Annotated in this window: 105 protein-coding genes, 3 tRNA genes and 3 pseudogenes (2 of these 111 cut by a window edge); 45 read left to right on the forward strand and 66 right to left on the reverse strand. The window is 71.0% G+C overall.

Translation table 11 applies throughout. The features are described from left to right. Positions 1–1111 carry the 3' portion of a cardiolipin synthase gene (gene cls, locus ACZZY9_RS02070; RefSeq protein WP_463462797.1) on the forward strand. The gene continues 359 nt to the left of window position 1, outside the view, so the window shows 1111 of its 1470 coding nt (coding positions 360–1470); its start codon lies off the left edge, out of view; the stop codon is at positions 1109–1111. Between the two features lie 8 nt (positions 1112–1119). Here cls and ACZZY9_RS02075 read toward each other — a convergent pair whose 3' ends face one another. Beyond that, positions 1120–2076, reverse strand: a complete 957-nt coding sequence (locus ACZZY9_RS02075; protein ID WP_463462798.1) for an alpha/beta hydrolase fold domain-containing protein — start codon at positions 2074–2076, stop codon at positions 1120–1122. Between the two features lie 108 nt (positions 2077–2184). On the opposite strand from ACZZY9_RS02075, the gene ACZZY9_RS02080 reads away from it, so the two are divergent. From ACZZY9_RS02080 to ACZZY9_RS02100, 5 genes are all read left to right on the forward strand, one after another. Continuing rightward, positions 2185–3330 carry a glycerol dehydrogenase gene (locus ACZZY9_RS02080; protein ID WP_463462799.1) on the forward strand — a complete coding sequence of 382 codons (1146 nt, stop codon included), beginning with the start codon at positions 2185–2187 and terminating at the stop codon, positions 3328–3330. 60 nt (positions 3331–3390) lie between these two features. After that, positions 3391–4626 (forward strand): chromate efflux transporter, encoded by a 1236-nt coding sequence (gene chrA / locus ACZZY9_RS02085; protein ID WP_463462800.1) that lies wholly within the window; start codon positions 3391–3393, stop codon positions 4624–4626. A 139-nt stretch (positions 4627–4765) separates the two neighbouring features. After that, a complete protein-coding gene (locus ACZZY9_RS02090) occupies positions 4766–5965 on the forward strand; it encodes an ATP-binding protein (protein ID WP_463462801.1) in 1200 nt (399 codons plus the stop codon). A 39-nt stretch (positions 5966–6004) separates the two neighbouring features. Beyond that, the gene (cmtR, locus tag ACZZY9_RS02095) at positions 6005–6358 is read left to right on the forward strand and encodes a Cd(II)/Pb(II)-sensing metalloregulatory transcriptional regulator CmtR (RefSeq protein ID WP_463462802.1); all 354 of its coding nucleotides are present in this window, start codon (positions 6005–6007) and stop codon (positions 6356–6358) included. After that, positions 6355–7035 (forward strand): cation efflux transmembrane domain-containing protein, encoded by a 681-nt coding sequence (locus ACZZY9_RS02100; protein ID WP_463462803.1) that lies wholly within the window; start codon positions 6355–6357, stop codon positions 7033–7035. Before cmtR ends, ACZZY9_RS02100 begins: the two co-directional genes overlap by 4 nt. A 119-nt stretch (positions 7036–7154) precedes the next feature. Here the strand turns inward: ACZZY9_RS02100 and ACZZY9_RS02105 are convergent, their stop codons facing one another. The 6 genes from ACZZY9_RS02105 to ACZZY9_RS02130 all read right to left on the reverse strand — a co-directional run bounded on the left by ACZZY9_RS02105 (position 7155) and on the right by ACZZY9_RS02130 (position 11204). After that, entirely contained in the window at positions 7155–7568 is a 414-nt protein-coding gene (locus ACZZY9_RS02105) for an SRPBCC family protein (RefSeq protein WP_463462804.1), read from the reverse strand. Between the two features lie 178 nt (positions 7569–7746). Then, positions 7747–7947, reverse strand: coding sequence for a hypothetical protein (locus ACZZY9_RS02110; protein ID WP_463462805.1), 201 nt, complete (start codon positions 7945–7947; stop codon positions 7747–7749). A 90-nt stretch (positions 7948–8037) separates the two neighbouring features. After that, on the reverse strand, positions 8038–9093 hold the full coding sequence (locus ACZZY9_RS02115) for a sensor histidine kinase (protein WP_463462806.1): 1056 nt from the start codon (positions 9091–9093) through the stop codon (positions 8038–8040). After that, positions 9090–9761 carry a response regulator transcription factor gene (locus tag ACZZY9_RS02120; protein ID WP_463462807.1) on the reverse strand — a complete coding sequence of 224 codons (672 nt, stop codon included), beginning with the start codon at positions 9759–9761 and terminating at the stop codon, positions 9090–9092. The genes ACZZY9_RS02115 and ACZZY9_RS02120 overlap by 4 nt, the downstream gene beginning before the upstream one ends. Continuing rightward, positions 9748–10407 (reverse strand): DedA family protein, encoded by a 660-nt coding sequence (locus ACZZY9_RS02125; protein WP_463462808.1) that lies wholly within the window; start codon positions 10405–10407, stop codon positions 9748–9750. The genes ACZZY9_RS02120 and ACZZY9_RS02125 overlap by 14 nt, the downstream gene beginning before the upstream one ends. Further along, on the reverse strand, positions 10404–11204 hold the full coding sequence (locus tag ACZZY9_RS02130) for a phosphatase PAP2 family protein (protein WP_463462809.1): 801 nt from the start codon (positions 11202–11204) through the stop codon (positions 10404–10406). The genes ACZZY9_RS02125 and ACZZY9_RS02130 overlap by 4 nt, the downstream gene beginning before the upstream one ends. A gap of 118 nt (positions 11205–11322) precedes the next feature. On the opposite strand from ACZZY9_RS02130, the gene ACZZY9_RS02135 reads away from it, so the two are divergent. From ACZZY9_RS02135 to ACZZY9_RS02165, 7 genes and pseudogenes are all read left to right on the forward strand, one after another. Next, a complete protein-coding gene (locus ACZZY9_RS02135; RefSeq protein ID WP_463462810.1) occupies positions 11323–12120 on the forward strand; it encodes a COG4705 family protein in 798 nt (265 codons plus the stop codon). A 236-nt stretch (positions 12121–12356) separates the two neighbouring features. Then, positions 12357–12854: a DUF2231 domain-containing protein gene (locus ACZZY9_RS02140; protein ID WP_463462811.1), complete on the forward strand. Its 498-nt coding sequence runs from the start codon at positions 12357–12359 to the stop codon at positions 12852–12854. 67 nt (positions 12855–12921) lie between these two features. Continuing rightward, positions 12922–13038: pseudogene (locus ACZZY9_RS02145) on the forward strand (VIT1/CCC1 transporter family protein); the annotation flags it as partial. Between the two features lie 163 nt (positions 13039–13201). After that, positions 13202–13951 (forward strand): 2,3-bisphosphoglycerate-dependent phosphoglycerate mutase, encoded by a 750-nt coding sequence (locus tag ACZZY9_RS02150; RefSeq protein ID WP_463462812.1) that lies wholly within the window; start codon positions 13202–13204, stop codon positions 13949–13951. 1 nt (position 13952) lies between these two features. Then, on the forward strand, positions 13953–15305 hold the full coding sequence (gene eno, locus ACZZY9_RS02155; protein ID WP_463462813.1) for a phosphopyruvate hydratase: 1353 nt from the start codon (positions 13953–13955) through the stop codon (positions 15303–15305). Next, entirely contained in the window at positions 15302–15838 is a 537-nt protein-coding gene (locus ACZZY9_RS02160; protein ID WP_463462814.1) for a fluoride efflux transporter FluC, read from the forward strand. Before eno ends, ACZZY9_RS02160 begins: the two co-directional genes overlap by 4 nt. Next, entirely contained in the window at positions 15838–16212 is a 375-nt protein-coding gene (locus ACZZY9_RS02165) for a fluoride efflux transporter FluC (protein WP_463464623.1), read from the forward strand. The genes ACZZY9_RS02160 and ACZZY9_RS02165 overlap by 1 nt, the downstream gene beginning before the upstream one ends. Positions 16213–16263: 51 nt before the next feature. Here the strand turns inward: ACZZY9_RS02165 and ACZZY9_RS02170 are convergent. Together ACZZY9_RS02170 and ACZZY9_RS02175 are read right to left on the reverse strand one after the other, a co-directional pair. Then, positions 16264–16339: transfer RNA gene (locus tag ACZZY9_RS02170), tRNA-Val, on the reverse strand. Between the two features lie 79 nt (positions 16340–16418). Then, positions 16419–16892, reverse strand: a complete 474-nt coding sequence (locus tag ACZZY9_RS02175) for a peroxiredoxin (protein ID WP_192057889.1) — start codon at positions 16890–16892, stop codon at positions 16419–16421. Between the two features lie 271 nt (positions 16893–17163). Between ACZZY9_RS02175 and aceE the strand changes: the two are divergent. The 6 genes and pseudogenes from aceE (at position 17164) to ACZZY9_RS02205 (ending at position 24872) form a co-directional block, all read left to right on the forward strand. Further along, a pseudogene (gene aceE, locus ACZZY9_RS02180) lies at positions 17164–19908 on the forward strand (pyruvate dehydrogenase (acetyl-transferring), homodimeric type). A 38-nt stretch (positions 19909–19946) separates the two neighbouring features. Further along, the gene (locus ACZZY9_RS02185; protein ID WP_192057901.1) at positions 19947–21152 is read left to right on the forward strand and encodes a PucR family transcriptional regulator; all 1206 of its coding nucleotides are present in this window, start codon (positions 19947–19949) and stop codon (positions 21150–21152) included. Positions 21153–21264: 112 nt separating this feature from the next. Next, positions 21265–22185, forward strand: a complete 921-nt coding sequence (locus tag ACZZY9_RS02190) for an ACP S-malonyltransferase (protein WP_463462815.1) — start codon at positions 21265–21267, stop codon at positions 22183–22185. Further along, on the forward strand, positions 22182–23192 hold the full coding sequence (locus ACZZY9_RS02195; protein WP_463462816.1) for a beta-ketoacyl-ACP synthase III: 1011 nt from the start codon (positions 22182–22184) through the stop codon (positions 23190–23192). The genes ACZZY9_RS02190 and ACZZY9_RS02195 overlap by 4 nt, the downstream gene beginning before the upstream one ends. 78 nt (positions 23193–23270) lie before the next feature. Then, positions 23271–23519: an acyl carrier protein gene (locus ACZZY9_RS02200; protein WP_055797067.1), complete on the forward strand. Its 249-nt coding sequence runs from the start codon at positions 23271–23273 to the stop codon at positions 23517–23519. A gap of 114 nt (positions 23520–23633) precedes the next feature. Further along, complete coding sequence (locus ACZZY9_RS02205; protein WP_192057907.1) at positions 23634–24872, forward strand: beta-ketoacyl-[acyl-carrier-protein] synthase family protein; 1239 nt, start codon at positions 23634–23636, stop codon at positions 24870–24872. 85 nt (positions 24873–24957) lie between these two features. Here ACZZY9_RS02205 and ACZZY9_RS02210 read toward each other — a convergent pair whose 3' ends face one another. The 9 genes from ACZZY9_RS02210 to ACZZY9_RS02250 all read right to left on the reverse strand — a co-directional run bounded on the left by ACZZY9_RS02210 (position 24958) and on the right by ACZZY9_RS02250 (position 32991). After that, on the reverse strand, positions 24958–25449 hold the full coding sequence (locus tag ACZZY9_RS02210; protein ID WP_192059171.1) for a DUF3145 domain-containing protein: 492 nt from the start codon (positions 25447–25449) through the stop codon (positions 24958–24960). A gap of 184 nt (positions 25450–25633) precedes the next feature. After that, entirely contained in the window at positions 25634–26398 is a 765-nt protein-coding gene (locus tag ACZZY9_RS02215; RefSeq protein ID WP_463462817.1) for a DNA polymerase, read from the reverse strand. Positions 26399–27358: 960 nt separating this feature from the next. After that, positions 27359–28210 (reverse strand): DUF1684 domain-containing protein, encoded by an 852-nt coding sequence (locus ACZZY9_RS02220; RefSeq protein ID WP_243214086.1) that lies wholly within the window; start codon positions 28208–28210, stop codon positions 27359–27361. 54 nt (positions 28211–28264) lie between these two features. Continuing rightward, entirely contained in the window at positions 28265–28897 is a 633-nt protein-coding gene (locus ACZZY9_RS02225) for an FMN reductase (RefSeq protein ID WP_463462818.1), read from the reverse strand. 16 nt (positions 28898–28913) lie between these two features. Further along, positions 28914–30032 carry an LLM class flavin-dependent oxidoreductase gene (locus ACZZY9_RS02230; RefSeq protein ID WP_463462819.1) on the reverse strand — a complete coding sequence of 373 codons (1119 nt, stop codon included), beginning with the start codon at positions 30030–30032 and terminating at the stop codon, positions 28914–28916. Positions 30033–30262: 230 nt separating this feature from the next. Further along, positions 30263–30589, reverse strand: coding sequence for a hypothetical protein (locus ACZZY9_RS02235; RefSeq protein WP_463462820.1), 327 nt, complete (start codon positions 30587–30589; stop codon positions 30263–30265). Between the two features lie 55 nt (positions 30590–30644). Continuing rightward, positions 30645–30718 (reverse strand) — tRNA-Ile (locus tag ACZZY9_RS02240). A 33-nt stretch (positions 30719–30751) separates the two neighbouring features. Continuing rightward, the gene (locus tag ACZZY9_RS02245) at positions 30752–32002 is read right to left on the reverse strand and encodes a glycosyltransferase (RefSeq protein WP_463462821.1); all 1251 of its coding nucleotides are present in this window, start codon (positions 32000–32002) and stop codon (positions 30752–30754) included. A gap of 74 nt (positions 32003–32076) precedes the next feature. Beyond that, a complete protein-coding gene (locus ACZZY9_RS02250; protein ID WP_243215302.1) occupies positions 32077–32991 on the reverse strand; it encodes a DMT family transporter in 915 nt (304 codons plus the stop codon). A 41-nt stretch (positions 32992–33032) separates the two neighbouring features. On the opposite strand from ACZZY9_RS02250, the gene def reads away from it, so the two are divergent. After that, positions 33033–33599 carry a peptide deformylase gene (gene def / locus ACZZY9_RS02255; RefSeq protein WP_243215301.1) on the forward strand — a complete coding sequence of 189 codons (567 nt, stop codon included), beginning with the start codon at positions 33033–33035 and terminating at the stop codon, positions 33597–33599. Positions 33600–33747: 148 nt separating this feature from the next. Here def and ACZZY9_RS02260 read toward each other — a convergent pair. From ACZZY9_RS02260 to dusB, 10 genes are all read right to left on the reverse strand, one after another. After that, positions 33748–33820 (reverse strand) — tRNA-Asn (locus ACZZY9_RS02260). A gap of 90 nt (positions 33821–33910) precedes the next feature. Then, complete coding sequence (locus tag ACZZY9_RS02265) at positions 33911–34909, reverse strand: NAD(P)-dependent oxidoreductase (protein ID WP_463462822.1); 999 nt, start codon at positions 34907–34909, stop codon at positions 33911–33913. Next, the gene (locus ACZZY9_RS02270; RefSeq protein ID WP_279293145.1) at positions 34906–35757 is read right to left on the reverse strand and encodes an ATP-binding cassette domain-containing protein; all 852 of its coding nucleotides are present in this window, start codon (positions 35755–35757) and stop codon (positions 34906–34908) included. The genes ACZZY9_RS02265 and ACZZY9_RS02270 overlap by 4 nt, the downstream gene beginning before the upstream one ends. Continuing rightward, on the reverse strand, positions 35757–37451 hold the full coding sequence (locus ACZZY9_RS02275; RefSeq protein ID WP_463464624.1) for a dipeptide ABC transporter ATP-binding protein: 1695 nt from the start codon (positions 37449–37451) through the stop codon (positions 35757–35759). Before ACZZY9_RS02275 ends, ACZZY9_RS02270 begins: the two co-directional genes overlap by 1 nt. A gap of 80 nt (positions 37452–37531) precedes the next feature. Continuing rightward, positions 37532–38572: an ABC transporter permease gene (locus ACZZY9_RS02280; RefSeq protein WP_243215299.1), complete on the reverse strand. Its 1041-nt coding sequence runs from the start codon at positions 38570–38572 to the stop codon at positions 37532–37534. A gap of 2 nt (positions 38573–38574) precedes the next feature. Next, positions 38575–39672: an ABC transporter permease gene (locus ACZZY9_RS02285; RefSeq protein WP_192057923.1), complete on the reverse strand. Its 1098-nt coding sequence runs from the start codon at positions 39670–39672 to the stop codon at positions 38575–38577. 120 nt (positions 39673–39792) lie between these two features. Continuing rightward, positions 39793–41415 carry an ABC transporter substrate-binding protein gene (locus ACZZY9_RS02290; protein ID WP_243215297.1) on the reverse strand — a complete coding sequence of 541 codons (1623 nt, stop codon included), beginning with the start codon at positions 41413–41415 and terminating at the stop codon, positions 39793–39795. A gap of 298 nt (positions 41416–41713) precedes the next feature. Then, complete coding sequence (gene dnaG / locus ACZZY9_RS02295) at positions 41714–43621, reverse strand: DNA primase (RefSeq protein WP_463462823.1); 1908 nt, start codon at positions 43619–43621, stop codon at positions 41714–41716. Positions 43622–43696: 75 nt separating this feature from the next. Next, positions 43697–44983 (reverse strand): deoxyguanosinetriphosphate triphosphohydrolase, encoded by a 1287-nt coding sequence (locus tag ACZZY9_RS02300; RefSeq protein WP_308196233.1) that lies wholly within the window; start codon positions 44981–44983, stop codon positions 43697–43699. Positions 44984–45044: 61 nt separating this feature from the next. Next, positions 45045–46202, reverse strand: coding sequence for a tRNA dihydrouridine synthase DusB (dusB, locus tag ACZZY9_RS02305; protein WP_463462824.1), 1158 nt, complete (start codon positions 46200–46202; stop codon positions 45045–45047). A gap of 15 nt (positions 46203–46217) precedes the next feature. Here dusB and ACZZY9_RS02310 point away from each other — a divergent pair, with 15 nt between their 5' ends. Further along, positions 46218–46694, forward strand: a complete 477-nt coding sequence (locus ACZZY9_RS02310) for an aminoacyl-tRNA deacylase (RefSeq protein WP_243215294.1) — start codon at positions 46218–46220, stop codon at positions 46692–46694. A 200-nt stretch (positions 46695–46894) separates the two neighbouring features. On the opposite strand, the gene ACZZY9_RS02315 is transcribed toward ACZZY9_RS02310, so the two are convergent. Beyond that, positions 46895–47554: a DsbA family oxidoreductase gene (locus tag ACZZY9_RS02315; RefSeq protein ID WP_463464625.1), complete on the reverse strand. Its 660-nt coding sequence runs from the start codon at positions 47552–47554 to the stop codon at positions 46895–46897. 1068 nt (positions 47555–48622) lie between these two features. Here ACZZY9_RS02315 and ACZZY9_RS02320 point away from each other — a divergent pair. Beyond that, entirely contained in the window at positions 48623–48847 is a 225-nt protein-coding gene (locus tag ACZZY9_RS02320; protein WP_463462825.1) for a hypothetical protein, read from the forward strand. 426 nt (positions 48848–49273) lie between these two features. Here ACZZY9_RS02320 and ACZZY9_RS02325 read toward each other — a convergent pair whose 3' ends face one another. Together ACZZY9_RS02325 and ACZZY9_RS02330 are read right to left on the reverse strand one after the other, a co-directional pair. After that, entirely contained in the window at positions 49274–50659 is a 1386-nt protein-coding gene (locus tag ACZZY9_RS02325; RefSeq protein ID WP_243216380.1) for a glycine--tRNA ligase, read from the reverse strand. Between the two features lie 79 nt (positions 50660–50738). Beyond that, the gene (locus tag ACZZY9_RS02330) at positions 50739–51809 is read right to left on the reverse strand and encodes an aminotransferase class V-fold PLP-dependent enzyme (protein ID WP_463462826.1); all 1071 of its coding nucleotides are present in this window, start codon (positions 51807–51809) and stop codon (positions 50739–50741) included. Between the two features lie 80 nt (positions 51810–51889). On the opposite strand from ACZZY9_RS02330, the gene ACZZY9_RS02335 reads away from it, so the two are divergent. Further along, a complete protein-coding gene (locus tag ACZZY9_RS02335) occupies positions 51890–52840 on the forward strand; it encodes a LysR family transcriptional regulator (protein WP_463462827.1) in 951 nt (316 codons plus the stop codon). A gap of 33 nt (positions 52841–52873) precedes the next feature. Further along, positions 52874–53527, forward strand: coding sequence for a hypothetical protein (locus ACZZY9_RS02340; RefSeq protein WP_463462828.1), 654 nt, complete (start codon positions 52874–52876; stop codon positions 53525–53527). Between the two features lie 25 nt (positions 53528–53552). Here ACZZY9_RS02340 and ACZZY9_RS02345 read toward each other — a convergent pair whose 3' ends face one another. Beyond that, on the reverse strand, positions 53553–54347 hold the full coding sequence (locus ACZZY9_RS02345; protein ID WP_463462829.1) for an isoprenyl transferase: 795 nt from the start codon (positions 54345–54347) through the stop codon (positions 53553–53555). Next, complete coding sequence (gene recO, locus ACZZY9_RS02350) at positions 54344–55135, reverse strand: DNA repair protein RecO (RefSeq protein ID WP_463462830.1); 792 nt, start codon at positions 55133–55135, stop codon at positions 54344–54346. Before recO ends, ACZZY9_RS02345 begins: the two co-directional genes overlap by 4 nt. A gap of 34 nt (positions 55136–55169) precedes the next feature. Between recO and ACZZY9_RS02355 the strand changes: the two genes are divergently transcribed. Continuing rightward, positions 55170–55832: a trimeric intracellular cation channel family protein gene (locus tag ACZZY9_RS02355; RefSeq protein ID WP_192057937.1), complete on the forward strand. Its 663-nt coding sequence runs from the start codon at positions 55170–55172 to the stop codon at positions 55830–55832. Between the two features lie 469 nt (positions 55833–56301). Here the strand turns inward: ACZZY9_RS02355 and leuA are convergent, their stop codons facing one another. The 11 genes from leuA to hrcA all read right to left on the reverse strand — a co-directional run bounded on the left by leuA (position 56302) and on the right by hrcA (position 67565). Beyond that, positions 56302–58059, reverse strand: a complete 1758-nt coding sequence (gene leuA / locus ACZZY9_RS02360) for a 2-isopropylmalate synthase (RefSeq protein ID WP_463462831.1) — start codon at positions 58057–58059, stop codon at positions 56302–56304. 211 nt (positions 58060–58270) lie between these two features. Next, positions 58271–58939: a response regulator gene (locus ACZZY9_RS02365; protein WP_463462832.1), complete on the reverse strand. Its 669-nt coding sequence runs from the start codon at positions 58937–58939 to the stop codon at positions 58271–58273. Beyond that, positions 58936–60204 (reverse strand): sensor histidine kinase, encoded by a 1269-nt coding sequence (locus tag ACZZY9_RS02370; RefSeq protein WP_463462833.1) that lies wholly within the window; start codon positions 60202–60204, stop codon positions 58936–58938. The genes ACZZY9_RS02365 and ACZZY9_RS02370 overlap by 4 nt, the downstream gene beginning before the upstream one ends. A 96-nt stretch (positions 60205–60300) precedes the next feature. After that, entirely contained in the window at positions 60301–61245 is a 945-nt protein-coding gene (gene era, locus ACZZY9_RS02375) for a GTPase Era (RefSeq protein WP_192057943.1), read from the reverse strand. Then, positions 61242–62594, reverse strand: a complete 1353-nt coding sequence (locus tag ACZZY9_RS02380) for a hemolysin family protein (protein ID WP_463462834.1) — start codon at positions 62592–62594, stop codon at positions 61242–61244. Before ACZZY9_RS02380 ends, era begins: the two co-directional genes overlap by 4 nt. Before the next feature lie 7 nt (positions 62595–62601). Next, on the reverse strand, positions 62602–63063 hold the full coding sequence (ybeY, locus tag ACZZY9_RS02385) for an rRNA maturation RNase YbeY (RefSeq protein ID WP_192057945.1): 462 nt from the start codon (positions 63061–63063) through the stop codon (positions 62602–62604). After that, entirely contained in the window at positions 63060–64115 is a 1056-nt protein-coding gene (locus ACZZY9_RS02390; protein WP_463462835.1) for a PhoH family protein, read from the reverse strand. The genes ybeY and ACZZY9_RS02390 overlap by 4 nt, the downstream gene beginning before the upstream one ends. Then, positions 64105–64506 carry a histidine triad nucleotide-binding protein gene (locus ACZZY9_RS02395; protein WP_463462836.1) on the reverse strand — a complete coding sequence of 134 codons (402 nt, stop codon included), beginning with the start codon at positions 64504–64506 and terminating at the stop codon, positions 64105–64107. The genes ACZZY9_RS02390 and ACZZY9_RS02395 overlap by 11 nt, the downstream gene beginning before the upstream one ends. 110 nt (positions 64507–64616) lie before the next feature. Next, the gene (locus ACZZY9_RS02400; protein WP_463462837.1) at positions 64617–65348 is read right to left on the reverse strand and encodes a 16S rRNA (uracil(1498)-N(3))-methyltransferase; all 732 of its coding nucleotides are present in this window, start codon (positions 65346–65348) and stop codon (positions 64617–64619) included. Positions 65349–65350: 2 nt separating this feature from the next. Continuing rightward, the gene (gene dnaJ / locus ACZZY9_RS02405) at positions 65351–66466 is read right to left on the reverse strand and encodes a molecular chaperone DnaJ (protein ID WP_192057953.1); all 1116 of its coding nucleotides are present in this window, start codon (positions 66464–66466) and stop codon (positions 65351–65353) included. A 76-nt stretch (positions 66467–66542) separates the two neighbouring features. Next, the gene (hrcA, locus tag ACZZY9_RS02410; protein WP_463462838.1) at positions 66543–67565 is read right to left on the reverse strand and encodes a heat-inducible transcriptional repressor HrcA; all 1023 of its coding nucleotides are present in this window, start codon (positions 67563–67565) and stop codon (positions 66543–66545) included. 143 nt (positions 67566–67708) lie between these two features. Here hrcA and ACZZY9_RS02415 point away from each other — a divergent pair, with 143 nt between their 5' ends. Further along, on the forward strand, positions 67709–68182 hold the full coding sequence (locus ACZZY9_RS02415; RefSeq protein WP_463462839.1) for a DUF4870 domain-containing protein: 474 nt from the start codon (positions 67709–67711) through the stop codon (positions 68180–68182). 86 nt (positions 68183–68268) lie between these two features. On the opposite strand, the gene hemW is transcribed toward ACZZY9_RS02415, so the two are convergent. From hemW to ACZZY9_RS02435, 4 genes are all read right to left on the reverse strand, one after another. Further along, positions 68269–69495: a radical SAM family heme chaperone HemW gene (hemW, locus tag ACZZY9_RS02420; protein ID WP_463462840.1), complete on the reverse strand. Its 1227-nt coding sequence runs from the start codon at positions 69493–69495 to the stop codon at positions 68269–68271. A gap of 2 nt (positions 69496–69497) precedes the next feature. Continuing rightward, a complete protein-coding gene (locus tag ACZZY9_RS02425; RefSeq protein ID WP_463462841.1) occupies positions 69498–70253 on the reverse strand; it encodes a DUF1990 family protein in 756 nt (251 codons plus the stop codon). 4 nt (positions 70254–70257) lie between these two features. Beyond that, positions 70258–72108, reverse strand: coding sequence for a translation elongation factor 4 (lepA, locus tag ACZZY9_RS02430; protein WP_192057963.1), 1851 nt, complete (start codon positions 72106–72108; stop codon positions 70258–70260). Positions 72109–72174: 66 nt separating this feature from the next. Beyond that, positions 72175–73320: a pyridoxal phosphate-dependent aminotransferase gene (locus ACZZY9_RS02435; RefSeq protein ID WP_463462842.1), complete on the reverse strand. Its 1146-nt coding sequence runs from the start codon at positions 73318–73320 to the stop codon at positions 72175–72177. A 244-nt stretch (positions 73321–73564) separates the two neighbouring features. Here ACZZY9_RS02435 and rpsT point away from each other — a divergent pair, with 244 nt between their 5' ends. Further along, the gene (gene rpsT, locus ACZZY9_RS02440) at positions 73565–73825 is read left to right on the forward strand and encodes a 30S ribosomal protein S20 (RefSeq protein ID WP_192057967.1); all 261 of its coding nucleotides are present in this window, start codon (positions 73565–73567) and stop codon (positions 73823–73825) included. 103 nt (positions 73826–73928) lie between these two features. Here rpsT and holA read toward each other — a convergent pair whose 3' ends face one another. From holA to ACZZY9_RS02465, 5 genes are all read right to left on the reverse strand, one after another. Continuing rightward, complete coding sequence (gene holA / locus ACZZY9_RS02445) at positions 73929–74963, reverse strand: DNA polymerase III subunit delta (RefSeq protein WP_320477973.1); 1035 nt, start codon at positions 74961–74963, stop codon at positions 73929–73931. Further along, positions 74873–77365 carry a ComEC/Rec2 family competence protein gene (locus ACZZY9_RS02450; RefSeq protein WP_463462843.1) on the reverse strand — a complete coding sequence of 831 codons (2493 nt, stop codon included), beginning with the start codon at positions 77363–77365 and terminating at the stop codon, positions 74873–74875. The genes holA and ACZZY9_RS02450 overlap by 91 nt, the downstream gene beginning before the upstream one ends. After that, positions 77362–78060, reverse strand: coding sequence for a ComEA family DNA-binding protein (locus tag ACZZY9_RS02455; RefSeq protein WP_463462844.1), 699 nt, complete (start codon positions 78058–78060; stop codon positions 77362–77364). Before ACZZY9_RS02455 ends, ACZZY9_RS02450 begins: the two co-directional genes overlap by 4 nt. Positions 78061–78167: 107 nt before the next feature. After that, complete coding sequence (leuS, locus tag ACZZY9_RS02460) at positions 78168–80798, reverse strand: leucine--tRNA ligase (protein WP_463462845.1); 2631 nt, start codon at positions 80796–80798, stop codon at positions 78168–78170. A gap of 123 nt (positions 80799–80921) precedes the next feature. After that, positions 80922–82337 (reverse strand): anthranilate synthase component I family protein, encoded by a 1416-nt coding sequence (locus ACZZY9_RS02465; protein WP_463464626.1) that lies wholly within the window; start codon positions 82335–82337, stop codon positions 80922–80924. A gap of 12 nt (positions 82338–82349) precedes the next feature. Here ACZZY9_RS02465 and ACZZY9_RS02470 point away from each other — a divergent pair. Together ACZZY9_RS02470 and ACZZY9_RS02475 are read left to right on the forward strand one after the other, a co-directional pair. After that, positions 82350–82889, forward strand: a pseudogene (locus tag ACZZY9_RS02470) (hypothetical protein); the annotation flags it as partial. 43 nt (positions 82890–82932) lie between these two features. Further along, positions 82933–83256: an aminotransferase class IV gene (locus ACZZY9_RS02475; RefSeq protein WP_463462846.1), complete on the forward strand. Its 324-nt coding sequence runs from the start codon at positions 82933–82935 to the stop codon at positions 83254–83256. Between the two features lie 56 nt (positions 83257–83312). Here the strand turns inward: ACZZY9_RS02475 and cydC are convergent, their stop codons facing one another. The 4 genes from cydC to ACZZY9_RS02495 are packed head-to-tail and all read right to left on the reverse strand — an operon-like array spanning position 83313 to position 89227. Then, complete coding sequence (gene cydC / locus ACZZY9_RS02480; RefSeq protein WP_463462847.1) at positions 83313–85145, reverse strand: thiol reductant ABC exporter subunit CydC; 1833 nt, start codon at positions 85143–85145, stop codon at positions 83313–83315. After that, positions 85142–86803 (reverse strand): thiol reductant ABC exporter subunit CydD, encoded by a 1662-nt coding sequence (cydD, locus tag ACZZY9_RS02485; protein WP_463462848.1) that lies wholly within the window; start codon positions 86801–86803, stop codon positions 85142–85144. Before cydD ends, cydC begins: the two co-directional genes overlap by 4 nt. Before the next feature lie 10 nt (positions 86804–86813). Continuing rightward, positions 86814–87815 carry a cytochrome d ubiquinol oxidase subunit II gene (gene cydB, locus ACZZY9_RS02490; RefSeq protein WP_320480014.1) on the reverse strand — a complete coding sequence of 334 codons (1002 nt, stop codon included), beginning with the start codon at positions 87813–87815 and terminating at the stop codon, positions 86814–86816. Continuing rightward, positions 87815–89227 carry a cytochrome ubiquinol oxidase subunit I gene (locus tag ACZZY9_RS02495; protein ID WP_463462849.1) on the reverse strand — a complete coding sequence of 471 codons (1413 nt, stop codon included), beginning with the start codon at positions 89225–89227 and terminating at the stop codon, positions 87815–87817. The genes cydB and ACZZY9_RS02495 overlap by 1 nt, the downstream gene beginning before the upstream one ends. Positions 89228–89313: 86 nt before the next feature. On the opposite strand from ACZZY9_RS02495, the gene ACZZY9_RS02500 reads away from it, so the two are divergent. After that, positions 89314–89973: a DedA family protein gene (locus ACZZY9_RS02500; RefSeq protein WP_463462850.1), complete on the forward strand. Its 660-nt coding sequence runs from the start codon at positions 89314–89316 to the stop codon at positions 89971–89973. A gap of 61 nt (positions 89974–90034) precedes the next feature. Here ACZZY9_RS02500 and ACZZY9_RS02505 read toward each other — a convergent pair whose 3' ends face one another. Further along, complete coding sequence (locus ACZZY9_RS02505; RefSeq protein ID WP_463462851.1) at positions 90035–90682, reverse strand: TetR family transcriptional regulator; 648 nt, start codon at positions 90680–90682, stop codon at positions 90035–90037. A 148-nt stretch (positions 90683–90830) separates the two neighbouring features. Here ACZZY9_RS02505 and ACZZY9_RS02510 point away from each other — a divergent pair, with 148 nt between their 5' ends. The 5 genes from ACZZY9_RS02510 to ACZZY9_RS02530 all read left to right on the forward strand — a co-directional run bounded on the left by ACZZY9_RS02510 (position 90831) and on the right by ACZZY9_RS02530 (position 95670). After that, positions 90831–91553 (forward strand): SOS response-associated peptidase, encoded by a 723-nt coding sequence (locus ACZZY9_RS02510; protein ID WP_320477981.1) that lies wholly within the window; start codon positions 90831–90833, stop codon positions 91551–91553. Positions 91554–91570: 17 nt separating this feature from the next. Further along, entirely contained in the window at positions 91571–92614 is a 1044-nt protein-coding gene (locus ACZZY9_RS02515; RefSeq protein WP_463462852.1) for an App1 family protein, read from the forward strand. A 107-nt stretch (positions 92615–92721) separates the two neighbouring features. After that, entirely contained in the window at positions 92722–93048 is a 327-nt protein-coding gene (locus ACZZY9_RS02520; protein ID WP_463462853.1) for a DUF6504 family protein, read from the forward strand. Between the two features lie 123 nt (positions 93049–93171). Further along, positions 93172–93861: a nicotinamide riboside transporter PnuC gene (gene pnuC, locus ACZZY9_RS02525; RefSeq protein WP_463464627.1), complete on the forward strand. Its 690-nt coding sequence runs from the start codon at positions 93172–93174 to the stop codon at positions 93859–93861. Positions 93862–93882: 21 nt separating this feature from the next. Next, the gene (locus tag ACZZY9_RS02530; protein ID WP_463462854.1) at positions 93883–95670 is read left to right on the forward strand and encodes a glycoside hydrolase family 15 protein; all 1788 of its coding nucleotides are present in this window, start codon (positions 93883–93885) and stop codon (positions 95668–95670) included. A 93-nt stretch (positions 95671–95763) separates the two neighbouring features. Here the strand turns inward: ACZZY9_RS02530 and ACZZY9_RS02535 are convergent, their stop codons facing one another. Both ACZZY9_RS02535 and ACZZY9_RS02540 read right to left on the reverse strand, forming a co-directional pair. Beyond that, positions 95764–97128, reverse strand: a complete 1365-nt coding sequence (locus ACZZY9_RS02535) for a glucose-6-phosphate dehydrogenase (protein WP_463462855.1) — start codon at positions 97126–97128, stop codon at positions 95764–95766. Positions 97129–97331: 203 nt separating this feature from the next. Further along, the gene (locus tag ACZZY9_RS02540; protein ID WP_463462856.1) at positions 97332–98720 is read right to left on the reverse strand and encodes an FUSC family protein; all 1389 of its coding nucleotides are present in this window, start codon (positions 98718–98720) and stop codon (positions 97332–97334) included. A 112-nt stretch (positions 98721–98832) separates the two neighbouring features. On the opposite strand from ACZZY9_RS02540, the gene ACZZY9_RS02545 reads away from it, so the two are divergent. The 5 genes from ACZZY9_RS02545 to ACZZY9_RS02565 all read left to right on the forward strand — a co-directional run bounded on the left by ACZZY9_RS02545 (position 98833) and on the right by ACZZY9_RS02565 (position 105655). Then, positions 98833–102285, forward strand: a complete 3453-nt coding sequence (locus ACZZY9_RS02545; RefSeq protein ID WP_463462857.1) for a DNA polymerase III subunit alpha — start codon at positions 98833–98835, stop codon at positions 102283–102285. A gap of 115 nt (positions 102286–102400) precedes the next feature. Further along, positions 102401–103423, forward strand: a complete 1023-nt coding sequence (locus tag ACZZY9_RS02550) for a glutathione S-transferase family protein (protein WP_463462858.1) — start codon at positions 102401–102403, stop codon at positions 103421–103423. After that, positions 103420–103755: a TraR/DksA family transcriptional regulator gene (locus tag ACZZY9_RS02555; protein ID WP_463462859.1), complete on the forward strand. Its 336-nt coding sequence runs from the start codon at positions 103420–103422 to the stop codon at positions 103753–103755. Before ACZZY9_RS02550 ends, ACZZY9_RS02555 begins: the two co-directional genes overlap by 4 nt. A 125-nt stretch (positions 103756–103880) precedes the next feature. Then, positions 103881–105119 carry a D-mannonate dehydratase ManD gene (manD, locus tag ACZZY9_RS02560; protein ID WP_463462860.1) on the forward strand — a complete coding sequence of 413 codons (1239 nt, stop codon included), beginning with the start codon at positions 103881–103883 and terminating at the stop codon, positions 105117–105119. Between the two features lie 197 nt (positions 105120–105316). Then, positions 105317–105655, forward strand: coding sequence for a histone-like nucleoid-structuring protein Lsr2 (locus tag ACZZY9_RS02565; RefSeq protein ID WP_463462861.1), 339 nt, complete (start codon positions 105317–105319; stop codon positions 105653–105655). 54 nt (positions 105656–105709) lie between these two features. On the opposite strand, the gene ACZZY9_RS02570 is transcribed toward ACZZY9_RS02565, so the two are convergent. Next, entirely contained in the window at positions 105710–106357 is a 648-nt protein-coding gene (locus tag ACZZY9_RS02570; protein ID WP_463462862.1) for a hypothetical protein, read from the reverse strand. Between the two features lie 87 nt (positions 106358–106444). Here ACZZY9_RS02570 and rplU point away from each other — a divergent pair, with 87 nt between their 5' ends. From rplU to ACZZY9_RS02590, 4 genes are all read left to right on the forward strand, one after another. Further along, the gene (gene rplU / locus ACZZY9_RS02575; protein ID WP_192058016.1) at positions 106445–106756 is read left to right on the forward strand and encodes a 50S ribosomal protein L21; all 312 of its coding nucleotides are present in this window, start codon (positions 106445–106447) and stop codon (positions 106754–106756) included. Positions 106757–106785: 29 nt separating this feature from the next. After that, positions 106786–107046 (forward strand): 50S ribosomal protein L27, encoded by a 261-nt coding sequence (gene rpmA, locus ACZZY9_RS02580; protein WP_192058019.1) that lies wholly within the window; start codon positions 106786–106788, stop codon positions 107044–107046. Between the two features lie 131 nt (positions 107047–107177). After that, the gene (locus tag ACZZY9_RS02585) at positions 107178–108353 is read left to right on the forward strand and encodes an alcohol dehydrogenase catalytic domain-containing protein (RefSeq protein WP_463462863.1); all 1176 of its coding nucleotides are present in this window, start codon (positions 107178–107180) and stop codon (positions 108351–108353) included. A 227-nt stretch (positions 108354–108580) separates the two neighbouring features. Next, positions 108581–109564 carry a phosphodiesterase gene (locus ACZZY9_RS02590; RefSeq protein ID WP_463462864.1) on the forward strand — a complete coding sequence of 328 codons (984 nt, stop codon included), beginning with the start codon at positions 108581–108583 and terminating at the stop codon, positions 109562–109564. A 417-nt stretch (positions 109565–109981) separates the two neighbouring features. Here the strand turns inward: ACZZY9_RS02590 and ACZZY9_RS02595 are convergent, their stop codons facing one another. Beyond that, on the reverse strand, positions 109982–110806 hold the full coding sequence (locus tag ACZZY9_RS02595; protein ID WP_463462865.1) for an oxygenase MpaB family protein: 825 nt from the start codon (positions 110804–110806) through the stop codon (positions 109982–109984). A gap of 38 nt (positions 110807–110844) precedes the next feature. Between ACZZY9_RS02595 and ACZZY9_RS02600 the strand changes: the two genes are divergently transcribed. Then, the gene (locus ACZZY9_RS02600; RefSeq protein WP_463462866.1) at positions 110845–111321 is read left to right on the forward strand and encodes an NUDIX hydrolase; all 477 of its coding nucleotides are present in this window, start codon (positions 110845–110847) and stop codon (positions 111319–111321) included. A 105-nt stretch (positions 111322–111426) separates the two neighbouring features. On the opposite strand, the gene ACZZY9_RS02605 is transcribed toward ACZZY9_RS02600, so the two are convergent. From ACZZY9_RS02605 to ACZZY9_RS02620, 4 genes are all read right to left on the reverse strand, one after another. Continuing rightward, positions 111427–113058 (reverse strand): stealth conserved region 3 domain-containing protein, encoded by a 1632-nt coding sequence (locus tag ACZZY9_RS02605; RefSeq protein WP_463462867.1) that lies wholly within the window; start codon positions 113056–113058, stop codon positions 111427–111429. A 115-nt stretch (positions 113059–113173) separates the two neighbouring features. After that, positions 113174–113539, reverse strand: coding sequence for a DUF6804 family protein (locus ACZZY9_RS02610; protein ID WP_463462868.1), 366 nt, complete (start codon positions 113537–113539; stop codon positions 113174–113176). A 75-nt stretch (positions 113540–113614) separates the two neighbouring features. Continuing rightward, positions 113615–114199, reverse strand: a complete 585-nt coding sequence (locus tag ACZZY9_RS02615) for a GDSL-type esterase/lipase family protein (RefSeq protein WP_463462869.1) — start codon at positions 114197–114199, stop codon at positions 113615–113617. 78 nt (positions 114200–114277) lie between these two features. Beyond that, positions 114278–114945, reverse strand: partial view of an SDR family oxidoreductase gene (locus tag ACZZY9_RS02620; protein ID WP_463462870.1) — the end only. Its footprint extends 1000 nt past the window's final position; the window shows 668 of its 1668 coding nt (coding positions 1001–1668); its start codon lies off the right edge, out of view — the gene reads right to left on this strand; the stop codon is at positions 114278–114280.

Genomic DNA, 114945 nt, shown 5'->3' on the forward strand with positions numbered 1-114945 from the left:
GACGCTGCTGCCCGACTACGCCGGCTCGGTGGCCGCGATGACCGCGGCTGTCGACGACGCCGAGCGCTACGTGCACGTCGAGTTCTACATCCTCACCCGCGACGAGACGACCTACCTTTTCTTCGACGCGCTGAAGCGCGCCCACGACCGCGGGGTCAAGGTGCGGGTGCTCTACGACCACTGGGCGACCATCCGCAACCCCCAGGGCCGCGTCACCCGCCGCTGGCTGCACGACGCCGGCATCCGCTTCGAGGAGATGCTGCCGTTCCACCCGACGAAGGGCATGTGGCGGCGGCCCGACCTCCGCAACCACCGCAAGATCGTCGTGGTCGACGGCCACGTGGCATTCACCGGCTCGCAGAACATGATCGACCCGAGCTACAACAAGCGCGGCAACATGCGCCGGGGCCTGCAGTGGAAGGACCTCATGGTGCGACTCGACGGGCCCGCCGCCATCGGCCTCAACGCCCTGTTCATCACCGACTGGTACAGCGAGACCGACGAGCTGCCGACCGACGCGGAGGCCGAGCCGATCGTCGAGCAGCGCACGGGCCCGGACACCATCGAGTGCCAGGTCGTGCCGAGCGGCCCCGGGTTCGACGGCGAGAACAACCTGCGCCTCTTCAACGCGCTCGTCTACGGCGCCCAGGAGCGCCTGATCATCGCCAGCCCGTACTTCGTCCCCGACGAGTCGATGCTCTACGCGATCACCACGGCGGCCGAGCGGGGCGTCGACGTGCAGCTGTTCGCCTGCGAGGTGGCCGACCAGTTCATGGTCTACCACGCGCAGCGCTCGTACTACGAGACGCTGCTGCGAGCGGGCGTCCGCATCTTCCTCTACGAGAAGCCGACCGTACTGCACTCGAAGCACTTCACGGTCGACGACGACGTGGCCGTCATCGGGTCGAGCAACATGGACATGCGCTCGTTCAGCCTGAACTTCGAGGTCTCGCTGATGGTGCGCGGGTCGGGCTTCGTCGACGAGCTGCGCGTCATCGAGGACGACTACCGGTCGCGGTCGCACGAGCTCACCCTCGCCGCCTGGCTGTCACGACCCGCCGGGCTGCAGGTGCTGGACAACGTCGCCCGGCTCACGGCCGCGGTCCAGTAGCCCGCGGCTCACCCGGCGAGGGTCTCCCGGAGCGTCCGCACGATCTCGACCCGCGCCTCCCTGCCGGCCCGCGTCGGCAGCAGCGGGTACGCGTGGATCAGCCCTCGACCCTCGTGCCAGTCCAGGTCGACCCCTGCGGTGCGAGCACGGTCGCGCAGGAGGTGCGCGTCGGGATTCAGGACGTCGCGCGTCCCCGAGAACACGGTCAGCGCACCCAGCCCGGCGAGATCGCCGAACAGCGGGCTGACCGTGGGGTCGCGCAGGTCGAGACCGCCCCGCCAGTGCTCGGACAGCACCCGACCGCCCGGGGTGCCGAGCCACGGGTCGCTCGGCTGGACGACGGGGATCCGAGGGTTGCTCCAGGTGAGGTCGAGCGCGGGGGCGATCAGCACCGTCCGAGGCACGACGACGCCCTCGTCACGCAGCGACAACGCCGCCGAGAGGACGATCTGACCGCCGGCCGAATCCCCCGCGAGAGCCACGGGACCGTCCGCCGCGGTGACGAGGTCGACGATGCCGACCCGCGCCTCCTCGGCGGTCCCGAACGGCACGAGGGGGTAGATCGGGACGACCACCGTGGTGCCCGCGTCGGCCGCGATCTGCGCGGCCAGATGCCAGTGCTGCGACACGATCTCGCCGACCCAGCCGCCGCCGTGGGCGTAGACCACGGTGCCGCGGGACACGCCGTCGCGCCGGGAGACGCGGTACACCGGCCGGCCGGAGCGCTGCTCGACGTCGACGCGGACGTCCGACCGCAGGGCGCTCGGCGGACCGAACGGCGCAGGACGCAGCGACCGCGCACGGATGCGACGACGGGCGCCGGCCGCGCTGACGAAGGTCCGGTTCGCCGCCGTGAGACGCAGGAACCCCACGACCACCGACTGCGGCACGACGAGACGCGCCGCCGCCGGCACGGTCGCACGGAGGTCGGACGAAGGGGCTGGGCGACGGCCGCGGGTGCTCATGCGCCGACCGTACCCCGAGCGCCTCCGTGGCGGTGCGGGGCACGGAGGGGCCACGGAGGAGGCGCGCGTACCGTCGGGACGACACGCACCACCAGAGAGGACCGCACGATGACCACTCCCATCCGCACCGTCATGAGCCCCGCCCGCTACGTCCAGGGCAAGGACGCGATCACCCGGCTCGGCGAGTTCGTCGCCCCGATCGGCTCGAAGCCGCTGATCGTGTCGGACGACGTGGTCTGGGGTCTCGTCGAGCAGTCGGTCACCACCAGCTTCGAGTCGGCCGACCTGCGCATCGAGCGCGTCGGATTCGGTCGCTTCGCGACACCCGCCTCGATCGACGAGCTCGTCGACACCATCCGAGGGGCGTCCGCCGACGTCGTCGTCGCGATCGGCGGCGGCAGCGCCATCGACGCCGCCAAAGCCGCCGGGCACCTCGCCGGCATCCGCTGGGTCAGCGTGCCCACGGTCGCCTCCACCGACGCGCCGACCTCGGCGCTCGCCGTCGTCTACACCGACGAGGGCGAGTTCATCGAGTACCGGTTCTTCCCGCGCAACCCCGACCTCGTGCTGATCGACACGCAGCTCGTCGCGAACGCGCCCGTGAAGTTCCTCGTCGCGGGCATCGGCGACGCACTCGCCACCTGGCTCGAGGCGCGCGCCTCGGCCCGCTCGCACGCCACCACGATGGCCGGCGGCCTCCCGACGCAGGCCGGCACGGCGCTCGCCGAGCTGTCGTGGCGCATCATCCACGAGAACGCCTTCTCGGCCCTCGCCGCGGCGGAGGACGGCGTCGTCACCCCCGCCCTCGAGGCCCTCGTCGAGGCCAACACGCTGCTGTCGGGTCTGGGCTTCGAGTCGGGCGGACTCGCCGCCGCGCACGCCATCCACAACGGCCTCACCGCGGCGCCGCAGACCCACGGGCTGACGCACGGGCAGAAGGTCAACATCGGCTCGATGACGCAGCTCGTGCTCGAGGGGGCGCCCCGCGACGAGATCGAGGACTTCGTCGAGTTCACCACCCGCGTCGGTCTGCCGAACACGCTGACCGAGATCGGTCTGACGGTCGACGACCTCGACGAGCTCACCGCCGTGGCCGAGGCCGCGACCGTCGAGACGGAGACCATCCACAACATGCCGTTCACGGTGACGTCCGCCGACGTGGTGGCCGCGCTCGTGTCGATCGAGCGCCTGTCGCGGTCGATCCGCTCGGCGAAGGGGCTGCCCGAGCCCGAGCTGTACGTCGCCGGGCACTGAGTCGACGGCACCGGGCCGACGCGTCACCGGCGAGTCACCGGGGTTTGACATCATGACCCCGTGACGAGACGAGACAGCGCAGACCCGGGCGACCGAGGGAACCCCCTCGAGGTCGCCCGGGTCTTCTCTCTGCTCGGGCTGACGTCGTTCGGCGGGCCGGTCGCGCACCTCGGGTACTTCCGCTCCGAGCTGGTCGAACGCCGTCGCTGGCTCGCCGACGGGCGGTACGGCGAGCTGGTCGCGCTGGCGCAGTTCCTGCCCGGGCCGGCGTCGAGCCAGGTCGGCTTCGGGCTGGGTCTGCTGCGGGCCGGTCCGCTCGGCGCGCTGGCGGCGTTCGTCGCGTTCACCCTGCCGTCGGCCCTGCTGATGTACGCGGTGGCACTCGGCCTCGGGGCGATCGACGGGCCCGTGGGCTCGGCCGTCGTGAGGGGTCTGACGATCGGCGCGGTGGCGGTCGTGGCCCACGCCGTGACGGGGATGGCGCGGTCGCTGGCGCCCGACCCGACCCGCGCCTCCCTCGCCGTCGTCGCCGCGGTCGCCGCCCTCGCGCTGACCGGCCCGGCCGGGCAGCTGGTCGCGATCGCGGTCGGGCTCGCAGGAGGGCTGCTCTTCTGCCGGTCCGACGAGGAGGCGCGGGTCGGGTCCGCGAAGTTCCCGATCGGTCGGCGGGCGGGTGCGGTCTGCCTGGGTCTCTTCGTCGCCCTCCTCGCCGGACTGCCCGTGCTGGCCGCCGCGACGCGGTCCGAGACGATCGCCCTGGTCGACGTCTTCTACCGGGCGGGGGCGCTCGTCTTCGGTGGCGGTCACGTCGTGCTGCCGCTGCTGCACGCGGGGCTGGTCGAGCCCGGCTGGGTCGACGACGGCGTCTTCCTGACCGGCTACGGCGTGGCGCAGGCGGTGCCCGGTCCGCTCTTCACCTTCGCGACGTTCCTCGGGGCCGTCGCCGATCTCGGGCCGGGAGGCGCGCTCGGCGCCGTGCTGGCCACCCTCGCGATCTTCGCACCGGGGCTGCTGCTGCTGGCGGGCGTGCTGCCGTTCTGGGACGCGCTGCGGGGTCGTCGGCTCGTCGGCGCGCTCCTCCGCGGGGTGAACGCGGCCGTCGTCGGGCTGCTGGCCGCGGCGCTCTACGACCCGGTGTTCGTCACGGCGGTGACCGACGTCGGCGCCTTCTGCCTGGCCCTGGCCTGCTTCGTGCTGCTGGTCGTCTGGCGGGTGCCGGCGTGGGCCGTCGTGATGATCGCCGCCGTGGGCGGTGTTCTGCTGACGGGGCTCGCATCGACACCCGGCGCCGGCTGACCTCGATGCGCCGTGCGCCCGGGAGGAGATCGTGTGGTGCTCGGTGCGGACCTGTCGGCCTGCGAGCCGCTCGCGAACGACTTACCCGAGAGTAGTGTGATGATTTGCTATATTATAGCAAATCTGCTCAGGAGGCCTATTGACTCTCAACCCCTACACGCCCGGCGCCGGCACCCGACCGCCCACACTGATAGGTCGGGAGTCTCAGCTGGCGGTGGTCGGCTCTCTCGCCGAGCTCATCGAGGCGGGCCGCTCGTCGAACCCCGTCGTGTTCACCGGCCTCCGAGGGGTGGGCAAGACGTCGCTCCTCCAGGAGGTCGGCGCCGTGCTCCGCTCGAGAGGCTGGCTCGCCGGCTACTACGAGGTGCGGCGCGACGTCGAACCGGGTGTCGCCGTGAGGTCCATCATCCGAGACAGCGCCGACCTCACGCAGGGCCGGCTCCGGAAGGCGCTGTCCTCGGGGGCGCACTCGATCGGGGGCATGAAGCTGTCGCTGGGGCCGACCGGCTTCACCTTCGCCGTCGACGCTGCGGCACCTCGACGCGAGGACTCCGACCCGTTCCCCGAACTGGTCCGGTTCCTCCGACTGCTCGGCCGGGACGCCAGTCAGAACGGGGTCGGCGTGGCCCTGCTGATCGACGAGCTGCAGGTCTTCCGTAAACGGGACATCGCCGTCCTCGTCCAGGCCCTGTCGGCGCTCAAGGACGAACCGATCGTGCTCATCGGGGCCGGGCTGCCGTATCTCGCCGCCGAGCTGTCGAAGGCGAACACCTACGCCGAGCGGTTCCGCTTCGAGGTGATCGACCGGTTGGGCGAGTCCGACGCACGCGCGGCCGTCACCGAACCCGCCTTCGACCTCGGCACCATCTGGGACGACGATGCGCTCGAGCGGGTCCTCGAGCTCGCCGATCGGTACCCCTACTTCCTCCAGCTCTACGCGAGCGAGTCGTGGACGTCCGCCGCCGGCGCCGCTCGGATCGAGTCGACTCACGTCGACGCGGCCATCCCGGCCGTGCAGCGGCAGCTCGACGCGGGGCTGTACTCCGCGCGCTACGACCGGCTCTCCGAGCGCGAACGCGAGTACGTCGACACCATGGTCGCCGTGGCCGACGCGTCGCCCGACGGTGGGCACGACGCCCGTCCCCGGCCGAGCGTCTCGCCTCGGGTCCAGTCCGGCGCGGTGGCGGCCGAGCTGGGCAAGTCGCTGACGCAGGTGGCGACCACCCGCGACCGAATCATCCGCAAGGGCATCATCCACGCGCCCGTCTACGGCGAGCTCGAGTTCTCCGTACCCGGCTTCGCGGACTACGTCCGTCGACGCACGGGCCGCGCCCGATGACCGACCGCGTCCAGTCAGCGTCGACTGTATAGTCAGCACATGCTGACCCTTTCGTCGCGTGTCGACGTCATGAACCGCCTCGGGCGCGCCATGGCCGATCCGACCCGAGCGCGCATCCTGCTCCACCTCCTCGACGAGCCCGGCTATCCCGGTGCGCTGGCCGACCGACTCGGCCTCACGCGCTCGAACGTCTCCAACCATCTCTCCTGCCTCCGCGGCTGCGGAATCGTGGTCGCCGTCCCCGAGGGGCGATCAACCCGCTACGAGATCGCCGACGCTCACCTCACGAGGTCGCTGACCGCTCTGGTCGACGTCGTGCTCGCCGTCGACGACGGCGAGCCCTGCACGGACGACGCCTGCGACGTCCCTCTCTGCTGCGGGACGGGCGCATGAGCATGACGGCCGACCCGCGCCTCCTCGTTCCGGCCCGCCGCCTCCTGCTGCAGCGCCGGATCAGACTCATCGTGGCCGTCACGATCACGTACAACGTGATCGAGGCCATCGTCGCGATCACCGCCGGCACCGTCGCCTCCTCGACCGCCCTGATCGGGTTCGGCCTCGATTCGATCGTGGAGGTGCTGTCGGCCGCCGCGATCGCGTGGCAGTTCGCCGCCCCCGAACCGGAGAAGCGGGAACGGCTCGCGCTGCGCGTCATCGCCGTGTCGTTCTTCGGCCTGGCCGCCTACGTGTCCGTCGACGCCATGCTGGCCCTCACCGGCATCCGAGAGCCCGACCACTCCCCGGTGGGCATCGTGCTGGCTGCGGTGAGCCTGGCGGTCATGCCGTTCCTGAGCCTGATCGAGCGCCGCACCGGCACCGAGCTCGGCTCCGCATCGGCCGTGGCCGACTCGAAGCAGACCCTCATCTGCTCGTACCTGTCCGCCGCCGTCCTCGTCGGCCTCGTGCTCAATCTCGCGTTCGGGTGGACCTGGGCAGACCCCGTGGCGGGGCTCGTGATCGTCGTGTTCGCCGTGCGGGAAGGACTCGAGGCCTGGCGCGGCGACGCCTGCAAGACGCCCGTCTCGGCACTGACGGGCGAGCGCCAGGTCGAGGCCTGCGACTGCTGCTGACCTGACGACGCGTCTCGTCACGGCGAGCGAGGTCGGCACGGTCCCGACGCACACTCGACGGGCCGAATCGGCCGCCTGGACACACCCGGATGAGAGCGCGCCACTCGGCCGGCGATCGTCTACCGGGCGGGCGGGAAACGCTCGGCGAGCAGCACCGCGAGCTGGTCGAGGTCTCGGCGGACCGCGTCGGCATCGGACTTGAACTCCGCCTCCGACATGCCGTCATGGCGGAAGAGGGTGAAGACGGCCTCGCTGCCGTCGTCGTTGGCGACGATGCGGAAGGGGTTCCGCACCACCGATCCGTCGGGCAGGGTCACGTCATGGTCGAGGATCCCCAGCTCCACCGGCCCGGTGAAGGTCACCTCGACGACGCCCAGGGGCGAGTCCGTGATCCACCGCCCCTCCTCCTGACGGATCCCGGTGCTGAGACCGGCCGCCCACGCAGGGAGGTTCGCAGGGTCCCCGGCGACGCGGGACACGGTCGCGACGTCGTGGTCGAGCGAGCGCGAGATGTGGACGGCGGGCCAGGTCATGCCCGGAAGCTAGCAGCGAATCGCATCGGCCGGACACCCGTCACCGTCGGGACCTCGGGTGACGAGCGCCCCTCCCCTGCATCTAACGGACGCTCCCTCCGCGCAGCGACAGGGTCGTGCCTCCTGCGGCGACGAGCACCAGCGCGACACCCATCCGCCTCGAGACGGCGGACTCCGTCTACCGTGCGGTCGGATCGCCCTTGAGGACACGCGCGTTGAGATGGATCGTGATGAGTGCGCCGACCAATGTGAAGTACATGCTCGTGCGAGAGGAATCGATCACGAGCAGTGTCACTGCAGCGATGGCCACGAGCGACGCGACGATCAGCAGGAACAGGGCCACGGACCGCTTCGTGCTCTGGCCGCCGTCGGTATCCATGGTTCTACGGTCTCTCGCCGGAGGTCCGACGTCAAGAGACCTCCGGCGTCGACGCCGAGCGACCTCTCGGGACACGCTCGACGATTCGCGTCAGGTCGTGTCGGTGGAGACTGGCAGGAGCAGCTCGAGCGTCGTACCCGCGGGAGAAGTCGAAGCGACCCGAACGCTGCCTCCGTGGCGGACGGCGATCTCCCTCACGAGGGCGAGACCGATTCCGAAGCTCGGTCGGGTGCCGCCGCTGGCACGCCGCGAGTCTCCGTCTGCCGGCTCAGACCGGGCGAACCGGTCGAAGACACGCGCGGGCTCGATGCCTGTGATCCCCGGTCCCTCGTCGCTGATCGCGAACACGGCCGAGCCGCGCTCCTGCCGGGTCGACAGAGTGACGATCGAGCCGGGAGGCGCGTGGCCGATCGCGTTGTCGAGCAGGGACAGCACCGCCCGTCGGAGGCTCGCGCGCGGCACTCGGACCCACGAGGCGGTCCTGCTGTCGTGCCGCAAGGCCACGTCGCGCTCGTCGGCGAGCACGGACATCGACCGCAGGACGTCCGCGACCACGTCGTCGAGGAGCACCGCGTCGGGCACGACAGCCGGGCCGGCAGGGTCGCCACCCGCTGCCTCGAGCAGGTCGCCGACGATGTCGACCAGGGCTCGCGAGTCGTCGCGGAGCCTGGCCAGGTCGGAGGTGACGTGCTCGTCGGCGGTTGCCGCTCCTCCGGCGATCTTGCGCTGCAGGGCCTGCAGTCGGGCGTCGAGCACGGCGAGGGGCGTGCGCAGCTCGTGGCTCGCGTCGGCGACGAACCGGCGCTGCAGCCGGAGGGCCTCGCCGAGCGGCCGGACGGCACGGCGGGCGATCACGACCGTGACGAGCCCGGCGAAGACGACGCCTGCGACGCCGAGGACGACGAGGCCGGCCACGACGTCCGTGGCCGAGACGAAGACCTCGCCCTGGCCCGCCGCGGCGACCTGCTCGAGTCGCTCCTGCGGGACGGTCTGGTGAAGCACCCACGCGATGGTCAGAGCGAGGGCGCCGACCACGACGAGGCCCGACACGAGCACGATCTGTCGGCCGATCGACCGGGCGGCGGCCTGCAGGGCCGCGGCCTCGGGATCCGCCCGACCATGGGCCGGCCCTCGACGTCCGGTCACAGGGCACCCACCCGGTACCCGTGCCCGCGCACGGTGAGCACGACGTCGCGGTCGATCTTGCGGCGCAGGTAGCTGACGTAGGTGTCGACGGTGCCGAGCTGCTCCCCGTGCGGGAACACCCGCGCGAGCAGGTCGGCCCTGTCGAAGGTGTGGTCCGGGCGTCGCGCGAGCTCGGCGAGCAAGGCGCTCTCCCGCTCGCTCAGCACCACGCGGCTGGACCAGGGAGTGACGACGATGCGGCTCTCGGGATACAGGCGTGCCTCCCCCACGTCGAGCCAGCGCTCCTCGACGGCGAACGACCGCGTCAGGGCGCGCAGCCGGGCGAACAGCTCGTCGAACTCGAACGGCTTGACGAGGTAGTCGTCGGCGCCGCCGTCGAGCCCCGCGACCCGGTCGGCGGTCGTGCCGAGCGCCGTCAGCATCAGCACGGGGGTCGTCACGTGCTCCCGACGGAGGGTCGCGACGAGCTCGGTGCCCTGGAGCCCGGGGAGGCGGCGGTCGACGACGAGGACCGCGTGCCCTCCTGCCCGAGCGGCCTCGAGCCCGCGTCGGCCGTCGGTCACGAGGTCGACCTGCCAGGCCTCGCCGAGCACGTCGGCCACGATGGGCCCGAGCGCCGGGTCGTCCTCGACCAGCAGGAGGCGCGGGCGCGTGTCAGGACCGGTCACCCACCGCCTCCTCGTCTCTCGTCGTGGTCGCCGCGACCCTCTGCTCGGCCCGGGCGGCGTGCGATCGCCGCAGGGCGGTGACCACGATCGGCAGCACCGACACGACGACGAGCCCGACGGCGAGCAGGTCGATGTGGTCTGCCACGAACGGTAGGCCACCGAGCAGCGATCCGAGCACCGTCATGCCGACGGCCCACAGGAACGCGCCCGTGAGGTTCCACACGATGAACTTCCGGTACGGGTAGCCGCTCGTGCCGGCGGCGAGGGGCACGAAGGTGCGGACGACCGGCACGAACCGGCCGAGGACGAGCGCCTTGCCGCCGTGCCGCTCGAAGAACGCCTCGGCCTGCTCCAGGTGCGCCGTCTTGAGCACGCGGGCGTCGGGGCGGAACCAGCGGCGTCCGAACCTGTGCCCGAGGAAGAAGCCGACCTGGTCCCCGGCCGCCGCGGCGAGGAACGCGCAGAGCGCGATCACCGCGACGCTCAGGCCGAGGCTCTGGTGCAGCAGCCCTGCCGTGACGAGCAGCGAGTCGCCCGGAAGGAACGGGAACAGCAGGCCCGACTCGACGAAGATCATCAGCGACAGGCCGGCGAGGGCCCACGGGCCCATGCCGGCGAGGAGGGTCTGGGGGTCGAGGATGCTCATGAGCGGGTCCGTCCTGGGTCGGTGGTCGCGGAGGGGTTCGGCGCCGACGGCCCGACGGGGTGGGCAGACCCCGAGCGCTGTTCGATCCGGTCGAGGAGGCGCAGCCACGGCGGCAGTGCCAGCGCTACCACCGAGCAGCCGAGCACGACCGAGGCGAGCGTGTCGCTCGGATAGTGCACGCCCACCCAGACGCGCGACAGCCCGACGACCGCCACCGCCGCCCCGCACAGGGCGATGACGACTCGTGCGCGGCGACGCCCCCAGGCGATCAGGACCAGTGCGAGTGCGAGCCCTGTCGCGAGGGCCGTGTGGCCACTCGGGAACGAGAATGAGTGCGGCTCGATGATCAGCGGGTCGACGAGGAGCCCTGGGTCGGGTCGGTCGCGCTGCACGACGAGCTTGACCAGCTCGGCCGCGGCCCATGGCCCGACAGCGACGCCGAGCACCGTGAGGGCGGCAGCCGCGCGACGGCTCACGACCCACACCGCCACGACCAGCAGCAGCACGAGGGCTGCGCCCAGCTGCGGCGCGAGCAGGCGATCCACGAGCAAGGAGGCCTCGTCGAGCACCGGCACGTGCGCCCGGCTCGCGCGCTGCACGAGGTCGAGGTCGACCTCGCTCACGCCGCTCGCGCCCGAGGTGATCAGCAGCCCCGCGACGACGACGCCGGCGATGCCGGTCGCGCCCCACGCCGCCCACGCCCCGTCGCGGACGACGGCGCGGACGGCCGGGAACAGAGGAGGCGCGGTGCGGTCGCGAGGGAGCGCCGACGAGGTCGGACTGTGCAGGACGGTCATGCGCCGAGCCTCCGCCCGGCCGTCCCAGAAACCGCCCAGATGCCCTGGCGGGCCGATCCGCGCCTCCTCGTCTCGGGCTCTGGGCGATTTCTGGGAGGCGACACGCGACCGTCTTCGCATGACGACACGCGCTGTTCCGACCGGGGCCACGGCCCCCGACCGCCGGGCCCGGCTCAACAAGGTCCCCGAGATCACCGTCGCCTTCTGGGTGATCAAGGTGCTCTGCACCACCGTCGGCGAGACCTTCGCCGACTTCCTCGCCGACGGCCTCGGACTCGGGCTGACCGTGACGAGTGTGGTGATGGCTGCCCTGCTCGTCGTTGCGCTGGTCGTGCAGTTCAGGACTCGGGCCTACGTGCCCGTCGTGTACTGGCTCGCGGTCGTGCTGGTCAGCGTCGTCGGCACCCTCCTCACCGACACGCTGACCGACGCGCTCGGCGTCAGCCTGTGGGTGTCGACGGCCGTCTTCGCGGTGGCGCTGGCCGTCGTGTTCGTCGCCTGGCACCGCGTCGAGGGCACCCTGTCGATCCACGAGGTCACGACCCCGCGTCGCGAGGCCTTCTACTGGGCCGCCGTGTTGATGACCTTCGCCCTCGGCACCGCGGTCGGCGACCTGCTCGGCGAGCAGCTCGCGCTCGGCTACCTGCCCTCGGCGCTGCTGTTCGCGGCGGCCATCGCCGTCGTCGCCCTGGCCCACCGGTTCGCCGGCGTCGGGTCGGTGCTCGCCTTCTGGGCCGCGTACGTCCTCACCCGGCCGTTCGGCGCCTCCGTCGGAGATTTCCTGTCGCAGCCGGTCGCGGACGACGGGCTCGGCCTCGGGTCGACCGTCACGAGCGTGGTGTTCCTGGCCGCGATCGCGGCCCTCGTCGTCGTACTCACGGTGCGACGACCGGCGAGCACGGCGCTGCGTGCATAAGCGTGGAGGGATGCGCCGCTGAGCCCAGAAACATCCTGGGCCGCCTCGTCTCCGCCCCGCTCGTGGGACGTTCCGGGCGCTTTCTCGCCAGCACCCGGGCCATCGCTGCCCAGCGTGGTTCTGGGGGGATTCTGGGAGCCGAGGCGCGAGAGTCACTCCGGGGTTCCTCCTCAACCCCACCCCGGGCATCGATCGCGACTCGGTCGCTGTGAACTGCGAGAAAGAGAAGCACATCCATGGACTGGCAGCTCGACGGCCTCCCCTTGCACCCGCTCATCGTCCACCTGGTGACCGTCGCGTTCCCGACGGCGTCCCTGCTCGTCCTGGTCGGGGCGTTCTGGCCCGCACTGCGTCGACGACTCGGCATCATCACTCCACTGATCGCCCTGGTCTCGCTGATCGCCGTTCCACTCGCGACATCGTCCGGCGAGTCGCTGGAGGAGCGGGTCGGCGGGAGCGCCCTTCTCGAGACCCACACGGAACTGGGCGACACCCTTCTTCCCTGGGCGATCGCGGTGTTCGTGGTCGCTGTGGCGCAGTGGGCCTGGCAACACTGGGTGCTCACCCCTGAAGAGCAGCGGCCTCGTCCTGCGGTCCGTGGCAGCGCACGACTGATCGTGGGCGCCCTGTTGATCGTCCTGGCCCTGGGGACGAGCATCGGCGGGATCGTCACGACGGTCCGGATCGGCCACTCCGGCGCGGAGGCCGTCTGGTCGGACTCGAGCGAGGGATGACACCCGGACTGGCGAGGGCAGGCTCCTCTGCGTGGCAGCCTGACGCCTCGGGTGCTGTCATGGCGTCATGACCGACGCGTCACCTCTCCCGACCGATCCCGACGAGCCCCGCGCCGGGAGCCTTGCCGGTCGCCTCAATTGGCTCCGTGCCGGCGTCCTCGGCGCGAACGGCGGAATCGTCTCCTCGGGAATGTCGCTCGACAGGTGCACCCTGATCAGATAAGTGCTTCACTGAGGATGGCGGAAACGCCACGGCGGTGGGGCTCGCCGTCACCAACCTCGACTCAGGTCGACAACAGTCCCTATCTCAACCACTGGCGTGCCCAGACACCGAGATAGGAGACCCCATGACCGCCGATACGACCCGGATCGCCCTCGTGCGGCACGGCCAGAGCCAGGCCAACACCGACGGGCTCTTCACCGGCATCACCGACTCACCCCTCACGAGCAGGGGCCGGGAAGAAGCCCGCCGTGCTGCACGCCTGCTCGACGAGGCGGGTTTCCACCCGGCGTCGATCCTGTGCTCGCCGCTGGCCCGAGCGACCGAGACCGCCCGCATCATGGTCGCCGAGAACCGGTGGTCCGAGCCCCTCACCGTCGACGTGCGACTCCGGGAACGCGACTACGGCGACCTGACCGGACGGACCAAGGCGGATGTCCGCCGCTCAGCCGGCGAGGAGGACTTCACCCTGTGGCGGCGCTCACTGGACACCCCGCCCCCGCCGTCCTCTGACGCGCTGTTCGCGAAGCTGTGGGCTCAGGACGCCCTTCGCCATGTGGAACCCTCGAACCGCACCCGGGCCGAGAGCCTGCTCGACGTCATCGCCCGGGTCCGGCCCATCGCCGAGGCGGTCGGGGCCGGTGCCGCCGGCGGCACCGTGCTCGTGGTGGGCCACGGTAACAGCCTCCGCGCACTCTGCCTGTTGCTCGACGCGCTCACCCCACTCGAGGTCGCCGCGCTCAACATCCCGACCGGCCACCCCCTGATCTACGACCTCGCCTCCGATGGGCGTCCGCTGACGCGGGGCGGCACGTATCTCGACCCGGCCGCAGCAGCCCTCGCCGCTGCGGTCATCACCCACGAAGGAGGAACCTGACATGAACGACTACATCAGCAACCGCACCATCCACACCCACGACGTCGGCACCTACGTCACCCACGGTGGAGCCCACCCCATCTCGATCGTGTCGGTTCTCGGACGGTCGATCTTGGACTCCCGAGGATTTCCTACCGTCCAGGTCGACCTCGAACTCGCCGACGGCACCCTCGTCTCGGGCGCCGCCCCCGCAGGAGCCTCGACCGGTGCCCACGAGGCCGTGGAGCTCCGAGACGGAGGTGCAGCGTTCGGTGGCAAGGGCGTCCGGAGAGCGGCAGAGATGGTCACCACCGAGATCAGCGACCACCTCACCTCACGTCCCTGGGCCGGGATCAGCGAGATCGACCGTGCCCTCGCCGGCCTCGACGGCACGTCGAACTGGTCGAGGCTCGGTGCCAACGCCGTCGTCGCCACGTCGATCGCAGCGTCGCGGGCGCTGGCCCGGGAAGCCGGCCTGCCCCTGCACCGGTGGATCGCCCTGCTGTCGGGGGCGAACGAGTCGCTCCCCGTCCCGCACTTCAACGTCCTGAACGGAGGCGCCCATGCAGCCAACGACCTCGATTTCCAGGAGTTCATGATCGCTCCCGTCGGGGCGACCAGTGAGGAGGAGGCGGTGCAGACCGGCGCAGAGGTCTACCACTCCCTGAAGGCGCTCGTCCAGACCCGCTACGGCACCGCGGGCCTCGGCGACGAGGGCGGCTTCGCCCCTGCGATCGACAGCCCCGAGGACGCCCTCGACCTCATCGCCCAGGCGATCACCGACGCCGGCCACCGGGCGGCGCTCGACGACGTGGCGATCGCCCTCGACCCTGCCGCGAACGGGTTCGGCGACGGAGACGGCAGGTACCGGGTCGCCGGGCAGGACCTCGACCGTGCGGCCCTCGCGGACCGGTACGGTGCACTGGTCGACGCCTACCCGATCAGGAGCATTGAGGACGCCTTCCACGAGGACGACCACGACGGGTGGGCGCTGATGGCGTCGCGGTTCGGCGGCCGCGTGCAGCTCGTCGGCGACGACCTCTACGTGACCGACCCCGAAAGGATCGCCGAAGGTGCCGAGAAGGGCTGGTCGGACGCCGTCCTCATCAAGCCGAACCAGATCGGCTCTGTCAGCCAGACCCTCGACGCGATCGCCACCGCCCGGTCGTACGGCATGGCCTGCATGGTGTCGCACCGCTCCGGGGAGACCACCGACACGTTCATCGCCGACCTCGTCGTCGGCACCGGGGTCGGCCAGATCAAATCCGGTGCCCCCGCACGCGGGGAGCGGGTCTGCAAGTACAACCGCCTCACCGACATCGAAGCCGATCAGCCCGGACTCCCCTACGGCCTCAGCATGAAGGACGATGCATGACCACCCCCTCACCCGACTCACCGTTTCCGCCGCTGCCTTCGAGGCGAGGCGACGAGTTCGAAGGGCTGGGCCAGAACCCGGACCTCGATGTCGACGACTCCACGGGCACCGAACGACCCGTGCACCTGCGGTGGCGGTTCATCGGACTCGTCACCCTCGGTGGCACGATCGGCACGGGCCTGCGCGAAGCCCTGTCGTTGAGCTTCCCCGCACCACCGGGCAGCATCCCCGTGACGATCCTGCTGATCAACGTCGTCGGTGCGTTCGCGCTCGGTCTCCTGCTCGAGTCGCTGATGCGACGAGGGCCGGACGCGGGTCGCCGACGCGACCTGCGTCTGTTCATCGGGACAGGCGTTCTCGGCGGGTTCACCACCTACAGCGCCCTCGCGGTCGACACCGCGACCCTGATCGGTGACGCCCTGCCGATCGCCATCGCCTACGGTGCGGGATCGGTCGTGCTCGGCGCCGTGGCTTCCTGGGCCGGCATCACCGTCGGTGCCGCCCTCCACCGCCGTTCTGAGGCGGCGTCGTGATCGCCCCGTGGCTCTTCGTCGCGATCGCGGTCGCCGGTGGTGCGGGTGCGGCCCTGCGCCTGGTCGTCGACGGCGTCGTCCGCAGCACGTGGTCGGCCCCCATTCCGCTGGCGACCCTGGTCATCAATGTCAGCGGGTCGTTCGTGCTCGGCGTGCTCACCGGTCTCGCCGACCACGCGGGGCTGCCTCGAGAATGGCTGCTCGTCGCGGGCGGCGGGCTCATGGGCGGCTACACCACGTTCAGCACCGCCAGCGTCGAGACCGCGCGCCTCGTAGCCGAGAAGAGATGGGGCGCTGGAATCGCCAGCGGCGCGGGCATGCTGCTGCTCGCCGTCGCCGCCGGGCTCCTCGGCCTCACCATCGGAACGTCATGATCGGCCGTCGAGCGCCAGGCTGTGCCGAACGTCTCGTGAACGGGACTTCTCTGGTGGGCCCTACCGGGCTCGAACCGATGACATCCACGGTGTAAACGTGGCGCTCTACCAACTGAGCTAAAGGCCCCTGCGCCGGTCTGGCCGGGCGGGTCGTATCAGGTTAGCGGCTGAGGAGGCGCGAGTCGCGCCTCCTGGGCGGTGTCGCGTCAGACGGTGGCCGGCACCAGGGTGTCGAGGGAGGCGCGGTAGTCGTCGATCGAGCGCTCCTGGCCGGGCTCGGTGACGAAGTGCTCGCGGATGATGCCGTCGACGTCGATCAGGAACGTGGCCCGCGTCGCGAAGCCCTTGTGCTCGAGGAACACGCCGTACTCCTTCGAGACCTCGCCGTGCGGCCAGAAGTCCGCGAGCAGCGTGAAGTCGTAGCCCTTCTCGTCGGCGAAGGCCCGGAGGGTCGCCTTCGAGTCGACGGAGACGACGAGCAGCTCGACGCGGTGGTCCTGGAACATCGCCAGATTGTCGCGGAGCGTGCACAGCTCCTTCGTGCAGGTGCTCGAGAACGCGAGGGGGAAGAACACGAGCGCGACGGGCTTCACACCCCGGTAGTCCGACAGCCTGACGTGCTCGCCGAACTGGTTCGGCAAATCGAAGTCGGGAGCCTGGATGTCGTTCTCCAGTGCCATGGTGCGATCCTTCCGCGTCGGCCCGGGCGGCCGGCGACAAACACGAGCAGTGATCCTACGCCGCACGGGGGCGAACGCAAGGACCGCTCTCAGCGCGTGCGGAGACTCCGTGGGGCAGGGTCGGTGTCAGTCGGGGTCACTAGACTCTGGCGAGTCAGGTGGCAACGTGTTCGGAACCCGGGCGCGGACGACCTGACACTCGTCTGTCCACCGCATACGGTGCGACCCACACACGGTGCTATCAACACCACGAGATTGATTGAGGTCAAGGGTGACGGTAAACGACCAGGACCCGTACACGGTCGACACGACCGATCGCGATCCCGAAGAGACCGCCGAATGGCGGGAGTCGCTCGACTCCCTCGTGGCGGCCCAGGGGCACGAACGGGCTCGCGAGATCATGAAGAGCCTGCTGAGCCGGTCGAGCGAACTCCACCTCGGCGTGCCGATGGTCCCCAAGACGGACTACGTCAACACCATCGCCACCGAAGACGAGCCCGAGTTCCCCGGCGACGAAGAGCTCGAGCGCCGTTACCGCCGGTGGATCCGCTGGAACGCCGCGATCACCGTGCACCGCGCCCAGCGCCCCGGTGTCTCGGTCGGCGGTCACATCTCGACCTACGCCTCGTCCGCCGCCCTGTACGAGGTCGGCTACAACCACTTCTTCCGCGGCCAGGACCACGCCGGCGGCGGAGACCAGATCTTCTTCCAGGGCCACGCCTCCCCCGGCATGTACGCCCGCGCGTACCTCGAGGGCCGCCTCGGCACCGACCAGCTCGACGGGTTCCGTCAAGAGAAGTCGCACGCGTCGGGCGGGCTCAGCTCGTACCCGCACCCGCGGCTCATGCCGTCGTTCTGGCAGTTCCCCACCGTGTCGATGGGTCTCGGCCCGATCAACGCGATCTACCAGGCGCAGGTCGCGAAGTACCTCACGAACCGCGGCATCAAGGACGCCTCCGACCAGCAGGTCTGGGCGTTCCTCGGCGACGGCGAGATGGACGAGGTCGAGAGCCGCGGTCAGCTGCAGGTCGCCGCCAACGAGGGTCTCGACAACCTGAACTTCGTCATCAACTGCAACCTGCAGCGACTCGACGGCCCGGTGCGCGGCAACGGCAAGATCATCCAGGAAGCTCGAGAGCTTCTTCCGCGGTGCCGGCTGGAACGTCATCAAGGTCGTCTGGGGTCGCGAATGGGACGACCTGCTCGCCCGCGACACCGAGGGCGCGCTGCTCAACCTCATGAACACGACGCCCGACGGCGACTTCCAGACCTACAAGGCCGAGAGCGGCGCGTACGTCCGCGAGAACTTCTTCGGTCGCGACCCCCGCGCCCTCGAGCTCATCAAGGACTTCACCGACGACCAGGTCTGGAACCTCAAGCGCGGCGGGCACGACTACCGCAAGGTCTACGCCGCGTTCAAGGCCGCCGCCGAGCACAAGGGCCAGCCGACCGTCATCCTGGCGAAGACCGTCAAGGGCTACGGCCTCGGGCCGTCGTTCGAGGGCCGCAACGCGACCCACCAGATGAAGAAGCTGACGCTCGACAACCTCAAGCAGTTCCGTGACGAGATGCGCATCCCGATCTCCGACTCGCAGCTCGACGAGAACCCGTACCTGCCGCCGTACTACCACCCCGGCAACGACGACGAGGCGATCCAGTACCTCCACGAGCGTCGACGCGCCCTCGGCGGCTACGTGCCCGAGCGTCGCTCGAAGTACACGCAGATGTCCGTCCCCGAGTCGACGTCGTACGACGTCGTCAAGAAGGGCTCCGGCAAGCAGGAGGTCGCCACCACGATGGCCTTCGCGCGCCTGCTGAAAGATCTGCTCCGCTCGAAGGACTTCGGCCACCGCATCGTGCCGATCATCCCCGACGAGGCGCGCACGTTCGGCATGGACGCCTACTTCCCGACGTCCAAGATCTACAACCCCAACGGGCAGCACTACACCTCGGTCGACCGCGAGCTGCTGCTGGCGTACAAGGAGAGCCCCCAGGGTCAGCTCTGCACGTCGGCATCAACGAGGCCGGCGCGTTCGCGGCGTTCACCGCGGTCGGCACGTCGTACTCGACGCAGGGCGAGCCGCTCATCCCGGTCTACGTCTTCTATTCGATGTTCGGCTTCCAGCGGACCGGTGACGCCATGTGGGCGGCCGGCGACCAGATGGCCCGCGGGTTCATCATCGGCGCCACGGCCGGTCGCACGACGCTGACGGGTGAGGGCCTGCAGCACGCCGACGGCCACTCGCTGCTGCTCGCCTCGACGAACCCGGCGGTCGTCTCGTACGACCCCGCGTTCGGCTACGAGCTCGGTCACATCGTCAAGTCGGGCATGGACCGCATGTACGGCACCGACGAGAACGGCGCTCCGACGCACGCCGACCCGAACGTCATGTACTACGTGACCGTCTACAACGAGCCGATGCAGCAGCCGGTCGAGCCCGACGACGTCGACGTGGACGGCATCGTCCGAGGCATCTACAAGCTCAAGAGCGCCGAGAACCTGGGCCCGCGTGCCCAGCTGCTCGCCTCGGGCGTCGGTGTGCCGTGGGTGCTCGAAGCCCAGCGTCTGCTCGCGGACGACTGGAACGTCGCCGCCGACGTGTGGAGCGTCACCTCCTGGAACGAACTGCGACGCGACGGCCTCGCCGCCGAAGAGCACAACTTCCTCAACCCGGAGGCCGAGCAGCGCACGCCGTACGTCACCGACAAGCTGCAGGGGGCCGAGGGCCCGTTCATCGCGACCAGCGACTTCATGGCCGCCGTACCCGACCAGATCCGCGAGTACGTCCCCGGCGACTACCTCACGTTGGGCGCCGACGGCTTCGGATTCTCCGACACCCGTGCCGCCGCCCGTCGGTTCTTCAAGATCGACGGACCCTCTGTCGTCGTCCGCACGCTGCAGGCCCTGGCCCGCCGCGGCGACGTCGAGCCCGGCGTCGTCCAGCAGGCCATCGACAAGTACCGGCTGAACGACGTGACCGCCGGCACCAGCGGCAACGCCGGCGGGGAGAGCTGACCGGGCCCGTGAGCGCCGAGCGGGTTCCGAGCTCGCCCATGGAACCGTCCGCAGCCACGAAAGAGCGCACGCTCGCGTGGCTGCGGACGGTCTCGGGCGAACTCTCGACCAAGACCATCAAGCGACTGGAAGAGACGCTGCCCTGGTACGGCGACATGCCCCCCGGGCGACGCTCGGCCGTGGGTCTCGTCGCCCAGGCCGGCATCACGTCGTTCATCAGCTGGTTCGACGACCCCCGATCCACCCCGTGGATCGCCGCCGACGTCTTCGGGGCAGCGCCCCGCGAGCTTCTCCGCTCGATCAGCCTCCAGCAGACGCTGCAGCTGATCCGCGTCACCGTCGAGGTCGTCGAAGAACGGGTCAAAGACGGCGACGACTCGCTGCGCGAGGCCATCCTGCTCTACTCGCGCGAGATCGCCTTCGCCTCGGCCGACGTCTACGCGCGTGCCGCCGAGGCACGCGGCCTGTGGGACGCCCGTCTCGAGGCGCTGGTCGTCGACTCCATCCTCAGCGGCGAGTACGACGACGAGCTGCCGAGCCGCATCGCCGCGCTCGGCTGGCACGGGCACGGCGAGGTGTCCGTCCTCGTCGGGACGACGCCGCGGATGCTCGACGTCGACATGCTCCGGCGCACGGCGCGCCACCTCGCCGCCGACGTGCTCATCGGAGTCCAGGGGCGACGACTCGTGCTGGTGATCGGCCGTGCCGAGGAGACCCTCGACGAGAACGGCACCCCGACCTCCACGAGCCGACCCTCGTTCACCGACATCGCGAAGGCCCTCGAGCCCGGCTTCGGCGACGGCCACCTCGTGCTCGGACACGAGGTGCCCAGCCTCGTCGACGCCTCGAAGAGCGCCAAGACGGCGTTGGCCGGCTTCTCGGTGGCCCGGTCGTGGCGGAACGCCCCCCGCCCGGCACTCGCCGACGATCTGCTGCCCGAACGGGCCCTCGCGGGCGACCCCGTCGCCCGTTCGACACTGGTCAATCGCGTCTACAAGCCGCTGAAGAACCACTCCACCGAACTCCTGACCACGCTCTGGTGCTACCTCGACAACGGGCGATCGCTCGAGGCGACCGCTCGCGAGCTGTTCGTGCACCCGAACACCGTCCGATACCGCCTCAAGCGGGTCTCCGACGTGATCGGCTGGGACGCCACCGGCGCCCGGGAGGCGCTCATCCTGCAATCGGCGCTCATCCTGGGGTCGATAGCCGACCACGACGGGCAGGCGGGGCGGCGTCGCTGAGGCCGACCCGCGCCTCCTCGGCACCCGTCCTGGCGAGAAGCGACAAGCCCCGCCCCGATCTTTGGTCGAGTTGCTACACCTGCGAGGCCCCTCGGGGCGGCATGATGGATCAGTGATCGTTGTCGTTGCGCCCGGCCAGGGCTCCCAGAAACCCGGATTCCTCGAACCGTGGCTCGCCGACCCGCAGCTCGCCGACCTGCTCGGCAGCCTGTCGGCCGCCGCCGACGTCGACCTCGTCGCCCACGGCACGACCTCCGACGCCGACACCATCCGCGACACCGCGGTGGCGCAGCCCCTCATCGTCGCCGCGGGCATCCTCACGGCGCGCGCGCTCTTCGACCGCGTCGACCGCGCACGCGTGGCCGGTGTCGCCGGGCACTCCGTCGGCGAGTTCACCGCCGCCGCGGTCTCGGGGGTCCTCACCGACACCGATGCGGTCGCGCTCGTCGCCGAGCGGGGCCGCGCCATGGCCGAGGCCGCCATGCAGGCCGAGACCGGCATGAGCGCCGTCCTCGGCGGAGACCAGGCCGAACTGCTCGCCCGCCTCGACGAGCTCGGACTCGAGCCGGCCAACTACAACGGCGGCGGTCAGATCGTCGTCGCCGGCGAGCTCACCGCCCTCGCCGCCCTGGCCGAGCAGCCGCCCGCCAAGGCGCGCGTCATCCCCCTGCAGGTCGCCGGCGCCTTCCACACCCGTCACATGCAGCCCGCCGTCGAGCGACTCCGCACCGCGGCCTCCGCCGTGACCACGACCGACCCCGATCTGACGCTCTGGACGAACAACGACGGCAGCGTCGTCACCGAGGGCGCCCGATTCGTCGAGCTCATGGTCGGTCAGGTCGCGTCGCCCGTCCACTGGGACGCCACGATGGAGTCGTTCTCCGCCGCCGGCATCACGGGCCTGATCGAGCTGGCCCCCGCCGGCGCTCTGACCGGACTCGCCAAGCGCGCACTGAGGGGCGTCCCCTCCGTCGCCATCACGACACCCGACGACCTCCAGGCCGCCGTCGACCTCATCGAGGGAGCAGCATGACCACCCCCCAGCTCAGCCAGAACACCGGCGCGCAGTTCACCCGCATCTACGCCATCGGCGCCGCCCGCGGCGAGAACGTCGTGCCGAACGCCGACATCGTCGAGCCGATCAACTCGTCCGACGAGTGGATCCAGCAGCGCACCGGCGTCGTCACCCGCCGCCGCGCCGGCAAGGACGTGAAGGTCGTCGACCTCGCCGAGACCGCAGCGAAGGAGGCCATCGAGAAGTCGGGCATCCGCGCCGACCAGATCGGAGCCGTCCTCGTCTCGACCATCGGCGGCGGCGTGGCCACCCCGTCGGTCGCGTCGCTGCTCGCCGAGCGGGTCGGGGCCAACCCCGCGGCGGCCTACGACATCTCCGCCGCGTGCGCCGGCTACACCTACGGCATCGCGCAGGCCGACTCGTTCGTGAAGTCGGGTCTCGCCGAGTACGTGCTCGTGGTCGGCGCCGAGAAGCTCAGCGACGTCATCGACCCGACCGACCGCACGATCTCCTTCCTCCTCGCCGACGGCGCGGGCGCAGCGATCGTCGGCCCCGCCGAGTCGGCCGGGATCGGCCCGACCGTCTGGGGATCCGACGGCTCCAAGTGGGACGCCATCGGCATGACGAACACGATGGTCGAGTACCGCGAGGGCAACGGCGACGTGCCGTGGCCCACCCTGCGCCAAGAGGGCCAGACCGTGTTCCGCTGGGCCGTCTGGGAGATGGTCAAGGTCGCGAAGCTCGCCCTCGAGCGCGCCGGCGTGACCTCCGACCAGCTGTCCGCGTTCGTGCCCCACCAGGCCAACATGCGCATCATCGACGAGTTCGCGAAGCAGCTCGGTCTGCCCGAGTCGGTCGTCATCGGCCGCGACATCGCGACGATGGGCAACACGTCGGCCGCGAGCATCCCGCTCGCGACCCACCGCCTCCTCGACGAGCACCCCGAGCTCAGCGGCGGTCTCGCCCTGCAGATCGGCTTCGGTGCGGGCCTCGTCTTCGGCGCCCAGGTCGTCGTGCTCCCGTAGCGCGCCGCGCCTCCCCCAGCTTTCCGCCTGTATAGGCTTTACCCCGGTCAACCGACACCCCACAAGGAGAACAACACCATGGCACTGTCCACCGAAGAAGTCCTCGCCGGCCTGGCCGAGCTCATCAACGACGAGACCGGCATCGCGACCGACACGGTCGAGATGGGCAAGTCGTTCACCGACGACCTCGACATCGACTCGATCTCGATGATGACCATCGTCGTCAACGCCGAAGAGAAGTTCGACGTCAAGATCCCCGACGAAGAGGTCAAGAACCTCAAGACCGTCGGCGACGCCGTCACCTTCATCACCAAGGCACAGGACTAGACGTCAGCGGCCCGGTCGTTCCCTTTTAGGGACCGACCGGGCGCCCACGTCGACGGGACCGCCCGTCAGGCAGGCCGCACGCCCGTCCCGGGCAGTCCCTTCAGGAGAACAGTCATGACCAAGAAGATCGTCGTCACCGGCCTCGGTGCCACCACCCCCCTCGGCGGCACCGCCACCGAGAGCTGGCAGAACCTGCTGGCCGGCCAGTCGGGCATCACCACCCTCGAGCAGGAGTGGGTCGCCAAGTACGAGCTGCCCGTCACCTTCGCCGGGCAGGCCCGCGTGCCGTCCGCCGACGTGCTCGACCGTCGCGAGACCAAGCGCCTCGACCCCTCCAGCCAGTTCGCCCTCACCGCAGCGCGCGAGGCCTGGGCCGACGCCGGTTCGCCCGAGGTCGTCCCCGAGCGGTTCATCGTCGACTGGGCCACCGGCATCGGCGGCGTCTGGACCCTCCTCGACGGCTGGGACACCCTCCGCGAGAAGGGGCCGCGCCGCGTCCTGCCGATGACCGTCCCCATGCTCATGCCGAACGGCCCCGCCGCCGCCATCTCGATGACGCTCGGCGCCCGCGCCGGCGCCCGCACGGTCGTCTCGGCCTGCGCCTCCAGCACCGAGTCCATCGCGATGGCCTACGAGCACCTCCAGTCCGGTCTCGCCGACATCGCCATCGCCGGCGGGTCCGAGGCGGCCATCCACCCGATGCCGCTCGCGTCGTTCGCCGCCATGCAGGCCCTCTCGAAGCGCAACGACGACCCGGCCACCGCCTCCCGGCCGTACGACGTGACCCGTGACGGCTTCGTCCTCGCCGAAGGAGGCGCGGCGCTCGTCCTCGAGACGGAGGAGCACGCGCTCGCCCGCGGCGCCCGCATCTACGCCGAGCTGATCGGCGGCGCCGTCACCAGCGACTCGTACCACATCACCGCGCCCGACCCCGAGGGCAACGGGGCCGCCCGCGCGGTCATCACCACTCTCGAGAACGCCGGCGTCGACCGAGACCAGGTCGTGCACGTCAACGCCCACGCGACGAGCACCCCGGTGGGCGACATCGCCGAGTACCACGCCATCAAGCGCGTCTTCGGCGAGCACACCCCGAAGCTGATCGTCTCGGCGACGAAGGCGGCCACCGGGCACCTGCTCGGCGGTGCCGGCGGCATCGAGGCCCTCTTCACCGTGAAGGCCCTGCACGAGCGCCTCGCTCCCCCGACGATCAACGTCACCCAGATGGACGACGAGATCGACATGGACGTCGTGGTCGGCGAGCCCCGTGCACTGCCCGACGGCGAGATCGTCGCGCTGAGCAACTCGTTCGGCTTCGGCGGCCACAACGCCGTCATCGGGTTCCGTTCGGTCTGAACCATCGAAGGAGGCGCGGGTCGTGTCGAACACGACCCGCGCCTCCTTCGTGCGCCGCGACCGCACCGACCGCCGAGAGCTCGGGTCAGCCGACCTTGTGCAGCCAGACGACGGGGTTGCCCTCGCCGCTGTAGCGGAACGGCTCGAGCTCGTCGTCCCACGCCTGACCGAGGGCGAGACGGAGCTCGCGGTGCAGCTCGAGGGCGTTCGACCCGGCGACCTCCATCGCGTAGCGGACGCGGTCTTCGGGGATGACGGTGTTGCCCGCCGTGTCGGTCTGGGCGAAGAAGATGCCGAGATCGGGCGTGTGCATCCACCGACCGCCGTCGTGCTGCGAGTCGGGGTCCTCGGTCACCTCGTAGCGGAGGTGCTCCCAGCCGCGGAGGGCCGAGGCGATGCGGGCACCGGCACCGTCGTCGCCCTGCCACGAGAACTCCGTGCGCTGCGAACCGCCGAGCACGGGCTGGTCGACCCACGCGAAGTTGACGGCGTGCCCGAGGGCACGACCGACCGCCCATTCGACGTGTGGGCACAGTGCACGAGGGGACGAGTGCACGTAGAGCACTCCCCGAGTCATTGCAGCAGCCACGATTACTCCATTCGGTTAGGTGCGACTTCCCCATCGACCTGGTGAACGAGTGAAACGGTGGCTTCTCGTGCTGTATGAGATTGTGTGGGCGGACTGGTCCGCTCGCTGAATCATCGCAGACGGATGCACGGGATCACAACTGTGTAACTCCTGCCAGTTCGCCCTGGCGCCCCTACTTGGCCTGCGAGTAGTCGTCGACGACCGCGATCGTCACCGGGAACCGCACGGGCGCCTGCCCGAAGAGCAGCCGACCGGCGGCGGCGGCGCTCCGTTCGACGACGGCCACGACCTCGTCGGCGACCTCGGCGGGCGAGTGGACGACGATCTCGTCGTGCAGGAAGAACACCAGGTGCGGCGCCCCGTCGCCGAGCCCCGCGAACCGCGAGTGCAGCTCGGCGCGCGTGGCGCCCATCCAGCAGAGCGCCCACTCGGCCGCGGTGCCCTGCACCACGAAGTTGCGGGTGAAGCGGCCCCAGGCCCGGGCGTCACGACCGACCGGGCCCCGGTCCATCTCCGGGGGGAGGTCTTCGGCGACCTCGTCGCCCGGCCGCGGCGAGCTGCGCCCGAGCAGGGTGCTGACGACCCCGCCCGCCTCGCCCGCCCGGGCGGCGGCCTCGACGTACTCCATGGCCCGCGGGAACCGCCGGGCGAGTCGGGGAACGAGCCGACCGCTCTCGCCCTGCGTCGCGCCGTACATCGCCCCGAGCATCGCGACCTTCGCCTCGGCACGCGAGGCCACCGCGCCGCTGGACACGATGCCCTCGTACAGGTCTCCGTCGCCGGCCGCCGCCATCGCGGCGTCGCGCGAGAGCCCCGTGAGGATGCGGGGCTCGAGCGAGAGGCGTCCGCCACGACGAGCTTCCAGCCCGGGTCGGCCACGACGGCCGCGCGGACGGCCTTCGGCAGCTGCAGCGCGCCTCCCCCGCTCGTCGCCCACCGGCCCGTGACGACCCCGCCGGGCACGTAGTCGGGTCGGAACCGGCCCTGCCGCACCCAGGCGTCGACCCAGGCCCAGCCGTTGGCGACGAGGAGGCGCTGTCGGCGCTTGTAGCGCAGAAGCGGCTCGACGACCGGGTGCTCGTGCCGCTGGATCTCCCACTTGCTCGTCGACGCGACGGGCAGCCCCGCCCGGTTGAGCGCCTTGAGCAGTTCGGCGGGCGAGTCGGGGTTGAGGTCGGGGGCGGCGAGGGCCCCGCGGATCTCGACGACGTCGGCGGCCATCGCGGACGGCCGGTCTCCGGCGCGCGCGGGCCGGGGCCCCAGCGCCTCGGTCAGCAGGCGGTCGTGCACCCGAGCCGACCACGGGATGCCGCGGTGGTGCATCTCGCAGGCGACGAGGGCACCGGTGGACTCGGCGGTCGTCAGCAGCTCGAGCCCCTCGCGGTGAGCGCTCGACTCCACCGCGCGACGCTGACGCAGGAACTCGCCCAGCGGATCGGGCAGCGACTCGGGCACGACGTCGAACAAGCCGTCGCCCTGCGTCAGCTCGGCCTGAGGGCCGTCGTACGGCCCGGGCGGGGCCCCGTGCAGCTCGCCGCCCGTCGTCGCGGCCGAGCGCCGCAGGATCGCGTGGCAGAGCCGCAGGTCGACGCAGCGGGCCACGCGGACACCGAGGCCCAGGAGGCGCGGGTACCAGCTGCGGGTGTCGTCCCAGACCCAGCGCGGGGACTCCTCCACCTCGCGCGTGGCGACGGCCATCCCCAGCTCGCCCTCGGCGACCACGATCGGTGCCGCGGCCACCGGGGCCCTGTCGGAGGCGTAACGGTCGACGGGCGTGAACTCGACTCGACCGTCGGGCAGACGACGGAGCACGATGAACACGATGTCGATCATGCCACCGGCCACCGACGTCGGAGAGGGCGACCCGGGTGTCTGCGACGTCATCCCCCCGCGGGCGTCAGTGGAGGAGCGCGCCCGACCGGTCGAGCACGTTCTTCTCCCCCGCCTCCACCCGGACGCGCAGACGGTTCTGCGCGGGCGGGATGGGGCAGTTGAACTGGTACGAGAACGCGCAGGGTGGCAGGACCGCGCGGTTGAAGTCCAGGAGTATCGTGCCGTCGGGTGACGGGGTCGGGAACAGGAAGCGCCCGACCGAGTACGTGGTGTCGCCCGTCGTGCCGTCCGCGAAGACGAGCTGGAGGCGATCGCGGTCGCCGCTGGGGAACGCCGCCAGTTCGTAGTCGACGTCGTCGCGGCGGAATCGGATGAGTCCCGGGAGCGGCTTCGGCCGACTGAGGTCGAGGTCCTTCTGGTGCCGGATGTCGATCTCGGTGCCGGGCTCGGTCGTGACGAACTCCGCGGTCACCACCCACGACGGGTCGTAGGGGTAGGCGTCGATCGACCCGAAGGCCGTGGCCGCGTCGGAGCGGGAGTCCCACACCCGGAGGGCGTACGACGATCCGTCGTCGTTCGCGATCACCGTGCCCGTCGCACCACCCGCGAACGACACCCGGCCCGGCGTCATCGCGTCGTCCCCCGCGACCAGGGCCGTGCCGTCGACGAGCACGTCGTCGACGGTCACCCCGTCGGCGGCGCGGGCCGTGACCGTCAGCCCCGAGACGCCCGCCGGCGTGGGAGCCCAGACCCCGGCGACCCCCCAGATCGGCTGCTCACCGTCGACCCACTGGGTGTTCACCAGAGCCAGCGGCCCGGTCGGCGACGTCACCCGGGCGCGGCGCAGGGCGTGGAACCTCGTCGACTCGACCGACGGCGACGCGCCCGTCTCATGTCCTGGTGATGCGCTGCTCATGATCGTTCCTCTCGTCTGCGGGTCCAACACGGCGCACCGTGCGGGCATGCCCGCTCAGAGCGGATCGTCGCCGGCGAGTCGGCTCAGCTGCTGCTCGAAGGGCACGACGTCGGCGAACGGGTCGCCGCGCTCGGTCGAGCGCATCGCGACGAGGTCGGCGAACTCGCCGGCGGCACGGGTCACGCGCTCGGGCAGACCCGTCGTCGTCTCGTCGCCGGCGCCCCAGTCCTCGGACGCCGCGAAGACCGAGGTCGGAACGACCACGGACCTCAGGTACGAGAAGAGCGGCCGGAGCGCATGATCCAGCACGAGCGAGTGCCGGGCCGTGCCCGCGGTCGCCCCGACGAGGACCGGCGTGCCGGCCAGCGCCTCCTTGTCGATCACGTCGAAGAACGACTTGAAGAGTCCGCTGTACGACGCGGTGAACACCGGGGTCACCGCGATGAGGCCGTCCGCCCGGGTGACCCGGTCGATCACGCCGGCCAGCGCCTCCGAGGCGAACCCCGTCAGCATCGCGTCGGTGATCTCGTGCGCGAGGTCCCTCAGCTCGACCACCTCGAACTCGGCGGGGACGCCCGACTCGAGCATCGACCGGGCGGTCGCCTCGGCGAGGCGGTCGGCCAGGAGGCGCGTGGAGGAGGGCTGACCCAGCCCCGCGGAGACGACGACGATGTTCTTGGATGCCATGGTGCGCCTCCTCGGCTCAGCGGGTGGCGACGGCCGGAGCCGCCGCCGCGACGTCGACCGCCCCGTCGGCACGGGCCAACCGGGCGGCGTGGGTCGGTGCGTCGGGCACGTGCTCGGGGCGGTTCGTCGCGAACTCGCGCCGCAGCACCGGGACGACCTCCTCGCCGAGGATGTCCAGCTGATCGAGCACCGTCTGCAGGGGCAGCCCCGCGTGGTCGATCAGGAACAGCTGGCGCTGGTAGTCGCCGACGTAGTCGCGGAAGGCGAGGGTCTTGTCGATGACCTCCTGCGGGCTCCCGACCGTCAGCGGCGTCTGCGACGTGAAGTCCTCGAGGCTCGGCCCGTGGCCGTAGACCGGCGCGGAGTCGAAGTAGGGGCGGAAGGCGCGGACGGCGTCCTGCGAGTTCTTCGCCAGGAAGACCTGGCCGCCGAGACCCACGATCGCCTGGTCGGCACGGCCGTGACCGTGGTGCTCGTAGCGCGAGCGGTAGAGCTCGACCATCTGCTTCGTGTGCGAGGCCGGCCAGAAGATGTGGTTGGCGAAGAACCCGTCGCCGTAGTAAGCCGCCTGCTCGGCGATCTCGGGGCTGCGGATCGACCCGTGCCAGACGAAGGGCGGCACGCCGTCGAGCGGGCGCGGCGTCGACGTGAAGCTCTGCAGCGGGGTGCGGAAGTGGCCCTTCCAGTCGACGACGTCCTCGCGCCAGAGGCGGTGCAGCAGGGCGTAGTTCTCGATGGCGAGGTTGATGCCCTGGCGGATGTCCTTGCCGAACCAGGGATAGACCGGGCCGGTGTTGCCGCGGCCGAGCGTCAGATCGACGCGCCCGCCGGCGAGGTGCTGGAGGAGCGCGAAGTCCTCGGCGATCTTGACCGGGTCGTTCGTCGTGATCAGCGTCGTCGCGGTGCTGAGGATGATCCGCTCGGTCTGCGCCGCGATGTAGGCGAGCAGCGTCGTGGGGCTCGAGTTCACGAAGGGCGGGTTGTGGTGCTCGCCGGCGGCGTAGACGTCGAGACCGACCTCTTCGGCCTTCTTGGCGATCGCGACCATCGCGAGCAGGCGCTCGTGCTCGGTGGGCGTGCGGCCCGTGGTGGGATCTGGCGTGATGTCTCCGACGGAGAAGATTCCGAACTGCATGCGGACCACCTTAGCTGTTGTTCATGCGTATGTATGCAGTTGGGGGAACGGCCGGGCGCGGTGGAACATTCCCGCGGTCGCGTCGACTGCACCCCTCCGGTCGGCAACTCCTCACGGGTGCGCGCGGGCGGCGCTGCGTGGCCTGTGCCGGCGTGGTGCGCGGCACGGAGGAGGAGTTGCCGACCGCGGCGGCCGCGCGGGCGGGCGCGCGGGCGGGCGCGCGGACGGGCTCAGGCGAGGGGCGCCAGGCGGAGGAACTTCTCGGCCACGGAGGCCGAGCGGACGGGCCCCTCGCCGTCGCGGTCCAGCTGGGGCGAGTCGAACTCCACGAGCCAGGTGCGCGCCGAGCCGCCTATCGCCGAGACGCCCTGCCAGGCCGAGCCCCCGGCGCGGACGATGATGCCGGTGGGTCCGTAGGGGAACGGAGTGCCCGCGTCTTCGTCGGAGTCGAGCACGTACACCTGGGCGCCCACGCCGAAGCGAGGGGCGGACGGCGCTCCCCCCGGAGAGATGGAGTCGTCGCCGGCAGGGGTGTCGCGTGTCCGTCGGGTGAACATGCACACATGGTGGCATGCCCGACCGGGTTGCGACCGACCGTCGAGGGTCGTGTCGTAGGGCGGACGGGACTTGAACCCGTGACCGATCGATTATGAGTCGACTGCTCTAACCGGCTGAGCTACCGCCCCGTGCCGACCGACCGCCCAGGAGGCGCGGGTCGGTCAGGCGTCGGCGGCCGAGGCCACCGGTTCCCCACGATACAGCGACTCGAAGACGCTCACCGTCCGCTGGATGTCGTGTCCCTCGATGACCTGCAGGCTCGCTCGGCGCATGGCGAGGTACTCGTCGTCGCCCGCCGTGAGCACGCGGGTCAGCTTGTCGGCCAGGTCGCGGCTGTCGCCCGGCCTGAAGAGGTACCCGTTGACCCCCTCGTCGACGAGGTGCGGCAGCGCCATGGCGTCGGCGACGACGAGCGGGAGACCGGAGGCCATGGCCTCGAGGCTGGCGATGCTCTGCAGCTCGGCCACCGACGGCATGGCGAAGACGGTCGCCTCCGTGAGGGTCCGCCGCAGCTCGGCGTCCGACAGGTAGCCGGCGAAGGTGACGCGTTCGGCGAGGCCCAGTTCGACGGTCATCAGCTGCAGCTGCTTGAGCAGGTCGCCGCCGCCCACGATGGTGAGTCGCGCGTCGAGTGCTGGGTCGAGCAGGGTCATGGCCTTGAGCAGCACGTCGATCTGCTTCTCGGCCGTGACCCGACCGACGAAGACCACCCGGTTCGCGGCGGGTCGGTCGTCGCGCGCCGTGTAGTCGGCGGCCTCGATGCCGCACGACACGGCCAGCACGCCGGTGACGGCGACCGACCGTTCCAGGAACGTCGCGGCCCGCCTGGTCGGCGTCGTGATCGCCGCGACGTGCGTGTAGGTCTTCGCCGCGTCCCGCCACGCGAGCTTGACGGCCGTCGCGCGGAGGAAGTGCGGCAGCCCGGTGTGCTCGAGGAGGTTCTCGGGCATGAAGTGGTTGGTGGCGATGACCCGGATGCCGCGGCGGTTGGCGACGCGGACGACGGCGCGACCGATCACGATGTGCGACTGGATGTGCACGACGTCGGGTCGGATCTGCTCGATGATGCGCTCGGCGTTGGGCTCGGCACGCCACGGCGTCGCGAAGCGCAGCCAGTCGTGGAGGGGCCAGCGCGTCGAGTACAGACGATGGACGGTCAGGGTCACGCCGTCGTGCTGCTCGAGGAACGTCCCGTGGTGGCGGTCGGCCGCCGGGCAGATGACGTGCACGTCGTGCCCGCGGCCCGCCAGGCCGACGGCGAGTCGCTCGGCGAAGTTGGCGGCGCCGTTGACGTCGGGCGGGAACGTGTCCGCCGCGATCAGCACGGTGAGGCGCGGCGCGGTGTCGCCGCCGCCCGGACCGGTCGCGTTCTCGTCGCGGGGTTCGGGGGCGTGGTCTGGGGCGGGTGTCACGTGTCGTGGCGTCCTTGTGCTCGTGGTTCGCTGGTGCCCCGCCGATGGCGTCTGCGGCGCGGGACCACGGTAGCTCAGCTTCGCTTGGCGGGCTGGTATTTGGCGAGCTGGAACACGCCGTAGACGGCGATCGCGCCCGCGACGAGGAAGAGCGCGACGGCGTAGCCGGGCGCGTTCGCGGCCTCGCCGAGCACCACGATGCCGATGGTGACCGCGACGATGGGGTCGACCACCGTCAGCCCGGCGATCACGAGGTCGGGCGACCCCGACGAGTAGGCGTTCTGCACGAAGTACCCGCCGAGGGCCGCCGCCGCGAGGAGCATGACGATGCAGACGATGCTCAGACCGTCGAAGTTGCCGGCGAACACCCGGTTCAGCACGACCTTCGCGAGCGTGGCGACGAAGCCGTAGAGCACCCCGGCGCCGATGATGTAGAACAGCGCGCTGCGTCGGTGCCGCAGGGCGACGAACGCGACGGCGAGGACGGCGCCCACGACGAGCAGGATGACGAGCACGGTGATCAGCTGATCGGTCGTGATCTCCGTCTCGATGGCGGTGAAGGCGGCCACCGTGGCGAAGAGGCCAATGCCGCCGACGCAGATCGCGATCGACCGCTTGATGCGCCCCGTCAGCCGCCGCCCGGTCGACCGGGCGTTGAGCACGGCGGTGATCACGAGCGCGACGGCCCCGAGCGGCTGCACCACGAGCAGCGGGGCGACCCGGAGACTCGTCAGCTGGAACACCACGGCCAGCCCCAGCATCAGCGTGCCCATCACCCACGACGGTCGACCGATCAGCGCGAGCACCTGGCGGACGCTCATCCCGCCGCGCGACGCCCCGAGTCGCGTCTCGACCTTGGCGACGCCGCGGTGCTGCAGCTGCGCGCCGATCGAGAGGAACACGGCGCCGATCAGGGCGATGGGGATCCCCAGCGCCTGGAACGGGGTCAACGAGACCTGCTCGGTCAGATCGCTGAGGTTCGGGCTCACGGCGTCCACGGTAGCGGGCCGCCGCTCAGTAGGCTGGACGAATGGCCGTTCGCCCCATCACCATCACGGGTGACCCCGTGCTGCACTCCCCCGCCTCCGACGTCGCCGAGATCGACGACGCGATCCGCACCCTCGTCGCCGACATGTTCGAGACCATGGACGCCGCCCCCGGCGTCGGTCTCGCCGGCCCGCAGGTCGGTGTCGGCCTCCGGCTCTTCGTCTTCTCGTGGACGGACGACGACGGCGACGACTGGCGCGGCGTCGCTATCAACCCCACCCTGTGGCAGACCCCCCTCTCGATCGAGCCGCTCGACGACGACGACGAGTCGGAGGGCTGCCTTTCGGTTCCCGGCGAGCGGTTCCCGCTGCGTCGAGCCGAGGGGGTCATCCTCCGTGCGACCGACCTTGAGGGCGACGAGTACGAGATCGAGGCGCACGGCTGGCTCGCCCGCATCTTCCAGCACGAGTACGACCACCTCGACGGCGTGCTGTACACCGACCGGCTCGAGCACCCGTTCCACAAGGCGGCCGCCAAGGCCGTCAAGAAGGCCGGCTGGGGCTCCCCCGGCCGGACCTGGCTGCCCGGCGTCGATCACCCCGAAGACTGATCGGCCGAGAACGACCGGGCGAGAGCCCCGAGGAGGCGCGCGACGGCACCAGCCGGACCGCGCCTCCTCGGCGTACCCGGCTCGAGAACCTCGTCGTCGACGTGAGGGCAAAGAAAAAGGCCCAGAGGGTGGAGCCTCTGGGCCTTCGCTCCCCGACTTGGACTCGAACCAAGAACCTGCCGGTTAACAGCCGGCTGCTCTGCCAATTGAGCTATCGAGGAATGGCAACTGCGTCAGACCGGAGCCTTCGACAGCGGACCCAACTGTAGCAAAGATTCGGGGGCGCATCGAACACGACGCGCCCCCGGGTCTCAGTAGCCGTCGGCCGGGTCGACGACCCCGGCGAAATCGCCGTCGCCGAGCAGCGCGCGCACGTTGTGCGTGATGCGCTCGGCGAGCAGCGGCGCCGTCATCTCGGGCGTGTCCGCCTGGTGCGGCGTCACGATGACCCGGGGGTCGCCCCAGAGCGGGTGGCCGTCGGGCAGCGGCTCGGGCGAGGTCACGTCGACGCCCGCACCCCAGATCCGCTCGGCGCGGACGGTCTCGACCAGCGCCTCCGTGTCGACCAGGTCGCCCCGCGCGATGTTGACGACCACGGCGGTCGGCTTGAGCGACGCGAGACGCGGGCCGTCGAGCAGCCGCGACGTGCCCGACGTCGCCGCCGCCGCGAGCACGACGACGTCCGCCTCGGGCAGCACCTCGTCGATGCGGTCGACCGTGACGGTGCGCTCGACGCCCTCGACGGGCGTCTCGCCGCGACGGACGATCGTCACGCGGGTCTCGAAGGGACCCAGCAGCCGGACGAGCTCGAGCGCGATGCCCCCGGCGCCCACGATCACGACGTTCCTGCCGTAGAGCGACAGCCCGCGCTGCTCGGTCTGCCAGCTCGTCGCCTGCACGCGCGACGGCACGACCCGCAGCAGCGAGAGCACGAGCATGAGCGCGTGCTCGGCGACGGGCTCCGAGAAGGCGCCCTTCGCGCTCGTCCAGAGCGGTCGCGGCGAGTCGGCGTAGCGGGCCAGCAGATCGGAGAACGCGTCGACCCCGGCGTAGGGCAGCTGCACCCACTCGATGCCCGGGTGCCGCTCGAGGGCCAGCGCCAGACCCTCGGTGTCGGTGTACGAGAGCCAGATCAGCCCCCGCGTCTCGTCGCCGAGGGGGACGACCGTGGCACCCCCGGCGCGCACGGCGTCGACGAAGCGCGGATTCTCACGGGGCGCCAGGCTGACGGGCCCGGGCGACGGTCGCCGGTCGGCCGGGAGGCTGACGGTGGTCGTCGTCGCCCGGTGCCCCCTGGTCGGCGCCGTCACGACTCGTCCCGTTCGTCGGGGCGGATGATGTCGATCGGCGTGGTCGTCGAGAGGACCTTCACGTACGGGTCGACCCCGTCGCGCAGCACCTCGTCGATGGCCCCGAGCCCGACGAGCCGCCCCGAACGCATCACGGCGACGCGGTCGGTGATGGCCCGCGCCTCCGAGACGGACGACGTGACGACCAGCGCCGAGAACCGCCGGTCGCCGTGCAGGTTCTTGATGACGTCGAGAACCGCCTGCCGCACGAGCACGTCGACTCCGCGCGCCGGTTCGTCGGCCACGAGGAGGCGCGGCTCGAGCACCAGGGACCGCGCCAGGGCCACCCGTTGCCGCTGCCCGGCGCTCAGCTCCCAGGTCTGCTTGAGCATCGTGCCGAGCGGGAGGTGCACGGCGTCGATGAGGTCGGCGACGAGTCGGCCGGCCTCCGTGCGGTCGAACCGCTTGTCGCGCTGGTAGATGGGCTGGGCGATCGTCTCGCCGACGGTGAGGTCGGGGCTGAGCCGCTCGCCGTCGTCCTGGGCGAGGTAGCCGACGGCACCCGAGAGACGGTCGCGCCGACGAGGCGACGATCGCAGCAGGTCGAGCCCGAACACGCGCGCGGCTCCCCCGACGATGCGCGGTCGCCCCTCCGCCGGTCGCTCGGTGCCGGCGAGCCCGGCCAGCGCCATGGCGAGCGTCGACTTGCCCGAGCCGCTCTCGCCGAGCACGGCCAGGATCTCGCCCGGCGCGATGGACAGCGTGACGCCGTCGACGGCCCGGACCGCCGGATGCCCGCTGCGCGCCGGGTACTCCAGCGAGAGGTCGTCGGTGGTGACCGGCGCGCCCATGTCGAGGTCGACGGCCATCAGGCGGCCCCTCCCGCGACGTCGCCGCGGGCCGCGGCACGGTCGAGCTCGGCGAGCCGCTCGCGACGGGCGGCCTGCTCGACCGGGTCGGGCACCGGCAGCGACGCCAGCAGACGCTGCGTGTACGGGTGCTCGGGTGCGCCGAGCACCTGGTCGTTCGGCCCGCTCTCGATGAGGTCTCCGTGGTACAGCACGCCGATCCGGTCGGCGAGCATGTTGACGACGGCGAGGTCGTGGCTGATGAACAGCGCCGCGAAGCCGAGGTCGGTCTGCAGCTCTCGGAAGAGCTCGAGCACGCGCGCCTGAACCGAGACGTCAAGCGCGCTCGTCGGCTCGTCGGCGATCAGCAGTGCCGGCTCGAGGGCCAGCGAGCGGGCGAGGCTCGCCCGCTGGCGCTGTCCGCCGCTCAGCTCGTGCGGGTAGCGGTCGCCGAACGCCTTGGGCAGCTGGACGGCCTCGAGCAGCTCGTCGACCCTCCGCCTGGCCGCTCGGGCGTCGCTGGCCCGGCCGTGCACGATCAGCGGCTCGGCGACGCACTCGGCGATGGTCAGCAGCGGGTTGAAGCTCGACGCGGGGTCCTGGAAGACGAAGCCGATCTCGGCGCGCTTGGGCTTGAAGTCCCGCTCGTGCACTCCGTTCATCTCGATGCCGAGCACGTCGAGCGAGCCGCCGGTGACGGGGGTGAGACCCGCGATTGCCCGGCCGATGGTGGTCTTGCCCGAGCCGCTCTCGCCGACCAGGCCCAGCACCTCGCCACGGGCGATCGAGAAGTCGACGCCCTTGACGGCCCGGAAGCCGCCGCGCCCGAGACGGCCGGGGTACTCGATCTCGAGACCCGTCGCCCGGACGACCACGTCGCGGTCGGCCTCGGCCGCCTGGACCTGCGCGCCGCGCGACTCGAGTCGGGGCACCGACCCGAGCAGTCGCCGCGTGTAGTCGTCCTTCGGCGACGCGAACAACTCGGCCGACGACGCCTGCTCGACGACCTTGCCGAGGTACATCACCGCGACCCGGTCGGCGAGGTCGGCCACGACCCCCATGTTGTGGGTGATCAGCACGATCGCGGTGCCGAACTCGTCGCGCAGGTCGCGGAGCAGGTCGAGGATCTCGGCCTGCACCGTGACGTCGAGGGCGGTGGTCGGCTCGTCGGCCACGATGACCGAGGGGTTCAGCACGAGCGCCATCGCGATGACGACGCGCTGCTTCTGACCGCCCGAGAACTGGTGCGGGTAGTAGTCGACCCGCTTCTCGGGCTCGGGGATGCCGACGCGGCGGAGGATGTCGATCGCCCGGCGCCGCGCCTCCTTCTTCTTGATCGCCCCGTGGGCGCGCAGCCCCTCGATGATCTGCCAGCCCACCGTGTAGACGGGGTTGAGGGCCGTGGATGGCTCCTGGAAGACCATGGCGACGTCGCGACCGCGCATCGCGCGCATCGCCGACGGCGTCACCTCGAGGACGTTCCGCCCCGAGAGCAGCACGGCGCCGGTCGCGACCGCTGTCTCGGGCAGCAGCCCGAGGATCGTCTTGGCGGTCACCGTCTTGCCGCTGCCGGACTCGCCGACGATGGCGAGCACCTCGCCGGCGCGGACGTCGAGCGTGACGCCCTGAACGGCCGCGACGTCGCCGCCGTCGGTCGCGAAGGTGACTTCGAGGCCGCTGATGCCGACCGCGATGTCGCGGGCCTCGCGGGGCAGGCCGTGACCGGCGTGGCGGACCGGAGCCGCGCCTCCTCGGCCCGGACCGTCGGAGCGGCCCGTCGTGTCAGTCGTGTCGCTCACGCGGGGACCTCCTCGGCGGCGACCGCAGGGGTCGCCGTGTCGTTCTTCGTCTTGCGGCGGGCCCGACGGCGGGTCCGGAGGCGCGGGTCGGCCAGGTCGTTCAGGCTCTCGCCCACGAGGGTGATGCCGAGCACCATGAGCACGATGGCGGCGCCCGGGAAGACGCCCGTCCACCAGATGCCGCTCGCGGTGTCGCTGAGCGCGCGGTTGAGGTCGTAGCCCCATTCGGCCGCCGAGGTCGGACCGATGCCGAACCCGAGGAACCCCAGGGCGGCGAGCGTGAGGATCGCCTCGGACGCGTTCAGCGTGAGGATCAGCGGCAGGCTGCGCGTGGAGTTGCGCAGCACGTGCTTGAACATGATGCGCGGCGTGCTGCTGCCGACGACCTTCGCCGACTCGACGAAGGCCTCGCTCTTCAGCCGGACGGCCTCCGCCCGTACGACGCGGAAGTACTGCGGCACGTAGACGACCGTGATCGAGATGCCGGCCGAGACGATCCCGCCCCAGAGGCTCGACTGACCGCCGCTGATCACGATCGAGACGACGATGGCGAGCAGCAGCGACGGGAACGCGTAGACGGCGTCGGCGATGACGACGAGCACCCGGTCGAGCCAGCCGCCGAGGTAGCCCGAGACGAGACCGAGGGCCACGCCGATCGTGATCGAGAGCACGACGGCGACGACCACGACGGCGATCGCGGTGCGGGTGCCCCAGACCACCCGGCTGAAGACGTCGTAGCCGCCGACGGTCGTGCCCCAGAGGTGCATGGCCGACGGCGGGGCCTGACGGGTGAAGGTGCCCGCGTCGTCGCCGAGCTGGCCGAAGCCGTACGGGGCGATGAGCGGGGCGAACACGGCCGTGAGCAGGAAGACGGCGCAGATGACCACGCCGGCGACGAGCATGCCGCGCTGCAGGCCCACGGACCGGCGCAGCTGCGCGACGATCGGGAGGCGCTTCCAGAGCGGAGCGCGACGGTCGGCGAGGACGCCGGTGCCGGTGGTGCTGGAGGTGTTGGAAGTGCTGCCGGAGTCGGTCATGGTCAGTACCTCACACGGGGGTCGATCAGGGCCGCGATGACGTCGACCAGGAAGTTCGTGACGGCGACGATCACCGCCAGGACGGCGACGATGCCCTGCACGGCGATGAAGTCGCGGGCCGAGAGGTACTGCTGCAGCTGGAAGCCGAGCCCGCGCCAGCCGAACGTGGTCTCGGTCAGCACCGAGCCGCCGAGCAGCATCGCGATCTGCAGACCCATCACCGTGATGATGGGGATCAGCGCGGGCTTCAGGGCGTGCTTGCGGACGAGACGGAGCTCGCTGACGCCCCGCGAACGGGCGGCGTCGATGTAGTCGGAGCCCAGGGTGCCGATCACGTTCGTGCGCACCAGACGCAGGAAGATGCCGGCGGTGAGCAGCCCGAGGGTGAGCGCCGGGAGCACAGCGTGCGAGAGCACGTCGACGATGATCGTGCTGTTGCCGGTGCGGAGGGCGTCGATCAGGTAGATGCCCGTCGGGCTCTCGATCCGTCCGAGGGCGATGCCCACGCGCGTCGAGGCGCGACCGCCCAGCGGGAACCAGCCCAGCCAGACCGAGAACGTCAGCTTCAGCAGCAGACCCGCGAAGAACACCGGGGTGGCGTAGGCGAGGATCGCGAGGATGCGGAGGATCGCGTCGGGCCAGCGGTCGCGCACGTACGCGGCCAGCATGCCGAGCGGGATGCCGATCACCAGCGCGATGATCAGCGCGTAGAAGACGAGCTCGACGGTCGCCGAGCCGTAGGTCACGATGACCTCGCTGATCTGGCGGTTGTCGGTCGCGGTGGTGCCGAAATCGAGCCGAACGATCTGGCCGAGGTACTCGAGGTACTGGACGATGATCGGGCGGTCGTAACCGGCGGCGGCGAGGCGCTCCTGCAGCTGGGCCTCGGTGAGGCGGCCCCCGACGGAGGCGGTGATCGGGTTGCCGACGACCCGCATCAGGAAGAAGACCAGGGTTACCAGGATGAAGACGGTGGGGATGATGAGGAGCGCGCGGACCACGAGGTAGCGACCGAATCCTCCACCGGGACGACGTCGTCGCACGGTGGGGTCGGGGGTGGGCGGCCCGCTCGCGAGGGGGGCCTCGATGAGCGACGTCACGGGGGGTGCCTTTCAGGGGTGAGGGCGACGCACGACGCACGAAAGGGCGTCCCGCACCATGGCGGGACGCCCCTCGCGTGTCAGGCGTCGTGGAACATGTTCGCTCGCGCGATCAACCGGTCAGCGGCTGAGCGCTGCGTAGCGGAACTTGAACGACGGGTCGAGCGTGTCGTCGACACCCTGCACGTCGCTCTGCGAGACGACGACCTGCGTGCCCTGCAGCAGCGGCAGCGTGGGCAGGTCGTTCGCGACGACGTCCTGGATCTGACCGATGATCTCGGTGCGGGCGGCCTCGTCGGACTCCGCGATCTCGGAGGCGAGCAGACCCTGCACCTGGGCGGAGTCGTAGTGGTTGCCGACGAAGTTGTCCTTCACGAAGAACGGCGACAGGTAGTTGTCGGCGTCCGAGAAGTCCGGGAACCAGCCGAGCTGGTACACGGGGTAGGCGTCTTCGCGGCGCTCGGTGCTGTAGGTGTCCCACAGGGTCGACTGCAGGTTGACCTCGAACAGGCCGCTGGCCTGCAGCTGCGTCTGGATCAGCGCGTACTCCTCGTCGCTCGAGGCGCCGTAGTGGTCGGGGCTGTACTGCAGGTCGATCGAGACCGGGGTCTCGATGCCGGCCGCCGAGAGCTTCTCGGTCGCGGCGTCGACGTCGGGCCCGCCCTCGCCGTCGCCGTAGAGCGACTCGAGCGGCTTCGTCGCGCCGGTCAGGCCGTCGGGGACGACCGAGTAGAGCGGCGTGTACGTGTCGTTGTAGACCTCGCTCGCGAGAGCGTCGCGGTCGACCGTGTCGGCGATGGCCTGGCGGACGGCCAGGGCCTTCTCGGCGTCGGCGTCGGTCTGCGTGGCGCCGAAGGGCATCGTGTTCAGGTTGAACACCAGGTAGCGGATCTCGCCGCCGGGGCCGTTGTGCACCGTCAGAGCGTCGTCCTTCGCCAGGTCGGCGAGGTCGGTCGGGCTCAGGCTGCGGTTGGCGACGTCGACGTCGCCCTGCTGCACGGCGAGCTTCAGATCGGTCTCCTCGGTGTAGTAGGTAGCCAGGACCGAGTCGGTCTTCGCCGCGCCGAGCACGCCGTCGTACGCATCGTTAGCCTCGTAGGCGATCGTCTCGTTCTCGGAGTAGTCGGTGATCGAGTACTGACCCGAGAACGCGTCGGCCGCGACGATGTCGTCGGCGGGCGTGAGCTCGGTGGCCGAGAAGACCTCTTCGTCGACGATCGGTGAGGCCGGGCTCGACAGGATCTGGGGCCAGGTCTGGTCGGCGCCGTTCAGCGTGAAGACGACGGTGCTGTCGTCGGGGGTCTCGACACTCGCCAGGTTGCCGAGCAGCGACGACGGCCCGTTGGGGTCGGCGATCGCCAGCTGACGGTCGAACGTGAACTTGACGTCGCTCGCGGTCAGCTCGTTGCCGTTCGCGAAGGTCAGGTCGGGCTTCATGGTGACCGTGTACGTGACCGGGTCGGTGAACTCGGCCGACTCGGCCAGGTCGGGCTCGACGTCGGGGCTGCCGTACGGCGAGTTCATGAGGAACCCGAAGACCTGGTTCTGCACGGCGAACGAGCCGTTGTCGTACGAGCCGGCCGGGTCGAGGGAGGTGATGACGTCGGTCGTGCCGACGCTGATGCCGTCGAGAGCGGAGTCGGCGTCACCGCCCGAGGCGCAACCGGCGAGGATGAGGGTGGTGGCAGCGGCGCCACCGACGACGGCGAGTGCGCGTCGTCCGAGCTTGGAGTCGGATGTCATATCCGGTTACCTCTTTCTCTGTGTGCAAGGAGACCCCGCGGGCACGGCTGTGTTCGCGCCCGATTCGGGGTGGATCCATTGGTAACACACACCGGACTCGCGGCCCTACTCCTCGCGGAAGTGTTTACAGGCCCGCAATGAACCTTTGCCACGTGGTCCGCGTCGTGCTTTTCGGCCTGTTCAGAGCGTGGTTCGACGGGCGGGCGGATGTATGCGCATCCATGCGGCCATTGCTGACGCTGACGCTGACGCTGACGCTGACGCTGACGTTGCCGCTGCCGCTGCCGCCGCCGCCGGGCTACTCCTGCCGGACGACCCGGCGCTCGTTCTCGAGCTGGACGATGCGCAGCTGGATCTCGCGGTGCCGCGCGGGGTCGACCTTCGCGTCGGTGCGCAGCAGCTGGCCCATCGCCTCGGCCTTCTCGCGGAGGATGTCGCGCTCGACCAGCGACGAGACGATGCCGCGGCAGTACGTGGTGATCTCCCGACCCTCCCGCTCGGGGATCGGCGCGACGGCCAGCTCCTTCGCGAGGACGTCGAAAGGCGCGGGCGTCTGATCGAGCACGGCGTCGAGCCAGTCGCTCGCCTCGAGCCGGTCGAGACTGACGCCGATGGCGTCGCGGACCACCGAGAGCGCGCTGTTCTCCAGGCGAGCACGGGCCGCGCGCTGCATCAGCGTCAGACCGACGGCGGCCGGCTGCTGCAGCATCGCCATCAGGGCGTCGCGTTCGGTGCGGGTCGTCAGGTCGGACGGCAGAGTCAGCAGGGTCGGGCCCGCGGGCTCGTCGGGCAACGGCGGGAGACTCGTGATCGACTGCGGGCCGTCGGAGGCGTCGTGCGGCTTGGCGCGCTCGAGGGAGTTCTGGCTCGCCGTCGCCTTCGCGACCTCCTGATACGCCGCCACGACCTCGTCGGTGTCGACGCCCACCCACTTCGCCAGCATCCGCGCGTAGCCGCGCTGCAGCGACTGCTCGCGCATCGTCGCCAGCACCGGGGCCCCGGCCCGGACCGCACCGGCACGACCCTCCACGGTCTCGAGGTCGAACTCGTCGATCACCCGACGGATCATGAACTCGAACAGCGGACGCTTCGTCTCGACCAGACGCCGGACGGCGTCGTCGCCCCGGTTCAGCCGCAGATCGCACGGGTCGAGGCCGTCGGGGGCGACCGCGACGAACGTCTGCGCCGAGAAGCGCTGCTCTTCGGCGTAGGCCCGCGAGGCGGCGCGCTGCCCCGCCTCGTCGGGGTCGAACGTGAAGATGACCTCGCCGCTCGCCGAGGTGTGGGCCCCGCCGACGTCGCCCAGCATCGGCCGCAGCAGCTTGATGTGGTCGACGCCGAACGACGTACCGCAGGTCGCGACGGCCGTCGTCACCCCCGCCAGATGGCACGCCATGACGTCGGTGTAGCCCTCGACGATGACGACCTGCTTGCCCTTCGAGATGTCGCGACGGGCCAGATCGAGACCGTAGAGCACCTGCGACTTGTGGTAGATCGGCGTCTCGGGGGTGTTGAGGTACTTCGGGCCCTTGTCGTCGTCGAGCAGACGCCTCGCCCCGAAGCCGATCGTCGACCCCGTGACATCGCGGATCGGCCAGAGCAGGCGACCCCTGAACCGGTCGTACGGACTGCGGTCGCCGCTGCTCAGCAGACCGGCCGCCACGAGCTCGTCGTCGCTGAAGCCGCGGCCCTTGAGGTGGCCGCGCAGGGCGTCGAACGACTTCGGCGCGAAACCGACCCCGAAGCGCTCCGCCGCCGCAGGGTCGAAGCCCCTCTCGCCGAGGAACCGCCTCGCGGGGTCGGCGTCGGACGCCGTCAGGTGCTCGACGAAGAACTCGCGCGCGCCCTCGTTCGCGGCGATGAGGCGCGCCCGGTTGCCGTGGTCGCTGGCCTGACCGCCGTCTTCGTAGTGCAGCTCGAAGCCGATCTTCGACGCCAGACGCTCGACGGCCTCCTGGAAGGTAGTGTGGTCCATCTTCTGGACGAAGCTGAAGACGTCGCCGTCCTCACCGCAGCCGAAGCAGTGGTACCGACCCACCTGCGGACGCACGTGGAAGCTGGGGCTGCGCTCGTCGTGGAACGGGCAGAGGCCCTTCATCGACCCGACGCCGGCGCCCTTGAGGGTGACGTGATCGGAGACCACGTCGACGATGTTCGTGCGCGAGCGGACCTCGTCGATGTCGTTTCGTTTGATCAGGCCGGGCACGTTTCGATTGTAGGTCGCGCTGCTGACACCGACGGTCGCTCGCGGGTGCCGACCCGTGCCTCCTCGGCTCGGGGGTCAGCTGGGGAGGACGAGTCGCGCATGCCAGGCGATGGCGCTCTGGTCGGTCAGCGAGGCCACCTGGTCGACGACGACGCGACGACGGGCCGAGTCGTCGGCGGCCGCTGCCCAGTCGGCCGCGAACCCGGGGTCGAGCTCGGACGGCCCGGCCGCCCAGAGCGCGTCGGCGAGACCCGTCAGCAGCTCGCGCTGGTTCTGGTAGATCGGCTGCCGGGTGCCGTGCGTCATCACGAAGGCCGCGACGATCCCCTTGAGGACGGCGATCTCGCCGATCACCTCGGGCGGCACCACCATGCTCGCGCTGAACCGGGTCAGACTCTTCTCGGAGTACGACTCGCGGGTCGACTGGGTCGCCGCACCGGCGAAACGACCGATCAGCTGGCTGGTCAGGTTCTTCAGCCGCGCCTGGTCGAGGCGCCCGCCGTCATAGGAGTCGACCCAGAACGGCTGCGCGCGGAGGCGGTCGAAGGCCTCGACGAGCTCGTCGCGACTGAGTTCGCCGCCGACCCACTCGTGCATGGCCGTCACGAGATCGTCGTGCCCGTCGCTCGAACCGAGCGTCGCGACGTCGACGTAGCCGTTCACCACGGCGTCCTCCAGGTCGTGCACCGAGTACGCGATGTCGTCGCTGAGATCCATCACCTGGGCCTCGATGCAGCGGCGGCGGCGCGGCGCACCCGCCCGCAGCCAGCCGAACGCCTCGGTGTCGTCGTCGTAGAAGCCGAACTTCATCCGCCCGCCGGGGTCGGGCACGCCCTGCGCGGCCGGCCATGGGTACTTGCAGCTCGCGTCGAGGCTCGCCCGCGTCAGGTTCAACCCGTAGCTGCGGCCGGACCCGTCGATGACCTTCGGCTCGATGCGCGTCAGCAGCCGCAGGGTCTGGGCGTTGCCCTCGAAGCCGCCGATGCCGACGGACCAGTCGTTCAGCGCCTTCTCGCCGTTGTGCCCGAACGGCGGGTGCCCGAGGTCGTGCGCGAGGCACGCCGTGTCGACCACGTCGGGGTCGAGACCGAGACTGGTCGCCAGCTCACGACCCACCTGCGCGACCTCGAGCGAATGTGTCAGCCGGTTGCGCGCGAAGTCGAGACCCGCGGTCGGGCTGAGCACCTGCGTCTTCGCCGCCAGACGCCGGAGCGCACTCGAATGCAGCAGCCGCGCCCGATCACGCGCGAAGTCGCTGCGCCGGTTCGAATGCTGCTCGGGCAGCCACCGCTCGGAGTCGGCGGGCTCGTACCCCGCGGACGTGCTCGGGGCGGACTCGGTGGACGCGGCTTCGGTGGACACCGGGGCCTTTCGATCGGGAGGGGCGGAGGCGAAGGAGGCGCGGGTCGGGACCCTGCGCGGGTCACCCCCCGCTGTGGTGCAGCTCGGCCGCGGCCAGCTCGGTCTTGAACGCCTCGTCGAGGTCGCGGCTCTCGAGCCAGCGGTCGGGCAGGGCCGGACGCTTGGGGCTGCCGGCTCGACCCCGGGGGCCCTCCGCCGCTGCGCCCGGGTAGAGCTCGGCGGCGTCCATGGTGGACAGCAGGTCGTCGATCTCGGCCAGCGAGTCGGCGAGAGCGAGCGCCGAGCGCACCTCGCCGCCGACGGGATAGCCCTTGAAGTACCACGCGACGTGCTTCCGCATGTCGCGGCAGGCGCGGCCCTCGTCGCCCGACCAGAACTCGACCATGAGCTCGGCATGACGCCGGAAGGCCCGACCGACCTCGCCGAGCGTGGGCTCGGCCTTCAGGTCTTCGCCCCGGAACGCCGCGGCCAGGTCGCCGAACAGCCACGGACGCCCGAGGCAGCCGCGCCCCACGACGACCCCGTCGCACCCGGTCTCGTCGACCATGCGGAGGGCGTCGGCGGCCGACCAGATGTCGCCGTTGCCGAGGATTGGCACGTCGGTGACGGTCTGCTTCAACGTGGCGATGGCCGACCAGTCGGCCGTGCCCGAGTAGAAGTCGGCCGCCGTGCGGGCGTGCAGGGCGATGCTCGCGACACCCGCCCCCTGCGCGGCCTTCGCGGCCTCGAGATAGGTGAGGTGGTCGGAGTCGATCCCCTTGCGCATCTTGATGGTCAGCGGGATGTCGCCCGCCGCCGACACCGCCCGCTCGACGATCTCGCGGAACAGACCCGTCTTCCACGGGAGGGCGGAACCGCCGCCCTTGCGCGTGACCTTCGGCACGGGGCAGCCGAAGTTGAGATCGATGTGATCAGCGCGATCTTCGGCCACGAGCATCGTGACCGCCTCGGCGACCGTGTTCGGCTCGACGCCGTACAGCTGGATGCTTCGGGGCGTCTCGGACTCGTGGTGCTGGATGAGACGCATCGACTCGGGCGTCCGCTCGACGAGCGCACGACTGGTGATCATCTCGCTGACGTAGAGACCGGCACCGTACTCGCGGCACAGACGGCGATAGGCCGTGTTCGTGATGCCCGCCATCGGAGCGAGCACGACGGGCGAGGCGACCTCGATCGGACCGATCGACAGGCCGCGGGAGGGCAGAGTGGAAATGGACATCAGTACGATTCTCCCATGAGCGACGGCGGACCGACAGGACGACAGCGGGTCGAGGTGGATGCCGCGGCGCACGGCGTGGCTGTGGAGGTCGTGTCGCGGCCGGAGGCCGACAGCCTCGAGGCGGCGGCGGATCTCCTGGGGCTGACCCCGTCGGACATCGTCAAGAGCCTGGTGGTCAGACGCCACGACGGCTCGTTCCTCTTCGCCCTGGTGCCCGGCGACCGTCAGATCTCATGGTCGAAGCTGCGCGCCGTCGTCGGGGTCAACAAGCTGTCGCTCCCCCGCCCCGAGATCGCCCTCGAGGCCACCGGCTACGAACGCGGCACCATCACCCCGCTCGGCAGCACGACGGCCTGGCCCGTCTTCGCCGACGAGCGCATCGTCGGACTCCGCGTCGCCCTGGGCGCGGGCGAGCACGGCTACACCGCGTTCGTCGACGCCGACGCCCTGATAGCCGGGTACGACGCGACCGTGGCGGACATCAGCGACTGACGCCGCGCCTCCTCGGCTGGTGACCTGGTCTCGTGCCGGTCAGCGGACGGGCAGCAGGCAGGCGTCGCCTTCGCAGGCCACCGCGTCGGGAGCGCCCAGCATGGTGAACGTCGGCGCCGGGGTGCCCGCGGCTGGAGTGGCCGCTGCGGCAGACGGCTCCCCGCTCGGCGGCGACTGCGGGGCCGCCGTGGCGCGGTCGGTCACGCGGAGACCTCCGCGCCCACCTGCTGGAGGGCCTGAAGGAACATCTCGGGCGCCTGGGCCCCCGAGATGCCGTACTTGCCCTCGAGCACGAAGAACGGGACTCCGGTGATGCCGAACGCCTGCGCCTGGGCCTGGTCGGCTCGGACGTCGGGTTCGAAGCGCCCGTCGTCGAGGGCGGCACGGGCGGCGTCGGCGTCGAGACCGACCTCCGTGGCGAGGTCGACCAGCTCGTCGATGCGCCCGAGGTGGCGTCCCTCCTCGAAGTAGGCGGCGAGCAGGCGCTCCTTCATCTCGCGCTGCAGGCCGTTCGCCTTCGCGAAGTGCAGGAGCTCGTGCGCCTTGACGGTGTTCGTATGACGCAGCTTGCCGAAGTCGTAGTGGAGACCCACCTCGGCGGCGATCCCGGTGACGTTGTCGAGCATCCCCCGCACCTGATCGGCGGGCATGCCCTTGTGGTCGGCGAGGAACTGCACCTCGTCGCCCTCGAAGTCGACGGGGGTGTCGGGCGAGAGCTCGAACGAGTGGTACTCGACCTCGACGGGGCCGCCGTAGCGCGCCACCGCATCCTCGAACTTGCGCTTCCCGATGAAGCACCAGGGGCAGGCGATGTCGGACCAGATGTCGACCTTCACGGCCCGGTTCTGCGTATCAGTCACACCGGCCGAACAACCGGGCCGCGCCCTGCATTCCCGCGCCGGGGCACGCCCTGCTCCGGCTGCCGGGCTGGCATCGCCGACTCCGGCGCCGAGAGTCGCGCCGCCACGGGCCGCCCCTGCCCGCCCCTGCCCGCCCCATCCGCGGTGGAGCGTTGGTTCCTGTCTACGGCGCCTCCGGCTCCTGCCGAGGCGCCACTTCCTCCGGCCTCTCGCCGAGAGCACCCGCGGCAGGGAGGACTCACGGACAGCGAGACCGTCGGCCGCTCGGAGGGGCTGCGACGCCAACGCGTCGACTGCAGCGGCGACCAGAGGCCATCGGTTTCGAACCATGGAGGTGCTGGCACGCATCGGGAGGAAACCGGCGAGGATCATGGTCGCGTCTTTCAGGCGGTCCTTGTCGAAACGGGACGCGTGGTTCTCGCGACCGTCCGTCTCGAGCGCCACCACACCGTCGACCACGATGTCGATGCGCTCCCCGCGGGGACCCACCGGCACCTGCCTCCGGATCTCTCGGCCGGCGAGCCGCAGTCGCGTCCCTGCGGCGCTCTCCAGGATGCTCTCCGCGTCACCGTCGCTCCACTCGGCGAGACCGGCTGCGTCGGCTCCCCTGCGCGAGAGCACCTCCCGGGCATCGTCGTCGTCGACGAGGACGTCTCTCTGACGGGCCCAGTCGACGAGGATGACGGCGTCCTCCAAGCTGTCGGACTCGACCACGGCCCGTGCGAGCGCGTCTCGGGAGTCCACCGACCAGGTCGTCCCGCGCGTCGAGAGCTCGGCGGGATCCCAGACCACCCTCACGCCCCTCCTGCGACGGAGTCGAGAGGCGGACTCGGGGACCGAGACGGTGGTCTTCGGGCGATGCCACATCCACGCGCCCATTTGATGGAGCGCCGAGGCGCCGGTGAGTCGACCGCCTACGGCGACCGCGATGTACCGCGGGTCGTCGGGCTTCCAGGTCGAGTACCAGCCGCGCCTCGGTCGGCGGACTCCGCCGAAGCGGACAGCGGCGGTCAGATGCCGGTCGGTGGCTCCTTCGGCCACGAGGGCGTGCTTGTGAAGGAGCCCACCGTGAGCGGAGACGAGTTCGGCGATCGTGGTCATGACGCGATGCTGCTGCCGTGGCGGGCCTCGGTCTTCCGACTCCGCACGCTGCTGTGGACGCGGCGCCGGGATGTCGGACTGTGGAGGACTCTCCGCTGGGACCGCTCTCAGCGACGCGTCCCCGACTCGCCGGTCGGCAACTCCTGCTCGCTGCCGCTCACCGGGGCGGCACGCCGGGCGGCGGTGGCGTGAGCTGCACAGAGGAGGAGTTGCCGACGCGAGGCGCCGTCTCGACGGTCGGGCCGGACGTTCGCCCGGGCCCCTCGTCGAGTTGCAGGGCCGTGCGGCTACTGCGCGGTCGGGATTCGGCTGGACGGAGGTGCCGCCGCTCGACCCGCTCCAAGACGGCTCCGCCGTCGGCAACTCCTGTGTGTGGCGCGCGAAGCACCGTCTTCGGTGGCTCGCGAGGGGCCGCGGCGCAAGGAGCAGGAGTTACCGACGCCTACGGCGCGACGGCGGGCTCGGGGGCGGCAGGGCGGCGGGGGCGGCAGGGCGCGGGGGCGGCAGGGCTCGGGGGCGGCAGGGCGCGGGGGCGGCAGGGCGGCGGGGGCGGCAGGGCGGCGGGGGCGGGCCCGCACGGCAGCCAGCTGCCGAGCCGGGCCCGCCCCCGCCCGACCGCTAGCTGCCGAGCAGCTGCTCGGCCAGGTACCCGCGCAGCTGCGCCAGCGGCATCCGCTGCTGCTCCATCGTGTCGCGCTCGCGCACCGTGACCGCGTCGTCGTCCAGCGAGTCGAAGTCGACGGTGACGCAGAACGGGGTGCCGATCTCGTCCTGGCGGCGGTAGCGGCGGCCGATGGCGCCGGCGTCGTCGAAGTCGATGTTCCAGTACTTGCGCAGGTCGGCGGCGAGCTCGCGTGCCAGCGGCGAGAGCCGTTCGTTGCGGCTCAGCGGCAGCACGGCCACCTTGATCGGCGCCAGCCGGCGGTCGAGCTTCAGCACGGTGCGCTTGTCGACGCCGCCCTTGGCGTTGGGCGCCTCGTCTTCGGTGTACGCGTCGACCAGGAACGCCATGAGCGAGCGGGTGAGCCCGGCCGCCGGCTCGATGACGAACGGGGTCCAGCGCTCGTTCTTGGCCTGGTCGAAGTACGAGAGGTCTTTGCCCGAGGCGGCGGCGTGGGTCTTGAGGTCGTAGTCGGTGCGGTTCGCGACGCCCTCGAGCTCGCCGAACTCGCCGCCCGCGAAGCGGAAGCGGTACTCGATGTCGACGGTGCGCTTGGAGTAGTGCGACAGCTTCTCGGCGGCGTGCTCGTACAGGCGGAGGTTCTCGGGGTCGATGCCGAGGTCGACGTACCACTGGAAGCGCTGGTCGATCCAGTACTGGTGCCACTCTTCATCCGTGCCGGGCTCGACGAAGAACTCCATCTCCATCTGCTCGAACTCGCGGGTGCGGAAGATGAAGTTGCCGGGGGTGATCTCGTTGCGAAAGCTCTTGCCGATCTGGCCGATGCCGAACGGGGGCTTGATGCGCGACGACTGCAGGATGTTGTCGAAGTTCGTGAAGATGCCCTGCGCGGTCTCGGGGCGCAGGTACGCCATGCCCTGCTCGTTGTCGACCGGGCCGAGGAACGTCTTGAGCAGACCCGAGAAGTTCTGCGGCTCCGTCCACGAGCCGGGCTGGCCGGTCTCGGGGTCTCGCACATCGGCGAGGCCGTTCTCGGGCGGGTGGCCGTGCTTGGCCTCGTAGGCCTCGAGCAGGTGGTCGGCCCGGTAGCGCTTGTGGGTGTGCAGCGATTCGACGAGCGGGTCGCTGAAGACCTCGACGTGCCCCGAGGCCTCCCACACCTGGCGCGGCAGGATGACGGCCGAGTCGAGCCCGACCACGTCGTCGCGCCCCTGCACCATCGTCTGCCACCACTGGCGCTTGATGTTCTCCTTCAGCGCCACGCCGAGGGGCCCGTAGTCCCACGCCGACCGGGACCCGCCGTAGATCTCTCCCGACTGGAAGACGAACCCGCGGCGTTTGGCCAGGGCGATGACGGAATCGAGACGGTTGGGTGCTGCCACGTGTGATGCTCCGATTGTGTTGAGGCCCGAGCTGGATGCCCGGTCGGCCGAGGTACCCGGCAACTCTAGCCGCCGCCCCTCAGGCGCGGAGCGCCCGCACGACCGCCTCGACGTCCTCCTCGTCGTTCCAGAGGTGGAACGCGATCCGCACCCGACCGGCGCGCCCCGACGCCGTCAGCCCCGCCGCGGCGAGCGACACGAGGTCGGCCCCCGGGTCCACCCAGGTGACGATCGCCTGGCCCTGCCGCGGGAGGTCGAGTCGGTCGCAGAGCAGATCGCCCAGGCCGGAGGCGCGGCGCCAGACCTCGGCCGTGTCGAGCGACGCGAGGGCCCGCAGCGCCGGCAGAGCCCCGACCCACGCGGGCCAGGCCGGCGACACGTCGAACGCGCGGGCGTCCGACGCGAGCTCCATGGTCGGCCCGTAGCACGACCCCCAGACCGACTCCCCCGCGTACCACCCCGCCTGGACCGGCCGGAGGCGCGGCGCGGCGCTCTCGGACACCGTCAGGAACGCCGCCCCTCGCGGACTGCACAGCCACTTGTACCCGTGGCACACCGTCAGGTCGTACCGCCCGGCGTCGATCGGCAGCACCCCCGCGGCCTGGGTCGTGTCGCAGAGCGTGAGCGCACCGTGCCGCCCCGCCGCGGCGACGATGGCCCGGTCGTCGGCCACGGCGCCCGTCGCCGACTGGATCGCCGACCAGGCCACCAGCCAGGTCGCCGCCGAGACCGACGACGCGAGCTCGGCGAGCGGGACGCTCCGCACCCGCACCCCGCGATGCCTCTGCTGCAGGAAGGGGAAGACCATCGAGCTGAAGTCGCCGTCGACGCAGAGCACCTCCGCGCCGTCGGGCACGGCGGCTGCGACGACGGCGACCATCGCCGAGGTCTGGGAGCCGATGGCGACGCGAGCGGCGGGGACGGCGACGAGCGCGGCGTAGGCGACCCGCGCCTCCTCGACGATCGCTCCGTACTCGATCGGCGAGGTGCCGCCCGTCCGCCACGACTCGAGGTCGAGGCGCTGGGCCTCGAGCGTCGCGCGCATGGGCAGACCCATCGTGCAGGCCGCGAGGTAGCCGGTGCGGGGCGCGAACGACCGCGTCGCCTCGACGAGAGCGGGCGACCAGGAAGAGCGGGTCGAGTCGGTCATGCCCCCAGACTCCTCCCCCTTAGCCCCACGACAACCACCGACATCGTGTCGATCGCATAACCGCGGGTTATGGTTCAGGCATGAGCGACGACCTCGATCTGCAGACGCTCCGCGTGGTGCGGGCCCTGGCCGACACGGGCACGATCACCGCCGCGGCCGCCCGGCTGGGCTACAGCCAGCCCGCCGTGAGTCAGCACCTGCGCCGCGCCGAGACCCGTGTCGGGCACCCGCTGGTGCTCCGCACGGGACGCGGCGTCACCCTGACCGAGGCCGGCGCCCGTCTCGCCGAGCACGCCGTGCACGTGCAGGCCGCCCTCGACGCCGCCCGGCAGGAGCTCGACCGGCTCGGCGGGGCCGCCTCGGGGCGCGTGCGACTGACGGGGTTCCCCAGCGCCTCCTCGACCATCGTGCCCGACGTGCTCGCGCGACTGCGGCACGAGCATCCGGGTCTGCAGGTGACCTACGTCGAGGCCGAGCCGCCCGAGGCCCTCGCGGCGCTCCGCGACGGCACGGCCGACGTCGCGCTGGTCTTCAGCCACCCCGGGTCGACCGTCGCCGGCCGCGATCTCGAGGGGCTCAGCGAACGCGACGTGTACCTCGACCGCACCGTACTGGTGCTGCCCGCCGACCACCCGTTCGCCGACGGATCGCCCTTCGCCGACCTCGCCGACGAGCGGTGGATCGGCGGCTGCCCCCGGTGCCGCGGGCACCTCCTCGCGACCTGCGCCGCCGAGGGATTCGCGCCCGAGATCGTGCTGGAGACCGACAACGCTCTGGCCGTGCTCGGGCTCGTCGCCGCCCGCATGGGCGTGGCCCTGCTGCCGAGGCTCTCGCTGCAGGCCGCGGCGCTGCCGAGCGCCGTCCGCGTGGTCGACCTGCCCGACCAGATGGGGCGGCGCATCGCCGTCGTGCATCGGCCCGGTGCCCGACGGGTGCCCAGCGTCCGCGCGCTCACCGGGGCGATCGCGGCTCTCGACCCGCGCCTCCACGGTCTCACCGCCCTGAGCGGACCCCGATCGGACGCGGGTTAGGCTGACCGGACGACTTCGGGAAGGTGTCTGCACGTGCGGAGAAGAGTGCTCGCCTCGGCGGCCGTGGTCGTCACCACGCTCGTGGCCTTGACCGGCTGCTTCGCCGACCTCGACTCGCTCGAGCCGGTCGGCGGCGGACCCTCCGGAGGCGCGGCGACGGCTCCCCCGCAGCCTCAGGTCACCGGGGCGCCCGGCACCGGCGGCGGCTCCGCACCCGACGACCTCGCGCCCGGCGGCACGCTGCTGAACCAGGTCAACTACAGCGACCTGACGATCTACATCTACGACGTGGGCCGCCTCACGACGGAGGCGCCGTCGATCTACGCCCGGCCCGACGGCACCGACCCGTACCCGACCGGCACCGAGGTCGTCGCGACCGCCTACGTGCTGACGAACAACTCGCAGCAGCGTCTCGACCTCACCGATCTCAGCGCCGACTACTCGTCGTACGGCAACGACCTCGCCACCCAGGACGTCTTCGCGGGCCGCGACCTGCTCACCGGCCTCGGCTACGAGACCGAGCTCGACGCGCAGTTCCCCGCCGATGCGGCGACCTGGTACCTGCTGCCGGGCGAGTCCGTCGTGTTCGCCAACGCGTGGTTCCACCGCGACGCCGACGGGCCGTTGACGCTGCAGTTCCTCTGGCCGGCGGAGCGGATCTTCCTGGGCGCGAACATCCAGTTCTGAGGACGGGCGGTCCGCGCGCCGGGCGTCAGGCGGTCGGCGCGTCGATCGCCCCGCCGAAGCGCCGTGACCGGGCCGCGTAGGTCGTGACGGCCTCCCACAGGTCGGTGCGCGTGAAGTCGGGCCACAGCCGGTCGAGGAACACCATCTCGGCGTAGGCCGACTGCCAGAGCAGGAAGTTGCTGGTCCGCTGCTCGCCCGAGCTGCGGACGAAGAGATCGACGTCGGGCAGGTCGGCCGTGTAGAGGTGCTTCTGGATCAGCTTCTCGCTCACGCCGGACGGCTTGACGCGACCGGCGGCGACGTCTTCGGCGATGGCGCGGACGGCGTCCGCGATCTCCGTGCGACCGCCGTAGTTGACGCACATCGTGAGGGTCAGCACGTCGTTGCCGCGGGTCAGCTCCTCCGCGTACTGGAGCTCCTTGATCACCGAGCCCCAGAGCCGGGGTCTGCGGCCGGCCCAGCGGACACGGACGCCCCACGCGTTGAGCTGGTCGCGCCTCCTGTGCAGGACGTCGCGGTTGAAGCCCATCAGGAACCGCACCTCGTCGGGCGAGCGCTTCCAGTTCTCGGTCGAGAACGCGTAGACGCTGAGGTGCTTGACGCCCATCTGGATCGCCCCGGCGACGACGTCGAGCAGCGACATCTCGCCCGCCTTGTGGCCCTCCACCCGGGTCAGGCCCCTGCCGTTCGCCCAGCGACCGTTGCCGTCCATGACGATGGCCACGTGCTCGGGCACGGCGCCCTTCGGCAGCTCGGGAGGGTGGACGCCCGTCCAGTCGAGGGGTCGGTAGTCGGCCGCGTCGCGGTGCGTCTTCTTCACGGATGCCCTCCTGGGAGCGGGGTCCGGCCCGTCGGGGCCGAGGCGGTCACGGCGGCTCTCGCCGGCTCGCGATCGACGTGCTGGAGCGAACGGAGTCCCCGTTCGAGATGCCACTGGGTGTACGCCGCCACGACGCCGCTGGCCTGGTTGCGCGTGCCCTCGGGCGCGGCGTCGGCGACCGCCCAGTCTCCCGTGAGCAGTGCCGACAACAGGGCCAGCGCCTCCTGGGTCAATCTCGGAGACCCCGGAGGCGCGTGGTCGTCCGCCACCACCCCGCCCAGCTGCACGACGAACGCCGAATGCGGCCCCGGCGCGCCCGTGACCGCGCAGTCGCCGAAGCTGGGCGACCATCCCGCCACGCTCAGCGCCCGGAGGAGGTACGAGTCGAGCGTCAGCTGCGGCGCGTGCTCGGAGCGCGACAACGACCGGAGCGCACCCACGAGCAGGAGGTACTGCTGCAGACCCGCCTCGGCCTCCGTCAGCTTGTCGGCGGTCTCGACCATGACGCTGCCCGCCGTGTAGCTCGCGTAGTCGCCCGCGATCACCGCCCCGTACGAGCCCAGCGACTCGGCCTGCTGCACGATGTCGAGCGAACGGCCCTCGTAGAGCTGCAGGTCGGCGACCATCATCGGCTCGAGACGGGCGCCGAACTTCGAGGCCGTGCGGCGGACGCCCTTCGCGACGGCCCGGATCTTGCCGTGGTTGCGGCTGAGCATCGTGAGGATGCGGTCGGCCTCGCCCAGCTTGTGGGTGCGCAGGATGACGCATTCATCGCGGTAGACGGGCACCCCTCCAGTATCCCCCGCGTGGTACAAACGTCGGATGCACGCCACAGCCTTCGCCGTACCTCTGTGGGTGGATCTTCTCGCGGTGGGCATCGGGAGCCTGCAGGGCGCCATGTTCGCCTCCGAGTTCAAAGACCGACGTCTCGATCTACTCGGCGTCGCCATCATCGGCATCGCGACCGGGCTCGGCGGCGGCGTGCTGCGCGACGTGCTGCTCGGCGTCGTGCCCCGCGCCATGTCGAGCAACTGGTACCTGCTGGTGGCCGTGCTGGCGGCGATCCTCGGCATGGCGCTGCAACGCGTCTTCGACCGGCTGGCGGGTGTCATCACGGTGCTGGACGCCCTCACGATCGGGCTGCTGGGCGCCATCGGGTCGACCAAGGCGCTCGCCATGGGGATTCCGGAGATCCCCGCCGTGTTCGTGGGGGTGATCGCCGCCGTGGGCGGGTCGGTGCTGCGCGACCTCCTGATGAACCTCACGATCGCGATGATGCACGTGGGGTCGCTCTACGCGGTCGCGGCCGCCGCGGGCACCGGAGTGCTCGTCGTCGCCGTGAGCTTCGGCGCCCCCGTCGCCGTCGCCGCCGTCGTGGGCACCTCGGTGACGCTGGTCATCCGCATGCTCGCGGTGCGGTTCGGGTGGACGCTGCCCGAGCAGCGCGCCCTCAGCCGGCTGCCGCGCTGGCGCCGCCCCCGCTGAGGCCCGGGGCCCGCCGGTCCCCCCGCGGCCCCGCGCCGCCTCGCCCCGCCACCCCTCGCCGCCTCGCCCCCGGTGCCCCCCGCCGGCTCGTCCCGGTGACCCGGTGCCCCGCGCCGGCCCGCGCCTCCTCTCACCGCCTCCCGGCCCAGCCACCCCGCTGCGTCGGCAACTCCTGCTCCTCGCGTCGGCCGGCGTCAGCACCTCGGCGTGTCGGCGTCTCGACCGCAGACGACAGGAGTTGCCGACCGTGGCCGACCGTTGAGCAGGCCGGCGCGTCGTGCCGCAGCCCCGTGCGGCGCATCCTCAGGGCGGGCCCACGCGCCGGCAACTCCTGCTCCGTGCAGCGATCCAGCCGCAGGGCCACCGTACGGGGCGGTGCATCCGCAGGAAGCAGGAGTTGCCGACACGGGAGCGTGCGACGGAAGGGTGAGCCGACGACGAGCGGTGCGGCGGCGGAGGAGTCGGCGACTCAGGCGGAGGCGAGCTGGCGTGCCTCGACGCCGCGGAGCGCACGGTTCACCGCCGAGACGATCGCCTTGAGCGACGCCGTCGAGATGTCGGCGTCGATGCCCACGCCCCAGAGGCGCGTCCCGTCGACGTCCAGCTCGACGTAGGCCGCGGCCTGCGCGTCGCCGCTCGCGCTGAGCGTGTGCTCGACGTAGTCGTACAGCTTGACGCCGACTCCGTGCGCCTCGAGGACGGAGATGAACGCGGCGATCGGCCCCGTGCCTCGTCCCGTGGTCGACTCGACGTCGTCACCGATGCGCAGGTCGACGTCGAGCGCGGTCTCACCGGTCAGGTCGCTCGACGTGCGGGTTCGGGTGAGCTCGAAACGGCCCCACTTGTCGTCGGTGGCGTCGGCCGGCAGGTACTCGTCGCGGAAGATCGACCAGATGTTCGCGCTGGTCATCTCACCGCCCTCTTCGTCCGTGCGCGCCTGGACGACGCCGCTGAACTCGATCTGCAGCTTGCGGGGCAGATCGATCGCGTGGTCGGCCTTCAGCAGATAGGCGACGCCGCCCTTGCCCGACTGCGAGTTGACGCGGATGACCGCCTCGTAGCTGCGACCGAGGTCTTTCGGGTCGACCGGCAGATACGGCACGGCCCAGGGCAGCTCGTCGACCGATACGCCGGCGGCCTCGGCCTCGGCGGCCATCGCCTCGAAGCCCTTCTTGATAGCGTCCTGATGCGATCCGGAGAACGCCGTGTAGACCAGGTCGCCGGCCCACGGGCTCCGCTCGTGGACGGGCAGCTGGTTGCAGTGCTCGGCGGTGCGCTTGACCATGTCGAGATCGCTGAAGTCGATCTGCGGGTCGATCCCCTGCGTGAACAGGTTGATGCCCAGCGCGACGAGGTCCACGTTGCCCGTCCGCTCGCCGTTGCCGAAGAGGCACCCCTCGATGCGGTCCGCGCCGGCGAGGTACCCCAGCTCGGCGGCGGCGATCCCGGTGCCGCGGTCGTTGTGCGGGTGCAGCGACAGGATGACGCTGTCGCGGCGCGCGAGACGGCGGTGCATCCACTCGATCGAGTCGGCGTACACGTTCGGGGTCGCCATCTCGACGGTGGCCGGCAGATTGATGATCACGGGCCGAGCGGGCGTCGCGTCGAAGGCCTCGATGACCTGGTTGCAGATGTCGAGGGCGAAGTCGAGCTCGGTTCCCGTGTAGCTCTCGGGCGAGTACTCGTAGAAGACCGCGGTCTGCGGGATGCTCTTCTCGGCTTCGAGACACAGCCGGACGCCCTCCAGCGCGATGTCGATGACACCCTGCCGGTCGGTGCGGAACACGACGTCGCGCTGCAGGGCGCTGGTCGAGTTGTACAGGTGCACGATCGCCTGCTTCGCCCCGGCGATGGACTCGTAGGTGCGCGCGATGAGGTGCTCTCGTGCCTGGGTCAGCACCTGGATCGTGACGTCGTCGGGGATCGCGCCCTCGTCGATCAGGCTGCGCACGAAGTCGAAGTCGGTCTGCGAGGCGCTGGGGAACCCGACCTCGATCTCCTTGTAGCCCATGCCGACCAGCAGATCGAACATGATGCGCTTGCGCTCGGGGCTCATCGGGTCGATCAGCGCCTGATTGCCATCGCGGAGGTCGACGGCGCACCAGCGCGGAGCCTCGGTGATGCGGGCGGACGGCCACGTGCGGTCGGGCAGGTCGACGGCGAACTGCTCGTGGAACGGGCGGTACTTGTGGATCGGCATGGCCGACGCGGTCTGGGTGTTCTTCATGGTCTCGAGCTCCTGGGCTTGCCGACAGTGTCAGCGCTTCGTTGGTCAGCCGACGACGAACTCCGCGACGAGGGAGGCCTGGGCTAGGACTCGTCGCGGCAGCTAAGGAGGAGCAGACCGAACAGCACAGGTCGAGGCTAGCACCGCCGCCCGGATCGGAGAGACCGAGGAGGCGCGCGATGGTCCGCCCGCCGCCCCGGTCTCGAGGCCGTCACTTCGTCAGGCCGTGCTCGTAGGCGTAGACGACGAGCTGCACGCGGTCGCGCAGCGACAGCTTCGACAGGACCCGGCTGATGTGCGTCTTGACGGTGGCCTCGCTGAGGAACTCTCGCGTGGCGATCTCGGAGTTGCTGAGGCCGCGGGATGCGAGATCGAAGATGTCCCGCTCGCGGGTCGTCAGGGAGCGGAACGCCTCGGGCACGGCGCGGGAGCCGCGGCCGTCGAAGTGCTCGAAGAGCTCCCGGGTGGCCGAGGCGGCGATGACGGCGTTGCCCGAGTGGACGGTGCGGATGGCGGCGAGGAGGAACTCGGGATCGGCGTCTTTCAGGACGAAGCCGCTCGCGCCTCCTCGGATCGCCCTGGTCGCGGCCTCGTCGAGGTCGAAGGTCGTGAGGACGATGATGCGCGGGGGCTTGCGGACGGCCTGCTCGGCCTGGGCCAGCACGGCCGACGTCGCGGCGATGCCGTCCATGACGGGCATGCGGATGTCCATGAGGACCACGTCGGGCGAGGTCTCGGCCACCATGGCCACGCCCTCTTCGCCGTTGCTCGCCTCGCCGACGAAGACCAGGTCGGGCTGCGACCCCACGAGCATCTTGATGCCGGCACGGAACAGAGCCTGGTCGTCGACGAGCGCGACGCGGATGGGCGTGGGAGTCACCGGGCGAGACCTACTTCTTGTGTGAGTGCCGAGGTCGGCACGATGGCGTGGACGACGAAGCGGCCGTCGGCGTTCTGGGTCGTGAGCGAACCGCCGGCGAGCGTCGCGCGCTCGCGCATGCCGTCGAGTCCGTGGCCGCCACGGCGCTCTTCGCCGGATGGCGTCGTGGGCACCGGACGGGTGAGGGGCCGCACAACGTTGCTGATGAGCAGGTGGAGGGACTCGTACCGCCAGTCGAAGACCAGCTCGACGACCTCGTCGACCGCCCCGTGCCGCAGCACGTTCGTCAGCGACTCCTGCACGATGCGGAAGACGGCCAGCTGCCGGTTCGTCCCGAGCTGCTGGGGCTCGCCGACGACCCGGTGGTCGATGCGCAGGCCGGAGGCGCGCATCTGCTCGAGCAGCCTGTCGAGATCGCCGAGGGCGGGCTGCGGCGCCTCACCCTGGCTGTGGCGGAGCTGCCCGAGCAGGACGCGCACGTCGCCGAGCGCCTCTCGAGCGGTCGAGGCGATGGTCGTCAGTGCATCGTCGACGCTCGTGGGGTCGACCTTGGCGGCGTACCGAGCGCCGTCCGCCTGAGCGATGACGACCGCGAGGGAGTGCGCCACGACGTCGTGCATGTCACGCGCGATCCGGTTGCGCTCCTGTTCGACGGCGATGTCGCGCTCGGCTCGGGCGGCCTCCCGCTCGGCCCGAGCGGCGTCCCCCTCGGCGCGGATGGTCTCGCGTTCGGCGACCAGGCGGGCCTCGCGGCTCGTGCGCTCGGCGGAACGCGAGCGGGCGAGCAGTCCACCGGCCCACGGCAGCCCCAGCAGCGCGAGCAGCCCGAGGAACGTGATGCCGACCTGCAGCATGATGCGGACGACGTCCGTGATGCCGCTCACGTCGTAGGAGACTCCGAAGATCGTCGTCTGCACGAAGGTCAGGTAGAACGTGCCGACGGCGGCGCCCACCACGAGCGACACCAGACCGAGCCATTTGAGCCGGTCGGTGCCGTACGCGGCGACCGTGTAGAGGATCACGCAGATGGCGATGTTGCTGACGTCGGGGGTCGTCCGCGCGAGCATCTCGCCGATGGCGACCACCCAGGCGATCGAGAGAGCGAGACTCGGCGACAAGCGGCGCACGGCGAGGGCCACGGCGAGACCCAGAGCCACGACGCCGGTGAACGAGTCGTTGGAGATGAACAGCGCCGCACCGAAGAGCACGACCCCCGACGCGGCGTCCACCACCAGCTGGTAAGGGGCGAGGCGACGGAAGAGCACGGGACTACCGTACGGCCCATCGGGTCGCTTCACGAGCGGGCGCACGGACCTCGCGACGGGCGACGGAGGCGGGTCATCCTGTGGAGGGACCTCGGATCAGAAACCGAGGCGCCCGAGCAGCTTCGGGTCGCGCTGCCAGTCTTTGGCGACCTTGACCCGGATCGACAGGAACACCTGCTTGCCGACGAGCGGCTCGATCTGGGCGCGGGCCCGTTCGCCCACCTCGCGGAGGCGCTGACCGCCCTTGCCGATGACGATCGCCTTCTGGCTGTCGCGCTCGACGAAGAGGTTCGCGTAGATCTCGAGCAGGTCTTTGTCGTCGCGCTCGACCATGTCGTCGATCGTGACGGCCAGCGAGTGCGGCAGCTCGTCTTGGACGCCCTCGAGCGCCGCCTCACGGACGTACTCCGCGACGCGATCCTCGAGTCCCTCCTCGGTGACCGCGTCGGAGGGGTAGAGCGGCTGCGATCGGGGCATCAGCTTGATCAGCTCCGTCGCGAGGACGTCGAGCTGAACGTCGGTGACGGCCGACAGCGGGATGATGGCCTCCCAGTCGCGGAGACGGCTGACGGCGAGGAGCTGCTCTGCCACCGCCGGCCGGGAGGTCGTGTCCACCTTGGTGACGATGGCCACCTTCTTGGCCCGCGGGAACGCGTCGAGCTGCTCGTTGATGTACTTGTCGCCGGGTCCGATCTTCTCGTCGGCGGGCACGCAGAAGCCGATCACGTCGACGTCGCCGAGGGTCGTCTGCACCACGTCGTTGAGTCTCTCGCCGAGCAGGGTGCGGGGTCGGTGCATGCCCGGGGTGTCGACGAGCACCAGTTGACCGTCGGCGTGGTGGACGATGCCTCGGATCGCTCGACGGGTCGTCTGCGGTTTGGAGGAGGTGATCGCGACCTTCTGACCGACCAGAGCGTTCGTCAGCGTGGACTTCCCGACGTTGGGGCGACCGACGAACGAGACGAAGCCCGCCCGGTAGTTCGAGCCGGGCTCGGGCCTGGTGGGATCGATGGCCTGTGTCGGGTCGTCGGGGGTCGTCATGCGGATTCCTTCGCGGAGCGGTTCGAGATGCGGTGCGGGGTGAGGTCGGGGTCGTGCTCGTCGAGGCCGGAGATCGGACCCGTGCCGTCGGAGGCGACGACCGTGTTCCGTTCGACGAGGACCGTCTGGAGGTCGTGTCGGCGCCCCTCGGTGCGGTCGGCCGTCAGAGTCAGCCCGGAGACGGTCACGACGGACCCCTTCTCGGGCAGTCGCCCGAGCGTCTTGGTGAGCAGTCCGCCGACCGAGTCGACGTCGTCGTCGTCGAGGTCGAGGCCGAAGAGGTCGCCGAGCTCGTCGACGGGCATGCGGGCGCTGACGCGGAAGACGCCGTCGGCCACCTCGCGGTGCGGTGCGACCTCGCGGTCGTACTCGTCGCTGATGTCGCCCACGAGCTCCTCGATGAGGTCTTCGAGGGTCACCAGGCCGGCGATCCCGCCGTACTCGTCGACGACCATCGCGAGGTGGTTCTTGTCGAGCTGCATCTGCCGCAGGGTGTCGTCGGCCTTCTTCGACTCGGGCACGAACGCCGCGGGCCGCGCGAGGGAGCCGACGAGGGCGTCGTCGTCGCCCACGTGCTCGTGCAGCCGACGGGCGAGATCGCGGAGGTAGACGACGCCCACGACGTCGTCGTTGTCGCGACCGACGACGGGCACCCGGGAGACGCCGCGACCGAGGAACAGACTCATCGCGGAGCCGACGGTGGCCGTCGCCTCGATGGTGACCATGTCGGTGCGGGGAACCATGACCTCTCGGACGACGGTGTCGCTGAACTCGAAGATCGAGTGGATGAGCTCGCGGTCGTCCTCTTCGAGCACGTCGAGCTCGGTCGCCTCGTCGACCATGCTGAGCAGCTGCTCTTCGGACGAGAACGACGAGCTGGCCGGACGACCCGGGGTGACGCGGTTGCCGACGGCGACGAGCGCGTCGGCGACGGGGCCGAGCACCACTCGCACGAGGCGCACGAACCCCGCCGTCGCGACGACCAGACCGCGCGCGTGCGCCCTTCCGACGCTGCGCGGGCTGGAGCCGACGAGCACGAAGGACACCACGGTCATGATGAGAGCGGAGAGCAGCAGCGCCACCCACCAGCGGTCGACGCTGAAGGCGAAGGCCAGTGACACCAGGACCGCGGCGGACGTCTCGGCGACGACCCGGACGAAGTTGACGGCGTTGACGTGCGCACCGGTGTCGACCGCGATCGCCAGCAGCGCCGTGCGACTGCGCGGCGACTGGTCGGCCTCGTCGGTCAGATCGGCCCTGCTGAGGACGCCGAGTGCGGAGTCGATGGCGGCGAGGAGACCGCCGGCGACCACCAGGACGACGGCCACGATGACGAACACGGTGACCATCACCGGGTCACCGCCGCTCGTCTGCGCCGGCGAAGGCGGCGAGGATCTCGCGTTGCAGACCGAACATCTCGCGCTCGTCGTCCGGTTCGGCGTGATCGAAGCCGAGCAGGTGGAGGATGCCGTGGCAGGTCAGCAGCTGCATCTCGTCGAGGGGGCTGTGACCCGCGGTCGCCGCCTGGGCGACGGCGACCTGCGGGCAGACCACGATGTCGCCGAGCAGACCGGCCGGGGTCGGGTCCTCTTCGGTGCCGGGCCGCAGTTCGTCCATCGGGAAGCTGAGGACGTCGGTGGGGCCGGGTTCGTCCATCCACTGGACGTGCAGCTGCTCCATCGCGGCCTCGTCGACGAAGACGATCGCGAGCTCGGCCTCGGGGTGGACGTGCATCTGATCGAGCGCGAACGTCGCCAGACGCTGGATGGCGGCCTCGTCGACCTCGACACCCGACTCGTTGTTGACCTCGATGCTCATCGGGTTCCTCTCTCGGACGGACGGTTCTCGGAGCGGGCGAACTGCTGCGCCTGCCGCTCGGCGTCGAACGTCGTGTACGCGTCGACGATGCGACCCACGAGGGTGTGCCGCACGACGTCGTCGCTGGTCAGCCTGGAGAAGTGGATGTCGTCGATCCGGTCGAGCACCCGCGTGACGAGCTGGAGGCCGCTCGCCCCGGTGGGCAGGTCGATCTGGGTCACATCGCCCGTGATGACCATCTTCGAGCCGAAGCCGAGTCGGGTCAGGAACATCTTCATCTGCTCGGGGGTGGTGTTCTGGGCCTCGTCGAGCACGACGAAGGCGTCGTTCAGGGTGCGCCCGCGCATGTACGCCAGCGGCGCCACCTCGACGGTGCCCGCTGCGAGCAGCTTGGGCACGATCTCAGGGTCCATCATCTCGTTGAGGGCGTCGTAGAGCGGCCGGAGGTACGGGTCGATCTTGTCGGTCAGCGTGCCGGGGAGGAACCCGAGCCGCTCGCCCGCCTCGACCGCCGGCCGGGTGAGGATGATGCGCTGCACCTCGCGGCGCTGAAGCGCCTGCACCGCCTTCGCCATCGCCAGGTAGGTCTTGCCGGTGCCGGCCGGACCGATGCCGAACGTGATCGTGTGCTCGTCGATCGCGTCCACGTACTCGCGCTGACCGGGGGTCTTGGCGCGGATCGGCTTGCCCTTGCCCGACACGATGGGGTCGCCGAACATGGCGGAGGGCGTGCTCTGACCGGCGTCGAGCACCCGTGCGGAGGTCTCGACCTCGGCGGGGGCGAGATCGTGCCCGCCTCGCACCATGGCCACGAGCTCGTCGACCAGGCCGCGCGCACGGCGGACCTGGTCTGCGGGGCCCTCGAGCACGACCTCGTTGCCTCGGACGAGCACGCGCACCTCGGGGTACTGCTTCTCGACGGTCTTGAGCAGGCGGTCTTGCGGACCGAGAAGCTGCACCATGGCGACGCCGTCGACCTGCATGTCGACGCGGACGATGTCGGCGGCCTCGTCGCCGCGGGGCTCGGAGGGGCGAGTGTCGCTAGTGGGCAAGGGTGCCTTCCTGGAGGGGGCCGCCCAGGACGTGGGCGTGGACGTGGAAAACGGTCTGGCCGGCGGACTCGCCGGTGTTGAAGATCAGGCGGAACGACGAACCGTCGAACCGTCGACCCTCGCCATCACGGAACACCGCCGGGTCGGCGGCGAGGGCGGACGCGGTCGAGACGAGCTCGGCGAGGAGGGCGGGATCGCCCGCCGCGAGCTCGACGACGTCTCGGTACGACGACGTCTTGGGGACGACCAGGAGGTGCACCGGCGCCTGGGGCTGGATGTCTCGGAAGGCGATGAGCCGGTCGTTCTCGAAGACGATGTCTGCGGGGATCTCACGCGAGACGATGCGGCTGAAGACGCTCGGCTCGGCGTCGGAGTTCTGCTGATCGGACATGGACGCCATCGTACCGGCGGCCCCCGACACTTCGCCGGTCGCGGGGACGGCCGGAGCCGCAGGCACGGCCACCGGCGCCGCCGCAGGCACATGAACCGCCGGCCGCAGGCCTACCAGCGCCCGAGCCGAACGCTGAGCACCGCTATCGCCGCCGGCCCGGCGGTCGACGTGCGCAGCACGGAGTCTCCCAGCCGCACCGGGGTCGCCCCCGCGGCCGCGAGCGTCTCGAGCTCGCCGGGCGAGATGCCGCCCTCGGGCCCGACCACCACCAGCACCGAGGAGGCGCCGGTCAGGTCGACCGCGGAGAGCGCGACCTCGGCGCTCGGCTCGAGCACGAGCACGCGCGCGTCGCCGGCCCGGGCCGCGATCGCCTTCGTCGTGGCGAGGCCGCCGACCTCGGGGCCCCAGGCGCGGACGGCCTGCTTGGTGGCCTCGCGGGTGATGGCGCGCCACCGGGTCAGCCCCTTCTCGACCTTGGGGCCCTCCCAGCGCGAGACGCTGCGCGCAGCCGCCCAGGGCACGACCTCGTCGACCCCGAGCTCCGTCGCCGCCTGGACGGCGAGCTCGTCGCGGTCCCCCTTGGCGAGGGCCTGCACGAGACCGAGCGTCACCACGGGGCGCGGGTGGTGCGCGACGGACTCCGTGAGCATGACGACGCGGTCGGCCCGCGCCTCCTGCACGATCCCCTCGGCGACGAGCCCTCGACCGTTGCCGACCCGGAGCGGATCGCCCACCCGCAGGCGGCTGACGGTCACCGCATGCCGCGCCTCCGCGCCGGTCAGGACGACGTCGCCGCCGACCGACGCGTCGTCGAGCGACTCGACGAGGTACGAGTGCGCCACGATCAGAAGTTCAGGAACCGGTCGCGCAGCTTGCCGAACAGCCCCTGCTGGAACTGCGACAGCTCGGGCCCCTGACCGCGTCGACCCGACGCGAACTTCTCGATGAGCTCGCGCTCTTTGTGGCTGAGCTTGGTCGGGGTCACCACCTGGACGCCGATCTTCAGGTCGCCTCGGCCGGTGCCGCGCAGCTTGGTGATGCCGCGGTCGCGGATGGTGATGATGTCGGCGCTCTGGGTGCCGGGCTTGATCTCGAGCTCGACCTCGCCGTCGATGCCGGTCAGCGTCGTCGACGTGCCGAGGATCGCGTCGGCCATCTGCACCTCGAGCGTCGCCAGCAGGTCGTCGCCGTCGCGGCTGTAGGTGTCGTGGTGCTTGACCTTGACCTCGAGGTAGAGGTCGCCGTTCGGCCCGCCGGCCTGGCCGACCTCGCCCTGACCGGGCAGCTGCAGTCGGAGACCCGTGTCGACGCCCGCGGGGATGTCGATCGGGATGGTGCGGCGCGCACGGACGCGACCCTGCCCCTGGCAGGTGGCGCACGGGTTGGGGATGACCGTGCCGTAGCCGCGGCAGGTGCCGCACGGGCTCGACGTCATGACGTTGCCGAGCAGCGAGCGGACGGTGCGCTGGATCTGACCCGATCCGTTGCAGATGTCGCAGGTCTGGGGCGAGGTGCCGGGCGCGCAGCACGAGCCGTTGCAGGTCTCGCAGAGCACGGCCGTGTCGACCTCGATGTCGCGCTGCGTTCCGAAGACGATGTCGTCGAGCTCGACCTCGAGGCGCAGCAGCGCGTCTTGACCGCGCTCGCGCCGCGATCGCGGACCCTGCCGCTGACCGCCGCCTCCGCCGCCGAAGAACGCGTCGAAGATGTCGCCGAAGCCCGCGGCCCCGCCGCCGCCCCCGCCGCCGAACCCGGCCTGCGGGCCGAGGTCGTAGCGCTCGCGCTGCTGCGGGTCGCTCAGGACGTCGTAGGCGTGCGTGACGTCTTTGAAGCGCTCGGACGCGTCGGCGCTCGGGTTCACGTCGGGGTGCAGCTCGCGGGCGAGTCTGCGGTACGCCTTCTTGATCTCTTCGGGCGTCGCCGACCGGTCGACTCCGAGCACGTCGTAATGATCTGCCACTTGTTTCGTCTACCTCTTGGTGTCGTAGCTGGAAGGTGGGGGAAGAAGGGGAGGCCGAGGAGGCGCGGGTCGGGTCTCAGCGCTCGGCGAGGGTCGACGACAGGTAGCGGGCCACCGCGCGGACGGCCGCCATGTTCGACGAGTAGTCCATCCGCAGGGGGCCGAGCACGCCGATGCGGGCGATCTCGCTGCCCGACGAGGTGTAGCCGCTCGCCAGGACCGAGGTCTGCGCGAGCCCGAACGAGGCGTTCTCGCGACCGATGCTGGCCACCACGTCGACGGCGTCGAGTTGCATCTCGCCGAAGAGCCGGAGCAGCGCGACCTGTTCTTCGATGGCCTCGAGCACAGGATAGAGGTTGCCGCTGAAGTCGTCGCCGGTACGGACGAGATTCGCCGCGCCCGACATGACGAGACGGTCCTGGCGGCCCGCGGCCAGCTGTTCGACGAGGCTCGCGACGACGCGACGCACGATGGCCGCGAGGTCGGGCCGGAAGCGCTCCGGCAGGTCGCTGAGCGATCGGGCGGCGTCGCTGAGCGCGGCGCCCCCGACGACGGCGTTGACCGACGCCCGCAGCTCGGAGAGGAACACCTCGTCGACGGGCGTGGGCAGATCGATCAGGCGCTGCTCGACCTGGCCGCTGTCGGTGATGAGGACGGTCATCACCCGCGTCTCGCCGAGGCTGACCAGCTCGATGTGCCGCACGCGTGCCCGCGAGAACGAGGGGTACTGCACGAGCGCGACCTGGTTGGTCAGCTGCGAGAGGAGTCGGACCGTGCGCCCGAGGACCTCGTCGAGATCGGTCGAGTCGCCGAGGAACGTCTCGATGGCCTGACGCTGCGCCGAGGTGAGCGGACGCAGATCGGCCAGCTCGTTGACGAAGAGGCGGTAGCCCTTGTCGGTCGGGACCCGGCCCGACGACGTGTGAGGCGCCGTGATCAGCTTCTCCTCTTCGAGGAGGGCCATGTCGTTGCGGATCGTCGCGGCCGACACGCCGAACTGGTGCCGCTCGACGATCGACTTCGAGCCGACGGGCTCACGGGAGGCGACGTAGTCGTGCACGATGACACGGAGGACTTCGAGTCCGCGTTCCGAGACCACGACGCACCTCTCTTCCGACTGTCTGGCACTCGCCGTACCAGACTGCCAATCCTACGTCACGTGCGCCACGCGACCTACACCCGGCGTACTCGGCATCCGGAGCTCCCTACGGCCCGCGGGGTGGTCTGCCCTAGGGTGAGGCCATGACCGACATGCCTCCTTCGCAACCGAACGACCCCCGCGCGGGCCAGCAGCCCTTCGGCCAGCAGCCGAACGGCCAGCCGCCCTACAGCCAGCAGCCGAACGGCCAGCCGCCCTACGGTCACCAGGGGCAGCCGTCCGTCCCGCCGATGCGTCCGGAGGACGAGAAGCTCTGGGCGACGCTGATCCACCTCGGCGGCATCCTGTTCTGGATCGTCCCCGCACTGGTGGGCTACCTCGTCCTGAAGGACCGCGGCCCGTTCATCCGCGAGCACACCCGTGCCGCCCTGAACTTCCAGATCACCATGGCCATCGTGCTGGTCGCGTCGGGTCTGCTCAGCGTCATCATCATCGGGGCCATCACCGGCTTCGCCGCCGGCGTCGTCATCGTGATCTTCTCGATCATCGCCGCCGTCGCCGCCAACCGCGGCCAGTACTACAAGTACCCGCTGACCTTCGAGTTCATCAAGAACTGAGGCACGGAACCGAACGAAGGGCGCACCTCCCGAAGGAGGCGCGCCCTTCGTCGTCCGTCGAGCTCGCGACGGTCACGGGGCCCGCTCTACGACGGCAGGAGTCGGCGGACGACCGCGTCGGCCATGAGGCGGCCCTCGCGGGTCAGCACGACACGCCCCTGGAGGGCGGGGCGACCCTCGACCCAGCCGTCGGCGATGAGCCCGGCGACGGCCTGACGACCGTCGTCGTCGAGTTCGGACACCGGCAGCCCCTCGCGGATCCGGACACCGAGGAGGACCCGCTCGACCCGACGCGTCTCGTCGTCGAGGGTCTCGCGGCCTGCGCCCGGCGACTGCTCGGCCGCCATGCGCTGCTGGTAGGCCGCCGGGTGCTTGACGTTCCACCAGCGGACTCCCCCGACGTGGCTGTGCGCGCCCGGGCCGACCCCCCACCAGTCGTGGCCCTGCCAGTAGGCGAGATTGTGCCGGGAGCGGTGGTCGACTCCGCGCGACCAGTTGCTCACCTCGTACCAGTCGTAGCCGTCGGCCGCCAGGCGGTCGTCGGCCACCTCGTACATGTCGGCCGCGAGGTCGTCGTCCGGCGTCGCGACCTCGCCGCGGCGGATCTGGCGGGCCAGCTTCGTGCCGTCCTCGACGATGAGCGCGTACGCCGAGAGGTGATCGGGCTGCTGCGCGATCGCGACGTCGAGGGAGCGCTTCCAGTCGTCGAGCGTCTCGCCGGGGGTGCCGTAGATCAGGTCGAGGCTGACGTCGAGGCCCGCCTCGCGAGCCCACTCGACGACGAGCGGGATGCGCTCGGGGTCGTGGGTGCGCTCGAGGGTCGCCAGCACGCTCGGCACGGCCGACTGCATGCCGAAGCTGACCCTCGTGAAGCCGGACGCCTTGAGCGCCCGGAGGTAGTCGGCGTCGACGCTGTCGGGGTTCGCCTCGGTGGTCACCTCGGCGCCGTCGACGAGACCCCAGGTGTCGACGACCGCGTGCAGCATCTCGGCCAGGTCGGACTGCGGCAGCATCGTCGGCGTACCGCCGCCGAAGAAGACGGTCGACGCGGGTCGCGCCGGCAGACCGGCCTCGGCGAGGACGCGACCACCGAGCGCGACCTCGGCGACGGCCTGCCCGGCGTAGTCGTCGCGCTTGGCGCCGCGCAGCTCGTCGCCGGTGTACGTGTTGAAGTCGCAGTAGCCGCAGCGGACACGGCAGAACGGGACGTGCAGGTAGACGCCGAAGTTGCGCTGGTCGGCCCCCGCGACGACCGACGACGGGAGACCGCCGTCGACGGGTGCGGGGTCACCGAGCGGGAGGGTGCTCGGCACCCTCAGTCGTCCAGCCGACGGAGGGTCGGGTCTTCGGGGGCGGTCTCGGGCGACTCGGCAGCCGTGATCGCCGCCGCGTCGAGGTCCGTCTCGGGCTCGGGGCCGGGCTCGCTGATCGACAGCGCCCGGAGGTAGCGACGCGTGTACAGGGCCTGCGTGCGCTTCATGAACGGCTCGACGAGCTTCCAGCGGAGCGACGACGGACGCGAGAACGAGCGGATCGAGAGCCAGACCGAGCCGTCGTCGGTCTGATCGACGATCCACGACTCCTCGCCGCTCTCGGGGTGCCCGTCGAGGGTGCCGTAGGCGAATCCCTTGCGCTTGGGCTCGTCGATCACGTAGACCACCCTGACCGGCGCCTCCACCTTGCGCCCGTAGGCCTCGATGGTGAGCGTCGCGGTCGTCCCGGCCGTGAGCAGGGGCGTGCCGTCGGGGGCGAAGCGCGCCTCGTCGGGCGAGCGCGACCAGTGCGCCGGGTCGACGGGTGCGCCGTTCTCGTCGAAGGTGACGGGCGTGTAGCCGCCCTCCTCGAGGGGCGGGACGACGTCGACCCGGACCTCGATGCCGCTGCGGCGCTGGATCTGCCAGGTCATCGTCGCGATCCAGGCCGCCTCGAACCGGGCGTCGCCGTGACCGACGCGGGTGCGGTACTCGGCGGGTGTGAAGCCCGTCGGCGGGTACTGCATCAGGTCGGGGGCCTGCGTGGCCCCGACCTCGCCGTACGTCGTACGGGTCTCGGTGTACGTCGCGCGTCTCATGCGACTACTTCTTGTCTTTCTTCTCGGTGTCACCCGAGAGCGCGGCGATGAACGCCTCCTGCGGCACCTCGACGCGACCGATGGTCTTCATGCGCTTCTTGCCCTCCTTCTGCTTCTCGAGCAGCTTGCGCTTTCGCGAGATGTCGCCTCCGTAGCACTTGGCGAGGACGTCCTTCCGCATGGCGCGGATGCTCTCGCGCGCGATGATGCGCGCTCCGATGGCGGCCTGGATGGGGACCTCGAACTGCTGACGCGGGATCAGCTCGCGGAGGCGCCCGGTCATCAGCACCCCGTAGGCGTACGCCTTGTCGCGGTGGACGATCGCACTGAAGGCGTCGACCGTCTCGCCCTGCAGCAGGATGTCGACCTTGACGAGGTCCGCCTCCTGGTCGCCGATGGGCTCGTAGTCGAGGCTCGCGTAGCCGGCCGTCTTCGACTTGAGGCTGTCGAAGAAGTCGAACACGATCTCGCCGAGCGGGATCGAGTAGCGGATCTCGACACGGTCTTCGCCGAGGTACTCCATGCCGAGCAGATTGCCGCGGCGCTGCTGGCAGAGCTCCATGATGACGCCGACGTAGTCTTTCGGCGCCAGGATCGCGGCCTTCACCATGGGCTCGCTGACGCTCGCGATCTTGCCCCCGGGGAACTCGCTCGGGTTCGTCACTGTGATGGTCTTCTTGTCGTCGGTCATGACCTCGTAGACGACGCTCGGGGCCGTGGTGATGAGGTCGAGGCCGAACTCGCGCTCGAGGCGCTCGGTGATGATCTCGAGGTGCAGCAGACCCAGGAACCCGCAGCGGAAGCCGAAGCCGAGCGCGACGGACGTCTCGGGCTCGTAGACCAGCGCGGCGTCCGACAGCTTCAGCTTGTCGAGCGCCTCGCGGAGGTCGGGGTAGTCGCTGCCGTCGATCGGGTAGAGGCCCGAGTAGACCATCGGGAGGGGCTCGACGTAGCCGGCCAGCGCCTCCGTCGCGGGCTTCGCCGCCGTGGTGACGGTGTCGCCGACCTTCGAGAGCCGCACGTCTTTGACGCCGGTGATGAGGTAGCCGACCTCGCCGACCGAGAGCCCCTGGCTCGGCGTGGGCTCGGGCGACGAGACGCCGATCTCGAGGATCTCGTGCGTCGACTTCGTCGACATCATCTGGACCTTCTCGCGCGGGTTCAGCGTGCCGTCGATCATGCGGATGTAGGTCACGACCCCGCGGTAGCTGTCGTAGACCGAGTCGAAGATCATGGCGCGGGGCGAGGCGTCGAAGTCTCCTGTCGGCGACGGGATGCGGTCGACGACGCGGTCGAGCAGCTCTTCGACGCCCATGCCCGTCTTGCCGCTGACCCGCAGGACGTCGTCGGGGTCGCCGCCGATCAGACCGGCCAGCTCGGCCGCGTACTTCTCGGGGTCGGCGGCGGGGAGGTCGATCTTGTTCAGGACGGGGATGATCTCGAGGTCGTTCTCGAGGGCGAGGTAGAGGTTCGCAAGCGTCTGAGCCTCGATGCCCTGCGCCGCGTCGACGAGCAGGATCGCGCCCTCGCAGGCCGCCAGCGATCGGCTGACCTCGTAGCTGAAGTCGACGTGCCCAGGGGTGTCGATCATGTTGAGGGCGAAGGTCTCGCCGTTGCGCTCCCATGGCATGCGGACGGCCTGGCTCTTGATCGTGATGCCGCGCTCGCGCTCGATGTCCATGCGGTCGAGGTACTGGGCGCGCATCGCGCGGTCTTCGACGACGCCGGTGATGCCCAGCATGCGGTCGGCCAGGGTCGACTTGCCGTGGTCGATGTGGGCGATGATGCAGAAGTTGCGGAGCGACGCGGGCGGTGTCGACGCCGGTTGCAGTGCACGGGAGGCTAGGGGGCTCACACGATCCTCAGGGGGTGTTGGGCGGGGGGCGCGTCGATTCTCCCACGCCGGGGCGGGAAACCGGGTCTAGGCGATCGGCGCCGGGAGCTTCGACAGGCCGCGGGTGAGCACCTCGGGCTCCGTCGCGAGGCAGACGCGGATCCAGCCCTCGCCGCTCCGGCCGAAGGCGCTGCCCGGCGCGACGGCCACGCGTTCGGTCAGCAGCAGCCGCTCGGCCCACGAGGCCACGTCCCCGCCGGAGGCGTGCGACATGTCGATCCAGAGGTAGAAGGCGCCGGTCGGCTCGAGGTAGCGGATGCCCCGCTCGTCGAGCAGGGACGTCGCGAGCTCGAGGTTCTGGCGGTAGTGGTCGCGGGCGTCGGCGACCGGCTGATGATCGCCCACGACGGCCGCGAGGGCCGCGTGCTGGTCGGGTTCGGCGACGCAGCTGATCTGCGCCTCCTGCACCGTCCGCATCGTGTCGGCCAGCCCCTTCGGGGTCACGAGGTAGCCGACCCGGACACCGGTCATGGCGTAGGTCTTGCTCAGCGAGAAGACGCTGAAGACGCGGTCGTCGTGATCGAGCGAGGCGAGGCTGATGTGCTTCGACCCGTAGGTGAAGTACTCGTAGACCTCGTCGCTGATCACCCAGAGGTCGTGCCGGCGGGCGAAGTCGAGGAGGCGCACCAGGGTCTCTTCCGAGTACACGACGCCGAGCGGATTGGAGGGCGAGTTGACCACGATCGCGCGCGTGCGGTCGCCGACCAGCCGGTCGAGCTCGTCGATGTCGGGCACGAAGTCGGCGGCGGGGGCGAGCGTGTAGGGCACCGGGACCGCGTCGAGCATGTGGGCGTTCATCGTGAAGGTCGTGTAGCCCGGGTCGGGCACGAGCACCTCGTCGCCGGCGGCGAGCAGCAGACCCATGGTCTGGTGCAGCGCCTGCGTGCCGCCGATCGTCACCCAGACCTGCTCGACGTCGACGTGGATGTCGTTCTCGCGGGCGAGCTTCGCGACCAGCGCCTCGCGCAGCGGCGCGATGCCGCCGTTCGGCGTGTAGTTCGTGCGGTCTTCGGACCACGCCCGGCGGGCGGCGTCGCCGATGTGCCGGGCGACGGGCACGTCGGGCTCGCCGATCACGAGCATGTCGACGTCGTCGAGCTGGGCGGCGATCTCGAAGACGCGACGGATGCCGGAGGCGGGGACGGAGGTCATGTGCGGGGCGAGCTGCGGCATGATGGCACGGTACTACGCACGACACGGCGCGCCGCCCGACGGCTGTTCGTTGAGACTCGGGCCACCTGCTGGTAACGTTGCCTGTTGGCTTACGCGTTACGTCTGCACGGGCGGAACGCGATCGCAGCCGAGAGCCGCTCCGGTGGCCATCACCGGCGGCAGCACCGGGTCGATCGACGAGAGTCGATCGGTCGCTCGGCTGGCGCACATCCGTCCGAGACACAGAATCCAGAAAGTAGTTCACGTGGCAAACATCAAGTCGCAGATCAAGCGCATCGGCACCAACAAGAAGGCCCAGGACCGCAACCGCGCGGTCAAGAGCGAGCTCAAGACCGCCGTCCGCGCGACGCGCGAGGCGATCACCGCTGGCGACAAGGACAAGGCCACCTCGGCCCTCCTCGTCGCGTCAAAGAAGCTCGACAAGGCCGCCAGCAAGGGTGTCATCCACCAGAACCAGGCCGCGAACCGCAAGTCGTCGATCGCGAAGCAGGTCGGCGCTCTCTGAGTCGCTCCCCCCGTACGAAGGCCCCGTCTCGATCGAGACGGGGCCTTCGTCGTTCCCCGGGGCCGCACCGCCGCCGAGGCGGGGCCGAGTCAGCGGGGCCGGGTCAGCGGGGGCGGTCGCCCCGCATCGAGATGACCGTGACCATGCGCTCGAGCGCGTAGACGGCGTCGCGTTCGGCGCCCTTGACGGCCGCATCGGTCTCGGCGACGACCTCGATGCAGCGCCCGAGGCCGTCCTCGCTCCAGCCCCGCACCTCCCGCTGGGCCCGTTCGACCTGCCACGGCGCCATGCCGAGTCGCGACGCGAGCTGACCCGACGGACCGTAGGCCCCGTGCACCTTGGCCATGCCGCGGATCTTCATCGCGAAGGCCGCGACGACGGGCACCGGGTCGGCGCCCGATGCGAGCGCGTGGCGCAGCAGCACGAGGGCCTCGCCCTGCCTCCCGGCGACGGCCATGTCGGCGACCTTGAACGAGTTCGTCTCGACCCGCCCCTCGTAGTACTTCTCGACCGTGGCCTCGGTGATCTCCTCCGCGGCGTCCGAGATGAGCTGCTGGCAGGCGCTGGCCAGCTCGGCGAGATCGTCGGAGAACGCCGTGACGAGCGCCCGCAGCGCCCCCGAGGTGACCCGTCGACGTTCGGACGCGAACTCGGCGGCGGCGAAGTCGAGCTTCTCGGTGTCCTTCTTCAGCTCGGCGCAGACCACCTCGAGCCCCTGGCCGGTGCCGCCGCGGATCGTGTCGAGCAGCTTCTTGCCGCGCACTCCCCCGCCGTGCCGCAGCACGAGGTAGGTGTCGTCGGCGGGCGACTCGAGGTACCGCAGGGTCTCGGTGAGGAACGCGTCGGTGCACTTCTCGACGTTGGCCACGCGGATGAGACGCGGCTCGGCGAACAGCGACGGGCTCGCGAGGGTGATCAGCTCGCCCGGCTGGTAGTGATCGGCCTCGAGGTCGTTGACCTCGAGACTGGGGTCTTCGGCGGTGAGCTGGTCGCGCAGCTGCCGCACGGCGCGGTCGGCCAGGAACTGCTCGGGGCCGCTGACGAGGATCACGGCGGCGGGCCGGATTCTGTCCCATCCGACCTGATCGATGGCGACACCGGTCTTCTTCGCCGGCTTGGCACTCGCTCGCGCGGCCACGGTCCTCCTCCGGCGACCGGATGCGGAACGGACGCCGCGACCAGCGTAGACGAGGCCTCCGACGAGGAGGCGCGCTCACGCCACAGACGGAGCCCGCCGTCGCCGACCACCACCGCCGCGGAGCCGTCCAGGTCCGACCGGGCCACGGCGGACGCGGTCTCGTCGAGCACGGCGAGCAGCGAGTCGGTCGGATGCCCGTAGGTGTTGTCGGCCCCCACACCGACGAGCGCCACGGCCGCGCCGAGCGACCGGTAGAGACCGGGGTCCTGATCGGCCGAACCGTGGTGGGCCACCTTCACGACGTCGACCCGCTCGGGCAGCTTCACGGTCGCGGACAGGCGGCGTTGCGCCTCGGCCCCGAGATCGCCGAGGGCCATGAGATCGAGGCACCCCGCGCGGCACCCGGCCGTCGGTCGGAAGCGCGTGACCAGACTCGCGTCGTTGCCCGGTGGCGGCGAGGCGCCCTCGAGGGGCGGCCACAGCACCTCCCAGCTCGACTCGCCCAGCACGCCCGAGGTGCCCGCCCGGGTGTCGACGACCTCGACCCCGGCGGCGACGAGCCGCTCGACGACGCGCTCGTCGGCGCTCCGCCCGGTCGGGCCGACGAGCGCGGCGTCGACGCGGCGCTCGACGGCCGCGACGGCCCCCACGTGATCGGTGTCGAAGTGGGTGAGCACGAGCAGGTCGACGCGGTCGACGCCGAACAGGTCGAGGCAGCGGTCGAGGGCGGCCTCGTCGTCGCCCGTGTCGATCAGCGCGACGCTCGCCGCACTGCGGACGAGCACGGCGTCCCCCTGCCCGACGTCGCACTGCGCGACGGTCCAGTCGTCGGGGACGCTGCCGCGGGAGCCGATCCCCGACCCCAGCACCGCGCCTCCGGCGATCACCACGACGCCGACCAGCGCCACGGCCCCGACCCGGCGCGCCCTGCTCCGCCGCCCCGAGAGCACGAGCACGACGATGAGCCCGGTCAGGGTCGCGAGCAGCCCGACGGCCACGACCCCCTGCCCCCATTCGACCCGGGCGGCCGGCCACTCCGCGACGGAGCGGGCGACCGCCGCCACCCACGAGGCGGGCGCCCAGGCCACCCCGGCGACGAGACCGGCCGCCCCCGGCGCCCATCCCGCCAGCACGCAGACCAGCAGCCCGAGGACGGTCGCCACCGGAGCGGCGGGCTCGGCGAGCACGTTGGCCGCCACGCCGTGCAGAGGCAGCCCGGGGTCGAGGAGGAGCAGCACCGGACCGCAGGCGAGCTGAGCCGCGATCGGCACGGCCAGCACGAGGGCGAGCGGTTCGGGCATCACCCGGGCGAGCAGACGGGCCAGCGGCGCGGCGAGCACGACCAGACCCGCGGTCGCGAGCACGGACAGCGCGAACCCGATGTCGCGGGAGATCCACGGGTCGGCCATCAGCATGCCCGTCACCGCGACGGCGACGACCGGAAGCCCGGAGACGGGCCTCGACCCGGCCAGATGCCCGAGCACGACGAGGGCCATCACCGTGGCCCGGACGATGCTCGCGTCGGGGGTCACCAGCACGAGGAACGCCAGCAGCACGACGGACGCCGCGACGACCCGCACCGCCCGAGGCACCCCGAGCGCGCCGCCGACCAGCATGGTGAGCGCCACGAGCACGGCGCAGTTCGAGCCCGACACCGCCGTCAGGTGCGAGAGCGACGACGTGCGCATCGCGTCGCGCAGGTCGTCGGGCACGGCCGAGGTGTCGCCGATCGTCAGCCCGGGCAGCAGCGCGCCGCCGTCGCCCGGCAGATCCGCCGCGACGGCTCGGAAGGAGGCGCGCATCGCCTCCGCCCGACCGGCCGCTCCCGAGGCGGGCGCCCCGGGTCGCAGCTCGCCGCGCGCCGCGACCACGAACGCGGCGTCGCCGCCCGGCTCGACGGGCAGCACCGTCGCCCGGAGTCCGACCCGCTGACCCACCTCGACGGCACCGGAGACCCGAGGGCCCAGCACCAGCATCGAGACGCGCCCCTGCCACACCCGCTCGCCGCTCGTCACCGAGCGGACGTCGAGCGACGCGACCTTCGAGGCGCCCGTCAGACGCTCGGACGCCGTGGCGTCGAGCTCGACCGTGTGCCCGACGAGGGCGGTGAGCTCGGGCGGGTACCGGACGTCGTGACGGACGGCGGCGCCGGCGAGCAGGAGGCCGGCCAGGCCGACGCTCACGGCCACGGCGGTCGCGGCAGCCACCGCCCGCGAGGAGGACGACCGCCCGCTGCGCGACCACGCGCGGGCCGCGACGAGCGCCGCGACCGAGGCGGCCCCCGCCACCGCGGCCGCGAGACCGAGCCGGTCGGGGCTCGGCAGCAGGGCGACGAGCGCGATCCACCCGACGGCGGCGGGCAGCGCCCAGCGCACGTCGAGCACGGGCCGGTCGTCGATCACACCGTCACCTGCGGACGCAGCTTCTCGAGGGTCTTCTCGCCGATGCCGGGGACGCCGAGCAGATCGTCGACGGAGCGGAAGGCGCCGTTCTGCTCCCGCCAGTCGAGGATCGCCGCAGCCGTCGCCGGGCCCACCCCCGGCAGGGTCTGCAGCGCGGCGTCGTCGGCGAGGTTGAGGTCGACGGCCCCGCCACCACCGGCGCCCGCGGCCCCGTCGGGGCTCGATGCTCCCCCGCCGACGTCCGCCGCGGGCTCCTCCACCGCCTCCCCCACGGCCGGCACCCGCAGCTGCTCGCCGTCGACGAGCGGTCGCGCCAGATTGACCCCCGCCTGGTCGGCGCCGTCGGCGAACCCGCCGGCCGCGGCCACGACGTCGACGACCCTCGCCCCCGCCGCCAGTTCGTAGAGACCGGGCGAGACGACGGCCCCGTGCACGTGCACGAAGAGCGCGCCGCCTGCGTTGCCCGCGTCGCCGGCCGACGCCCCCGCCCCGCCTGGCGCACCCGGCCCGGACGACGCACCGGTCGACGGAGGCGAGGTGATCGTGGTCGTCCCCGCGCCTCCTGCGGTCGAGAGGGCCGACACCACGACCGTCACGACCAGCGCGGCGAGCACGAGCACGACCGCCGCCCCGACCCCCGTCCGCCAGCGCGGCCCCCGCGACGGGTCGGGTGCGGTGCTGAACGAGACGGTCATGGCGGCACGCTACGAGCCGCCCGGCGACCTCTGCAGACGACGACGGCCGCCCTGGGGACACCAGGGCGGCCGTCGCGGACGGGGAGGACTCATCCGCCCCCGGGAGGTCACTTCACCGCGATGTTCACCAGTCGCGGCGCGCGCACGATGACGTTCACGATCTCCTTCTCGCCGATCGAGCGCTGCACGGCGGCCGACGCGCGGGCCAGGGCCTCGAGCTCTTCCGAGGCGATCTTCGGCGACACCTCGAGGCGATCGCGCACCTTGCCGTTCACCTGAACGACGGCGGTGACGCTCGTCTCGACCAGCAGGGTCGGGTCGGCCTTCCGCCAGCCGTGCTTCGCGACGGAGACGCCGTCGTAGCCGAGCTTCTCCCACATCTCGGACGCCGTGTAGGGCGCGAACAGCGAGAGCCCCAGGGTCACGGTCTCGACGGCCTCGCGGACCGCCGGGTCGCCCGCACCGGCACCCGAGTCGACGACCTTGCGGATGGCGTTGACCAGCTCCATCAGACGGGCGACGACGACGTTGAACTTGAACGCCTCGGTCAGTCCCGGCGCCTCGGCCAGGAACCGGTGGGTGACCCGGCGCAGCGCCTGGTCGCCGTCGGCCCAGACCACGTCGCGAGGGCTCGACACCTCGCCCGAGAGCCGGAACGCCCGGGCCAGGAACTTCGCCGAGCCGGCGGGCGAGACGTCCGCCCAGTCGATGTCGTCCTCCGGCGGGCCGGCGAACGCCATCGTCAGGCGGATCGCGTCGACCCCGTGCTTCTCGACCTCTTCGGAGAGCGTGACGAGGTTGCCCTTGCTCTTGCTCATCTTCGCGCCGTCTTGAAGCACCATGCCCTGGTTCAGCAGCGCGCTGAACGGCTCGGTGAAGTCGAGATGACCGAGGTCGAACAGCACCTTCGTGATGAAGCGCGCGTAGAGCAGGTGCAGGATCGCGTGCTCGACGCCCCCGACGTACTGGTCGACGGGCGCCCAGCGGTTGACGACGGCGGGGTCGAAGGCGCGGTCGGCGTCGGTCGGGCTGAGAAACCGCAGGAAGTACCACGAGCTGTCGACGAAGGTGTCCATCGTGTCGGCGTCGCGCTTCGCCGGGGTGCCGTCGATCGGGTTCGGCACGTTCACCCAGTCGGTGGCCGCGCCGAGCGGCGAGCTGCCCTTGGGCTTCAGGTCGAGACCCTCGGTGGGCGGCAGCAGCACGGGAAGCTGGTCTTCGGGCACCGGGATCTCGGTGCCGTCGGCGCCGTGCACGATCGGGATCGGCGTGCCCCAGAAGCGCTGGCGCGAGATGAGCCAGTCGCGCAGACGGTAGGTCTTGGCGCCCTTACCGGCGCCCGAGGCCTCGAGCAGCTCGATCACGCGCTTGATCGCGTTCGACTTGCTGAGCCCGGTCAACGGACCGGAGTTCATCAGGCGGCCGTCGCCCGCGAGCGCGACCCCCGTCTCGCGCGGGTTCAGCTCGGGCAGGTCGTCGGGCAGGATCGCCTGACCGTCGGCGTCGAGCTCGAGCTTCGGGATGACACCGGTCACCGGCGCGTTCGTGTCGACGACGACGCGCACGGGCAGGTCGTACTCGATGGCGAAGTCGAGGTCGCGCTGGTCGTGGGCTGGCACGGCCATGACGGCGCCGTGCCCGTAGTCGGCCAGCACGTAGTCGGCGGCCCAGACCGGCATCGGGTCGCCGGTCAGCGGGTTGACCGCGACGCGCCCGAGGGGCACGCCGGTCTTGGGGCGGTCGGTCGACTGCCGCTCGATCTCGGTCGTCTTCTGCACGGCCGTCAGGTACTCGGCGAAGCGCTCGCGCACGTCGTCCGTGGCTTCGGCCACGAGCTCGGCGGCGAGGTCGGAGTCGGGGGCGACGACCATGAAGGTCGCGCCGTAGAGCGTGTCGGGTCGGGTGGTGAAGACCGTGACCCGCTCGTCACGCCCCTCGATCTCGAAGTGCACGTCGGCGCCGACCGACCGGCCGATCCAGTTGCGCTGCATGTTCAGCACCTTCGACGGCCAGCGGCCCTCGAGCTGGTTCAGGTCGTCGAGCAGACGGTCGGCGTAGTCGGTGATCTTGAAGTACCACTGCGTCAGCTTCTTCTTGACGACGACGGCGCCCGAGCGCTCACTCGTGCCGTCGGCCAGCACCTGCTCGTTCGCGAGCACGGTCTGGTCCACAGGGTCCCAGTTGACCCAGCTGTCCTTCCGGTAGGCGAGGCCCTTCTCGTACATCTTCAGGAACAGCCACTGGTTCCACTTGTAGTACTCGGGGTCGCTGGTGTGCAGCACGCGGTCCCAGTCGAACGAGGGCGCGTAGAGCTTCATGCTCTGCTTCTGCTGCTCGATGTTCGCGTAGGTCCACTCGCGGGGGTCGACGCCGCGCTTGATGGCCGCGTTCTCGGCCGGCAGGCCGAAGCTGTCCCACCCGATCGGGTGCAGCACGTTGAAGCCCTGCTGACGCCAGTAGCGCGCGATCACGTCGCCGAGCGCGTAGCCCTCGGCGTGCCCCATGTGGAGGTCGCCCGACGGGTACGGGAACATGTCGAGGATGTACTTGCGCGGGCGCTTGTCGTCGGGGTCGACGGCGAACGGCTTCGCCTCCTCCCAGATGGCCTGCCACTTGCGCTGCAGACGCGCGACGTCGTACTCGCGCTCCTCTTCGGGGCGGGGCGGACGCTCGCCGGCGGCGGTCTTCTCGGAAGGCGCGGTGTTGTCGTGCTCGTGTGCCACGGGACTCTCATTCATTCCTGGGGAGGGACGCACCTGCTGCAGCGCACGTCGACGTGCGGGCACGGCGACCCGACGATCTAGCGTAGATGACCGGCCCGCCGTCCGCCGAACCCAGAACCACCGCTGGGGACGGCACCCTCAGGCTGGCACCGGAGGGGAGCTGCAGGAGGCGCGGGTCGGCCCGTCCGCCAGCACCGCCAGCAGGGCGGCCGCCTTCACCCCGACCTCGTCCCACTCGGCGCGGGGCACCGACGCCGAGGTCACTCCCCCGCCGACCCCGACGGTCGCCGTGCCGACGCCGTCCGCCCCGGCCCGGTCGACGACGATCGAGCGGATCACCATGGCCAGCGAGACGGTGCCGTCGAGTCCGAACGTGCCGATCGCGCCCGAGTAGATCCCCCTCGGGCGCGCCTCCCACGCCGTCAGCAGTTCGACGGCCCGGCGCTTCGGCGCGCCGGTCATCGACCCCGCGGGGAACATCGAGGCGACGGCGTCGAGCCCCGTGAGCCCGGGTCGCAGGCGTCCGCGCACGGTGCTGACGAGCTGGTGCACCGCGGGGTACGAGTGCACGGCGAAGAGCTCGACGACCTCGACGCTGCCGGGGGTGCAGACGCGCGTCAGGTCGTTCCGCACGAGGTCGACGATCATCAGGTTCTCGGCGAGCTCCTTCTCGCTCGTCGCGAGCTCGTCGGACAGCTCCGCGTCGGCGAGCGCGTCGCGCCCTCGCGGGCGGGTGCCCTTGATCGGCGACGACGAGACCGTGCCGTCGGCCGAGACCTCGACGAACGCCTCGGGCGATGCGCCGAGCACCGAGGTCTCGCCGATCCGCAAGAACGACGCGCGCGGGGCGGCCGAGGTCCGCCGGAGGCGCCGGTAGACCGCCAGATCGTCGACGGCTCCGTCGACCGCGACCCGGGTCGTGGGGCAGAGCACGTACGCCTCGCCGGCGACGATGGCCTCCTGGCAGCGGGCCACGAGCGCGAGGTACGACTCGGCGTCGTGGTCCCAGCGGGGGCGCGTCGAGGAGGCGCGGTGCGGGGCGGTCTCGAGCCGCGCCTCCTCGGCCTCCAGGTGGTCCCACCGGGCGACGACGCCCTCGAGCCAGTCGGGCGCGGCGGTGCTGACCGCCTCGACCGTGCGGAGCGCGTGATCGAAGACGAGCGCCCGGTCGGTGCGGAGCAGGGCGAGATCAGGAGGCGCGGTGCCGTCGGCGCGTTCGCCCGCGTCGTTCACGGGGTGCGCCCCGCGACCGAGTCCGCCGTCGCGGTCGAGCAGCCAGAGGCCGACCCCGTAGCCGAGCCAGCCGGCCCAGCCGAGCGGATCTGCGTCGGTGCTCGGCTCGGAGAGGTCGTCGTGCAGCGCCGACCAGACCGCGTCGAGGCGACCGCCGGACGCGGAAGCGGTCACGGCCTCGCCCCACGCCACCACCGATCGACCGGTCGCGGCGTCGAGCCCGGCGTCGATCCAGACCACGTCTCCCTCGGTCGCGAGACACGACACCACGAGTTCTGGGTCGCGCCACTCGAGCGGCGCACGGACCACCGGAGGACGCATAGCCTTGAGTGTATGAGCACCGCGACGACCCTCCTCTGGCGCGGCGGACTCCTCGAGCCCCTGCCCGACGCCCGACGGGGTGCCGACGGCGTCGATGAGGCCGACACCGGTGTGATCGAGCCGACGCTGCTGGTCGCAGACTCCTGGCTGGTCGACGAAGGTCGCGTCCGGGCCCTCGACGTGCACCGCGAGCGGTTCGCCGGGTCGGTGGACGCCGCGACGGCCGGGATGACCGGTCGGCCGACCCCGGACGACGTCGACGCCTTCTGGTCGGCCGTGGTCGCCCGGCTGCCGCGCACGGGCCGGTGGTTCCCCCGGGTCGAGCTGGTGGGCGCCGGGGCCGACGCGACCGACGGGGACGGCACGACCGACGGGACCGGCGGGGCCGACTCGACCCGCGCCTCCTCGGTCGCCCTGCGACTGCGGCTGCGGCCCGCTCCCCCGGCGAGCGCGACCGTGGTGCTGGCGACGGCCGCCCACGACCCGCGGATCAGCCCTCTCGTCAAGGGGCCCGATCTCGTGGCGCTCGGCCGGGTGCGCGACGAGGCCCGCTCGCGGGGAGCCGACGAGGCGGTCGTGCTGAGCGGAGACGGTCATGTCGTCGACGGGGCGTGGAAGCTCGATCGTCTGGTGGCGCGGCGACGCCCTCTGCCTGCCGTCCGACGATCTGCCGCGTCTGCCGGGCGTCACCGTGCGGACTCTGGCCACCCTCGCTGCGGTGATGGGCGTCGACGTGCTGCACGAGCACGCCCGACCCGACGAGCTGAGCGGCTTCGAGGTCTGGACCACGAGCGCTCTGCACGGAATCCGCATCGCGACCGGCTGGGTCGACGGCCCGTCGCCCGCCGAGCAGCCCGGTCGGCTGGCGCTCTGGCGGTCGCGGCTCGACGCCCTGCGCCGTCCGCTGCCGTCGGTCTGACGCGGCCCTCTGCAGGCGCGGAAGCCCTCAGGCCCGGAGTCCCGGGGGCATTGAGCCTAGGAGGCGCGGGTCGCGTCGACGATCCGCCCCGCCTCGACCCGGACCCGACGGGTCACGAGTGCGTCGTCGATCGGCACGTGCGAGATGAGCAGCACGGTCGTGCCCTCCTGCCGTGCCGTCGTGAGCACGTCGGCGACGAGACGCTCGGCCAGGTCGGCGTCGAGCCCGGCCGTCGGCTCGTCGAGCACGAGCACCGGGAACCCGTGCAGCAGGGCCCTGGCCAGCGAGATCCGCTGCGCCTGGCCGCCCGACACCAGGGCGCCGCGTTCACCGAGTCGGGCGTCGAGGCCGCCGCGGGCCCGCACCCAGTCGGCGAGGTCGACCCGGTCGAGCACGGCCCAGAGGTCGTCGTCGGTGGCCGAGTCCCTGGCGAAGAGCAGATTCTGGCGGACGGACTCGTCGAAGAGGTAGGGCGCCTGCTCGATCAGGCCGACGGTGGCCCGCACCCGGTCGGCCGGGACCGTCGACGCGTCGACGCCGCCGACCTCGTAGCGACCCCGGTGATCGAGGAACCTCACCAGCACGGCGGCCAGCGTGCTCTTGCCCGCCCCGCTCGGTCCCTCGACGACGACCCGCTCGCCGACGCGGAGGTCGAGGTCGACGGAGTCGAGCGCCGGCCGGGTCGACCCGGGCCAGGCCGCCGACAGGGCCGCGAGGCGGAGCGCGGTGCCGCCCGCGGGCGGCAGCGGCAGCCGGGCCGAGGCCGCATCGACCACGTCGGCCCCGTCGGTCCCGTCGGTCCCGTCGGTCCCGTCCGCCGCGGCGGAGTGGCCGGAGTCGGCGGGCTCGCCGACCGCGGCGGGCTCGCCGACCGCGGCGGGCTCGCCGACCGCGGCGGGCTCGCCGCCCCTCGGCACCTCGTCGACGACGACGCCCGCGGGGGCGACGGCCGGGACCGCCGACTCGAGGCGCTCCCCGCTGGCCCGCACCCGACGCCAGGCGAGCACGGCCGTCGGCACCGAGCCGACGACCTCGAACACGGCCAACGGCACGAGCGCGACCAGCGCGAAGGCGGGCCCCGAGAGGCCGCCGCCCGCCACCGACGGCGCCGCCACGACGATGGTCGCGAGGACGGTCGCGCCGGACAGCAGCGACATCAGCGCCGCGACGACACCGGTCGAGGTGGCCCGGCGACGGGCGGCCCGGCGCAGGTCGTCGTCGAGCCGGGCGACCCGGTCGAGCTGACCGTCGAGGGCGTCGAAGGCCGTCAGCACGTCGAGGTTCTGCACGGTGTCGAGCACGGCGCCCGACAGCGCGCCCCGTCGGTCGGCGAGTGCGCGTTCGCTGCGACGCGCCAGGGCGTCCGCCGCCGCGCAGCCGACGACGAAGGCGACGGCGAGCCCGGCGGCGAGCACGAGCGCGGCCCGGGGCGAGAAGAAGGCCACACCGGCGACGGACACGGCCGACGCGACGCCGGACACGATCAGCGGCTGGACGACACGGAGAGGGAGATCCTGCAGCGCGTCGACGTCGCTGACCATGCGCGAGAGCAGATCGCCCCGGTCGGTGCCGCCGAGCCCCGCCGGGGCGATGCGCACGAGTCGACGGTAGAGCTCGGTCCGCACGACCGCGAGCTGACGGAAGGCGGCGTCGTGACTGGCCAGCCGCTCGAGGTAGCGGAAGAACGCCCTGGCGAGGGCGAACGCGCGCACCCCCACCATCGACAGCGTGAGGAAGAGGATCGGCGGCTGCTCCGCGGCGTGCGTGATGAGGTGCGCCGACGCGGCGAGCAGTGCGATGGCGCTCAGGGCGCTGAGCACCCCGAACACGATGCCGGGCAGCGAGCGTCGCGCCGTCGGCCGGGCGGTGCGAAGCAGGGAGGTCGTCATGAGAGGGCGCTCCGGTCGAGGGCGGACAGGGTCACGACGGCGTCGGCCGCGTCGCGGACGGCTGCCCGATGGGTCACGACGATCACGGCGACGCCCGAGCGGGCGATGTCGACCAGCCCATCGATCATCCTGGTCTCGGTGACGGGGTCGAGCGCCGACGACGGCTCGTCGACGAGCAGCAGCCGCCCGCCGCGGCGCCGCAGCCGGTAGACGGCCCGGGCCAGCGCGACCCGCTGCGCCTGCCCGCCGGAGAGCCCCGTGCCGCCCGCCCCCAGCTCGATCGCGGGGTCGATGCCCTGCCCGCCGGCGGCGGCGAGCGCCGCGAGCACGGCCTCGGGGTCGATCTCGTCGCCGAGCGCGATGTTGTCGGCGACGGTGCCCGAGACGAGCCCGGGGGTCTGCCCCGACCAGGCGATCTCATGCGGGGCGGGGGCGCGGTCGGCGTCCTGCCAGCGCGCCTCGCCCTCCGACGGCACCGCGCCCCGGAGGGCGGCGAGCAGGGAGGTCTTCCCGGCGCCGCTCGGTCCGACGATCGCGACGAGGCTGCCCACGGGGGCGACGAACGACGTCGTCGGGGACGAGGGCGCGCCTCCTCGGCGCACGGAGACCTCGGAGACGACGAAGGCGTCGGTCGGACCCACGGCGGTGAAGGGGGCGGAGGCGCGGGCGGGGTCGGCCGCACCGTCGACGGTGGTCGCCTCCCGGTCGGCGTCGTCGAGCAGCTCGACGACCTCCGTCGCGGCGGCGACCCCGTCGGAGGCGGCGTGGAAGTTCGCCCCCACCTGCCGCAGCGGCAGGTAGGCCTCGGGGGCGAGCAGCAGCACGAACAGCGCGACGGGCAGCCCGAGCGACCCGTCGACGAGCCGGATGCCGATGGACACGGCCACGAGGGCGACGGAGAGCGAGGCGGCGAGCTCGAGTGCGAAGCCGCTGAGGAACGACACGCGGAGCACCGACATGGTCTGCGTCCGGTAGTCGTCGGTCAGTCGGCCGATGCGGGCGACCTGGCGTCGCTCGCGGCCGAAGACCTTGAGGGTCGACAGGCCGTTCACCGCGTCCAGGAACGACGAGGCGAGACCGGCGAGTCGATCCCACTGCCGGGCCTGGGCGGTGCGGGTGGTCCAGCCGATGAGCACCATGAAGACGGGGATCAACGGCAGGGTCAGGACGACGATGAGCGCGGAGAGCCAGTCGTTCGCGCCCATCACGGCGACGATGAGCGGGGTGCTGAGCGCCGTGAGGATCAGCTGCGGCAGGTACTTGGCGAAGTAGTCGTCGAGGGCGTCGAGGCCCGGGCCGATCAGGGTGGCGAGCCGGGCCGAGTTCCGGCGTGCGAGCCACTCGTGGCCTCGGTCGGTGACGGCTCGGACGACGCGGCGGCGCAGTTGGCTCTTGACCACGGCGGCCGTCCGCGCGGCGACGGCCTCGAGCGCCCACGAGACGAGCGAGCGGGCGATCACGGCGAGCGCCAGCCCGACGAGCGCCTCGGTGAGGGCGGGTGCGCCGCGGCCGTCGACGACGGCGACGACCGAGCGGGAGGCGGACCAGGCGACCGCGATGACGCACGCCGTCTGCACGACCCCGAGCACCGCCCCGATCACGAGGAACGTGCGGGCTGCGGCGGCGTAGCCGAGGAGGCGCGGGTCGAGCGGCTTCACGGTCGTCGGCTCACGAGGCGGCCGGGATCGTCGCGCGGCTGATCCTCTTGCGGAAGATCCAGTACGTGAACCCCTGGTAGCCGAGGATGAGCGGCACGAAGACGAGGGCGACCCAGCTCATCACGGTGAGGGTGTAGTCGGAGCTCGCCGCGTTCGCGATGGTGAGGCTGTTCGCGGGGTCGTTGCTGGCCGGCATGACGGCGGGGAAGAGGGCGGCGAACAGGCTCGCCACGGCGAAGGCGATGGTCACGGCCATCAGGGCGAACGCCCGACCCTCGCGCCCTCGGAGGTTGGCGGCGAACGAGGCGATGAGGGTCACCGCGGCCGCCGCGGAGAGCACGGCCGACGCGATCGTGCCGTGCATCAGCGTCGTGATGACCAGGAACGACGCGGCGACGACGATCGTGACCAGCCCGGCCCGCACCGCGAGTCGACGTGCCCGCTCGCGGATCTCGCCCTCGGTCTTCAGCGAGACGAAGACCACGCCGTGGGTGAAGAAGAGCAGGAGGGTCGTGAGTCCTCCGAGCAGGGCGTAGGGGTTGAGCAGATCGAGCAGGCCGCCCGTGTAGTTGAACCCCTCGTCGAGCGGCACCCCGCGGACGACGTTGGCGAAGACGAGCCCCCAGACGAAGGCGGGCACGGCCGAGCCGACGGTGATCATCAGGTCGAAGCGGCGCTTCCAGGCGGCCTCGGGGCGCTGGTGGCGGTACTCGAACGAGACGCCGCGGGCGATGAGCGCCAGCAGGATCAGCAGCAGGAGCAGGTAGAAGCCGCTGAACAGGGTGGCGTACCACTCGGGGAACGCCGCGAACATGAACGCGCCGGCCACGATGACCCAGGTCTCGTTCAGATCCCAGACGGGGCCGATCGTGTTGATCAGCACCCGACGGTCGGTGTCGTCCCGGCCGAGGAACGGCAATGACATGCCCACTCCGAAGTCGAACCCGTCGAGCACGAAGTAGCCGACGAAGAAGAACGCGAGCAGCAGGAACCAGAGGGTGGGGAGGTCCATCAGTACACCGTCGCTTCGTGGCGGATCTCGCCGGATTCGGGGTCGGGCACGGGCGCCTCGCCCGGCCCCTTCTGGGCGGCCTTGACGATCAGTCGGAACTCGACGACCGCGAGGCTGCCGTAGATGAGCGTGAACGCGATCAGCGAGATGAGCACGGTCAGTCCGGTCACGTTGGGCGAGACGCCGTCCTCGGTCTTCAGCAGCCCGAAGACCAGCCAGGGCTGTCGTCCCATCTCGGTGAAGACCCAGCCGACGATCATCGCCATCAACGGGAGGGGGTACGACCAGACGGCCGCGCGCCACACCCAGCGGTTGACCGGGAGGCGGCCCTTGCGGGTCACCCAGAGGCCGACGAGGGAGATGAGGATGGCGACCATGCCGAGGCCCATCATCCAGCGGAACGACCAGTAGGTCACCCAGATGATCGGCGTGTAGTCGCCGGGGCCGTAGAGCTCTACGTACTGCGCCTGCAGGTCGTTGATGCCCTCGACCGTGCCGTCGAACGTGTGCGTCGACAGGAAGCTCAGGAGGTACGGGACCCGGATGCTGAACAGCTCGTGCACCCCGTCGGGCGTGCCGAGGGTGAAGATCGAGAACGAGGCGTCGGCACCGGTCGAGGTCTTGTAGAGCGCCTCGGCGGCCGCCATCTTCATCGGCTGGGTCTCGACCATCGCGAGGCCGAGCTGGTCTCCGGTGAGGACGGTGAGGGCCCCGGCGGCGACCATCGTCCAGAGACCGAAGCGCAGCGCGGGCCGCATGGTCTCGAGGTTCTGGTTGCGCGAGAGGTGCCAGGCGGCCACCGCGACGATGACCGCGGCCGAGACCATGAAGCAGGCGAAGATCGTGTGGGGGAACGCGGCGAGGGCGACCTTGTTGGTGAGGACCTCCCAGAGGCTGGTGAGCTCGGCCCGGCCCTTCTCCTCGTTGATCGCGTAGCCGACGGGGTTCTGCATGAACGCGTTCGCGGCGATGATGAAGTAGGCCGACAGGATGCTGCCGACGGTGGCGCCCCAGATGCTCGCCAGGTGGAGCCTCTTCGGGACCTTGTCCCAGCCGAAGATCCAGATGCCGATGAAGGTCGCCTCGAGGAAGAACGCGAGCAGACCCTCGAGGGCGAGCGGCGCCCCGAAGACGTCGCCGACGAACCTCGAGTAGTCGGACCAGTTCATGCCGAACTGGAACTCCTGCACGATTCCGGTCACGACGCCCATGGCGAAGTTGATCAGGAAGATCTTGCCGAAGAACCGGGTGAGCTGCAGATAGTGCAGCTTCCCGGTGCGCACCCATGCCGTCTGGAAGACCGCGACCGTGAAGGCCATGCCGATCGTCAGGGGCACGAAGAGGAAGTGGTAGATCGTCGTCAGACCGAACTGCCACCGCGAGAGGAGGAGCGGGTCGAGGAGGTCGTTCACAGAGACAGTATGCGTCCCCAGTTGCACAACAGGTGTCGTTTAGTGGTCCTGGTCGCTGCCGAACGGCTGTGAATAGGATCGAGCTCGTGAACGACCTCCTCGACAGCATCCTCGACCTCGTCCAATCGGTCGATCCGGTGCTGCGGACCCTCCTCGCCGGTCTCGCCATGGTGCTCGAGACCTCGGTGCTGCTCGGACTCGTCGTGCCGGGCGACACCGTGGCGATCGTGTCGGCCACGGCGGTCGCGACGCCGTTCGAGTTCGTCGCGCTGGTGCTGGCGCTGGTGACCGGGGCTCTGATCGGCGAGAGCGTGGGGTTCGCCCTGGGTCGGCGCTTCGGCCCCGCGATCCGCCGCAGTGCGGTCGGGCGGCGCCTCGGCGAGCGCAACTGGGTCCGGGCCGAGAACTACCTGGCGCGTCGCGGCGGGGTCGCCGTGTTCGTCTCGCGCTTCTTACCGGTGCTGCATTCGCTCATCCCGCTGACGGTCGGCATGAGCCCGATGCGCTACCGGACGTTCCTGGCCTGGACGGCGCCGGCGTGCATCCTGTGGTCGACGGCGTACGTCTCGGTCGGCGCCGCGGCCGCGGGCGGCTACCGGGAGATCGCCGACCGGCTGCACTGGGCCGGCTACCTCTTCGTCGCGGTGATCGTCGTCTTCGGGGTGGCCGTGGTCGTCGTCAAGAGGATCGTGCACGCTCGGGAGGAGCGGCACATGTCGGCCCCCGACGACGCCCCCTCGGAATGACCGCCCGCGGCGAGCGCCCGAAGTCAGCGCCCGGAGTGACCGGTCAGGGTGACCGCTCGGGTCAGCGGACGGTGAGGACCGGCTCGAGGTAGGCCACGACGACGCGTCGGCACTCGTCGATGAAGCGCGGGTCGCCGTCGCCGCCCGAGACGAACGCCCGGGCGAGGAGGGAGTTGCCGATCTCGACGACGACCTCGACCGCCAGCTCGGTCTCGGCGTCGCGGACGACCCCGAAGCGGTCGACCAGCAGACTCGTGATGCGATCGGCCAGAGGGCTGCCCGCGGGTGCCTCGTGCGGCGCGCCGAGGTCGGGAGCGTCGCCGAACCTGATGGCGCGGAACCCGGGCTCGTCGCGGTACATCTCGGCCTTGGCGTCGATGAGCGCCTCGATGGCACGACGCCAGTCGACGATCTCGGGGTCGGCCACCCGCTCGGCGACCGTCGCCGTGAGGCGCTGGATGCAGCGGAGGGCGAGGGCGTCGACCACGGCGATGCGGTCGGGGAAGTACCGGTAGACGGTGCCGATCGAGGCGCCCGCGCGCTCGGCGACCATGGCGGTGGTCAGGCGCTCGTAACCGATCTCGTCGATGATCGACGCCGCGGCGTCGAGCAGCCCCGTGAGGCGCGCGGAGCTCCGGGCCTGGACCGGCTCGTTCCTGAGCAGTGATGATCCCCCGGGCAGTGCTTCTGTGACCTCGGTGGCGAGCAACGGTTCTCCTTCTGGCGATTCGCGACGTCGTCGCGACATGGTGCTGGACGTCGATCGAGGGCGCCGCGGGCGCGGTGCGCACCGACCTCGTGCACCGTTCCGCCCGTCGGTGGCGGCCGATGTCGGTGCGAGCCGGGAGAATGGACGCATGTGCGGACGATTCGTGATGGCTCGCGCCTCGAGCGACCTGGTGGCCCTGTTCGACGTTGATGTATCAGGAGACACTCTCCCAGATCCTTCCTGGAATATCGCTCCGACCCGCCCGGTGAATCTGCTGGTCGACGCCGCCCCCCGCGGTGCCGACGCCGGCGGCCCGCCGGTGCGGCGGCTCGCGGCGGCCCGATGGGGACTCGTCCCCGGCGGGTCGAACGGACCCGAGGGCGCCCCGGTGTTCAACGCCCGATCGGAGACGGCGGCCGAGAAGCCGATGTTCCGCGACGCGGTGGCGGCCCGTCGCGGGCTGGTGCCGGCCACCGGCTACTACGAATGGACGACCGACCCCGCGGGCGTCAAGCACCCCCATCTGGTGCGCCTCCCCGACGACGAGGTCATGCTCTTCGCCGCGCTGTACGAGTGGTGGCGCGACCCGCGGGCGGCACCGGACGCACCGTCCCGGTGGCTGCTGTCGACGACGATCCTGACCCGCGCCTCCTCGGGGCCGCTCGAGACCCTGCACGACCGGATGCCGGTCTTCGTGGGGGCCGACGTGATGGACGACTGGCTCGATCCCGAGACCGAGGGCGACGACGATCTCGTGCAGGGGGTCGCGGGGCTCGCACCCGAGATCGCGGACCGCATGTCGTTCCATGAGGTCTCGTCCGAGGTCGGCTCGGTGTCGTCCGACTCCCCCGCCCTCGTCGAACCGGTCTGACGTGACAGGATGGGCGCATGCCCGACACCCGTAGACCGGCACCGGCCGGAGTCGAGCCGCTGCTGCACCGCGCCGCCCGCATCGAGAACTCGGTCCACCGGTTCCGCGAGAAGCGCGCCCGCAAGCGGGGCCTCCTCCCGACAGTCGTCCCCTACACGGGCTACGGCTCGCCCGGCTGGGCCCGCGTGCTGTCTCGGGTGCTGCTGACCCGCAAGGGCACCCTCGAGGGGATCGACCGGGCGAACGTGCGCGGTTGGCGCAGCTTCACCAGCGTGCCGGTCGAGAAGGCCAGGGTCGACGTCGTGCTCGGAGGGCGCACGCACCACCTGACGACCGACCGCGGCGGCGTGCTCGACGTGCGGGTCGAGGTCGACCTCGAACCCGGCTGGCACGTCGCCACCGTCAGCTGCGAGGGCTCGCTGCCCGTCGACGCCCCGGTCTACGTGATCGACCCCGACGTGCGGTTCGGCGTCGTGTCGGACATCGACGACACGGTCATGGTGACATCGCTGCCCCGGCCCTTCCTGGCCGCCTGGAACACGTTCGTCCTGAACGAGCACGCCAGACGCCCCGTGCCCGGCATGTCGGTGCTCTACGAGCGACTGCAGCGCACGGCCGGCGGCTGCCCGGTGATCTACCTCTCGACCGGCGCCTGGAACGTCGCCCCCACCCTCTCGCGGTTCCTCTCGCGCAACCTCTACCCGAGCGGTCCACTGCTGCTGACCGACTGGGGCCCGACGCACGACCGCTTCTTCCGCAGCGGTCGCGAGCACAAGCACGCGTCGCTCGACCGGCTGGCGAAGGAGTTCCCGCACATGCGCTGGCTGCTGGTGGGCGACGACGGCCAGCACGACGAAGAGCTCTACGGGCGGTTCCTGCACGAGCACCCCGACTCGGTCGCCGCCGTGGCGATCCGCCAGCTGTCGCCCAGCGAGGCCGTCCTCGCAGGTGGCCGGTCGACGCGCTCCGAGCACGCCCAGGGCAGCGACACCCCCTGGGTGTCCGCACCCGACGGCGCGGGCCTCTGGGATCAGCTCGCCGACGCCGGCGTCGTCGAATGAGGGCGTAGCAGCCTCTCGATCCTCCCTCTCGCGGGTCGGATGTCGGCGGCCGACCGTACACTTCGTTCGAACACACATTCGAACGACGACGAGCGGGGCGAGACGGCATGAAGGTCGACGAGAAGGTACCGGTCGAGACGACCGACGACGGGGCGCCGCTGCGGTTCGTGTGGCGGGGCGTCGTGTACGGCGTGGTCAGCCCGCCCGAGCGGTGGATCACCCGCCGAGAGTGGTGGCGGTCGGCGGCCCGGGCGCCTCGGGGCGGGGCGGTCGATCTGCTCGAGCTGCCGGTCTGGCGGGTCGACGCCCTGCCGCTGACCGACGGCGCCCATCGGATCGACGGCACCTTCGACCTCGCCCTCGACCCCGCGCTGGGCTCATGGCTGCTGCTCGGCGTCTTCGACGACCACGTCGAACAGCAGCTGTTCGCCTGATCCGCCGGCACCAGGAATGCCGTCAGTCGGGAATGAACGACGCACCCCGCTCGTTCCGACCTCGGCGACTCGAGCGCCGTGGCAGACCACGGAGACCGTCGTCGCCACGACCAGGAGGACGACGTGCAGGTGATCCGGTGGCTCTTCGACGCTCAGCTCGTGCTGGGCGATCAGACCATCCTCTGGCGAGAGATCGTCGGCAATGTCTTCGGTCTGCTCAGCGCCCTCGGCGGCATGCGCCGGAAGGTCTGGGCCTGGCCGATCGGCATCGTCGGCAACGCCCTGCTCTTCACGGTGTTCCTCGGCGCGGTCTTCGACACGCCGAACCCGGTCAATCTGCTCGGCCAGGCCGGGCGTCAGGTGATGTTCATCCTGGTCTCGATCTACGGGTGGCGCCGCTGGCGGCAGAGCGAGACCGGGGCCGGCGCGGCGGTCGAGCCGCGGTGGGCCGGCTGGCGCAACCGCGTCCTGCTCGTCGTGGCGCTCTTCGGCGGCACGGCCGTGCTCACCCCGATCTTCAGCGCGCTGGGCTCGTACGAGCCCGTCTGGGCCGACGCCTGGATCTTCATGGGCTCACTGCTGGCGACGTACGGCATGGCCAAGGGCTGGGTCGAGTTCTGGCTGATCTGGGTCGCCGTCGACCTCGTGGGCACACCGCTGCTGTTCAGCGCCGGCTACTACGCCTCGGCGTTCATGTACGTCTTCTACGGTGCGTTCACCCTGATGGGCTTCGTCGTCTGGGCGCGCTCCCGCCGGCAGAAGCCCCTGGTCGAGACACGCTGGCCCGACCCCACCCTCCAGCGGGGTCGCTGACAGGGCTGCTTGGATGGCCGCATGCCCCTGCCCATCGAGAACTACGCCCTGATCGGTGATCTGCACACAGGATGCCTCGTCGGCACCGACGGCAGCATCGACTGGCTGTGCCTGCCCCGCTTCGACTCCGCCTCGACCTTCGGCGCCCTGCTCGGCGACCACGACGCCGGGCGGTGGCTGCTCGCCCCGACCGACGCCGACGCCACCGCGACCCGTCGCTACATCGACGACACATTCGTCCTCGTGACGCGGTGGCAGACCGCCACGGGCGTCGTCGAGGTCACCGATCTGATGCCCTACGGCGACCGCCGCGCCGATGTCGTGCGCCGGGTGACGGGGGTCTCGGGCACCGTGACCCTGCACGTCGACCTGGCCATCCGCTTCGGCTACGGCAGCGCCATGCCCTGGGTGCGGCAGGTGGCCGACGGCGACGACACCGCACTCGTCGCGACGGCCGGCCCCGACGCCGTCGTCGTCCGAGGGCCGCGCCTGACCGCCACCGACCACACCCATGCGACCGAGTTCGACGTCGCCGCCGGCGAAGTCGTCGACCTCTCCCTCACCTGGTACCCCTCGCACCGGCAGCCGCCCGCGGCGGTCGACGTCGACGCGGCGATCGACGACACGGTGACCTGGTGGCAGGCCTGGGCCGCACGGTGCACGACTCCCCCGGCGTACGAGCGAGAGGTCCGCCGTTCGCTGCTGATCCTCCGGGCGCTGACGCACGAAGACACCGGGGGCATCGTCGCCGCAGCGACGACCAGCCTGCCCGAGCAGTTCGGGGGGTCGCGCAACTGGGACTACCGCTACGTCTGGCTCCGCGACGCGTCGATGACGCTGCAGGCGCTGATCCTGCACGGCTACGTCGAGGAGGCCGATCGCTGGCGCGGCTGGCTCCTGAGGGCGATCGCCGGAGACCCGGCCGACGTGCAGATCATGTACGGCCTCGCCGGCGAGCGCTACCTGCACGAGAGCGAGATCGACCACCTGCCGGGCTACGGGGGCGCCGCTCCGGTACGGATCGGGAACGCCGCCTACAAGCAGTACCAGGGCGACATCTTCGGCGAGGTCATGATCGCCCTGCACGAGGCCCGACAGCTCGGCGTCGACGAGACCGAGTACTCGTGGCCGTTGCAGCGGGCCCTGATGCAGTACGTCGACGACAATCGCACCCGGCCCGACAGCGGCATCTGGGAGATCCGCGGCGAGCTGCAGCACTTCACGCACTCCCGGGTCATGATCTGGGCCGCGCTCGATCGCGCCATCGCGGGCGTGGAGCAGTTCGGCCTCGACGGCCCGGTCGACCGCTGGCGCGAGCTCCGAGACGAGGTGCGGGCCGAGGTCGAACGCGACGGCTGGAACGCCGACCGGAACTCCTTCAGGCAGCACTACGACACCACCGAGGTGGACGCCTCGCTGCTGCAGCTCGCCCAGGTCGGCTTCGTCGCCGCCGACGATCCCCGCATGCTCGGCACCGTCGCCGCGATCGAGCACGACCTGCTGCACGACGGACTGCTGCTGCGCTACCGCACCGAGAGCGGCGTCGACGGGCTGGCGGGCGACGAGAACCCCTTCCTGACCTGCTCGTTCTGGCTCGCCGAGCAGTACGCGGCCTCGGGGCGGGTGGACGACGCCGTCACCCTGATGGACCGCCTGGTCGGCTACTGCAACGACGTCGGCATGCTGTCGGAGGAGATCGAGGTCGCGACGGGGCGACACGTCGGCAACACGCCTCAGGCGCTGTCGCACCTGGCGCTGGTGCGTGCGGCGGACGCGATCGGGCGCGCGCAGGCGACCCGCGCCTCCTAGGCTCCCCCGTCGGCGGAACGGACGACGGCCGCCCTGCTCGATGCGAGCGGGACGGCCGTCGGGGTGCTGCCGTGGATCAGACGGGTCGGTGGATCAGGCGGGCCAGTCCGCCGGACCGGTCGAGCCGGCCGCGTACGTGTCGAGGGGCACCTGGCCGGCCTGCCACGCGTCGATCACGGGAGCGACGATGGCCCAGCAGCGCTCGGCCACGTCGCCGCGGATCGAGAGCGTCGGGTCGTCGTGGAAGATGCCGCTGAGCACCTCGCCGTAGGGGGTGAGCTCGGGCTTGCCGAGGGTCACCGACATGGTCGACTTCTCCAGGTCGAAGGGGTTGCCGGAGCCGTTGGTCGTGACGCCGAGCTCCATCGTCTCGGGGCTGATCTCGATGCGCAGCGTGTCGGGGGTCGACGAGCCGTTGAGCCCCTCGGGCAGCGCCGGCACGGGCTTGAAGGTGATGAGGACCTCTTTGCGGATCTTCGTCATGCCCTTGCCCGAACGGAGGATGAACGGCACGCCGGCCCAACGGCGCGTCTTGACCTCGAACTCGACCTCGGCCAGGGTCTCGGTCTGACGCTCGTCGTCGACGCCGTCCTCGTCGGCGTAGGCGGGGACGTCCTTGCCGTCGATGGTGCCGGCGGAGTACTGGGCGCGACGGCTCGACGCGACGGGGTCGCCGCCCTTGACCCAGGTGGCACGCAGCACGCGTGCGATCTCGCTGCGCAGCTCGACGGAGTCGATCGACGACGGGGCGTCCATCGCGATGACCGCGAGCACCTGGAGGAGGTGGCTCTGGATCATGTCGATCAGGGCGCCGGCCTTGTCGTAGTACTGGGCGCGGCCTTCGAGACCGAGCACCTCGTCGTAGAAGATCTCGACCTTCTCGATGTTCTCGCTGTTCCAGACCGGCTCGAACAGGCGGTTCGCGAAGCGGAGACCGATCATGTTGAGCACGGTCGCACGACCGAGGAAGTGGTCGGTGCGGTGGATGCGCTCTTCGGGGACGATCTTCAGCAGCTCGGCGTTCAGCTCGCGAGCGCTCTGCTCGTCGGAGCCGAAGGGCTTCTCGAGGGCGAGGCGGAGACCCTCGGGGAGGTCGATCTCGGCCAGCGACTTGATGACCTTCGTGCTGATCGCCGGCGGGAGGGCGAAGTACATGACGGGCGTGCCCTCGCTGGCCTCGAACAGAGCCTTCAGGTGCTCGACCGTGGTGGGGTCGCCCTGGATGTACCGGCTCGAGGCGAGGGTCTTCTTGGCGAGGTCGCTGCCGGCGTCGCCGTTGAACGCCGTCTTGACGACGTCGTCCCACTCGTCGGCGCTGCGCTCGCTGCGGCCGGTGCCGATCAGCTGCACGTCGACTCCGCGGTCGCTCTTCAGCAGGCTGGCGAGGCCGGGGAGCAGCAGACGCTCGGTGAGGTCTCCGCTTGCTCCGAGGATGATGAGGGTGGTGGTGTCTGTCACTGTGCGGCTTTCATGGATGAGGGCGGCGAACGGATCGTCGCTTGTCGATCTGGCGGCGGGTGGGGTGCTCAGGCCACGAGTGTCAACGCACAGGGCGGACGGGCATTCCCGTCGACCGCCCCGGCCGGTCAGGGCACGGGTCGCGTCTCGGCGTCGGTGCCCGGTCAACCGTACTGCTCTTGGGCGGCGGGCGCCGCACCCCGTCAGTCGGCGTCGCGTCGGACGGTGTCGCGGGGCGCCTCGTCGTCCTCCGTGGCCCTGGTCGTGGCGTCGTCGCCCGTGCTGCCGTCGGCGTCCGCGGCGGTCGCGGTGTCGCCGGCGGTCGCGGACTCGCCGGCGGTCGCGGAGTCGTCGGCGGTCGCGGCGTCGTCGGCGGTCGCGGAGTCGTCGGCGCCGGTGGTCTCGTCTCCGTCGGCTCCGTCGGATCCGGGGTGCGCCTCCTCGGTGTCGGTCTCGGAATCCGCCGTGCCCGCGTCCGTCTCGGCGGGCCGGGGCGCGGTGCCGTCGTCGGGGTCGAGCGCGGCGACGATGCGACCGAGCGAGACGGCGATCGACACCCCGCCGCTGGTGTCGGTGGTGGGGCGGTCGCGGTGGGCGTCGATCGCCTCCCAGAGGTCGGCGATGCGCCGACGCGCCTCGACGAACACGTCCGCGTCGGAGTCGTGGCGCCTGATCACCTCGGCGACCCCGTGCAGGGTGTGCGCCACGGCCGGGGCGAGCGAGTCGGGCATGCCGATCTGGCGGCCGATGCGCCTGCCGAGGACCCCGGAGACCTCGGCGATGTCCTGCAGATGGAACGAGACCCGCTCGAACGCGGCCAGTTCGGCGTACTCGTGGCCGAGATCGCGTCGACGCAGCAGCCACCGGGGATTCATCCGCCGCGACTCGTCGGCGTACTGCACCGACGAGCGCACGCTGTGCAGGGTCGCGGGCAGCTCGCCGACGCGCTCCTCCCAGTCGTCGTCCTCGAGGGGCCAGGGCGTCTCGAAGACCCCGGCGATCTCGTCGGCCCGGTCGGCGAGCGCCTGCCGGACCCGTCGGAGCCGCGTCTCGGCGCGCGAGGTGTTCAGAGGCGGCACGATCACGAAGTTGAGGACGACGCCCACGACGACGCCGACGCCGAGCTGGACGATGTAGCCGATGCCGTACGACTCGGTGTCCGATCCTCCGAGCAGCAGCACGAACAGGCCGGCGGTGAGCACCCAGTCGCGACCGGCCCCGAGCCAGCGGATGCCGGCGAGCACGACGCCGATGCCGACCAGCACGCCGACGGCGAGGACTCCTGGCGGGCCGTCCTGCATGGCGAAGACCGCCGTGGCGAGGGCGATGCCGATGACGACGCCCAGCAGCACCTGGATCCCCTGTCGCAGCGAGGCCCGCAGCGTCGGGTACATGGCGATGACCGCGCCGAGCGGCGCGTAGTACGGGTAGTCGGCCGCCGTGCCGGGGATCTGCGGGGCGATCCAGTAGGCGAGCCCCGCGGCGAGCGCCGTCTTCACCGCCAGCAGGAGGCGCGGCTGGGCGAGCAGCACGCGGGTCCAGTGCCCGACGGCGCGGGCGTCCCGATCGAGGGTCGAGCGGCGGTCGGTCATGGCTCGATGATGCCAGCCGGCGGGCGTCGCCGCCGGGTCGTCGACCACGTACACTGATCGAACATCTGTTCGAACCGACCCGGCCGGGGGGTCTGAGCACGAGGCACCAGTCATGCGTTTCACCCATCTCCGCGTCGCGTCGTCGTTCAGCGCGCACTACGGCACCGCCCACCCGAAGACCCTCGTCGAGACCGTGGCCGAGCGACGGGCCGACGCCGCGGCGATCACCGACCGCGACGGGCTCTACGGGGCGATCCGGCACATCGGCGCGTGTCGCGCCGCGGGCGTCGACCCGATCGTGGGGGTGGAGCTGGGGTGCCGCGACGATCGGGCCGGCGGAGGCGCTGCTGCGGGTGCGGGTGCTCCGGTCGATCGGATCGTCGTGCTGGCGCACGGGTCGATCGACGGCGGCGCTCCGGGTGCGGGGTGGGCGGCGCTCTGCCGGTTGATCAGCGCCGCGCACGGCCGGGCGACACGGAAGGCGAGCGGCAGCGCGAACAGCGTGGCGACCATCGGCCGGTCGCGGGTCCGGGCGTTCGTCCAGGGCGAGTCGGGGCCCGCCGCGACCGTGCTGCTCGGCCCGGACTCCGACGTGGGTCGACTGGTGCAGGCGGGTCGGCACACCGAGGCGGCGGCGTCGCTGGCCGACTGGGCGGCCGAGCTGCCGGGTGGCGTGGTGGTCGAGGTCGTCTGCCATCTGACCGAGCCGGGCGAGAGCCGGAGCATCCGGCACGCGGCCCGCATGCTCGAGCTGGCCGACCACGTCGGAGTGCCGGCCGTGCTGACCAACGCCGTCCGCTACCTCGACCCCGACGAGGCGGTCACCGCCGACGTCCTCGACTCGGCGGGCCATCTCGCCGCCCTGGGCAGCTTCCGCCCCCAGCCGAACGCGCAGGCGTTCCTGAAGTCGGCCGATGCGATGCGCGCCGTCGCGCGGATGGTGACCGACGCCTCCTCGCTGCCTCGCAGCTCCGCCGACGAGATGCTGTCCGCGACGGAGCGACTGGCCGACCGGTGCCGACTCGACCCCGCCGCCGATCTCGGCTGGGGTCGGCCGAAGGTCCCCGAGCCGAGTGCGATCGGAGTCGACGGCGATCCCGACCAGGTGCTGTTCCGCCGGGCGGAGGCGGGGATCACCGAGCGGTTCGGTGACGCCGGTCGCGCTCTGCGCGAGAAGGTCGACGAGCGCATGCGCTACGAGCTCGGCATCATCACGGGGTTCGGCTTCGCCGGGTACTTCCTGACCGTGGCCGACGTGTCGAAGCTGATGCGCGACATGAGGGTGCGGAACGCCGCACGCGGGTCGGGGGCGGGCAGCCTCGTCACCTATCTGCTGCGGATCTCGAACGTCGATCCGATCGAGCACGATCTGCTGTTCGAGAGGTTCCTCGGCAACAAGCGGGAGACGCTCCCCGACATCGACATCGACGTCGAGTCGGCGAGGCGTCACGAGGTCTACCGGGCGATCTTCGACCGGTACGGCAGCAACCGGGTGACCCTCATGTCGATGCAGTCGACCTACCGGGGGCGAGGCGCCGTCCGCGACGCCGGTCTGGCGCTCGGTCTCGACGACGAGCAGATCGACCTCGTCGCCAAGAACGTCTGGCGCTCGAACGCCCGCGACCTGCGGACGGCCCTGGCCGAGAAGCCCGAGCTGCGCGAGATCGCCGAGCTGGCCCGCAGCGACGGGCAGATCGACCTGCTGGTCGATCTCAGCGAGCGACTCGACCGGCTGCCGCGGCACATCTCGATGCATCCGTGCGGGGTGATCCTCGGCGACTCCGGTCTGCTCAGCATGACGCCGGTCCAGCCGAGCGGCATCGGTCTGCCGATGAGCCAGTTCGACAAGCACGACATGAACGACGCCGGTCTGCTGAAGCTCGACGTGCTGGGGGTGCGCATGCAGAGCACCCTGGCGTACGCGCTCGACGAGATCGAGCGAGTGAACGGCTCGAGGGCCGCGGTGGCCGGTGCGCTGCCGGTGGACGCACGGTACGTGAACAGAGAGGGGCGGATCGAGCTCGACGAGATCCCGCACGACGACGAGCCGACGTTCGCGGCGATCAGGACGACGCACACGCTCGGCATGTTCCAGATCGAGAGCCCGGGGCAGCGCGAGCTGATCGGCAAGATGCAGCCCGATCGCTACTCCGACCTCATCGCCGACATCTCCCTGTTCCGCCCCGGGCCGATGAAGGGCAACATGATCGTGCCGTTCCTCGACACGAAGCACGGGTTCCAGCATCCCGACTACATCCACCCGAGCTTCGCGGGGTTCCTCGACGACAGCTACGGCGTCGTGATCTACCACGAGCACGTCCTGCGGATCCTCGAGGCCACGATGCAGGTGAGCCTCGCCGAGGCCGACGAGATCCGGCGCCACATGGGCAAGGGCGACGACGACGCCCTCGAGGCGACGTTCCGCGCCCGCACCCGGGCCAACGTCGACCCCGAGACCGGGCTCCGCCGCTACGACGACGCCGACGTCGACCGCATCTGGGCGGTGCTGAAGGGCTTCGGATCGTTCGGCTTCTGCAAGGCGCACGGTGCGGCCTTCGCCCTGCCCACGTACCAGAGCGCGTGGCTGAAGACGCACTACCCTGCCGAGTTCCTCGCCGGCATCCTGACCCACGATCCCGGCATGTACCCGAAGCGGCTGCTCCTGACCGAGGCACGGCGGATGGGCATCCCGGTGCTGCCGCTCGACGTCAACGCCTCGACCGACGTCTACCGCGTCGAACGGCTGCGCGCACCCGCCACCCCGATCGCGCCGACCCGCACCGGCGACCTCGGCATCCGGCTGTCGCTCGTCGACGTGCACGGCATCAGCGACGCCGAGCTCGCCCGGGTCGTCGTGGGTCGCCCGTACGACTCGATCACCGACTTCTGGCAGCGGGCGACACCGTCGCGGTCGTTGTTCGAGCGACTCGCCCAGGTCGGGGCGCTCGACTCGCTCGCCGGCCCGGGGCGGACGAGGGGCGATGTCCTGGCCAGGGTGCGCGCACTGACCGGCAGGTCATCGCGGCCCCGGGCGGCCGACGTCGAGAACCAGCTCGACTTCGTCGTCGACGACTCCGACACCGTGCCCACCGGCACCCCCGACGTCGGAGTCCGCGACCGGGTGAGCGACGAGCTCGACATCCTGTCCATGGAGGTCAGCGAGCACGTCATCGAGAGCTACCGTCCGATGCTCGACGACCTCGGCGTCGTCCGGGCCGCCGACCTGCGCGACCACTGGAACGGCACGACCGTCCTCGTGGCCGGCATCCGCATCGCCACCCAGACCCCTCCGATGCGCAGCGGTCGGCGCGTCGTGTTCATCAGCCTCGACGACGGCAGCGGCGTCTCCGACTCGACGTTCTTCGACGAGGCGCAGCAGCGCGCCGGCTCCCTCCTGTTCGGCACGCAGCTCATGCTGATCCAGGGCCGCACCCGACGCACCGGCGAGCGGGGGATCTCGCTCGAGGCCGACGACGCCTGGGATCTCAAGACGATGTGGCGGGAGTGGAGCGCGACCCGCGCCTCCTCGGCCGCCGGTCTCGACGCCGTCGACGTCGGCGCCTGACCCGCGCGTCGGCAACTCCTCCTCCCTGCCGCGCGGCCGCACCGGACGTCGGCGTGTCGCGGCCCGGCGCGACACCGGACAGGAGTTGCCGACCGGGCGTGCGTAGGGTGGCGGCATGAGCGAGCAGCACGAGAAGGGCACCTACGTCGAGCCCGGCCAGGAGTACACCCGCGACACCAACTACATCGAGGACCGCATCACGCGCGACGCCGCCGACGGCTGGCCCGTCGAGTCGGGTCGCTACCGCCTCGTCGCGGCCCGAGCCTGCCCCTGGGCGAACCGCAGCGTCATCTCACGCCGCCTGCTCGGCCTCGAAGACGCGATCTCGCTGGGTCTGCCCGGCCCGACGCACGACGCCCGCAGCTGGACCTTCGACCTGGACCCCGACGGGCGCGACCCCGTCCTCGGCATCGAGCGCCTGCAGGAGGCCTTCTTCGCCCGCACGCCCGACTACCCGCGTGGCATCACGGTGCCGGCGATCGTGGACGTGCCGAGCGGCAAGGTCGTCACGAACGACTTCCCGCAGATCACCCTCGACTTCGCCACCGAGTGGACGGAGTTCCACCGCGACGGCGCACCCGACCTCTACCCCGAGCATCTGCGGGCCGAGATCGACGAGGTGAACGCCGTGATCTTCCGCGACGTCAACAACGGCGTCTACCGCGCGGGCTTCGCCGGGTCGCAGAAGAGCTACGAGCGGGCGTACGACACGCTGTTCGCCCGTCTCGACTGGCTCTCCGAGCGCCTGGCCGATCAGCGGTTCCTGGTCGGCGACACGATCACCGAGGCCGACATCCGCCTCTTCACGACCCTCGCCCGCTTCGACGCGGTCTACCACGGCCACTTCAAGTGCAATCGGAACAAGCTCACCGAGATGCCCGTGCTCTGGGCCTACGCCCGCGATCTGTTCCAGACCCCCGGCTTCGGCGACACCATCGACTTCGGCCAGATCAAGAAGCACTACTACATCGTGCACAGCGACATCAATCCGACCGGCATCGTCCCCGCCGGGCCCGACCCATCGGGCTGGCTGACCGCGCACGGTCGTGAGCAGCTCGGCGGACGGCCCTTCGGCGACGGCACTCCCCCCGCGCCGCCCCGTGCCGGCGAAGAGGTGCCCCCGCTCGTCGCCTCGTGATCGGGCCCGTCGCCCGTCTCGAGGGGATCCGCGACGACGCCCTCTCGCTCGCCGACCGCCTCCGCAGCGACATGGAGGCGGTGGCCGAGGCCCGCGAGTCGGCGAACGTGGACGACGAGCACGACCCCGAGGGCTCGACGATCGCGTACGAGAGGTCGCAGCTCGACGCCATCCGCCGGTCGGCGCTCGACCGGGCGGACGACGCGCGCTCCGCTCTCGAGCGTCTCGCCGCCGGGACCTTCGGCCGCTGCGAGCGCTGCTCGGCGCGCATCGGGGAGGCCCGGCTCGAAGCCCGTCCGACCGCTCGACTCTGCATCGACTGCGCGCGCTGACCCGCGCCTCCTGCCGAGCCGAGGAGGCGCGGGTCGGCTGCCGCCCGCCCCTCCGGGAGCCGCCTCCCTAAGCTGGTCGGTGCCCGGACCCTCGTCCGAGCATGGATTCGGTCGAAGGAGACGGAATGAGAATCGACAGCGCCGATGTGATCGTCACGAGCCCCGATCGCAACTTCGTGACACTCAAGCTGACGACCGACGAGGGGATCACCGGGCTCGGTGACGCCACGCTGAACGGCCGGGAGCTCGCCGTCGTCGCGTATCTCACCGAGCACGTCGTCCCGCTGCTCGTCGGACGGGACCCCGCCCGCATCGAGGACACCTGGCAGTTCCTGTACCGCAGCGCGTACTGGCGCCGGGGGCCGGTGACGATGGCGGCGATCGCCGCCGTCGACGTCGCCCTCTGGGACATCAAGGCGAAGGCCGCCGGCATGCCGCTCTACCAGCTGCTCGGCGGCGCCTCCCGGACAGGGCTGCTCGCCTACGGGCACGCCTCCGGCAAGGACCTCGAGGAGCTCTTCGACAGTGTCCGGGATCACCAGGAGCAGGGGTACAGGGCGATCCGGGTCCAGACCGGAGTGCCCGGGCTGAAGTCGATCTACGGCATCGCGTCCAACGCCACCTTCGACGCCAACACCGGGGTCCGCTACGACCACGAGCCCGCCCAGCGCGGGGCCCTGCCGAACGAGGAGGACTGGGACACCCGCTCGTATCTGCGTCACGTCCCCACCGTCTTCGAGGCGGTCCGCAACGAGTTCGGCCCCGAGATCCCCCTCCTGCACGACGGGCACCACCGCATGACGCCGATCCAGGCGGCCTCCCTCGGAAAGAGCCTCGAGCCGTACGACCTCTTCTGGCTCGAGGACGTCACCCCCGCCGAGAACCCCGAGGCCTTCCGCCTCGTCCGCCAGCACACGACGACGCCTCTTGCGATCGGCGAGATCTTCAACACCGTGTGGGACTACCAGCAGATCGTCCGCGAGCAGCTGATCGACTACGTGCGGAGCGCCGTGACCCACACCGGCGGCATCACGCATCTCAAACGAGTTCTCGAATATGCGGCGCAATACCAGATCAAGTCGGGCATGCACGGCCCGACGGACATCTCGCCCGTCGGGATGGCCGCCGCGATGCACCTCGGTCTCTCGATCCATAATTTCGGGATCCAGGAGTACATGAAGCACGGTGCGCGCACCGATCTGGTCTTCGACCAGGGGTTCACCTTCGTCGACGGCATGCTGCACCCGGGCGATCGACCCGGCATCGGAGTCGAGCTCGACGTCGACGAGGCCGGCCGGTATCCGTACGAGAAGGCCTACCTGCCCTACAACCGGCTGGCCGACGGCACGGTGCACGACTGGTGAACCGGAGAGGCCGCACCTTCGCGGAAGGACCTGAGCGGATATCCCCTCTACCCCGATTGGGAGAATGGCTCGTCGAATACGTCATTGCTTAGTGGATTCGTGAGAAAAGCTCCAGGTGCGATTATCACGGAAATAGGTCATAGTGAATCCGATAAGTCGCCTCTGTGATTTGTCTAATCGCCGAACAAAGGATTCCCGTGGCCCAGAAGACCTTTATCCAACTCATCGACGATCTCGACGGCTCGCCTATCTCCGATGGCGAGGGCCGCACTCTGACCTTCTCCCTCGACGGCGCCACATACGAGATCGATCTGCACGACTCGCATGTCGACGAGCTCACCTCCGCGCTCTCGCCGTTCCTCTCCGCCGGCCGCAGGACGGGGCGCAAGCAGACCCCGAGCCGGGGCCCCGCCGGCAAGTCGAACCCCGCCGAGCTGCAGGCGATCCGCGAGTGGGCGCGCGCGAACGGCCACGAGGTGTCCGATCGCGGCCGCGTCTCGGGTTCGGTCCGCGAGGCCTACGACGCCGCTCACTGATCCACCGGGGGCGCCGGCGGCCGGGTGGCGACCACCGGCCGCCGGCGCTCCCGTCTACGGGGTGATCGGTCGGGGCAGAGCGTAGACGCCGTGGCCCACGCGTTCGACTCGACCCTGCCTGGTCAGCACGCTGAGAGTGGAGAGCACACTGCTCCGCCGGTAGTCGGGCAGCGCCGCCGCGATCTCCGTCGTGCGGAGCTCGCCCGCCCGCAGCATCTCGGGGATGCGGTCGGCCAGCGAGTCGCCCGCACCGGCCCCGGCCTCCTCGGGACCGGGCGCGTCCGAACCGCTCCCGTGCGCCTCCTGCAGGTACTCCGCCCTCGCGAGGTCGACGCCCTCGGCCGACACGCGACTCGACGCCCCGTCGGAGCCGGACGCCTGCGCGTAGGGCGCCAGCGTCAGCGATCGCCCCACCCGGGCGTACACGGCCGACGGGCTGGTGCCCTGGTGCTCGGCGATCTCGGGGTACGAGGCGCCGCCCAGCAGAAGCACTGCCTCGCCCTCCAGCCCCAGCCACTGGCCCAGACTCGCGATCTCCCAGCCGGCCGTGGTGACGGCCGAGCCCCACACCTCGATGTCGTCGGCGTGCTCGGTCGTGATGCGTCGCAGGTCCTCCAGCAGGTCGACGAGGCGCTCTCGGGCGTCGTCGACGATCTCGGCGGTGAACTGAGGCGGCCGGCGAAGTTTGATCGGTCGTGACATTTGTGAAAGACTATCCAAGTTGCCCTCGTGGCACCACGACGTCGCTCGGCAGTCCGGGCGTCACACCCCCCTCACTTTGGAGTTCCCATGGCTTTCGCAATCGTGCGCGCCGGTGGCCGTCAGGAGAAGGTCGAGGTCGGAACGATTCTGACCGTCGACCGCCTCAAGGCCTCCACCGCAGACACCGTCTCGTTCGTCCCCGTCCTGCACGTCGACGGCGACACGATCCTCTCGGGCGACGACCTGGGCAAGGTGACGGTCGAGGGCGAGGTCCTGAACGACCTCCGCGGCCCGAAGATCGTCATCCAGAACTACAAGAACAAGACCGGGTACAAGCGTCGCATGGGCTTCCGTGCCGACCTCACCCGCGTCAAGATCACCTCGATCACGACCAAGTAGCACTGTAGAAGATCAGGAGCTGACAGCACATGGCACACAAAAAGGGCGCATCGTCCACCCGTAACGGCCGCGACTCGAACGCCCAGCGCCTCGGCGTGAAGCGCTTCGGCGGCCAGGTCGTCCTCGCCGGCGAGATCATCGTCCGCCAGCGCGGCACCCACTTCCACCCCGGCGCCAACGTCGGCCGCGGCGGCGACGACACCCTCTTCGCCCTCGCACCCGGCTCCGTCGAGTTCGGCAACAAGGGCGGCCGCAAGGTCGTCAACATCGTCGCCGCCGTCACCGCGTAGGTCTCGGCAGCACGCGCCTCGGGGCGATCGGACTTCGGTCCGGTCGCCCCGTTCCGCGTCCCGGCACGATGGAGGACGACCCTGTACCCCTCTGCCAGGTCACTCTGCGCCGCGGCGCGTACACGGGAGGGATGAGAGCACTCACCTACCAGTCGGTCACCAAAGTCTCGGTCGAGGACGTCCCCGACCCCCGCATCATCGACCCCACCGACGCCGTCATCAAGGTGACGTCCGCCGCCATCTGCGGCAGCGACCTGCACCTCTACGACGTCTTCGACTCGTACCTCGACAAGGGCGACGTCCTCGGACACGAGACCATGGGCGTCGTCACCCAGGTCGGATCCGCGGTCGGACGCGTCAAGGTCGGCGACCGCGTCGTCGTCCCGTTCGTCATCGCCTGCGGCGACTGCTTCATGTGCGACCGCGGGCTCTTCTCGCAGTGCGAGACGACCCAGGTCACCGAGTACGGCTCGGGCGCTACCCTCTACGGCTTCAGCAAGCTCTACGGCCAGGTGCCTGGCGGGCAGGCCGAGCAGCTGCGAGTCCCCCTCGCCGACGCCAACCTCGTCACGGTCGGGCACGACCTGCCCGACGAGCGGTACCTGTTCCTCAGCGACATCCTCCCCACCGCGTGGCAGGGCGTCGACTACGCGCAGGTCCCCGAGGGCGGCACGCTCGTCGTACTCGGGCTCGGACCGGTCGGGCAGTTCGCATCCCGCATCGGCGTGCACCGCGGCTACCGCGTGATCGGCATCGACCCCGTCCCCGAGCGTCGCGCCATGGCCGAGCGCCACGGCGTCGAGGTGCTCGACCTCACGAAGGACATCGCCGACGTCGTGTCCGGGATGACCGACGGCCGCGGACCCGACTCCGTCCTCGACGCCGTCGGCATGGAGGCCCACGACCACGGCGGAGTGAGCGCCGTGCAGAAGTTCGCCGCCGTCCTCCCCGACAAGGTCGGCCAGGCGGTCCTGCAGAAGGCCGGCCTCGACGCCCTCGGGGCCATGCACCTGGCCTTCGAGATCGTCCGCCGCGGCGGCACCGTGTCGCTCAGCGGCGTGTACGGTGGCACCGCCGACCCGACGCCGTTCCTCACGCTGTTCGACAAGCAGATCACCATCAAGATGGGCCAGTGCAACGTGCAGCGGTGGATGGACACCCTGCTGCCCCTCGTCGAGGACCCCGCCGACCCGCTCGGCACCATGGACCTCGTCACCCACCCCGTGCCGCTCGCCGAGGCCCCCGCCATGTACGAGCTGTTCAAGCAGAAGGACGACGGCTGCATCAAGGTGGTCCTGAAGCCCTGACCTGCAGGTCCCGGCACCGACGGCACCTCACGACCCGCGCCTCCTCGGGTCGTGAGGTGCCGTTCGTGCGTCGCCGGCCGACGGGAATACGACGAGTTAGCCGACAGTTCATCGAAACGCGCACCTGCGTTCATGACATTCGGAGCAATCCAGTGATGGACTGGGTGTCGAATCAACAACAAGGGTCTCGTCCCGAGCCCCCGTCGGCGACATCGAAGAGAGAACCAATGGATCTCCGGACGGCCGAACACCCCAGGCCGAACCACTTCATCCTGCACCTCAGCGACACGCACCTCGTCGGCGGTGACGGGGATCTCTACGGGGCCGTCGACAGCGAGGCCCGGCTCCGGCAGATCGTCGCCGAGATCGAAGCGTCCGGCAACAGCCCCGAGGCGATCGTCTTCACGGGCGATCTGGCCGACAAGGGCGAGCCGGACGCCTACCGGAAGCTGCGCGAGCTCGTCCAGCCGATGGCCGACCGTCTCGGCGCCCAGGTCATCTGGGCCATGGGCAACCACGACGAGCGCGGGGCCTTCCGGGAGCAGCTCTTCGGTCAGCTGCCGTCGCAGCGACCGGTCGACCTCGTCTACGACGTCCACGGTCTGCGGATCATCACCCTCGACACGACCGTCCCCGGGCACCACTACGGCGAGCTGTCGGGCGAACAGCTCGACTGGCTGGCGGAGGAGCTCAGCACCGACGCCCCCGACGGCACCATCATCGCCATGCACCACCCGCCCGTGCCGAGCGTGCAAGACCTCACCGCCCTCGTCGAACTGCGTGACCAGGCGTCGTTGGCCGAGGTCGTCGAAGGCAGCGACGTGCGGTCGATCATCGCGGGGCACCTGCACTACTCGACCAACACGGTCTTCGCGGGGATCCCCGTCTCGGTGGCCTCGGCGACCTGCTACACGCAGGATCTCAACGCCGCGGGCGGCGGCACCCGCGGACGCGACGGCGCCCAGTCGTTCAACCTGGTGCACGTGTACGAGGGCTCGGTCGTGCACTCGGTCGTGCCGATCGGCACCTACGAGACCGTCGGCGAACGCGTCCCGGCCGACGTCGTGGCCGAGCGCCTGGCACTCGCCGGGGTGCGCATCGCCCCGGCGGCACCGCGCCACCGGGCGACGGACACCGCGCCCGTGCAGCTGCCGCTCGCCGCTCCTGCTCGACAGGACTACGCCCTCACCGGCCCCATCGACACCCTGTAACGGCGGCGGGGGCGACTGCGGCGCCTCCGCTCGGCGCCTCCGCGGTCCATGCGGGTGCTGGCCCGTCCTGCTCCGTGCTGGTCGAGAATGCCATCAGCGCCGGTGCGCGTCGGCAACTCCTCACCTGTGCGTCGGCGCGAGTCGCCCGCCCCGAGGATGCGCGGGTCGGGTCGCGAACGGCTGCACGCGTGAGGAGTCACCGACGGCGCGCGGCCACACACGTGCTGAAACGGGCACGAGATCTCCGCAAGCGGCGGGTCGCGGCCTGTGTCGGCAACTCCTCATCCTTGCGCGCCGAGCCAGACCGAGCCCCTGAACGGCGGTTTTCACCAGCCGAACGGTGCAGGGGTCAGGAGTTGCCGACAGCGGGCGGCACAGCAGCGCGACCCCGACGCGGGCCCCCGGGTGTCTCGGGCCTCAGCCCCGGGGCGGCGCGGACGCCATCGCGGTGCGCATCCGCCGCAGGTACCCGTCTCTGAGCACATGGCGCAGTCGCGGCGGCAGATGCGGCACGACGGCCGACGCGACGCCCATCACCCGCGCGTACCGACGGGCGGACCGGGCGCTCCAGGGCAGGCCGAAGCGGAGCCGGACGGATTCGGGCAGCGACCCCAGCGTGACGCACCGCGCCACCGGCATGATCACGCGGAGCCACCAGGGCACGTTGACGGGGTGCAGCAGCTGGCGGGCCACGTCGCGAGTGACGTCGTCGACGACCAGTGCGTCGACCGCCTCCGCCCAGTACCGGGCGAAGGCCTCGCGGTCGGCGGGCCAGAGCTCGCGGGGCATCTGCAATGCCGTCCCCACGACGGCGTACTCCTGGTAGACCGAGTCGGCGACCTCGGGGGCCAGGGGCCCGTGCACCTGCTCGAAGATCGTCATCGCCGAGTCGTAGAGGGTCGCCGCCACCCAGAGCTGCGACGCCGGGTCGAACGCGTCGTAGCGCACCCCCTGGCTGCCGTCGGCGTGGACGGGGCGATGCGCCCGTCCGACCTCGCGGCGCACGTGCGCGCGCTCCGCGGGCGTGCCGAAGACGACGGCGTACAGGTAGGTCATGGTGCCGTGCAGCCTCGACAGGGGCCGGTCGACGAAGTCGCTGTGGTCGGCCACGCCATGCCCGACGGCCGGGTCGGCCAGTTGCAGCAGGATCGCCCGCCCTCCTCCGGCGAGCAGCACGGACTCCCCCGCCATGTCGCCGATGGTCCGCACATCGCTTCCGCGCAGTGTCCAGGGCAGCCTCATGCGGTCAGCCTAGAGGCCGCCCTCGGTAGGGTTCTCCCATGTCGACGCCTGATTTCGTCCTGTCCCTCCGAGAGAAGATCGGCACGGAACGGCTGTGGCTCTCGGGGGTGACGGCGGTCGTCGTCCGCGGCGACGACATCCTGCTCGTCCGTCGGGCCGACACGGGGGCCTGGACGCCGGTCACGGGCATCATCGATCCGGGTGAGCACCCCGCCGACGCGGCCGTCCGAGAGACCCTCGAAGAGGCCGGTGTCGTGGCCGTGCCCGAACGACTGGCCGCCATCGGCGTGACCGACGAGATCGTCTACGGCAACGGCGACCGAGCCCAGTACATCGACCACACGTTCGTCATGAGCCACCGTGCGGGCGAACCCCACCCGGCCGACGGCGAGAACACCGAAGCGCGCTGGTTCTCGACGACGGCGCTTCCTCCGATGAGCACCGAGATGACCCGGCGCATCGAGGCCGCGCTGTCCGACGAGGTGGCCGCTCGCTTCGGCACGACACCCGCCTGACCCGAGCCACTCGAGACGCGCAGGGCGCCCGAGCGACTCGAGACCCCCGAGGGAGCCGAGGAGGCGCGGGAGACCCCAGCAGACCCTGCCGGCCCCCAGGATCGTTCAGCCCTCGAGGCTGCCCTGCGCCCCGCCTGCGCGCAGTGAACGACGATCCTGTTCGGCGCTCTCGCGCGCGACGCGATCCATCTCGGCCTGCTCCCACGGGGCGGCGAACGGGTAGTACCGCTCGAGGAAGTCCGTCACCGTCGCGGTGCGCTCTTCGTCGCTGACCTCGGGGAAACTGCCGTCGTTGAGGCAGAAGAAGTCGTCGGACCGCTTCTTGAGGAGGTCGGACAACGAGGCGAGTCCCGAGACCATCGTCGTGTCGATGTAGCTGACGCGCGCGTTCTCTTGGACGATCGCCCGCCCGGTCATCAGCGAGTAGTAGTGGTACAGCGAGTTGGTGACGGAGATGTTCTCCTTCGCGCGGAAGGGACTCGCGGCCGTCGCGGCGAACTCGTCCGCGAACTCGTGCTCGAGCTCGTACATCACACTGCGTCGGAGGGGTGCTGCCGTGTGCTCGAGGTGCCGGGTGGTGACGCGTCCGAAGCGCTGCTGGAGCAGACGACGGTTGACCCGGGCGGCGTTCTCGAAGCCGCTGCGGTCGGGGTTGTTCAGACCGAGGCCGATGCGGGTGTCGGCCTCGATGAACTTCGTCACCGACCCCGGTGAGAAGAACATCGACGGCGCGACCGGACGACCGAAGAACATGTCGTCGTTCGAGTACAGGAAGTGCTCGCTGAGACCCTCGATGTGATGCAGCTGCGATTCGACGGCCTGCGAGTTGTGAGTCGGCAGGTGCGACAGGTCGGAGAAGAACTCCTCGCTGCGGACCACGCGCACCCTCGGGTGGTCGCCGAGCCACTCGGGGACGGGCGAGTCGGTGGCGATGTAGATGGTCCGCACCCAGGGGGCGAACATGTAGACCGAGCGGAGCGCGTACTTCAGCTCGTCGATCTGGCGGAACCGGGCCGGGGCGTCGTCGCCCTCGCCCACGACGTGCCGCTTGGCCTGCGCTGCACGGGCTCGCTGGTACTCGACGGAGTTCCCGTCGACCCAGGAGAAGATCAGGTCGATCTCGAACGTGATGTCGGTCGCGTGGTCGTCGAACATGTGCGCCAGGGTGGGCCACTCGAGCCCGAAGCGCTCGACGGTGCCTTCGACCGCCTCGTCGCGCGGAAGAGCGGTGCGCATCAGCGCGTTCTCGGTCGGGGCCAGGATCTCGTCGTCCGTGACGATCCAGAACTCGACCTGCACGGCCGTGCCCGCACCGTAGCGCAGGCGGCCGATGGGCTCGACCCTGGGCCGGTAGATCTTGAAGATGCGTTCGGACTCGACGTCGAGACCACCCTCGACGACCAGCACCGCCCGCGATTTGCCGGCCTTCGCGTAGAACGGCTCGGTCGCGGACGCCTCGACCATCGCGGTGACGAAGGCCTCACGGTGCACGATGTCGATCGCGATGACCGGACGGATGTCGTTGCCCCGCACGAGGAGGTACGGCACGTCGGCCTCGTCGAGGACCCGACGGAGGTACAGCAGGTCCTCGATCATCGACTGCTGCGGCGTCAGATGGCCGTTCAGCAGCGTGAACTGCCCCTTGCGGAGCACGATGTCGTCGCGATCGAGACCACCGGATCGGGGACGAGGGGTCAGGAGCGGACTCTCCGTCGTACCGGTGATCTCGGTGACCATTCAGACTCAACCTTCCGTGCGGGCCTCGGGTAGGCCGCTGCACCCTGGGGGAACATTTGATTTTAGCGGTAGCGCGCGGAATCCGCGCGGCGGACGGCCACGGGCGGGCCCGCCGTCAGCGACGACTGGTGGCCCGGCCGGTCGCGCCGGCCTCGTCGGTCGGCACCTTGACGACGACGCCGACCGCGATGAACACCCCCGCGGCGACGAACTGCAGCGCCGCCCAGGGCTGACCGGTGATCGGGATCACCACGACCGGGTTCCAGATCACGGCGACGGCCGCGAGGAGGGGCGTCGCCCACCAGGTGCGGCCGCGCACGGCGAAGACCAGCATGATCAGCGCCAGGATGGACACGACGTAGCGGAAGCCGATGAACAGCCCCGAGTCGAGCAGCACGACCCCGACGACGAGCGCCAGCGCCCCCAGCAGGCCGGGGGCCAGGGCGGGTCGGGTGAATGCGGGTGCGGTGGGCGTGGGCACGGAAGACCTCTCGATGGACCGCAGACGGCCTGCGGGCGTACCGATCGAGCTTATCGGGCGCCCCGGTGCCGGAACTCAGTCGATGTCGTACGGGATGTTGAGCACGCTGAGCGGCCGGCTCATCGGCGGTTCGTCGCGCAGACGCTCGAGACCCGGTCGCAGCTCGTCGAGCCAGGCCTCGTACCCCTCGGGGCTCAGCCGTCCGTTCTCGGTCGTGAATTCGGGCCTGATCGCCTCGCCCGCGTCGTCGGCGAGAGCCGGCCAGAGATCGAGGTACTGCGCCCGCACCGTGGACGAGAACTGACGGAGGTGCCGGTTGGCGTCGCGGATGCGCGGCGCGAGCTCGGCCCCACGAGGCAGGATCGACTGCAGCAGCAGTCGACTGCCCGGCAGCTCCCGCCGGAGCGTCACGAGCAGACTCTCGACCCCGCGCACGACCTGCTCGACGGACCGCCGGGCGGTGAAGTCGTTCGTGCCGATGAGGAGGACCACCGAATCGGGTTGCGCGGCGACGATCTGATCGACCCTCTCGGCCAGTGTGGCCGTGGTGTCGCCGTCGACACCGAGGTTCACGACGTCGTCGCCCGGGAACCAGGTGCCCCAGTCTCCGGCCCGGGTGACGTCGTCTCCGACGAACACCACTTTCTCATCGTTCGACATGTCCGACCTCTCTGTACAAAGCACTGTCGGCCCATGCTGTCAGCAACCGCTGGGAAGCGACAAGGAGGCGCGGCGCACTCACGCGACGCCGGTCGCGTCGGCCGGCCCCTGAGCCGACGCCGGGACGGACGACGCAGCGGTCGCCGAGGTCGACGCCCCGGCCGGAGCCACAGACCGCTCGGCGGCGTCCCTCTCGGCCGTGGCGGTGATGCGCTTGAGCATGCCGGAGAAGATCACCCCGTGGAACGGCAGGATGGCGAACCAGTACAGGCGCCCGCCCAGCCCCTGCGGGAAGAACACCGCACGCTGGCGGTAATGCGAACCGCCCCCGTCGACGGGAGTGACGGTCATGTCGAGCCACGCGCCTCCGGGGACCTTCATCTCGGCGCGCAGGCGCAGCAGCGTGCCGTGCTCGAGCTTCTCGACCCGCCACCAGTCGAGCGCGTCGCCGACGCGGAGGGTCGTCTGGCTGCGACGGCCTCGCCGGAGGCCCACCCCGCCCACGAGGCGGTCCATCCAGCCCCGCGCGGCCCACGCCAGCGGGAACGAGTACCAGCCGTTCTCGCCCCCGATGCTCTCGACGACGCGCCACAGCTCGGCCGGCGGCGCCGACGTCTCGGTCTCGCGATCGTCGGTGTAGACCGTGTGGCCCGACCAGTCGGGGTCGCTCGGCAGCAGGTCGCTCGGGGCCCCCGAGACGCTGCTGTCTTGCCAGCTCGTCTCGACGTCGCCGTCCTTCTCGCGCT

It is taken from the genome of Frigoribacterium sp. AC394, assembly GCF_979258095.1.

Coding starts and splice junctions, on each gene's coding strand:
- ACZZY9_RS02595 (WP_463462865.1), bottom strand. CDS start 110,806: ATGAGGCTGCCCTGGACACTGCGCGGAAGCGATGTGCGGACCATCGGC.
- rpmA (WP_192058019.1), top strand. CDS start 106,786: ATGGCACACAAAAAGGGCGCATCGTCCACCCGTAACGGCCGCGACTCG.
- ACZZY9_RS02615 (WP_463462869.1), bottom strand. CDS start 114,199: ATGTCGAACGATGAGAAAGTGGTGTTCGTCGGAGACGACGTCACCCGG.
- ACZZY9_RS02280 (WP_243215299.1), bottom strand. CDS start 38,572: ATGACCGACTCCGGCAGCACTTCCAACACCTCCAGCACCACCGGCACC.
- ACZZY9_RS02205 (WP_192057907.1), top strand. CDS start 23,634: ATGACCAAGAAGATCGTCGTCACCGGCCTCGGTGCCACCACCCCCCTC.
- ACZZY9_RS02415 (WP_463462839.1), top strand. CDS start 67,709: ATGACCGACATGCCTCCTTCGCAACCGAACGACCCCCGCGCGGGCCAG.
- ACZZY9_RS02225 (WP_463462818.1), bottom strand. CDS start 28,897: ATGGCATCCAAGAACATCGTCGTCGTCTCCGCGGGGCTGGGTCAGCCC.
- ACZZY9_RS02475 (WP_463462846.1), top strand. CDS start 82,933: ATGTCGTCGACGGGGCGTGGAAGCTCGATCGTCTGGTGGCGCGGCGAC.
- ACZZY9_RS02290 (WP_243215297.1), bottom strand. CDS start 41,415: ATGACATCCGACTCCAAGCTCGGACGACGCGCACTCGCCGTCGTCGGT.
- ACZZY9_RS02330 (WP_463462826.1), bottom strand. CDS start 51,809: ATGACCGACTCGACCCGCTCTTCCTGGTCGCCCGCTCTCGTCGAGGCG.
- ACZZY9_RS02550 (WP_463462858.1), top strand. CDS start 102,401: ATGAGCGAGCAGCACGAGAAGGGCACCTACGTCGAGCCCGGCCAGGAG.
- ACZZY9_RS02200 (WP_055797067.1), top strand. CDS start 23,271: ATGGCACTGTCCACCGAAGAAGTCCTCGCCGGCCTGGCCGAGCTCATC.
- ACZZY9_RS02135 (WP_463462810.1), top strand. CDS start 11,323: ATGACGACACGCGCTGTTCCGACCGGGGCCACGGCCCCCGACCGCCGG.
- cmtR (WP_463462802.1), top strand. CDS start 6,005: ATGCTGACCCTTTCGTCGCGTGTCGACGTCATGAACCGCCTCGGGCGC.
- ACZZY9_RS02130 (WP_463462809.1), bottom strand. CDS start 11,204: ATGACCGTCCTGCACAGTCCGACCTCGTCGGCGCTCCCTCGCGACCGC.
- eno (WP_463462813.1), top strand. CDS start 13,953: ATGAACGACTACATCAGCAACCGCACCATCCACACCCACGACGTCGGC.
- ACZZY9_RS02140 (WP_463462811.1), top strand. CDS start 12,357: ATGGACTGGCAGCTCGACGGCCTCCCCTTGCACCCGCTCATCGTCCAC.
- def (WP_243215301.1), top strand. CDS start 33,033: ATGGCCGTTCGCCCCATCACCATCACGGGTGACCCCGTGCTGCACTCC.
- ACZZY9_RS02125 (WP_463462808.1), bottom strand. CDS start 10,407: ATGAGCATCCTCGACCCCCAGACCCTCCTCGCCGGCATGGGCCCGTGG.
- cydB (WP_320480014.1), bottom strand. CDS start 87,815: ATGGACCTCCCCACCCTCTGGTTCCTGCTGCTCGCGTTCTTCTTCGTC.
- ACZZY9_RS02310 (WP_243215294.1), top strand. CDS start 46,218: ATGAGCGACGGCGGACCGACAGGACGACAGCGGGTCGAGGTGGATGCC.
- ACZZY9_RS02175 (WP_192057889.1), bottom strand. CDS start 16,892: ATGGCACTGGAGAACGACATCCAGGCTCCCGACTTCGATTTGCCGAAC.
- ACZZY9_RS02185 (WP_192057901.1), top strand. CDS start 19,947: ATGGAACCGTCCGCAGCCACGAAAGAGCGCACGCTCGCGTGGCTGCGG.
- ACZZY9_RS02335 (WP_463462827.1), top strand. CDS start 51,890: ATGAGCGACGACCTCGATCTGCAGACGCTCCGCGTGGTGCGGGCCCTG.
- ACZZY9_RS02530 (WP_463462854.1), top strand. CDS start 93,883: ATGCCCCTGCCCATCGAGAACTACGCCCTGATCGGTGATCTGCACACA.
- ACZZY9_RS02545 (WP_463462857.1), top strand. CDS start 98,833: ATGCGTTTCACCCATCTCCGCGTCGCGTCGTCGTTCAGCGCGCACTAC.
- ACZZY9_RS02355 (WP_192057937.1), top strand. CDS start 55,170: ATGCACGCCACAGCCTTCGCCGTACCTCTGTGGGTGGATCTTCTCGCG.
- ACZZY9_RS02380 (WP_463462834.1), bottom strand. CDS start 62,594: ATGGTCACCGTGTTCGTCATCGTGGCCGTCGTCCTGGTGGTCGCCGGC.
- ACZZY9_RS02520 (WP_463462853.1), top strand. CDS start 92,722: ATGAAGGTCGACGAGAAGGTACCGGTCGAGACGACCGACGACGGGGCG.
- ACZZY9_RS02075 (WP_463462798.1), bottom strand. CDS start 2,076: ATGAGCACCCGCGGCCGTCGCCCAGCCCCTTCGTCCGACCTCCGTGCG.
- ACZZY9_RS02395 (WP_463462836.1), bottom strand. CDS start 64,506: ATGTCCGATCAGCAGAACTCCGACGCCGAGCCGAGCGTCTTCAGCCGC.
- ACZZY9_RS02160 (WP_463462814.1), top strand. CDS start 15,302: ATGACCACCCCCTCACCCGACTCACCGTTTCCGCCGCTGCCTTCGAGG.
- ACZZY9_RS02235 (WP_463462820.1), bottom strand. CDS start 30,589: ATGTTCACCCGACGGACACGCGACACCCCTGCCGGCGACGACTCCATC.
- manD (WP_463462860.1), top strand. CDS start 103,881: ATGAGAATCGACAGCGCCGATGTGATCGTCACGAGCCCCGATCGCAAC.
- ACZZY9_RS02455 (WP_463462844.1), bottom strand. CDS start 78,060: ATGACCGTCTCGTTCAGCACCGCACCCGACCCGTCGCGGGGGCCGCGC.
- ACZZY9_RS02605 (WP_463462867.1), bottom strand. CDS start 113,058: ATGGTCACCGAGATCACCGGTACGACGGAGAGTCCGCTCCTGACCCCT.
- ACZZY9_RS02425 (WP_463462841.1), bottom strand. CDS start 70,253: ATGAGACGCGCGACGTACACCGAGACCCGTACGACGTACGGCGAGGTC.
- ACZZY9_RS02515 (WP_463462852.1), top strand. CDS start 91,571: ATGCCCGACACCCGTAGACCGGCACCGGCCGGAGTCGAGCCGCTGCTG.
- ACZZY9_RS02465 (WP_463464626.1), bottom strand. CDS start 82,337: ATGCGTCCTCCGGTGGTCCGTGCGCCGCTCGAGTGGCGCGACCCAGAA.
- ACZZY9_RS02100 (WP_463462803.1), top strand. CDS start 6,355: ATGAGCATGACGGCCGACCCGCGCCTCCTCGTTCCGGCCCGCCGCCTC.
- ybeY (WP_192057945.1), bottom strand. CDS start 63,063: ATGAGCATCGAGGTCAACAACGAGTCGGGTGTCGAGGTCGACGAGGCC.
- ACZZY9_RS02590 (WP_463462864.1), top strand. CDS start 108,581: ATGGATCTCCGGACGGCCGAACACCCCAGGCCGAACCACTTCATCCTG.
- ACZZY9_RS02105 (WP_463462804.1), bottom strand. CDS start 7,568: ATGACCTGGCCCGCCGTCCACATCTCGCGCTCGCTCGACCACGACGTC.
- ACZZY9_RS02080 (WP_463462799.1), top strand. CDS start 2,185: ATGACCACTCCCATCCGCACCGTCATGAGCCCCGCCCGCTACGTCCAG.
- ACZZY9_RS02195 (WP_463462816.1), top strand. CDS start 22,182: ATGACCACCCCCCAGCTCAGCCAGAACACCGGCGCGCAGTTCACCCGC.
- cydC (WP_463462847.1), bottom strand. CDS start 85,145: ATGACGACCTCCCTGCTTCGCACCGCCCGGCCGACGGCGCGACGCTCG.
- leuS (WP_463462845.1), bottom strand. CDS start 80,798: ATGAATGAGAGTCCCGTGGCACACGAGCACGACAACACCGCGCCTTCC.
- ACZZY9_RS02220 (WP_243214086.1), bottom strand. CDS start 28,210: ATGAGCAGCGCATCACCAGGACATGAGACGGGCGCGTCGCCGTCGGTC.
- dusB (WP_463462824.1), bottom strand. CDS start 46,202: ATGTCCATTTCCACTCTGCCCTCCCGCGGCCTGTCGATCGGTCCGATC.
- ACZZY9_RS02210 (WP_192059171.1), bottom strand. CDS start 25,449: ATGACTCGGGGAGTGCTCTACGTGCACTCGTCCCCTCGTGCACTGTGC.
- ACZZY9_RS02585 (WP_463462863.1), top strand. CDS start 107,178: ATGAGAGCACTCACCTACCAGTCGGTCACCAAAGTCTCGGTCGAGGAC.
- leuA (WP_463462831.1), bottom strand. CDS start 58,059: ATGAAGAACACCCAGACCGCGTCGGCCATGCCGATCCACAAGTACCGC.
- ACZZY9_RS02540 (WP_463462856.1), bottom strand. CDS start 98,720: ATGACCGACCGCCGCTCGACCCTCGATCGGGACGCCCGCGCCGTCGGG.
- ACZZY9_RS02110 (WP_463462805.1), bottom strand. CDS start 7,947: ATGGATACCGACGGCGGCCAGAGCACGAAGCGGTCCGTGGCCCTGTTC.
- ACZZY9_RS02230 (WP_463462819.1), bottom strand. CDS start 30,032: ATGCAGTTCGGAATCTTCTCCGTCGGAGACATCACGCCAGATCCCACC.
- rplU (WP_192058016.1), top strand. CDS start 106,445: ATGGCTTTCGCAATCGTGCGCGCCGGTGGCCGTCAGGAGAAGGTCGAG.
- ACZZY9_RS02570 (WP_463462862.1), bottom strand. CDS start 106,357: ATGTCACGACCGATCAAACTTCGCCGGCCGCCTCAGTTCACCGCCGAG.
- ACZZY9_RS02270 (WP_279293145.1), bottom strand. CDS start 35,757: ATGGCCGTCGACCTCGACATGGGCGCGCCGGTCACCACCGACGACCTC.
- ACZZY9_RS02510 (WP_320477981.1), top strand. CDS start 90,831: ATGTGCGGACGATTCGTGATGGCTCGCGCCTCGAGCGACCTGGTGGCC.
- era (WP_192057943.1), bottom strand. CDS start 61,245: ATGACGACCCCCGACGACCCGACACAGGCCATCGATCCCACCAGGCCC.
- ACZZY9_RS02435 (WP_463462842.1), bottom strand. CDS start 73,320: ATGCCGCAGCTCGCCCCGCACATGACCTCCGTCCCCGCCTCCGGCATC.
- ACZZY9_RS02600 (WP_463462866.1), top strand. CDS start 110,845: ATGTCGACGCCTGATTTCGTCCTGTCCCTCCGAGAGAAGATCGGCACG.
- ACZZY9_RS02150 (WP_463462812.1), top strand. CDS start 13,202: ATGACCGCCGATACGACCCGGATCGCCCTCGTGCGGCACGGCCAGAGC.